Genomic DNA, 115343 nt, shown 5'->3' with positions numbered 1-115343 from the left:
CCTAGACCTCCCAAGTAAGCATCATCAAGGTATTTATCTACCGTCATAAGAGCTTCTTGTGAATCCATTCCTCTTAAATCAACAGATGACTTAACACTGCTTATCTTTAGTTTCATCTCTTTACTTCTTTTTTTATTTTTATATTCTGAAGCTGTATCACCTTGACCACATGCTCTGAGTTGATCAACCTTAACAGTAACCTTCATTATACCAGCCTGAACCATAACTTCCCCTTTTGAATTAGGTTTGTTAAGTACTGTTACTTTTTGATTTAAGGTTGTAAGAAGAACTATCTGCCCTTCTTGAACAGTCTTTAATTTCTTACCTTTATCATTTTCAGTTATTGAAATCGCCTTATCTTTTGAAGCAATCTTATCTCTTAACTTTAATCTTTCTTTTTCAAGCTGTTGTCTTGCCTCTGAAGAATATCCCATTGATTCCATCTTTCTGATGTTCTTTAATATCTCATCAGCTTCTTCCTTAGCTTGCTTCAGTATCATCTTAGCTTCTCTCTGAGCTTCAATGATTGCTTTATCTCTCACATTTTCAAGTTTCTCAGATTTTTCTTGATATCGCTCCTTAATCTTCTGAGCTTCCATCTTAATCCTTAAACTCTCTCTCTCATTCTTCTCTGCTTCTATTTTCTTATGCTGTAGGCTCTCTATTAAGCTCTCAAATTCTAGATTTATCTCTGATATATTACTCTTAGCAATCTCAATAATATAATCACTTAATCCTAGTCTCTTTGATATCTCAAAGGCGTTAGATTTACCTGGGACACCAATTATTAATCTATAAGTTGGTCTTAATGTATTTACATCAAATTCAACAGAACCATTCTCAACACCTTCTGTTTTAAGGGCATATCCCTTAAGTTCGCTATAATGGGTTGTAGCTGCAATTCTGCATCCCCTTTTTCTAAGGTCTTCAAGAATTGATATTGCAAGTGCAGCTCCTTCAGTTGGATCTGTTCCTGCCCCAAGCTCGTCGAAAAGTACCAATGATTTTTCATTAGCATTCTCCATTATATGAACTATATTTGTCATATGAGAAGAGAATGTTGATAAACTCTGTTCAATACTTTGTTCATCACCTATATCTGCATATACATCTTCAAAGAAGCTAACTGTTGACCCATCTCTTGCTGGTATCATTAAGCCACTCAATGCCATTATCTGAATCAATCCAAGAGTTTTTAAGGTAACTGTTTTACCTCCTGTATTAGGACCAGTTATAACAAGTGAGTTATAATGCTTCCCAACATAGATATCATTAGCTACAACCTCATCCTGACTTATAAGAGGATGTCTACCCTGAACTATATCAATAATTCCCTCATCATTAATTATAGGCATAGTACAATTTAACTCTAAAGCATATTTTGCCTTAGCAAATATAAAATCTAGCTCCCAAATTATATCACAGTTAATCTTTATCACAGAATAACTTTCATATATAAGTGCTGATAATTCAGCCAAAATCTTTTGAATCTCTGCCCTTTCTTTTATCATAAGCTCTTTAATTTCATTGTTTAAATTCACAAGTGAAATAGGCTCTATGAACAAGGTTGCCCCTGAAGCACTAACATCATGAACAAGACCTTTTACAGATCCCTTATGCTCTGCCTTTACAGGAATAACATATCTATCTCCTCTTACTGTATAGAGATTTTCCTGAAGAAAGCTTGAATATGTTCTCACAAGTGACCCAACCTTATCTTTAACATCACTATTTTTATTCTTTAGTGATCTTCTAATAGAAAATAACTTTTCACTTGCTTTATCACTAACCTCTTCCTCACTTATAATAGCTGTGAAAATTCTATCTTCTATAAATTTTAATGGTGTTATTCCAGCACATAAATCTTGTAACTTTTTATATGCTATAGTATCATCATCATTTTTCACATATGTCTTAAATCTTCTAGCACAACTCATAGCTTGAGCAATTTTTAGTAATTGTCCAGCTTGAAGCGCTGCACCTTTTCCAGCTCTGCTGACACCTTCACGTATATCATATAACCCTTCAAAAGGAGGATTGCTCTTTTTCATGATTATATTAAGAGCTTCATTAGTTTCTATTAATCTATCCTGAACATCTTTAACAGTATTATACGGTTTTAATGCATCTATAACCTCTCTCCCAACAGGAGATTTAGTATATTTCTTTATTTTTTCTTTAATTTTATCAAATTCTAATATTCTTAATGATCTTTCATGCATAAATATTCACCTACTTCTTTTTTATAGTGGAGTGCTTATAACACTCCTTTAGAAAATTGCCCCTTTGTGGACTTTATATCTATTTTTTCTCTCTCGCCGTGTAAATACTCCAATACTGTTCTGCACTCTCTAGCACTTTCATCAATAAAGTCAATCCTTAATCCCATGCCTTTCTTAGTAAAGGATTCCTTATTCCAAATTAGTTCTACAGGAACGCTATTATATATGTAACTTCTACAGAAAAGATCTGTGAAAATCTTAAAGTTTATATTCATTCTATCATTTAATACAAAACTTTCTTTTTCACATATCCTATTACAATTATTATTTGAACTTCTTCCTCCAAATGTTGCACCAATAGGACAGTATTGACTCACCATGAGCTCATATTTTCCATATATAATTACAGCGATTTTTCCTTTTCTTTCCCTAGCAATGCTGTTTATCTGCTTCCTATTTAATTCTGTTGAAAGATATATTCCCTTTAAGTCATTCTCAAAAAAGTCAACTCCATATTTGTTGAATATATTCAACTTATAATCACCAATTATATGAGTTTGATTTGAGAATTGATTGATAATTCCAAGGTTTGAAGTTATAATCCCTTTTATATATGGTAGATATTCTCTAATCTTACCTACCACAACATCATATTCTCTATCTTTTATTATATTAGATATTTTCACGTAACACCCTTCTAATTTATGTGGTTCTAAATTCCACATATCTCTGAATGTTATATCTACGCATATATCCTCTTTACCATTATTTCTTACAACTTTCATCTGTTCTCTATTTTTAACAGTTATAATACTCTCTGGAATTTCTAGTTCTTTTTCCTCTGATGTTTCATTTATATCTCTCAATAAATCCTTATTCTTATAAACTAGTTTTATATTTTCTTCTATCTGATCTATAAGTTTTCTTCTTAACTCATTAAGAGTCGATACTGGAACAAACCCTTCCTCATAAGAATTAAATATAATTTTGTCAATCTTAAAAGGCGTATCTCCTTTTTTCTTAAGACTATTCTCTATCTTTTCTTTTAAAACAGGTTTCTTTATAGGTACTTGAACAACCTCACCCTTAACTTTATATCTTTTATTTCCATAATCACAGCTCAGTTCAACAGGATATCCAATATTGAACTCAATATTACAATTCAAAGGAATCCGCTTCCCATACATGCTCTTATATGATTCGGAAAGTTCCTTGTTAAGATTAACATCTGATGTTTTGAAAAGAATATCCCCTTCTTTATATTTCTTTGGTTTTAACTCAACTTTATCCCCTTTAACTGCCCCTTTTACCTCCCTATTCTCTTTAATAATTTTAGATATTGTGAAACCACCATCACCTATTCTGATTCCATCATTTAATGCCACATTCCCTAACAATTCAACTTTTCCACTCTTGACTTTTCCAATTCTAACACCTGTATTCTTAGGAAATCTGAAAGACATCATATCTCTTCCTATATTACCAAATAAATACGCTTTTGAAAATCCTTCTCTATTAAATAATTGCATTAACCTATCTTTTTCTTTCTGGATTTTTACTTTATCGGCTTTCTTTTTCTCATATATGGAATCTATAGCTTTTCTGTAACTCGAAACTATACCTGCTACATACTCAGGTCGTTTCATTCTCCCTTCAACTTTAAGGGATTTGGTTCCACTATCTATTATCTTCTGTAGGTCTTCAATAGTACATATATCTTTGGGACTCATAAGATAGCCTTCTTTTTTATCACCTTTTTTATTCAATATCTTATAAGGTAATCTACATGGTTGAGCGCACCTTCCCCTGTTACCACTTCGCCCACCAAGCACACTGCTCATAAGACATTGACCTGAATAACATATACATAATGCTCCATGAACAAAAATCTCTGTCTCTATTTTGTATTCCTTGGATATTTTCTCTATCTCTCCTATATATAATTCTCTGCTAAGAACTATCCTCTTAAAACCTTTATCATTTAGAAATTTTGCACCTTCAGCATTATGCACCGTCATCTGTGTTGATGCATGTATTTCAAGTTCTGGCAATCTATTTCTAAGACAATAGGCAAGACCATAATCTTGAATAATCACCGCATCTACACCGATATTATGAAGAAACTGGGCATATTCTAAAGCTTCTTCCATTTCTTCATCTTTTATTAATGTATTAAGGGTTACATATACTTTTACCCCATAGAGGTGACAGTAGTCTATTGCCCATTCAATGGTTTCATTATCAAAATTACTTGCATATGCTCTAGCTGAAAACTTTGTACCACCTAAATATATTGCATCTGCTCCATTCTGAACAGCTGCAATTAAACTTTCTTTACTCCCTGCTGGAGCTAATAATTCTATTTTTTTCATAATACCACCTATTCATCTTTAGGCATCTTCAAAAAAATAACTAGTCTATATGCTAGTTTTTCTTATTTCAGCTACCTTATGTTATAAGATATTTTATCATATATACAAAAAAAATGCACACCCACCCACGAAAAGAGTTGTATAATGTATAATTGATAATGTATAATAATGGATGTTTCTACTTACGCAGAAGCCACATCTTATAGTTCTTTAGACCAACAGGTTTTTACTCATTTTATCTTTGATAAAATATTGTATTTATCATACAATGTTTCAATCTAAATGAAACGAGAAAAATCCTATTGTTTCTTAAACAATAGGATTAAAATTTCACAGAGTGAAATGTCAATCATTATCCATTATACATTATCAATTCTCCATTATGTTCTTTATAGTGATTCATATATATCCAGTATTTTCTCCCCATATTTTTCCCATTTGAACCTTTGTTGAACATATAATTTTAATATATTACTCTTTCTCCCATTGAGAGCCTCAATTAATTTATTCTCTATATCTTCTGTATTAAATGGATTACAATAGTATGCCTTATCCTTAAGATACTCTTTAGCACATCCTTCACTTGAAGTTAATACCTTACATCCACTTCCTGCTGCTTCTAGTGTAGAGAGTCCTGGCATCTCACAAAACCCTGGTACTGCATGAACTTCTGCAAACCTATATGCATTATAAATATTATAACTATCAAAAAATCCAAAGTACTTCACATGTTCTTTTTTCATACACTCACTAAAATAACTCTTATCATCAATATTTCCCACAAGTACTAGTGACATCCCTAACTTCTCTGTTATATCCACTAATGTTTTCTGATTTTTAATTGGATTTATTCTGGCAACGCATAACACATATTTGTCGAGATTATTTCTTTCCTTGAAGGAGTACAAAGGAATATCATCGTACTCTATCTCACTCCCATAATAAACAACCTCCCCATTTATTTGACCAAAATCTCTATTCAAGAATCCCATTTCAATCTCACTACTGCAGATTACACCCTTGCTTTTTTTAAGTATCTCCCCTCTATACAAGTTACATCGCTTCCACAGCTTTATAGATTCTATCTTCTTGTTAAATTTGAAGTATCTTTCATAATTCCAATACAAAGGAGATATTACAATATCACATTTATTTCTCACAGCTTCTTTATAATACTTATACATTTCCCCCGTAGAATTCAAATCAAATAGGTGAACAACATCATATTTTGAAAAATCACATTTTCCTCCATTGTTAATATCCACCTGTATATTTCTCTTTTTTAAAAATTTATAGATTTTCTGACACTGCTGAGTATCAGCAGAATAATATTTATAACAATTCTGTCTCAGACACAGAAGTACTCTCATAGTTCCCCCTAATTAATCATCTCTTTATGTTACTAAAGTATGCACTTATATTTTCAATTATTACATTATATAATTCACTTGTTTTGATATAAAAAAAAAAGATCTTTAATTAAAATAATTAAAAATCCTTTTAACCTATTCTCTTATTTTTCATTTTGCATCTGTAGAGTCTTAGCCAGAGCGATGTTGCTATCCATTAAATCCTGCTCCATTCTAATTATTTTTTTACTTAATTTTGAATTTTTATCCCTAATTGTTTTATGCTTAATTTCTGCATCTTCAATTTGTTTTAGAAGTTCGTTTCTAATATTTTTAAATTCACTATTTTCTTTTATGTACTTTTTGCTCTTATCTTCTATAATGTCCAACTGACTTCTGAGAGAAGCAATTTCTTTCTCATAATCAAGAATATGTTGTTCACTAGACAACTTCTCATTTTTCTCTAATAAAGTATTATTCTCCTCATGGAGTTCTTCAAAAGCTTGTCTAATTTCCTTTAACTCTTCATTCATTGAGGCATTCTTCTCATATATCTCTCTTGCTTGTTTTTGTATCATGTCTCTTTCTTCTATACTCTTTAAAAACTCATCAGTTATTCTAATAGAAGCAAGTGCTATTACGTCAGTTGCATTAAGCATGTTATTTTTAGATTTTATCTTCATAATAGTATCATTTACAATATCAGAAACTTTTAGAATGTACGAGTCACTCTCTTCACCCCTAAGATTGTATTCTATTCCGTTTATATTAACGGTTACAACATTCATTAAAACACCTTCTCACTTTCAGAGTTACAATTATTGTAACATATATTTCTAATACAGTAAATCAATTATTTAACTCTTCAATAAAGCACGCGATGCTTTAAAAGAAGTGGAAAGTTGAGAGTGTAGAGTTGAGAACGATGGATATTTCTGCTCTTTAAGCAGAAACTACATTTTATTATTCTAAAGAACAATAAGGTTTTACTCATTTAATCCTTAAGAATAAAATGTTGTATTTAAGATACAATGTTTCATTTAAAATGAAACGAGTAACATTATATTGTTTCTTTAGCAATATAAAACAAAGGTTCTGACCTAGGTCAGAACCCTCCTTCGTTCTCCACTCTCAACTCTACACTCTCAACTACGCTTTTATCTAAGTTGTGCTCCAAGCTTGTGCTCAAGTGAACGTTGAATTTTATCATGAACTTTATTAACTTCTTTATCAGTCAAAGTTCTATCTGGCAATCTATAAGTTAATGCATATGCAACACTTTTCTTACCTTCAGGAATTTGCTCCCCTTCATATACATCAAACAATTTGAAACTCTCTAAAAGATTTCCGCCTGCTTTTTTTATACTTTCTTCAATTTCACCAACAAGAATTTCTCGGTCTATAAGTACTGCAATATCTCTTGTAACAGCTGGATACTTAGGCAGTGCAGAATATTTTTTATCAATATTGCTTAGCTTACAAAGAATATCCATGTTAAGTTGAGCAACATAACAGTTTTTCTCTATTCCATAGTTTTCTATTATGTCTGGATGCATTTCACCAAATACACCTATAACATCTTTTCTAACTTTTAATGCTGCTGTTTTTCCTGGATGGAAACTTGGATTATCTGTTACTCTCTCATACTTAGATTTTGCAACACCTAGTCTCTCAACAAGAGTCTCAACAACACCCTTTAATGTGAAGAAATCACATTCTCCGTACATACCTATAGCAATTGTATTGCTCTCCTCTGGTATTTTGTTACTATCTTCACTCGGGATATACACTTTACCAGTCTCAAATAATCTAACAACATCATTTCCTCTTGCATAGTTTCTTCCTAATGATTCCATTATTGAAGGTATCATTGTTGTTCTCATAATACTATAATCTTCACCTAATGGATTTTTAATTTTCACAGCATTTCTTAATTCACTATCCTCAGATACAAGTATCTTATCAAAAACCTTAGGACTGATGAATGAGTAACTGATTGATTGACTTAAGCCACAGTTAATAAGTACATCTGTGATAAATCTTTCATTTAACATTCTTTTATTCATTGGCTCTCTTAAAGTAGTTGTTGTATCAATTGTTGCTTCTACTTTGTTATACCCATATATTCTTGCAATCTCCTCAGCAACATCTTCTTTTATATACATGTCACATCTGAATGTAGGAACATTTACCTTGAGAGTATCCCCCTCAAGAATTGTTTCCATATCTAAACTGTTTAAATATTTTACCATATCTTCTCCTGGAATCTCTGTTCCAAGGAATTTATTTACCCATGTGGCACTAACTTCAAGGGAATGAGATTCTTTTACTTGATTATAAACATCAATGATGCCTTCCATTACATCTCCTGCACCTAATTCTTGAATTAAGTAACAAGCTCTGTTCATAGCAGCTTCAACATTGTTAGGATCAAGCTCTTTCTCAAATTTAGTAGATGCATCAGTTCTTAATGCAAGCTTACTTGAAGTTTCTCTAATATTAACAGGTTCAAATGAAGCACATTCAAGATAAATTTCAGCTGTATCATCTTTTACTTCACTATTTAGTCCACCCATTATTCCTGCAACAGCTACTGTTCTGTCTCCATCCTTAATACAAAGAGTCCCCTCAGGTAAAGCTCTTTCTACCTCATCAAGTGTAGTGAACTTTTCTTCACAATTACCCTTCTCAACAACAATTTTGTTTGATGATATCTCTCTAGCATCAAATGCATGCATTGGCTGCCCCATCTCTACCATAACAAAGTTTGTTATATCCACTATATTATTGATTGGTCTAATACCTGCATCAAGTAGCCTATCCTGCATCCACTTAGGTGATTGTTCAATCTTAACATTCTTTATTCCTCTAGCCATGTATCTCTTACATAGCTCATCTTTAATTTCTACTTTTAATGCTTCTTCGATTTTATCACTACATTTTTCTTTATAACAAAATTCAGGCATTCTATATTTAGTTCCTAATGTAGCAGCTGTTTCTCTAGCCATTCCAATAATACTTAAGCAATCTGGTCTATTTGAAGTTATCTCAAAATCAAGCACAGCACTCTCTATTTCAACAACTTCTTTAATATCAACTCCAATAGGAGTATCTGCTGGAAGTATCATTAATCCATCTATATCCTTTTCATCAGCTAATCCTAATTCAACCTCTGAACAGAACATTCCTTCAGATTTTGCTCCTCTTAACTTACCCTTTTTAATCTTTAAACCACCTGCAAGAGTAGATCCATGTAAAGCAGTAGGAACTATATCATTCTCCTTCATATTATCTGCAGCAGTAACTATTTGAATATTTTCTTCTTTACCAATATTAACTGAACAAATCTTTAACCTTTCAGCTTCTTCATGTGGCTCAATCTTCTCTATTTTTCCAGTAACAACCTTTGTAATATCTCCACCTGAAATTATAACCTCTTCAACCTTTGATCCACTAACTGTAAGTTTATCTCCAAGTTCTTGAGGTCCAATATTTATATCAACATAATCTTTAAGCCAAGTATATGGTACTTTCATATCAACTACCTCCTGATTTTATTTTTAGAATTGATCTAAGAATCTCATATCACTTTCATATAGAAGTCTTATATCATCTATTCCATAATTAAGCATAACCATTCTATCTAATCCGAATCCGAATGCAAATCCGCTGTACTCTTCAGGATCAATTCCACAATTTCTTAGTACTTGTGGGTGAACCATTCCACAACCAACTAATTCTATCCATCCACTACCTTTACAGACATTACATCCTTCTCCACCACAAACAAAACATGTTACATCCATCTCAGCTGAAGGTTCAGTGAATGGGAAATGATGTGGTCTAAATGTAGTTCTCATATTCTCTCCAAACATTTTTTTAAAGAATACATCAAGAGTACCTTTAAGATCTGCAAAAGTAATATTTTTATCTATTACAAGCCCTTCTATCTGATAGAATATTGGTGAGTGTGTTGCATCAAGGTCATCTGAACGATAAACCTTACCCGGAGAAATCATCTTTATAGGTGGTTTCTGATTTTCCATTGTTCTTATCTGTACTGGTGATGTTTGTGTTCTTAAAACTATATTTTCATTAATATAGAAGGTATCTTGTTCACCTCTTGCAGGATGCCCTTTTGGTATATTTAATGCTTCAAAGTTATAATGATCATATTCTACTTCAGGCCCTTCTTCTATTGCAAATCCCATAGACATGAATATTTCTTTAACTTTATCAAGTGTCATCTCTAATGGATGCCTTCTACCTACTTTAGGAAGAATTCCTGGCATTGTAATATCAATTATCTCTTCTTTTAACTTTTTAGCCTTCTCAACATTCTTGATCCCTTGGATCTTTTCTTCTAAAAGTTCCTCAATATCACTTCTAACCTCATTTGCTACTTTACCAACTACAGGTCTCTCTTCTTTAGATAACTTACCCATTCCTCTTAAAATTGCAGTAAGTTCACCTTTCTTACCAAGATATTTTATTCTTATTTCTTCAAGCGTTTCTTTTGAATCAGTATTATTCAATTGCTCAATAGCATTGCGTTTTATTTCTAATAACATATCTTTCATGGTAATTCCTCCTTTACTTATTATAAAATTCTTCTACAAATTCAGCATTATTATACTTTTTTGCAATAAAAAAACTCCATCCCTAAAAAGGGACGAAGATATTCCGCGTTACCACCCTAGTTGATATATATATGTATACACCCACTCTATGTTTTATCGGCCATCGCCGCTTGTAACTAATATATTCATCACAAGAACTCCAAAGTGAACTTCAGTTTATTAGTTTCATAAGATAGCTTACAGCCTAAGGCTACCTCTCTCTGATTGTCTTCATAAACCTACTCTCTTTATCATCGTTTAATTATTAATCTTTTCTTATTATATCACGAAAAAGAAAATTTTCAATCACAATTTTTCTGTCTAACACATTCATATATCATAATAGATGCTGCTACACCTGCATTTAAGGACTCTGCTCCACCTGGCATGGGGATTTTCACTTTCACATCCTGAAGAGAATATATCTCCTCACTCAGTCCATTTCCTTCATTTCCTACTGCTATAACAGTATTTCCTTTTAAATAACAATCATAGAAATCTTCACTTTCTTCAAGGGAACTCACTACGAATTTAAAACCACTTTCCTTCAATTTTCTTGTGAATTCAAGATTGGAATCTTCTATTATTGGAATTTTAAAAATAGAACCCATTGTGGACCTTAACACTTTATCATTATATATATCAACACAGCCTTTTGTAAGAACTATCCCCTTGACGCCTGCTGCATGAGATGTTCTAATAATAGTTCCCACATTACCAGGATCCTGTAATCTATCTAATAATACATAAAGACCATCTTCAATATTATGTTCTATACTTTTATTTTTAACAACAGCGATAATCCCCTGTGAATTTTGAGTCTGTGCCACTTCCTTATAAATCACTTCAGATACATAAATCTCCTCTTCAACAGAGATATTATGCTTCATCTTAAAATCTTCATATTTGTCTTTATTATCAACATTTATTATAATAGTTTCTATATGAAATTCAGAGTTCCATGCTTCATGGACAAACCTGTATCCTTCAACAAGAAATTCGCCTGTTTTTTTTCTCCACTTTCTATCTTTAAGCTTCTTAAGTTCTTTTATCTTATTGTTATTCTTACTTTCAATAATATTCAAATTTATCATCCCTACTTCTTAATCTTAGTTTCTAGATTATTAAGATCTTCTATTCTACCTATTGCAATAATCACACTTCCAGATTCTAATTTCTTATATGCAGAAGGTGAAACGTCAATTTCTTCGTTGTGCCTTATACCAATTACGTTTATACCATAATTAGATCTTACATCAATTTCAACTAAACTCTTTCCTATCCATACTTTTGGACATAAGAATTCAGCTATACTATAATCTGCTGAAAGTTCGATGTACTCTAAAATATTAGATGAAACAAGGTCATGTGCTACTCTTAATCCCATGTCTTTCTCTGGAAATACAACTCTATCTGCTCCAATTTTCATTAATACCTTAGCATGCATTGCATTATTTGCTTTAGTTATAATATACTTTACCCCAAGCTCCTTTAATAACAATGTTGCCATGATACTTGATTGAATATTTTCACCAATAGATACAATTGCAACGTCAAAATTTCTAATACCAATAGCTCTTAAACTTTTTTCATCTGTCGCATCAGCTACTATTGCATGAGTAACTGTGTCTGCAATATCCTGAACACTCTCCTCATTAGAATCAAGTGCTAAAACATCATGCCCAAGATTAAATAAAGTTTGTGCTACAGAAATTCCAAATCTTCCAAGACCAATAACAATATATTGCTTTTTACTCATTTAACACACCTCTATCCTACTAGTATTTTATCTTCTGGATACCTAATGGCACCTTTTCTCTTCTTATTACCCAACGCTAATGCTACTGTCAACGGCCCAACTCTTCCACAATACATTGCAATTGCTACTATTAACTTTCCGCCTAAACTTAGTTTTGGCGTTAGTCCCATTGATAAACCAACTGTACCGAAAGCTGAAATAGCTTCAAAGAAAATCATTTCAAAGTCTGCATTTGATTCAGTAACTGATAATAAAAGAGTTGAAACTATAACAAGTAACAAACTTATAAGCATAATTACAACAGCTTTAAAAACAGTTTCTCTATTTATTCTTCTTCCAAAAGCCTCTACATCTTCTTTTCCTTTAACAAAAGATTTTAATGTAAGTATTAATACACCTGCTGTAACCGTCTTAATTCCTCCAGCTGTAGAACCAGGTGACCCACCAATAAACATAAGTATCATTGTTAGAAACTTACCAGCATTAGTCATAGCATCTGTACTTATAGAGTTCATTCCCGCAGTCCTTGGTGTTACAGATGCAAACACTGATGATAATATTTTCTCACCAGCCGGAACATTTTTTATTGTATCTGGATTATTATATTCGAATATAAACATAAGAATTGCGCCACCTACAACTAATATAGCCGTCATAGTAAGAACAATTTTTGAGTGAAGAGTTAATCTCCTATTTTTCTTATAATTATATATATCTGTCCACACAAAAAAACCGAGCCCTGAAACAATAACCAACACTGTTATAGTAATCATTACAAGTGGATTCCCTGAATATTTTGTAATACTTGTAAAGTTACCCATAAGATCAAATCCAGCATTACAAAAAGCTGATATGGAATGAAACAAACTATATCCAATACCCTTTAATGGTCCATACTCTGGTATGAACTGAATAGAAAGAATCGCCGCACCTGCAAGTTGTACAGAAAAAGTGAATATTAATATGTATCTAGCCATCTTTACAAGTCCTTGTAAAGAAAAATAATTCATAGCCTCTTGCATTACCATTCTTTCTTTTAAAGTTATTCTCTTTCCTAATAAAAGAAAAAATAATGTTGCCACAGACATGAATCCTAATCCACCAATTTCGATCAATGTTATTATAACTGTCTTCCCGAACATACTCCAATAAGTACCGGTATCCACCACTACTAAACCAGTTACGCATACTGCAGATGTTGATGTGAAAAAAGCATCAATAAAATTAGTGCTTACTCTATCTACTGTTGCAATAGGTAATGTTAAAAGAATTGCTCCTAATAATATTAATACAAAAAAACCACCGGCCAAAATTTGCACTGGAGTAAGTTTATTTTTTATTTGTTTAGAATTGAAGGTTGTTCTCATATTCTCTATAATGTCCTTTAGACATATTCCCCCTTCCCATTTTTATTACACCTATAACTTAAAACTGTTCTGTTTTATTATTGGTAAAAAATTGACCTTTTAAGCTATAATGTTTTAGTTAATAATACTCAATAATGAAAATTCATACCATAATCCCTCTAACTAATAAGAAAATTATATCATTAAATGAGCATTTGTCAAAATTTATAAAATAAAAAAACGTAGCATACGCTACGTTTATATTATTGGTTTAAAGCGTTCTTAGCAACTTCTACTAATTCAGCGAAAGCTTTTGAATCGTGGATAGCTATCTCAGAAAGCATTTTTCTGTTCATATCGATTCCAGCGATTTTAATTCCGTTTATGAATCTTGAATAAGATAACCCATTCATTCTGCATGCAGCATTTATTCTAGCAATCCATAATCTTCTATATTCTCTCTTTTTAAGTTTTCTACCGATGTATGCGTTTCTCATTGCTCTTAAAACCGTTTCATTAGCAGTTCTAAAAGTCTTACTTCTTCTTCCATAATAACCTTTTGCAAGTTTTAATACTTTTTTATGTTTCTTACGTGCGTTGACAGCTTTTTTTACTCTTGCCATTTCTTTCTACCTCCTTTTACCAACAACTTAGATGTATGGTAATACTTTCTTCATTACTTTTAATTGGCTTGAATCTACTAGAGTACCTTTTCTAAGATTTCTTTTTCTTTTAGCACTCTTCTTAGTTAAGATATGGCTTTTAAAAGCTTTTCTTCTCTTTAGTTTTCCAGTACCAGTCTTTTTGAATCTTTTTGCTGCACCTCTATGAGTTTTCATTTTAGGCATTTTAAGTTCCTCCTTCCAATGTTACGCTTTTCTTGGAGCTAATATCATTAGCATATTTCTTCCTTCTTTTTTCGCAGGTTTCTCTATTATACAGATGTCTTCAACCTTTGAATAGAAGTTATCCAATATCTTTCTACCAAGATGACTATGTTCAGCTTCTCTTCCTCTGAATCTAACAGTCACCTTCACTTTATCGCCGCTTTCCAAGAACTTATGAGCTCTTTTAGCTTTAATATTAATATCATGATCCTCTATGCTAAGACTCATTCTAACTTCTTTTAAAGTAACTGTCTTTTGCTTCTTCTTAGCTTCTTTTAGCTTTTTCTGTTGTTCATAAACATACTTGCCATGGTCCATGATTCTACATACTGGTGGTTTAGCATTTTCAGAAATCATTACTAAATCCATATTCTTTTCATCCGCAAGATTCATTGCTTCTTTACTTGACATAATTCCTAATGGAGCACCATCATGTCCTATTAATCTCACTTCATTTACCCTAATTTGTTCATTAATTAGAGTTTGCTTTTTATTTGTAGCTATACTCTCCACCTCCCAAGGTTTATAAGAAAAAGGACGGTCAAAAACCGTCCTTAATTATTGATATATAAATAAATAATATTCAATCATTAAAAGGAACCTTACTAAGCTTTGCCGTAAGGTGAGAAATTCGGTTTCTTCTTTACATTCACTATTAACTTATCACAGTTATTATAGTACAACATATTCTTATTCTTGTCAACACTTATTCTAAATTTAATTCTTCATATTTTCTAATTTCTTCTTCCTTAAACCTTTCCAAATCCTCAATACATAAACTACATCCATTACAGAAAGCAACTCTATCAAGAAATACATTTTTAATAGTGTCTATTAATTCTTGGTTTTTGCAATTATCGCAGCCATGTATAATTAATCGTTTTGGAACATTGGTTATCAATCCACTTATTATAACATCATCGATATTAATACTTCCAGGTATTTTATAATTATTTACATCTTCAAGAAATCTTGTTAAGATATCTCTTCCACTTTTATCTAGTATTCCATATTCTCCACAATCGCTAATAACAATATTTACTTCATCAATTTTACTTTCTTGTATTTCAACAAAATATCTTAGTAATTTTATAAACTCATCATATTCTTTCTTTACCATATACCTTTCAACTATTTTATCCACAATTAATTCAAAATCTCGTTTTAAGTCTTTTAATCTAAATGTTAAGAACCCTTTTACATTCATAACTTCATATTCATTCAAGCATTTTATTATTTTTTCATTAATATCGTTTTTAATATTCATGAAATAAACAAAATCTTCATCATTAATATTCTCTTGTTTTATTAAGATTCTTTGCATCTCTTGACTTACATGAGCAATATCATTCCCCTTTAAGAAGAAATACATTTCTTTTATCAACTTATTCAATTCTCTATCAATGTATTCTTCTGCTACCACCTTACTTAGATAGTTACTTAAATATATATTAAAGAGTTTTTTTCCCCTCTCCACATTTTCATCATTACAACAATAAATTTTAATAAAATGATTATTTTCTTCTACACATTCAGAATATCCTAAGTTTATTCCTTTCATTTCAAGGAGTTTTTTTATATCATTAAGTTCCTCTATAATATCATCATTTTTTTTGTTATAGACAACGCTGTAAATTAACATTCTCTCACTCCCTTCATATCTAGTATGCACCTAAGGGCCTTATATATATACTTTGTTCAGCACTTTATAAGAATGAAAATATAGTAGTAGCTTACTTATTTATCTTTAATAGGAATTTAAATATTCCAGTGTAAAAACTTGAAACTTTTTTAAAACTTTAAGATTTATATTCAATTAAACACCTACTCAATATATAATATATGTGAGGTGATATATTTGAACACTATTATTATTGATTATAGAACTACACTACAAGAAATTTCTTCTTTAAAAAAGATATGTTCCAATATTATTAAGACAAAAAAACATCCTATATTATATAATGCAATTGCTGGTCATCCTGACATTCAAGTTTTCTCTCCTTATACCTCAAAAGCTATCATCCATAAAGACGCTCAATATGATTTTATAAACAGCCTAACTTCTCAAAAAATTGATGTCATATCAACTGAATCTTCTTTAGGTGCTACATATCCAAAAAACATTTTGCTTAATGCCGTTTCACTTAAGGATTATTATATCGCAGCACTTGAATTCACAGATAGAAGTATTATACCCTTCATAGATGATAAAATATGTATAAATGTCAAACAAGGATATACAAAATGTTCAACTGCTATCGTTTCTAATAAGGCATTAATAACATCAGATAAATCCATAATAAAAGCTCTGGACCCTTATGATATTGATGTTTTAGAAATTCCTCCTGGTGACATTGAACTTCCTGGATTAAATTATGGTTTTATTGGTGGAACCTGTGGCTTAATTTCAGAAGGAGAGTTGGCATTTTTCGGTAGTCTAGACAAATTCAAATATGGAAAAGAAATAATAAAGTTTTTGATTAAACATGATGTTAAACCTATTTACCTTTCTGATTCACATTTAATAGATCGTGGAAGCATTATTAGGTTATGATATAGGAATAAAGATGAAAAACCCCTTCAATGAAACTGTAAAATCTCATTAAAGGGGTTTTTATTAAATTTCAGTTATTAATTTATTTATATCTTCTGGCTTAAATTCATATTTAGTACTGCAGAATTGACAAGCGATTTCTTCAACCTTATTATCATCTACAATCTTCTGTAATTCCTCTTTACCTATACTTATGAGAGCTTTTTCAACTTTTTCTCTGCTACAATCGCATTTATATTCTGGTTTTACATCATCTAAAATTTGAAGGTTCATATCTTCAAAAATTATATTTAGTATGTCTTCAATTGTTTTTCCCTCTGATAACATCTGAGTTATTGAAGGTATTTCTTCTAATCTATACATTAATATTTCTGCTACCATTTCGCTAGCTCCAGGCATCATCTGTATAATAAATCCTCCCGCTGCACTTACTGTATAGTCAGGCTCTACAAGGACACCTAACCCAACAGCTGATGGTGTTTGCTCAGAAGTAGTATAATAATATGCAATATCATCGCCTATCTCTCCAGTATATATAGGTATTTGACCTACATAGGGTTTTTTTAACCCCATATCCCTTATAACTACAAAGCTACCATCTTTTCCAATTATACCACTTACATCTAGCTTTCCTTTATCATTTGCTGGTAAATGAGCGTCTGGATTACCAATATATCCTTTCACGCTGCAATCACTTGAAGCAGTAACAATTACACCTTTTGCAATTCCACCGCCGTCCATCTTCAACGTAAGCTTATCTTTCTCTGATTTTAAGGTTGAACCCATTAAAGCACCAGCCGTTAACATTCTTCCTAATGCAGCAGCCGCAGTCGGTGCACATTTATGAATAGATATTCCTTCATTAACCAAATTAGTAGTTTGAGCTCCAATAATTCTAATATCTCCATTATGAGCAATTGCTCTTATTAATTTATCTTGCATCTTTCTTCCTCCTATTATCTTTTCTTAACTACAAATACAATTCTCTCTGTAGTTTCCGTAACTTTATTCTCTGAATAGTTATCCCTAATCTTAATTATATCAAATCCACATGATTTTAAAATACTTTCCATCATATTAACAGAATATATTCTCTCTAAATGTTCTTCATCAAATCTCTCGTATACTTGTCCATTCTTAATAAAAAAAGTTAAATACATATTAATACATTCATTCTCAATTTCATTTTCCCATACATAGAATACATCTTCTTCATCATATGTATATGTATTATTTCCTAATATCTCTTTCAGTTTATATTCCGAATTTATATCAAATACAAATATTCCTTTTTCATTTAGAACATTATAGACACATTTAAAATAGTTTATCAATTTTTTCTCTTCTATAATATAGTTGGTAGAATCAAGACAACTTGTTACTAAATCAACTTTATCATTTATATAGAAATCAGTTATATCCATACAAAATAATTTATGGTTCAATTTATTATCTCTCAATTTATCTTCAGCTTTACATAACATATCTTGTGATAAATCCAAACCATATACCGAATTAAAATTTTCCCCGATACTAGCTGTAAGATTCCCCGTACCGCAGGCGAGGTCTAAATACTTCTTTTTATTTATGTCCAATTGTTCCATTTGATTCATTATAAAATTTCCAATATTATTATAATCAATATCTTCATATATTAATTGATCATAAATTTCTGCTAACCTATTATAACATATCATAATTTCACCTCAAAACAGTATAAGCTTTTAGAATAACATCTAAAAGCTACACTTTATTAAAAAGCCTTGTTTAACATCTATTGTATATTTCTACACTTTTAGGGTTTGCTCAACAAACTCACTTTTCTCTAATTATGTATTATACCAAAAAACTCTCTTTTATTAAAGATATTAATTTTTTAATATGTCTTTATTTTTCGGAAGATTTAATGTTTTTTTTCTTTTAGTCATCATTCCACCAATTCTTCCGCTCTCTTCAGCAGTAAGCGCTCCCCAACCTTCCTTTTTAACTTTCTCATCTAACCCTAATTCTCCAGCAATTTCGTATTTAAGCTTCTCTCTTAATTTTTCCATTTCAGTAAGTTCTCTATTTGCCTTCAATTTAGCTTTTATTACTTTTTTCAAAGGTGTATTTCCCATAACAAAATCTCCTTTAAGTTATTATATTTTTATTTTTAACTTTAAAGAAGATTTTTATTCAATATAGACAAAGAGAAGAAAAGCAAAAGCCAGAGTACTGATACTCTGGCTTTTGAAAATTAATTATTTTCTATTACTTATTTTCTTCCTACTGTGTAAGCTTTAGTTACATCTATTGTTCCGAATAACGGAGTCATAACACCTTTAGCATATTTTCTTGTGAATGTTGAACTTGCTCTGAATATCCATGGAGACATATTACCATCTTCATAAATAAGAATTTCTTCAGCTCTCTTGAACATTTTTAATCTTGCTTCTTGATCAATTGTTTGAGCAGCATCAGCAATTAACTTGTCATACTCTTCATTCACCCATCCAGTTGGTGCTATACCAGCTGTTGAAGTAAACATTTCTAAGAAAGTATTAGGATCGTTATAATCTCCTCCCCATCCTAATGAAGCAAACTCATACTCAAGATTATCTAGTTTCTCACTAAATATAGCCCAATCATAGTATTCAACACTTACATTAATTCCTAAATTATTAACTAATAATTGTTGCTCGAACTCAGCAAACTCTCTTGATCTTGCATCTGTTCCACTTTGAAGCATAGTAATACTCATATCTGCTGGATTTTCACTCTCTCCAAGTTCTTTAAGTCCCTCAATCAATAATGCTTTTGGATCTGGATTTTCGTCCATAAGTTTTTTAACTGGTAACGAATCAGCTTTTTCTCTAAAATCTGCTCCTCCAATTTGTACTGAAGGTGGTACCCACGCGTATGCTGGTTGTCCAACACCTCTATATAGTACATCAACAACATCTTCTCTATTTAAAGATATAATAAACGCTTTTCTGATTTTATCATTCTTAAAGTATCTATTATTTTGGTTATATATCTCATATGATGCAGATGGCTTAGCTTTTGATGAATATACTAACTCATCCATTGCTTCAAATTTTTCTCTCCATTCCGCTTTAGAAACTGCACCTAAATCAACATCTCCAGTGAATATAGTATTCATTCTAGCACTTTCATCTTTAACAATATTCATTGTTAAATCTTCAAGTATAACTTCATCTGCATTCCAATAAGTAGGATTTTTCTTAAAAGTTAGCTTACTGTCATGTATCCAGCTTTCAAGTGTGAATGCACCATTTGAAACCATTTGCTCGGCTTCAGAACCATAACTTTCACCATATTTCTCAATTATATCTTGTCTCTGTGGTAGCATTACTCTAAAGTAAGTAAGATCTAAGAAGTATGCTATTGGAGATTCTAATGTAAATTCTATTGTCTTTTCATCAATCACCTTAATTCCTAGTTCATCTGCAGTACCCTCACCTGAGTTAAATGCAGCTGCGTTTTTAATAACTGGTGTTATTAACCACGCATATCTTGATCCAGTTTGAGGATCTAATGTTCTTTTAACACCATACTCGAAATCTTTCGCAGTTACTGCTACTCCATCACTCCACTTTGCATCTCTCAAATTGAATGTCCATACTAATCCATCATCACTTACATTCCAACTTTCAGCGATTCCCGGAACAATCTTGTCCCCATTTTCATCTTGCTCAATTCTAGTTAATCCATCAACCATATGTGTTAATATTTGATTAGAATACATATCAGTTGATCTTGAAGGGTCAATTGATTTTGGCTCTTGGTCTAAGAAAATTTTCATATACTGCTCTTCGTCAATCTTCTCCCCTTCATCCTTCGTCCCTTGCGAATCATTTGTTTTTTCATTCACCTTAGCACTCTCATCTTTTTTACCACATGAAGTTAACACCCCTCCAACAGCCATTGTTGCAGCCATAGTAAGTGCAAGTAATTTTTTACTTCTCATCACAAATCCCCCTTTGTTTATTTCACTTTAATTTGTATAATAAAGTGTTTAATCTTGATGTACTTAATATTTTTTTCATTTGTTTAAATGATTATCAACATATCTTCTTAAAATTAATTTTAAATAATTGTTTCTTTATTCTGAAACCTTTGTTTAAAGTAATATCCACCTTATGTATTTGTAATGTTTTAGCTAAAAAAAATTCTTTCTTTGTAAATTATTTAATATTCTTAAATTTTATTCACAATATAATGAAATTCTAAAATTTGATGTAATCTTAATAATTCTGAAATACACCCTCATATTCTGTGGTTTCAAGCAATCAGAAGTCTTCTTCAACTCTTCTGTTAATATTATTTTAACATATTCAACTTACTCTTACCTTACTTTTATCTTACATTACTTACAACCTTACATTACATTGTCGTAAGATGTCTTTTTTTGTCATGATTATTAATAAAGACCAAGCATCTCAATATCTATTTGGTTCCTTCTAATCATTAATTATCCAAAAATAAAAAGCCAGAGTATTAATACTCTGGCTTTGAAATCAATTATTTTCTTCCAACTGTGTAAGCTTTAGTTACATCAATTGTTCCGAATAAAGGAGTCATAACACCTTTAGCATATTCTCTTGAGAATGTTGAACTTGATCTGTATAACCATGGTGACATATTAGCATCTTCATAAATAAGAATCTCTTCAGCTCTCTTAAACATTTTTGTTCTTGCTTCTTGATCAATTGTTTGAGCAGCGTCTGCAATTAACTTGTCATACTCTTCATTTACCCATCCAGTTGGAGCTATACCAGCTGTTGAAGTAAACATTTCTAAGAAAGTATTCGGGTCATTGTAGTCTCCGCCCCATCCCATTGAAGCAAATTCATATTCAAGATTATCACATTTTTCACTAAATATAGCCCAATCATAATAATCAACTTTTACATTAATTCCTAATTTCTTTTCTAATAATTGTTGTTCGAATTCTGCAAACTCTTTAGATCTAGCATCTGTTCCACTTTGAAGCATAGTTACAGTCATATCTGCTGGATCTTCACTTAGTCCAAGTTCTTTAAGACCTTCAATCAACAATGCTTTTGGATCTGGATTTTCATCCATAAGTTTTTGTACTGGATTTGAATTAACTTCTCCTCTAAAATCTTTTCCACCAATTTGCACTGAAGGTGGTACCCAAGCATATGCAGGCTCACCAATACCTCTATATAAAACCTCAACAAGCCTTTCTCTATCTAATGAAATAATAAATGCTTTTCTAATCTTATCATTCTTAAAATACTTATTAGTTTGGTTATATATCTCATATGATGCAGATGGCTTAGCTTTTGAAGAATAAACCATTTCTTCCATAGCGTCAAATTTATCTCTCCACTCTTGTTTAGAAACTCCACCTAAATCAACATCACCAGTTAATAAAGTATTCATTCTAGCACTTTCATCTTTAACAATACTCATTGTTACATTTTCAAGTATAACTTCATCAGCATTCCAGTAAGTAGGATTTTTCTTGAAAGTTACTTCACTATCATGCACCCAAGTATCAAGTACAAATGCACCATTTGATATCATTTGGTCGGCTTCTGAACCATAACCTTCACCATATTTCTCAACAATATCTTGTCTCTGAGGTAACATTACTCTAAAGTAAGTAAGATCTAAGAAGTAAGCTATTGGTGATTCTAATGTAAATTCAATAGTCTTCTCATCAATTACTTTTATTCCTAGTTCATCTGCAGTAGCTGAACCAGAGTTAAATGCATCAGCATTTTTAATAACTGGTGTTATTAACCATGCATATTTTGATCCAGTGTTAGGATCCAACGTTCTAGTAACACCATATTTGAAGTCATTAGCAGTTACTGCTACTCCATCACTCCATTTTGCATCTCTCAAATTAAATGTCCATACTAATCCATCATCACTTACACTCCAACTTTCAGCGATTCCTGGAACAATCTTGTCCCCATTTTCATCTTGCTCAATTCTAGTCAATCCATCAACAATATGTGTCAATATTTGATTTGAATACAAATCAGTAGATCTAGAAGGGTCAATTGTTTTTGGTTCAGCATCTATGAATATTTTCATATACTGCTCTTTATCAAGCTTTGATTCTTCATTATCCCCTTGATTGCCCTTATCATTATCCCCTTGATTGGCATTTGCTTTTTCATTACCCTTAGCATCATCTTTCTTGTTACCACATGAAGTAAACATACCTCCAGCAACCATTGTTGCAGCCACGGTAAGCGCAATTAATTTTTTACTCTTCATTTTAAATCCCCCTTTTAAATTTAACTTTATTAGATACAATAAAGTGTTTATTTTTAAAGTAACTTTTTTTCCTTTGTATGAATGAATATCATCACACCTAATTAATTCATTTTGAATAAAGTTTTTTTATTCTGAAAGTTTAACTTAAAGTAATGCTTAACTTATGTAATTGTAATGTTTGAGCTAAAAAAAATTTCTTTAAATCAATTAATAACCTTAAGTTTTATTCATAATATAATGTGATACACTTCAAAACTTGATGTGATTTGAATAAATTTGAAATTATTACTGATATTCTGTGTTTATTTATCAGTTAAGCACTTTTCTTTAGCTTTATGTTAATAGTATTTTAACATATTTTTCTTACTTCTACCTTACATTTACCTTACATTACTTACAATCTTACATTACATTTTTGTAAGGTTCTGTTTTTTTGTCATAATTATAGATTAAACCCAAAAGCTTTCCATTACTATTTATACGCTCTTAGCTATCTAAATATCGTTTGATTTTTTTTCTACACTGAATAGATAATTGAAGTATTCCCATATACTGATAGCTGAATAATATAATTTTATGCCTAACAAATAGAGATCTAACGACCTTATACCAAAAACACCATTTTATACTCTTTTTATGCGGTAACTTTTTTATACAAAGTTACACCACATCTGTCACTTTATATTTTTGCATGCAACTTATTCAAAATGTAGCCAAGTCATAATGCGACTGCCTATTACCGCGCTACACAAAAATGACTGTCTCGCCATAGAAATATCTTTCTATTTTGAAACAGCCTCTTTTTAAAAAAATTATTTTCTTCCAACAGTGTAAGCTTTAGTTAAGTCCATTCCTCCAAATAAAGGTTTCATGTAACCTTTAACATAAGTTCTAGTAAATGTTGGTTCTATATCATAATTCGTTGGACAGATATTTGCATCTTCATAAATAAGAATTTCTTCAGCTCTCTTAAACATTTTTAGTCTTTCTTCTTGATCAATTGTTTTAGCAGCATCTGCAATCAATTTATCATACTCTTTATTCACCCATCCAGTTGGTGTCATTGCAGCTGCTGAAGTAAACATTTCTAAGAAAGTATTTGGATCATTGTAGTCTCCAGTCCACATCATTCCTGCAAGTTCATATTCCATGTTATCAGTTTTCTCTTGGAATATAGCCCAGTCCATGAAATCAATTTCCAAATTAACCCCTAAAGTATTTTGAAACATCTGTTGTTCCAATTCAGCAGCTTGCTTAGATCGAGCAGTAGTTGAACCTTTAAGAAACCTTATTGTCATATCTGATGGGTTTTCACTTTCTCCAAGCTCTTTTAGTCCTTCAATCAATAATGCTTTAGGATCTGGATTTTCATCAATAAGTCTTTGAACTGGCGCAGAATTAGCTTTGTCTCTAAAATCTACTCCACTGATTTGTACTGTTGGTGGTATCCAAGCATATGCTGGCATTGCCATACCGTTTAATTGAACATCAATATACTTTTCTCTATTATAAGCTATAATGAACGCTTTTCTAATTTTGTCATTTTTAAAATATCTACCGTTTTGGTTGAAAAATTGAAAACTAGTAGAAGGTTTTACTGATTCATTGTAAACCATATCATCCATAGCATTAAATTTTTCAATCCATTCTGGGGCAGCAACAGGACCTAGATCTATGTCTCCAGTTAATAATGTGTTATATCTAGAGCTTCGATCTGAAATAATACTCATATTAATTTTATCAAGTATAACTTCTTCTGCGTTCCAGTATTCAGGATTTTTCTTGAAAGTTACTTCACTATCATGTATCCAACTTTCAAGTGTGAATGCACCATTTGAAATCATATGTTCAGCTTCTGAACCATAACCCTCCCCATATTTCTCAACCATATCTTTTCTCTGTGGGAATAATACTCTAAAGTAAGTAAGATCTAAAAAGTATGGAGCTGGAATTTCTAATGTGTATTGTATTGTTTTTTCATCAATCACCTTAACCCCTACTTCTTCAGCAGTACATTCTCCTGTATTAAATGCTGCAGCATTTTTAATAACTGGTGTTATAATCCACGCATATTTAGATCCAGTGTCAGGATTTAATGTTCTCTTAAGACCATACTCAAACTGTTCAGCAGTTACCTTTTCTCCATCGGACCATTTTGCATCTCTCAAATGGAATGTCCATACTAATCCATCATCACTTACATCCCAACTCTCAGCTATTCCTGGAACAATCTTGTCCCCGTTTTCATCTTGTTCAATTCTAGTTAAGCCATCAACGATGTGTGTCAATATTTGATTAGAATACATATCTGATGATCTTGAAGGGTCAAGTGATTTTGGTTCATGATCTAAGAAAACGTTCATATACTGTTCTTTGTCAAGGTTCTCTCCTTCTGCCTTATCCCCTTGATTGTCCTTATCTTTAGCTGCTTGATTGTTTTTTGTTTCTCCATTACCCTTAGCATTGTCATTCTTGTTACCACATGAAGTAAACATTCCTCCAATAACCATTGTTGCAGCCACGGTAAGCGCAATTAATTTTTTACTTTTCATTTTAAATCCCCCTTTTAAATTTAACTTTGTAACGTAACTTCTTTTCCTTTGTTTAAATGAACATCATCACATCATTTAATTATTTTTTTGCAAAATTCCATATATTCTGAAAATTCACTTTAAAATAATACTTAACTTATTTATCTATATGTTTAAGCTAAAAATTTCTTTTAAAACAATTAATGACCTTAAGTTATATTCATAATATAATGGAGTTCAAAACTTGATGTGATTTGAATAACTTTGAAATTATTACTGATATTCTGTGTTTCTTTATGAGTTAAGCACTTTCTTTAGCTTATTTTAATAGTATTTTAACATATTTTCCTTGTTTTTACATGACATTACTTTAACCATCTAATTACATTGTTGTAAGATTACGTTATTTGTAGGAATCCCAAATATAATGCATATAATCCTTTTATCTACCAACATCAGATTCCATCGTTAGATACACAGTGGTTCATTACGACATTCTGATTCTGCGGGCACAAAAAAAAGTCAGAGTATTAATACTCTGACTTTTAAAAATTAATTATTATCTTCCTACTGTGTAAGCTTTAGTTACATCAATTGTTCCAAATAATGGACTCATAACACCCTTAGCATAATTTCTAGTGTAAGTAGATGTCTTACGGAAAATCCAAGGAGATATTACAGCATCTTCATATAATAAGATTTCTTCAGCTCTCTTGAACATTTCAAATCTCTTCTCTTGATCTATAGTCATTGTAGATTCTTTGATCAAGTTATCATACTCTTCATTTACCCATCCTGATGGTACAACATTAGCAGTTGAAGCGAACATTTCTAAGAATGTCATAGGATCGTTATAATCTCCATTCCATGCTTGTGAAGCAAAATCATATTCACCTTTATGTATTAAATCACTAAATACTGCCCACTCATAGTAGTCAATTTTAACATTAATTCCAAGAACCTCTTGTAATTTTTGTTGCTCAAATTCTGCAAACTCTCTTGATCTTGAATTTGTTCCACTCTGAAGCATAGTTATAGTCACATCAGCTGGATCTTCACTTAATCCAAGTTCTTTTAATCCTTCAATTAATAAAGCTTTAGGATCTTCTGTTTCATCAATTAATTTCTTAATTGGAAGATTGTCAGCTTTATCTCTAAACTCTTCTCCTCCAATTTGAACTGCATAAGGAATCCAAGCATATGCTGGCATGTATATTCCTCTGTATAAAGTTTCATTAATAGCTTCTCTATCAATTGCAGTAATAAATGCTTTTCTTATCTTATCATTTTGGAAGTATTTGTTCTTTTGGTTGAAAACTTCATAAACAGCGCTTGGTTTAGCTACTGAAGAATAATTAAATTCTCCCATTTCATTGAATTTATTCATCCATTCTGCTTTAGATACTCCAGCTAAGTCAACCTCTCCAGTGAATAAAGTGTTCATTCTAGCACTCTCATCTTTAATGATCTTTATTGTTACATTATCAAGTTTAACTGCATCAGCATTCCAATAATCAGGATTCTTTTTCATAGTTACTTCACTATCATGAATCCACTGATCTAATGTAAACGCACCATTTGAAAGCATATGCTCAGCTTCTGAACCAAAACCATCTCCATATTTTTCAACAATATCTTGTCTTTGAGGATACAAAACTCTAAAATATGAAAGGTCTAAGAAATATGCTACAGGACTTTCTAATGTATATTGTATTGTTTTTTCATCTAATGCTTTTACTCCAACCTCATCTGCTGTACCTTCACCACTATTAAAAGCAGCTGCGTTTTTAATAACTGGAGTTATTAACCAAGCATAATTTGAACCTGTTTCAGGATCTAATGTTCTTTTCGCACCATACTCAAAGTCTTGTGCTGTAACAGGAACTCCATCACTCCACTTAGCATCTCTTAATTTGAATGTCCATACTAGTCCGTCTTCGCTAACTTCCCAACTTTCAGCAATTCCCGGAACAATCTTATCGCCATTCTCATCTTGCTCAATTCTAGTTAAACCATCAATAATATGAGTTAAAACTTGATTAGCATATAAGTCTGATGATCTTGATGGGTCAATAGTTTTAGGCTCTGAATCCATAAGTATGTTCATGTATTGCTCTTTATCCATACCATTATTTTCTTCTTCAGTTGCCTTTGACGTGTTGTCATTTCCATTATTTGCTGCATTGTTTGTTGCTTTATCTCCACATGCTGTTAATACTGTACCCGTTCCAACAGTCAATGCCATTAAAGCTGCAATCATTTTTTTGCTCTTCACAAAAAAACCTCCCTCGTCTAGTCACTTAAACTAGTTTTATTGTTTAATACTTTCCCTAAATAATTTAATATAAATAAAATTTATTTTACTAGCGGTCACTTGGTATTATTTCACCAAGTGACAAGCTACAAAATGACCTTCTTTAACTTCAAGTAGTTCAGGTGTTTGCTCTTTACAGATGTCTTTAACATATCTACATCTAGTGGCAAATCTACAACCTGGTTTTGGATTGATTGGACTTGGAATTTCACCTTCTAGAGGTATTCTCTCTTTAGTCCTCTCAACTTCTGGATCTGGAACTGGAATAGCTGATAATAAAGCTTGTGTATATGGGTGAAGTGGTTCAGCAAACAACTTTTCACTAGTTGTAAGTTCAGCCATATTACCTAAGTACATTACTCCAATTCTATCACTTATATGTTTTACCATAGATAAATCATGTGCAATAAATAAGTAAGTAAGTCCAAATTCCTCTTGAAGTTTAATTAACAAGTTAACAACCTGTGCTTGTATGGACACGTCTAGAGCAGATATCGGTTCATCACACACTATGAACTCTGGTTCTATTGCTAGTGCTCTTGCAATACCAATTCTCTGTCTTTGTCCACCTGAGAATTCATGAGGGAATCTTGATGCGTGCTCTTTGTTAAGACCAACTAACTGAAGAAGCTCAAATATTCTCTCTGTTCTTTTTTTACCCGAATGTATATTGTGTATATCAATACCCTCACCGATTATATCTCCAACTGTCATTCTTGGATTAAGTGAAGCATATGGGTCTTGAAGAATTATCTGTGATTTTCTTGCGAAGTCTTTTTTTTCTTTTTTATTTAACTTATGAACATTGACATCTCCACCAAAGATAACTTCTCCATCAGTTGCCTTATATAGTCCCATTACAGTTCTACCACATGTAGTTTTACCACATCCAGATTCACCAACAAGACCTAATGTTTCCCCTTTATAGATATCAAATGATACATTATCTACAGCTTTAAGCACAGCTTTAGGCCCAACATTAAAATGTTTTTTCAAATTTTTTACTTGAACTAATACTTCTTTGTTAGCCATTATTCAGCTCCTCCTTTTCTTAATACTTCAGGTACTTCTACCTTTGGAGCTAATGGATCTTGTAACCAACAACTTACACCATGAGTATCACTTATTCTAGTGGCATCTGGCATAACTTCTTTACATATTTCCATACAGTATTCACATCTAGCTGCAAATGGACATCCTACTGGAGGTTTTATAAGATCTGGAGGTGTTCCTCCTAATGCATATAACACATCTTTGTTTTCAGTTTCAAGTCTAGGAACCGACTGCAGTAACGCCCATGTATATGGATGCTTTGGATTATAGAATACTTCATCAGTTGTCCCATGCTCAATTACGACTCCTGCATACATTACTTGAATTCTATCTGCTACATCAGCAACAACTCCAAGGTCATGTGTAACAAGAATAACAGCTGTACCTAGATCCTTTTGTAGGTCTTTAATTAAATCCATAATTTGCGCTTGAATTGTAACGTCTAATGCTGTTGTAGGTTCATCTGCTATAAGGATTTTTGGTTCACAAGCAAGTGCAATAGCAATCATTGCTCTTTGTCTCATTCCACCTGAATACTCATGAGGATATTGTTTAGCTCTCTTTTCTGCATTAGGAATGTTAACTAACTTTAACATCTTAACCGCTTCTTCAAAAGCTTCACCTTTACTTAATCCTTTGTGAATAATCAAACTTTCTGCAATTTGCTTTCCTACTGTCATAGTAGGGTTAAGAGATGTCATAGGGTCTTGGAATATCATAGATATATCTGCTCCCCTAAGATGTCTTATCTCACTTTCTTTCATATCTAAAATATTCTTACCATTGAATAATATTTTAGATGTTTTCTTTATTTCTGCTGGCATTGGCTCAGGTAGTAATCTCATAAGAGATTTAGAAGTAACTGTTTTACCACACCCTGATTCACCAACTATAGCTAACGTTTCACCTTTATTTAAGTAAAAGTTTACTCCTCTTACCGCTTGAACTTCTCCAGCGTAAGTATGGAATGACACTTTCAAATCTTGTACGTCTAGTATTTTTTCCATTCTTATACTCCTCCCTGTTACTGTCTCAACTTAGGATCTAGCGCATCTCTCAATCCATCACCTAACAGTTGGAATGATAACATTGTTAAACTGATAAATAAGGCTGGGAAAAACAATTGTTCTGGGTAGAACATTAATTGCTCTTTAGCTGCTGAAGCAAGAGCTCCCCAACTTGTATCCGGTGACTGCACTCCAAGTCCTATATAACTTAAGAAGGCTTCTCCGAAAATAAATCCTGGTATATCAAATGTAATTGCAACTATCATAATACCTAAAGTATTTGGAATTAAGTGTCTACCTATTATTCTTGCTGGGCTTGCACCTAAAGCTGTTGCTGCTAAAACATATTCTTGCTCTTTAATTTGAAGAAGTTGACCTCTAACCAATCTAGCCATGTAACACCATCCTGTAATTGTCATGGCTAAGATAAGAGCACCTATACCTTTTCCAACAATTAAAGAAATTAAGATTACAACTATTAAGTAAGGAATACTTACTAAAACTTCTACGATTCTCATCATTATGTCGTCTACAATGCCACCAAAGAAACCTGAAATACCACCATAGATGGCACCTACTACTGTATCAATAATAGCTCCAACAATACCAATAATCATTGAAATTCTTCCACCTTGCCATACTCTAGCAAATGTATCTCTTCCAATCTGATCAGTTCCAAACCAATGATCAGCAGTCGGACCTGAATTTATTACATCACTTATTGCTTCATATGGATATTTTGCTATCCAAGGTCCAATAATTGTCATAAGACATATTAATCCAAGCATTATAAGTGAAAAAGTAGCTACTTTATTTTGCTTTAATCTTCTCCATGCATCCTGCCAATAAGTCATACTTGGTCTTAGAATAACTTCTGCATCAGCAGCATCACAACCTATTATCTTAAACTTATCTTTATTTAATTCAACTGACATCTATTTTACCTCCTTATTTTTTTCCTCCGCCAAGTTTAATCCTTGGGTCTATAACTCCATATAAAATATCTACTACAACTAATGATGCAACAAATAAGAATGATATGAAAACTGTTTGTCCCATAATCATAGTATAGTCTCTGTTAGTTATAGATGCTACGAAGTAAGATCCTAATCCTGGGATTGAGAAAATACTCTCGATTACAAATGACCCAACAAATATCATTGCAATTTGAGGTCCTAATAACGTAATTGCAGGTAAAATCGCATTTCTTATAACGTGCTTAAATACTAATGATACTTTTGATACACCTTTTGCTTTAGCAGTTATAATGTAATCTTGTCCAATAACATCTAGACAGTTAGCTCTCATGTATCTTGCATATTTAGCAATAGATCCAAAACTTAAAGCTATAGATGGTAATATAGTGTATTTAAAACTACCCCATCCAATTACTGGTAGTACATGTAACTTAACACTGAATACATATTGTAGTAATGACGCTATAACAAAGTTTGGTACTGATACCCCTAATATAGCGATAAACATAACTAAATAATCAGGCCATTTATTTCTTTTAAATGCTGCTATAATCCCCATTAAAATTCCTAATGTGAATCCCATTCCAATTGCTTGAATTCCTAATCTTCCTGATACAGGAGCATATTTCATAATAGTTGTAGTTACTTTTCTTCCTGGATATGAAAGAGACTCTCCTAGATCTCCATGTAAAACTAAATTCTTTAAAAATACTCCATACTGAACTATTACCGGCTTGTCCAAACCATATTTAGCGTAGTAGTTAATTCTAGTTTGTTCCGGTAATTTTCTAGCCATACTAGCAAGTGGATCTCCAGGTATCGCACGTATTAGCATAAATGTTATTGTTGTTACAATGAATAAAGTTAAAAACATATACCCTATTCTTTTAGCAATAAACTTAAGCATTGTTCATCCTCCCATCATTTATCTTTATAATTGATAAATTTATATCATCTTTTAATATGACTTTTTTAAAAATATCACTGTCAAATTAAAAGAATGAAATCATAATAATGTTATGTATTAAGTTTTAATTTTTTGAAAACTTAATCATTTTCAAATGTTTTTATTTACTTGATTTTCAATAGATTTGTTATTATATATGCTTTTAATATTAGATTTGCTATTCAATGATTAACGGTTATATCTTTCTTCATTTAATTCTAGCTATTAACATTTTATATCATTGTTCCATGTTTCGCAAATACAATTTGTAAGATATTTAACTATTCAACTTACAAGTTATGCTTTTTTAAAACTTTTCGCTTTTTTCTGTCAATTCAGATTTCTATTTTATCAAATGAACCTTACACCTACATTTATTTTACATTACACTTTTGTAAGATTTAACGAAAATTCAACGAAACTTCACAAACTTAATCATATTTTTACGAAATTTATAATAAAAAATAGAAAAGAAACTCATCTTCCGACAAGTTTCTTCACTAATTCTATTTACCTCTTCCTTCAGTATGAGCTTTAGTTACATCTATATTTCCAAATAACGGAATCATTACATTTTTAACATATTTCCTTGTGTAAGTAGAACTTTTACGGAAAATCCAAGGAGAAATTACTGTATCCTCATAAACCAGGATATTTTCAGCTTTCTTAAACATTTCAAATCTAGCTTCTTGATCTACAGTCATAGTTGAATCTTTAATCAACTTATCATACTCTTCATTAACCCATCCAGAAGGAACTACATTCGCAGTACTTGTAAACATTTCAAGGAATGTCATAGGGTCATTATAATCTCCCATCCAACCTTGAGAAGCAAAATCATACTCTCCTTTATGGATTTTATCACTGAATACAGCCCACTCATAATAATCAATAGAAACACTTACGCCTAAAACTTCTTGTAGTCTCTGTTGTTCAAATTCCGCAAATTCTCTAGACCTAGAAGTGGTTCCACTCTGTAACATTACTATAGACATATCTGCTGGATTTTCACTTTCTCCTAATTCTTTTAATCCTTCAATTAATAATGCTTTAGGATCTTTATTTTCTTCCATAAGTTTTTTAACTGGTAAATTATCTGCTTTCTTTCTAAAATCTTCACCACCAATTTGAACTGCAGGTGGTATCCATGCATATGCTGGATCATTTGCTCCTCTATATAGAGTATCATTTATTGCAGCTCTATCTAATGCTACTACAAAAGCTTTTCTTATCTTGTTATTTTTGAAATATCTACTTTTTTGATTGAATACTTCATATACAACTGTAGGTTGTGCAACTGAAGAATAATCAAAATCACCTGTACCGTCAAATTTTTCTTTCCATTCTGGTTTTGTTACTTTACCTAAATCCGCTTCTCCAGTGAATAAAGTGTTCATTTGCGCACTCTCATCTTTTACAATCTTCATTCTCACTGTATCAAGCTTAATATTTTCTGCATTCCAGTAACTCGGATTTTTCTTAAATACTGCCTCACTATCATGTACCCATTGCTCTAATACAAAAGCTCCTGAACTTAGCATATGTTCAGCTTCTGAACCAAATGCATCGCCATACTTTTCAACCATATCCTGTCTTTGAGGATACATTACTTTGAAATATGTAAGATCTAAAAAGTATGCTATAGGCGATTCTAAGTTAATTTCTAATGTTTTATCATCAATAGCATTAACACCAACTTCTTCAGCAGAACCTTCTCCTTTATTATACTGAGCTGCATTCTTTATAACAGGTGTTATTAACCATGCATAATTTGACCCTGTCTCTGGATTAAGAGTTCTTTTTATTCCATATTCAAAATCTTTTGCAGTTATATTATTTCCATCACTCCATTTGGCATCTCTTAAAAAGAAAGTCCATTTAGTTCCGTCTTCACTAACTTCCCATTTTTCAGCTATACCAGGAACAATTTTATCACCTGATTCATCCTGTTCAATTCTTGTTAATCCATCAGTAATATGACTTAAAACCTGTGATGAATAAGTATCACTTGATCTTGAAGGGTCAATTGATTTTGGTTCCGCCCCCAAGAATATATTCAAGTATTGCTCCTTATCCATAGTAACCTTTTCATTACGATTTTCATTACGATTTTCATCAACTATGTTCTTTCCACGACATGATGCTAATGAAAATCCAGCAGAAAGTGATATTGCTAGTAATGATGCTATTAATCTTTTTCTTTTCACGTAAAGTCCCCCTTTTTTATTTTTTATGAACTTCATTTGGACTGTATTGCTTTATGTTTCTCATATACTTTAGTATTAGTTAATTTTAATTTTTTATGTGTTTTCCTTATTTACAAGATGACATGCAACAAAATGTCCTTTTTTTACCTCCAATAATTCAGGTGTTCTTTCCTTGCATTTTTCCATTACATAGCCGCATCTCGAAGCAAATCTACACCCCTCTACTGGATTTATAGGACTAGGTATTTCTCCTTTTAATTCAATTCTTTCTTTAGTTCTTTCTACTTTTGGATCAGGTATTGGAATTGCGGATAACAACGCTTGAGTATATGGGTGTAATGGATTTGAGTAAAGTTCATCACTACTAGCCAATTCTGCAAGTTTTCCAAGATACATTACTCCAACTCTATCACTTATGTGCTTAACCATTGATAAATCATGAGCAATAAATAAATATGTTAATCCAAATTTCCTTTGTAACTTTATAAGTAGATTTACTACCTGAGCTTGAATTGAAACATCTAATGCTGATATAGGTTCATCACACACAATAAATTCTGGTTCTATAGCAAGCGCTCTAGCTATTCCTATCCTTTGCCTCTGCCCACCTGAAAACTCATGAGGAAATCTTGAAGCATGCTCCTTATTCAATCCAACAAGATCCAATAATTCGAATATTCTTTTTGTTCTTTTCTCCCCTCTATGAATATTATGAATATCTATCCCTTCACCAATAATATCTCCAACAGTCATTCTAGGATTTAAAGAAGCATATGGATCCTGAAAAATTATCTGAGATTTCCTAGCAAAATCTTTTTTCTCTTTCTTGTTTAATTTATGAACATTTATGGTTTTATTAAATAATACATCACCTCCTGTTGCTTCATACAAACCCATAACAGTTCTCCCACAAGTTGTTTTTCCACATCCAGACTCGCCTACTAATCCTAATGTTTCTCCTTTATAAATATCAAATGACACATCATCTACAGCTTTCAGAACGGCTTTAGGACCTACATTAAAATGCTTTTTAAGGTTTTTTACTTCTATTAAAACATCATTCTTCATTCTTAGATCCTCCTTCATTAACTCCTTCAGGCACCCCTTCTTTTGGTGCTAGTGGGTGCTGCAACCAGCATTTAGCCTCATGAGTTTCACTTAACTTAGTTGCTTCTGGCATGATTTCTTTACAAATCTCCATACAATATTCACACCTAGCTGCAAAAGGACATCCGATAGGTGGTTTAATAAGATCTGGCGGTGTCCCTCCAAGAGCATACAGAACATCTTTATTTCCAGTCTCCAATCTAGGTACTGACTTTAATAGTGCCCATGTATAGGGATGCTTGGGATTATAGAATACTTCATCTGTTGTTCCTCTCTCAATTACCACCCCTGCATACATAACTTGAATTCTATCAGCAACATCAGCAACCACCCCTAAGTCATGAGTTACAAGAATAACAGCTGTTCCTAGATTTTTTTGGAGCTCTTTTATTAAATCCATAATTTGTGCTTGAATCGTAACATCAAGGGCAGTTGTTGGCTCATCAGCAATTAACACTTTGGGATTGCATGCTAATGCAATTGCTATCATAGCTCTTTGTCTCATACCCCCTGAAAATTCATGAGGATATTGATTTGCTCTTTTATCTGCATTGGGAATATTAACTAATTTAAGCATCTTAATTGCTTCATCAAGCGCTTCTTGTTTATTCATTCCTCTATGAATAATTAGACTTTCAGCTATTTGTTTTCCAATAGTCATTGTGGGATTAAGAGAAGTCATTGGGTCTTGAAATATCATAGATATATCCGCACCCCTAAGTTTTCTTAATTCTTTTTCATTCATTTTTAGAATGTCATTTTTATTAAATAATATTTTAGTTGTTTTTTTAATTTCAGCTGGCATAGGTTCTGGCAACAATCTCATAATTGATTTTGATGTAACTGTTTTCCCGCACCCTGATTCACCAACAATTGCTAAGGTCTCACCTTTATTCAAATAAAAGCTAACTCCTCTAACTGCTTGAACTTCTCCAGCGTATGTATGAAATGATACTTTTAAGTCTTGCACATCTAATATTTTCTCCATAAATTTTTCCCCCTCTATTATGTTCTTAATTTAGGATCCAGGGCATCTCTTAATCCATCTCCTAGTAGTTGGAACGATAACATTGTTAAACTTATGAATAATGCAGGGAAAAATAATTGGTAAGGATAAAACATTAATTGTTGTTGAGCAGATGATGCAAGTGCGCCCCAACTTGTATTTGGAGATTGAACTCCTAATCCAATATAACTTAAAAATGCCTCTCCAAATATAAACCCTGGAATATCAAAAGTAATTGCAACAATCATTATACTTAGAGTATTTGGTATAAGATGCCTACCAATAACTCTAGCTGGGCTTGCGCCTAAAGCAGTTGCCGCTAAAATATATTCCTGCTCCTTTATCTGCAACAGTTGCCCTCTCACTAATCGAGCCATATAACACCATCCAGTCAATGTCATTGCTAGTATTAGTGCTCCAATACCCTTTCCAACAATTAAAGAAACAAGGATTACTAACACTAAATACGGTATACTTACTAATATTTCAACAATTCTCATCATCACATCATCTACAACTCCACCAAAATATCCAGATATTCCTCCATAAATGGATCCTACAACAGTATCTATTAGCGCCCCTAATAATCCTATCAATATTGATACTCTTCCTCCTACCCATACTCTTGAAAAGATATCTCTCCCAATTTGATCTGTTCCAAACCAATGTTCAGCGCTAGGACCTTGATTAATATCATTACTTATAGACTGAAAAGGATACTTAGCTATCCATGGTCCAACAACTGTCATAATAATAATCAAAATAAGCACTATCATAGAACAAATTGCAACCTTATTTAATTTCAATCTTCGCCATGCATCTTGCCAATATGTTAGGCTAGGTCTTAAAATCACCTCTCCTTCACCTTTACTCGCACCTATCCTCTTGAATTTATTTTTATCTAAATTTAAGTTCTTGTAATTTTCAGCCATATTACTACCTCCTATTTCTTTCCTGTACCTACTCTTATTCTTGGATCAACTAATCCATATACTAAATCAACTACTAAAAGAGAACTAACGAATAAAAATGAAATAAAAACGGTTTGCCCCATTATCATAGTGTAATCTCTATTTGAAACTGAAGATACAAAATAGGATCCAAGGCCAGGTATAGAAAATATGCTTTCAATTACAAAAGATCCTGTGAAAACAAGGGCAATCTGAGGACCTAGTAATGTTATTACAGGCAAAATAGCATTTCTTATAACATGTTTAGTTACTAATGAAAATTTAGATACCCCTTTTGCTTTTGCAGTAAGTATATAGTCTTGCATAATTACATCTAAACAATTAGCCCTCATATACCTAGCATATTTAGCTATAGATCCAAAACTTAAAGCTATTGAAGGCAATATAGTATGCTTGAAAGCGCCCCATCCAATTGTAGGCAATAGGGTAAATTTAACAGTAAAAAAATACTGTAGTAACGAAGCTATAACGAAACTCGGAACTGAAATTCCCAATATTGCTACAAACATAACTACATAATCTGGTCCTTTATTTCTATTAAACCCTGCAATAATTCCTAGAATAATTCCCAATGTAAAACCAATTGTAATTGCTTGTATCCCTAATCTCCCTGAAACTGGTGCGTATTCAAATATTGTTTTTGTTACTTTTCTTCCAGGGTAAGTTAAAGATTCTCCTAAATCTCCATTAAGAATAAGATTTTTTAAAAATATTCCGTACTGCACTATTATGGGTTTATCTAGACCATACTTAGCATAATAATTAAGTTTTGTTTGCTCTGGTAGTTTCCTAGCCATTGATGCTAAAGGATCACCTGGAATGGCTCTTATTAAAAAAAATGTTATTGTTATTACTACTAAGAGCGTAAAAAACATATATAGTATCCTTCGAATAATAAATTTAATCATATTTCCCCTCTTTTCTACACATTATTTTATACATTTATAATTATTGTGCTTAATAAGAATATTTATTATTCTCCAAAAATTTAACAAAGCTATGTTATTTTAATAGAAAGAACTATATAATAAAGTAAAGGTATCTTTAAGATATTTTATATAAATGAAAGGAGTTGATATTATGACATTATTCAAAGGTTCTGGTGTTGCCATAGTTACTCCATTTACTGAAAATGGCGTTGATTTTAAAACATTGGAAAAACTTGTTGAATGGCATATTGAAAAAAAGACTGATGCTATCATAGTTTGTGGAACAACTGGAGAAGCTTCAACAATGTCCACTCAAGAGAAAAAAGAAACAATTAAATTTGTTGTAGATATAGTGGGTAAAAGAATCCCCGTAATCGCCGGTACAGGTTCTAACAATACTGCTGCAGCTATAAATATGAGTACTTGGGCTGAAAAAATTGGTGTAGATGGGTTATTGATTATTACACCATATTATAATAAAACTACTCAAAGAGGATTGTTTGAACACTTCAAAGCAATAAACAATTCCGTATCAATACCTATAATTGCATATAATGTTCCTAGTAGAACAGGAATTAATATAATTCCTGAAACTGTATATAAAATTAGTAAGCTTTCAAATATTAACGCAGTTAAAGAAGCTAGCGGAGATATTAGTCAAATAATAAAAATCCGTGAACTATGTGACGACGATTTTGATATATACTCTGGAAATGATGATCAAATAATCCCAGTTCTTTCAGTTGGAGGAATAGGTGTTATATCTGTATTAGCAAATATTATCCCTGAGGATACTTCTAAAATGGTTCACCTTTATCTAGAAGGAAAAACAAAAGAAGCTCTAGACTTACAGTTAAAATATTTATCATTATCAAATTCTTTATTCATAGAAACTAATCCAATACCAGTTAAGACTGCTCTTAATATGATGGGTATGAATACCGGATTATTGAGATTGCCATTATTAGATATGGATGAAGAGAATAAAAAGCTTCTTATGGATGAACTCAAAAAGCATAAACTTTGTTAGAGAGGATGATTTAATGGTTAATATATTATTAAGTGGCTGTAGTGGTACAATGGGTAAAGTTTTAATTACAGAATGTACTAAACTAGAAAACATTAAAATAGTAGCAGGATTTGATAAACAATATAGCTCAGATTTTTCTTTTCCCGTTTATTCAAACTTAGAAGATATAAAGGAAAAAATAGATGTTATTATTGATTTTAGTAACCCTGTAGTTCTTGATTCCTTATTAAAATTTTGTGTTAAGAGCAAGCTTCCTCTTGTATTATGTACAACCGGCTTCTCAGATAGTCAGATAAAAGAAATTAAATCTGCTAGCACAGAAACACCTATATTTTTCTCAGCAAATATGTCTTTAGGTATAAACCTTATTAAAAATTTATTAATTAAAGCAGCTACGGTGCTTTATGATGGATTTGATATTGAGATTATAGAGAAGCATCATAATAAAAAAGTAGATTCACCATCAGGTACTGCTTATCTTTTAGGTGATGCAATAATTAATTCTATTCCTGAGGAAAATGAATATGTTCATGGAAGAGAAGGATATCATAAACGTGAGAAAAAAGAAATTGGTATGCACTCTTTAAGAGGCGGTTCAATTGTAGGTGAGCATGAAGTGATTTTCGCTGGAAATGATGAAATAGTTTCAATTAAACATGAAGCTCTTTCAAAAAACATCTTTGCAATGGGTGCATTTAAAGCTGCTAAATATTTGGTTGATCAAGAAGCAGGGTTGTATGATATGGACGATATGCTTGATCTTTAGAACAGAATGCGATGCATTCTTTAATGGACAATGGAGAATAATGGATGCTTCTGCTTTAGGGCAGAAGCTACATTTTATTGTTCTTTAGGACAAAGAGATTTTACTCATTTTATCTTATGATAAAATATTGTATTTAGAATTCAATGTTTCATCTGTATCAAGGAGAAAAATATTTTGTTACTAAAAAAATGTAGTTTCTGATATTAGTCAGAAACTACATTTTTATTTTCTTAAACCAAGAAAGTTTCATTCCTTTTATTTAAGTCTATGTTTAGAAACTATATTAAAAAGTTATATGATTAATGCTTTTGAGTTTCATTACTTTACCAATAGCCATCAAAGTATTACAGCTAACTAATACATTCACATGTGTGCAAATCTCTTATTCTCAATAAATTTAACTAACTGATTGAATCTTGATTATACATTCTCAATTCTCCATTTCTTCTATAGTTTCTATTATAGGAGTTTATTATTCCTCAACCAAGTTTCTATCCTATTAAGTCCTTCCTCTAGTTCATTCATAGAGTAACAATATGATAACCTAACGAACCCCTCGCCTTTTTCTCCAAAAGCACTCCCTGGTACTAAGGCGACCTTTTGCTCATATAATAATCTATCACATAATTCTTCACTCTTAATCTTTGTAAAACTCATATCTATAAAAATATAAAACGCTCCTTTAGGAATATACACATCTATCCCTATTTGTTTTAACCTATTACAAATAAAATCTCTTCTTTTTTTAAATTCTAAATTTCTTTCTTTAACTTCATTCATACTGAAGTTAAGCCCTGCTAGCGCTCCCCACTGAGCAATTGATGGTGCACAGGTTACATTGTGTTGATGAACTACATTGATTTTATTTAGCATCTGCTCTTTTGCACAAAAATACCCCACTCTTAAACCAGTCATGGAAAATATCTTAGAAAATCCCCCGATTAATATGATTCTATCGGTTAACTCTTTACATTGAGCCAAAGAAAAATATTCTTCATCATATATAATCGAACTATACATTTCATCTGAAATAATAACTATATCTCTATTTTTAAGTACCTCAATAAATTTATTAAAGCTTTCTTTACTTAATACTGAACCAGTGGGATTACAAGGGTATGAAATTATAATACCTTTAATACTTTCTTCATTTTCTAGAATTTCTTCTATTTCACTAAAGTTAGGTTGAAATTCCTCTGTTAAAGAATACCTCTTTATATTTCCTCCTTGCATTTTAATACATCCTTCATATGCTGGATACGCTGGATCTGGTACTAAAATAGTTTCTCCTTCATTTAGAATTCCTTGTATGGAACTAAATATTGCTTCACTTCCACCTGTAGTAATACATATTTCATCAGGTGAATAATTTATATTCTGATTTATAAGATATTTACTTATTGCTTCTCTCAGTTCAAATAACCCTTCATTTTTTGTATAACCTGATTTATTCTTATTTATAGCTTCAATCATTTCTTCTTTTACTGCTTCAGGTACTGGAAAATCAGGTTGACCTATTGTCATAGATATAGCATCTTCTACTTCTATTACTTTATTAAAAAACTTCCTTATTCCAGTAATTTGAATTTTTTCAACGTTTTTATTTATAAAACCCATTTTCCCACTCCTTTTATGAAAAAAATTACTATTGGTACATGGAAAAAATAAATAAGGCAGATTGCGAAGTAATTTTAATTATTTTCTAGGCACTCAATTACGCGCATACTAACTGTATGTAAGTAATTGAGTAACGACGAAAAGAATCAAAAGGACGAGTAAGATGACTAATTTATTTTTTGAATGTGCCAAATATTCTTTACAAAATTATATCATATATTTAAAATTATAATATATGTTATGTTAATTTGTTATAATAATAATGTATTACTCGATATATTTTACAAATAATATTATCTTATGTTACACTAAGGAGAAACATTGCATAATATTTATTTACAAATTATTATTATTATTTTGTTTGAAATGGGTTAATTATTTTTCAAAAATATATTTTAGATGGAAAGGAGTTTATTATGGAATATAATTTGAATGATCCATATGAGCTTGCAAGGTACATAAAAGATGCTACAAAATCTACACCTGTGAAAGTTTATGTAAAAGGGTCAATTAATAACACCTCTGAAAACGTTAAAGTTTTCCAAAGTGGTGATATGGCAATTCTTATTGGAGAAAAAGATTCTATTGAAAATATCTTAGAATCAAATTCTTCTACAATAGAATACTATCACTTAGAAAATGACAGAAGAAATTCTGCGATTCCAATGTTAGATTTTAAAAAAGTAAATGCAAGAATAGAGCCCGGTGCAATTATCAGAGATAAAGCCATAATTGGCGATCATGCTGTAATAATGATGGGAGCTGTAATCAATATTGGAGCTGAAGTCGGTGAAGGCACTATGATTGATATGAATGCAGTTCTTGGCGCTAGAGCCTTTGTAGGTAAAAATTCTCACGTTGGTGCTGGTGCTGTTATAGCTGGTGTTCTTGAGCCACCTAGTAAATCACCTTGTATAATTGAAGATAACGTTCTAATAGGTGCTAACGCTGTAATTTTAGAAGGAGTAAAAATCGGTACTGGATCTGTTGTTGCAGCAGGAGCTATTGTAACTGAAGATGTACCAAGCGGAGTTGTTGTAGCAGGTTCACCTGCTAGAATTGTAAAAGCTGTAGATGAAAAGACATCAAGCAAAACAGAAATCTTAGAAGATTTAAGAAAATAATAAAAAGGCGTTGTTTTTAACGCCTTTTTATTATTGTTTATACTATATCTTCCTTGATATCTCCAGCAGTATCATCAAATATTGCTTCAGTAGTATTATCTTCTGCCACTCTTTCCATTTTTGAGATTGACACCTCATAAGCAATTTTTTTAACTACATCATCTTCACTAACTCTCTTTTGATATTCTCTACTTTGAAGTCTTCCCCAAATTCTAAGATTATCTCCTACTTCTAACCCTTTACAATACCTAGCATTTCTTCCCCAAGCTATTGTAGGTATGTAATCAGATTTATTATAAGGTCTATTTACTGCTAATAACATATCAGAAATTTCTCTTCCAAATGGAGTTTTTCTATATACAGGACTTTTGCATATAAAACCATTCAGATAAATCTGATTAGGATTCTTACTCTTTTCTAAACAAGGATAAATATCTCGTGCAAAAACTGTTAATATCAATCTATTTGCTCCATCTTGATACTTATTATAGGATCTTAACTGCCCCTCAACAACTATATCATTACCAATTTCAATTTTTTGTTCATCCAATAATCTCTCAGAAACTGTTATATTCAAACAGTCCTTTGCATCACTCAGTCTAGGAACTTCAATATAGAAATTATAAAATCCCTCACCATACATCTCATGACTGAATTCCAAACCACTCACAACTCTTCCTTCTAGATAAATACTGTTATTGTTCATTAAATTGTCCATCATAACCCCTCTTTCCCTTAGTTATTTGTTCTTTTCATAAATAAAGTATTCATTAACCATGATACATATTCCTATTTTTTTATTTTATTTAATTAATTTAGGTACATTTCCATTATAATACAAATACCATCAAATTTTCAACTTTTTTATTTTTTTTTAGTCTGTTTTCCCGCATGATCAATTATATAATCTTCTTTATAAATCAATTCAGACACTGTTACAAATGAGAATCCATCACTCTTTAGTTGTTTTAATATTTTAGGTAAGTTTTCTGGAGTATATTTAGCATTATTGTGAAATAGTACAATTGAGCCCCCCATTGTCTTACTTATGACTCTATCATATTCATTCTGAGCACTCTGTTCTTTCCAGTCAATACTATCAACATCCCACTGAATACAATAATGTCCACTTTCTTCAATTATTTGTACTGTCTGGTCATTATAGGCCCCTTCAGGAAACCTAAATACTTTTGTTCCTTCTCCTGTTATTGCTCTTATCTTACTATCTGTACTAATAATTTCTCTGATAATTGCATCTTTTGAGAGAGAAGTCATATTTGGATGTGAATTTGAATGATTTCCTATCTCATGACCTCTTTTATGTATTTCTTCTACTTCAGCCTTATATTCATCAACCCATCTACCAACCAAGAAGAATGTTGCTTTAACATCATACTCATCAAGCACGTCCAATATTTTTATGGTATTATCAGCTCCCCAACTCGCATCAAATGTTATGGCAATCACTTTCTCACCATTTGTATCCACATTATAAATAGGTAACTTCTTATTATTCAAGTTAAATACATCAATAAATGATTTATTGAGTATCAAAGCTCCCACAATTACTATAATAGCGGAAAAAATAATAATTTTAATGTTGATATTAAATTTTATTTTTTTTAGGTACATCTTACACCTCCTTATTTATAAGTTTTTCTCTATCAAGTCATATTCAAATAAATAACTAGTGAGTATGCTAGTCCATTTTGTGCCATACTTGCTCCTTAGAACCCACTGATAGAGTATCTATCAGAAGAACATAACTATTCCCCTTCTGCAAAATATCCGTCGCACCTTTGACTTGTTATTTATTTTCATATACCTAATTTATATTCATATATGCTTTAAACTATTCAAAAAAATATTTATAGTCTTCCAAGTAATAAATTTTATGTTATAATTATAAATAGCATTAATTTCTTGTTTAAGGAGGGTAATAATGCAGAATTCATCTACAGAATTAGCAGAAAGTAAATTATTGCTTCTTTATATAGCAAAAAAAATAAATATGCCAATATCTAACATATCATTAACTGAGCTTATTTTATCTAATAACTTGCTGAACTATTTTGCCCTTCAGCAGTATATTTTTGAATTAGTGTCATCTGATTTATTAAAAAATATTGAGCATAACGGAAAACATATGCTTGAGATTAGTGATCAAGGTGTTAATGTCCTTTCTATGTTTTCAAATAGGATTTCTCAAGAAAAAAAGGATCTTTTAGATGACTACCTAAGTAAAAATATTGATAACATCAAAAAACAAATAACCGTAAATGCAGATTACACAATTGATGAAAATAACTTTTTCATCGTTGAATTAAGTGCTTATGAAAACGGATCAGCTCTCATAGATCTTAAATTGAGTGTAGGATCAAAATCTCAAGCAAGTGATCTTTGCAAAAGATGGAAAAATAACTCTTCAGAGCTTTATGTTAAAATAATCAACACTCTTATAGAGTAATAATTTTAGCAATTCTCATTGGTTCTTTCCCAATGGGAATTGTTTTTTTAGTATAGTCTTTGACATCTACTATAATTAAACTATCATTATAGCTATCACAAATATACAGCGAATCCTTATCTCCAATTATTCCTCGTGGCATTCCTCCTACATTGATTTCATCAACCAACTCCCATTTTTGAACATCTATAACTGAAATAATTCCATCTGCAAAATTAGATACATAACATTTTTTTCCATCATAATACATATCCATAGGAGACTTACTTACAGTAACTCTATTTATTACCTTAAAGTTTTTCATAGATACTATACTTAGACTTCCATTGCACTCCATTCCAATATTAGATTCACATACTAAAACATAATCATTGTCCGTAGTTGTAACAACACTCATAGGATATACTCCAACATTTATCTTTTTAATGTCATTGTAATTATCTAAATTTATAACCGTAAGTGAATCATCAAATAAGTTTGATGTTAAGATAATCCTTTTTTCTTTTTCTATCCATATACTATGCGGAAGATTACCACATGGTATCAAGCTTTCGATTTCATAATTCTTGTTATTATATACAATGATATTGTTAGAATCTCCACATAGTATAAATAACCGCTCGCCAAACCCAGCTATATCCGTGCAACTTACTCCAATGTTAATATTTAATTTTTTTTCATTCTCCAAATCTATTATAGATATTCCTCTACTATATCTATTAGCAGTAAATATTCTTTTTTCAATACTACATATTCCGTGTGGTCCAATCCGCTTCTCATTTTCACTTAATTTATACGTATTCACTATCTTACAGCTATCTGTGTCTAAAATCGTTATATCATCTGAGGCCATATTGCAAGTACATAGACAATCCAAACTTATCACCTCCTCACATTATATTATGAAACATCTTTATAAATGGATAGATAAATCATTGATAAATTTTGAGAAATTTAGTATAATTTTAAGGTACCCATAGGGGGTTTAATTTCTTAGGCATGTGAAAATAAATAACAAGTCAAAGATGCGAAGTATATTTTGCAAGAATGGGTCGTGTTGGACTGATAGTTGTTCTCTCAGTGGGTTCCAAAGATGAAGTAGTTTGCAAAATAGACGAGTATACTGAGTTGTTATTTATTTGAACTTGCCTTAAATACTTCGGAGGTAAACATGTATAATTTTTCAACAAAAGGTGTATGCGCAAAGAACATAAATTTTGAAATAAGAGAAGGTAAATTAACAAATGTAGAGTTTGTTGGTGGATGCCCTGGTAATTTAATAGGAATATCTACTTTGGTTGAAGGTCTTGCTCCAGAAGACGTTGTTAATCGTCTAAAAGGAATATCTTGCGGTAGTAAGAGCACCTCATGTCCTGATCAATTAGCTTTAGCTATTGAACAATTAGTCTTAGTGAATGCGTAAACTAAGCATACCAATATGTGACTAGTTTAGATGAACCATTGTATTTGAAATACAATGGTTCATCTAAATAAAAGGAGTAAAATTCAACTGTTCAATGAACAATAGAATTTTACTCCTTTTATTTCATAGCTATCTCATCTTGACCCCTTTTATTTTGATATTATCTCTATACCATCTTCAGTTACAAGAATTGTATGTTCCCATTGTGCTGAAAGCGCCCCATCGGCTGTAAATGCTGTCCAGCCATTATCTTCATCTATAAATATTTCATGACTTCCACCATTTATCATAGGTTCAATAGTAAATACCATACCTGGTACTAAAATCATGCCTGTTCCTCTTTTTCCAAAATGGGACACAAAAGGTTCTTCATGAATATGAAGTCCAACTCCATGACCTCCAAACTCCCGAACTACAGAGTATCCATTACTTTCTGCATGCTCTTGAACTGCTGCTGCTATATCCCCTAAAGAACTCTTCCATGGCTTAATCGCCTCTATTCCCTTATATAAACATTCTTTAACTACATCAACAATTCTTCTAGCTTCTTCACTTACCTCACCAATCTGAAACATTCGTGATGCATCTGAGAAGTATTCATTAAGTATCGTGGTTGCATCAACATTTATGATATCTCCATTTTTCAGAATTATATCTTGGTTGGGTATCCCATGACATACCTCGTCGTTAATTGAAGTACAAATACTCTTTGGAAAACCATCATAATTAAGATCAGCTGGTATTCCTCCATTAGATACTGTATATTCATGAGCTAATGTATTTATTTCTTCTGTACTCATGCCTTCTCTAATATTCTCACTAATCAAATCTAAAAGACCATTGTTAATTTTAGCACTTTTTCTTATTCCCTCAATTTGTTCATTGTTCTTAATCATATCTCTTGTTGGAACTTCATATCCTTGTTGTTTTAATTCTTTTAGTTTTTCATCAAAATTCATATGACATTTTTTATATTTTTGACCACTGCCGCACCAACATTTATCATTTCTACTTAAAATCATATACACGCTCCTACTCATATAATTTTATTTAACTACATGTCATTCTCATAAGGCAAGTTGAAATAAATAACAAGTCAGTATACTTCTCTATTTTTACACTCCTAAGGATATATTATTTTATACACCCGCCATGAAAAATACATTCATATACCTTTGTATCATTAAAAAATATTTCTTCATACCCATGAAACCATTCAAATTTTCCATTAACAATGCAATGATATTTATATTGTCCATTTTGGTATACCATAGGTCCACGATATGGATGTTCTTTAGATACTAAAGCTAATGCCTCTTTTAAGAAACTTATTGAAAATCCTTCACAAATAATTCTCCCATTATAATTCATTACCCAAATTGGCATATCGTCCTTCCATAATGCCTCTTCTCCAGCAAATTGCTCTCCACCTAAATATGTATCAATATATTTTAAATTTCCTTCAGTATACTGTAAATCATGCGAATTAGGTCTAGAAGATTGAACTTCCGCACCTTTACCTGCATATGTAGCTTTTTTTGCTGTACATAAAAATTGTATTATATTTTCATTTATATAATCTTCTTTATTATCTTCTATACTCAAACGGCAATTTTCCTCGTAATCATTCACCAATTTATCAATACTTACTTTAAAGAAATCACTTAATGCAATTAATCTAGCAATATCAGGATATGACTTACCAACTTCCCATTTAGCAACTGCTTGTCTTGATATTCCAATAATTTCCGCTAATTTTTCTTGTGATAATCCTTTTTCTTTTCTCAATCTCTGCAACTGTTCTTGAAAACTCATTTTAATCACCCCTAACTCAAGTATACTAATAGAATTATTATATTTCTACCAATTAAACATAACAATTTTGTCAACCACTAGTTGCCTTTATTGAGTTTGTCATCATCACCAGAATGACCACCTCCAATTATAATTGGAAACTTATAGATATCTCCATCAGCTTCGATTATTTCTGAAACATGCGTATGCCCAGAAAATAGTGCATCAATCTCCATATTATTTAGAATATTAGTCCAAATTAAAGTCATTTTCATTTCTAGAATACTCGCACCACTCTTGTATCATTTTTTTGAATGGTGACTACTTTTTTAGGTTTGTCAACAAGGGGCTGTCTCAGAATAGAAAATGATTTCTATGACGAGACAGCCCCTTGTAGACAAACTTACGATATATTATTTTCACTCACTTAATCTAAAGAACTGTATCTAGAATCTCTTCCGTACTAAGTATTCTTCCAAATCCTTGGAGTATACTGTTATGATGTTTTACAGTTGTTTCACCATCAAGAACCTCATTATCAAATGTACTATGTCCATCCTTAACCAATATACTATCATATCCAAGACTAAATGATCTTCTGAATGCAGTATCCATGCAATACTCAGTTTGCATTCCAGCTATTATTAGTTCTTTTGCACCTATACTTTGAAGTATTTCATGTAGCCCCGTATCCTGAAAAGAATCACATTTGTATTTCTTTATGCATTTTTCACCTTCCACTGGGGCAATATCTTCATGAACCTGCCATCCTATAGTACCTTCTCTGAATAATTCGCCTTCTGTCATGGTATGTTGAACAAAAAATACTGGTATATTATTCGCTCTCCCCTTATCTAATATGCTCTTAATATTTCGTACCATCTCAGTTCCTTTGTATGGCTCCGCCCCATCAAACATAAACATCTCTTTTTGAACATCAATAATTAAAATAACTTTCTTTCCCATGGGTTTTCTCTCCTATCTCATATTTACTTGATTCATCTCTTTATAACTATTTATACACAAGGTAACTTTATCCTTCTAATTCTTCAAAAATCTCCCTCTGCACTTGTTTACCTTCAGGTATATCATAAAACATCCAAACATGGATCATCTTTTCATATTCAACAAAATTCACATTTACCCCTTGCTCCTGTAATAAATCTATGAAGATACAACAATCTGGATAGAGAATATCATGTGTTCCTATATAAACTGAAATATCAGGAAGTTCCTTAAAATCTCCATGTATAGGAGAAATATAAGGATTATCTAGATTAAATTCACCTGCATACTGCCTTCCACATTTCTTTATGAACTCTATACTCAAAATTGGATCATCAGGTTCTATATTTACCATTTTAGCATTTTCTCCAGAAACATCGAGGAATGGTGATAGTAGAATAATTCTACTAGGTTTCTTTAATTCCATTTCCTTTATCTTAAGGGCAACTGCAAGAGCCAATCCCCCTCCTGCTGAATCACCCATTAGTATAATTTTTGTATCTTCATACTCATCACATAAATATTTATAGACATTTATACTTTCATTTAAAGCAGCAGGATATGGATTATCTGGCGCAACACTATAATCGATAATCATAACTCTAATACCACTTTCTCTTGACATCTTAGTACAGAACTTCATATGATTTATTGTCTGATGAAAAACATATCCTCCACCATGTAAATAATATACAATGCTTTCTATTTTCATATCATCAGGTGTGATTAAATACCCTACCACATCATTGATTACCTTTTTCTCAATTTTACAACCTCTTTCAAAGAGCTTCTTATTTCCTCTCCATGCCCCCTTTGGAGCTGTTACCTCTAAGGAAACCATGGAACAAATTTTTTTAAGAATTTTACTCTGGATACTCTCTTTATATGCCATTAACCAACCCGCCCTTAATTATGTTGTCTGTATTATACCATCGTAGTTGTTTCACATCAATGACTTGTACTTAATTAATATTTGTTTATTTATATTTAGTTTCTTTAATTAAAATATCTAATATTTACTTATAGTGAAAATACCCTATGTTAAGATATCATAGGGTTTATTTTATCAACTCATATTTTCACAATATTCTGCACAATCCTTACATATTTCTGCACATTTTGGACAATGACTATCTTCATGCATACTGCAGTGTTTCTCGCACTCTCTACAAATCTCTGCGCAAGCCTTACACACTTTGGAAGCGTTTTTACTTCCTCTACTCATAACTTTTATTGCAATAGCACATATATCAGTACAATCTCTCAAACTTTCTATACATTCAATTCTATCTTTCACATCATCTTCTCTTAAGCAAAGAGATAAACACTCTTCACATGCTTGAAGGCAAAGTTTACAACTTTTTAAACATAGTAACATATCTTCATTATGTATATTCCCTACTATTGGCATATCATCACTCCTTAAGGTACATTTAAACACCTAATTTTTTACTTAATATAATAATCAATCACTATTTATTATGCCAATAATATATCTTATTATTATTTTCCCTAATATTCTCCCAAAACTTCTTTATTATATGGTTTAAATAACCTATAATGTCCTTAGACATAATAATATGGAGTGTGAAAATATATGACAATTGTTTTTCTGTGTATCGCAGGTTTTGTAGCAGCATTTGTTGATTCAATAGCAGGTGGTGGTGGTCTAATAAGTGTACCCGCATATTACATGGCTGGATTGCCAACTCACATGGTACTTGGTACAAATAAGTTCTCTGCTACATGTGCATCACTTACAAGCTCGATTAAGTATTTAAAAAGTGGCCATGGCCATAAAAAGTTACTAAAACATGCTTTACCATTTACATTTATCGGTGCCTCTATTGGTGTAACTACCGCTTTACAGATTAATGAAAAAGCATTAAGTAGTATAATTCTAGTAATGGTTATGATTATCGGTGTATCTTCTTTATTTTCAAAATCAGTTGGAATGAAGGAAAATCTTAAACCTATAGATAAAAAGAGAATTGTTCTATTAGTAATATTAGCACTATCCTTAGGTTTCTATGATGGTTTTTTCGGACCAGGAACAGGCTCTTTCTTGATATTTGGGCTAATTCACATTTTCGGATTTGAATTTAAGAAGGCAGGAGCGAATGCCAGGGTTATGAATTTTGTGAGTAATATTTCATCACTTTTTCTATATGCCATAAACTTGAAAATAAATCTTTATTATGGTATACCTGTTGCAATTTTTAGCATACTTGGTGCAAGATTTGGGACAGCCTTTGCTCTAAAAAAAGGAGCAAAAGTTATAAAACCTATATTTGTTACAATGTCACTTCTTCTATCACTTAAACTTTTATTGGTAGACGTACTTAAAATACTTTAAAAGAAGTTGAGAGTGGTACTTAATAAAATACCATTTTAATATATCTAATACTTGATCTATCATTAAACTTACGACAGTACTAAAGATAAAGGAGTGTTAATATCTACTGGTCCATTTCTTTGTGGGCTTATCTGCTACATGATATAAAATCTAAAGTTATGTAGTAGTTGCTCTTATCAAAATCTATTTAGAGAAATATTCAATCGTTAGAAATGATAGATTCCTTTGGGTAAAGGATTAGATTTATAACTTACTGTTAATAAAATCTACAAATTTTCGAGAAGAAGGAATAAGTGACTCTACTTTAAGGAGTATATTGGTAATTATTTATAAGGAATAGTGCAAAAATATTATGGTTTTTAATGCATTGGTTAACTCCAATAGCTTCATCAAATTCTTTATAAAGAATTAATCTAGAGTCAGAAGTTAAATGATCGCCATCAAAGTTAAAACTAATTATAGGATTGAATTTAAATATTTTTTGTATTAAACTATTCATATGAAGTCTACTTTTTATTGGTTTTTTGTCAGAAATCAACCATAATATAGAGGGGGCTTCTTTTATATTATTTTCACCTATTTGGTGCTTATAAATATTTATAATGTGCCATAATATTAAGATTCATGAATAATACATATAAAAGAAAGGACAAAATAAAAGCTATGAAAAACAGAATTTTAATTATAGACGATGATATAGAATTATGCCAATTACTAAAAAAATGTATCGAAAAAGAAGGAATGATAGCTGAATTATCACATACGGGTGCAAGTGGTTTAAATAGATTAGCTGAAAACAAATATTTTCTTCTCATACTTGATATTATGCTGCCGGACATGAGTGGATTTGCAGTACTGTCTGAATTACGAAAATCAAACGCTGTACCAGTTCTTATGTTAACAGCTAAAAATGAAGAAGTAGACAAAGTTAAAGGATTATGGATAGGAGCAGACGATTATCTAACAAAGCCATTTAGAATTAATGAGTTTATGGCACGTGTCAATTCATTAATTCGACGATATACTATGCTGAATTATTTTGATAAACAAACTGCTGTTAGGTTACAACTGAAAGACATGTCTATTGATAAAGAAACCAGAACCGTATTTATAAGTAGGAAGCAAATAAAATTAACTGGAAAAGAATTTGAACTTTTGAATTTCCTTGCCTCTAACAAGGGAAAAATTTATACAAAAAAACAGATTTATAAGCATGTATGGGAAGATGACTATTGTTTTGACGATAACAATATCATGTCCTTTATCAGTAAACTGCGTAAAAAAATTGAATCGGATCCCAATAATCCATTTTATATTCAAACAGTACGTGGAATTGGCTATCGTTTTAATCAGGAGGCATAATTATGGAAAGTATACAGATTTTATTTATACTGCTTATATTTTTAATCTGCATTGCTTTATATTTAATAATACAAATCTTGAAAGTACGCAGGCAACTTGAAACTATATCAGTTGTGTTAGATGATATTGAACAAGGGAATATTAACAGGCGTCTTATTACCAAAAATGGTGATATGACTGCGAAAATTTGCTATAAAATCAATAAAATTGTTATGAATAATAAAGAACAGTTTATAAAATTTCAAAATACAGAGCAAGCATATAAAAAGTTAATGACTAGTCTTTCGCATGATGTTAGAACTCCACTTACATCCTTAATTGGGTATTTGGACGCAATACATAATGAAATTGTTACTGGAAAAGAAAAAGATAACTATATTGAGGTTGCAAGGAATAAAGCATATACTTTGAAGGACTTTGTTGATATGCTGTTTGAATGGATGAAACTGGATTCTAAAGAACGTATTTTCCTCTTTGAAAAAACCGATGTAAATGAATTATCTCGAAGTATCATCTTAGATTGGATACCTATGTTGGAACAATGTGGATTTACTTATAATTTTATAATTCCTGAAACAGAACTCTTCTTAAATCTTGATACCAACGCTTTTACCCGAATTCTCAATAACTTGATTCAAAATGTAATTGTTCACAGTAATGGTAATAGTATAGATGTTGAAGTAGTTTCTCAATACAATTCAACAGTTATTAAAGTTTCAGATAATGGAAAAGGAATATCTGAGTGTGATCTACCTCATGTTTTTGATCGATTGTATAAATGTGATAAATCACGCAGTATAAAAGGAAGTGGTTTAGGTTTGTCTATTGTTCGTGAATTGGTGAAAGCTCATAGTGGGAAAATTGAAGTATTTAGTATTCCCAATCAAATTACTATATTTAAAGTCATTTTACCTTTAGCTTTGTGATTATTCACAGAGTTTTTTATTTGTCTTTCTTAAAAAACAAGGTTTTGGTAAGGTTATGGCAAGGTTAGTCAGTTATAATGAATTTATACCAAAAATGAAAGGAGAGAAATGATGAGAAGTTTTGTGCTTGAAACTAAAAATCTGTTAAAAAAATATAAAGAACAGACAGTTATCAACCAAGTAAATATTCATCTTAGACCAGGAAGAATTTATGGACTGCTTGGGAGAAATGGTGCTGGCAAAACAACAATCATGAAAATGATATTGGGATTGACCAGTATTACGTCTGGTGAAATTTCTGTGTTTGGTCAAAATTTACTAGGGAACGAGAAAAACATTTATCCGCGTATTGGCTCGCTGATTGAAAGGCCTGGTTTTTACCCAAATTTAACTGGAGAGGAAAATTTAAAAGTTTTTTCAAAATTGCGTGGTACAATAAGTAAAGACGCCGTGAAAAAAGCTCTTGATGCAGTAGGTTTGCCTTATAACGATAAAAAACCGTTTTCGCAATATTCTCTTGGTATGAAGCAGCGGCTTGGTATTGCCAATGCCATTATGAATGACCCTGAATTGCTAATTTTGGATGAGCCGAGTAATGGACTTGATCCAATAGGTATTGCGAGTATACGTGATTTTGTTAGAACTTTATCAAGACAAGGGAAAACCATCTTAATTTCAAGTCACAATCTTTCAGAAATCGCACTGATGGCTGATGATATAGGTATTATCCATAAGGGTATTCTTCTGGAAGAAAGTAGCTATATGGAATTGGAAAAGAAAAACAGAAAATATATCTTTTTATGTGTTTCTTCATCTTCCGAAGCAATTCGCATCTTAGAACAGCAATTTGGTATTTCAGACTATTTAATAGATTCCGATAGAACCATTCGCATTTATGAAACAGATAGAAATCCAGCTGAGCTTAATTATGCCCTTACAACAAATAATATCGATGTGTCTGCTTTGCAAGTTTGCAATGACAGTTTGGAAGATTATTTTAAAAAAATCACAGGAGGTGAGGGGATTGCTTAATATCATTACTGCGGAATTCATGAAAATTAAGAATAATAAAATGATTTATATTTGTAGTTTTATTGCTGTAATAATACCTGTGCTTATTGTTATAAAAGACTTATTTTATCTTACCGGTGTCCAAAGAGTAGGGATTGATGCATGGATTAATTCAATAGTAAGTATTGTGCTTTTGTCAGTCTATCCTGTTTTAAGCGGTTTTATTATTACCTATCTGATTCAAAAAGAATATGGAGATCAAACTATCATTAATACATTGACAGCTCCAACTTCTAGGACTTCTTTTTTGTTGAGCAAAGTAATTGTCTGGGCTTTATGGCATATTTCAGCGACAATTATTTGTTTGCTCATTACTTATGTTGGCTGTTGCATTTTATTTCCCGCGCATTTTAGTGTGGATATAGTAATTAAAATTGCTGTATTGTTTTTTAAATGTAGCATATTAAATTTTGTTTCATTATTGCCAGTATTATGGGTTACTATCAAGCAGAAAAAAGTATTCTATCCTTCTTTACTTATTTGCCTTTTATTTGTAATTATAGGAGTTGGCAGCATGAACATGCCTATTGCCTTAGCCAGTATTCTACCTTGGTCTGCTGTTATGGTTTTGTGTTCTTATGAAACAATTAATATCTATTATCTAATTGGAGTATTTTCACTTTCTATATGTGGATTTGCAAGCTTTATACTATCAATTGGCTCATTTAAGTACCAGAATTTATAGAGGAATATGATACTTATGAACTCAAATTTCCCACTACAAAAGAGCCAGTTTTTCCTTCAAAAAATCAGGTAAGCAGGGCACTAAAGTAGTCTACAAATTCTTTTAGGAAAAATAGCGAAAATCACTTTGAAAAAGACCAAAAAAAGAGTTGAAAATTAATACAGTAAATACTAAAAAATGACTGAAAACTTTGAGATGAAGAGTTCAGTCATTTTTAGTGTTTATTACATTTGGATTCCAATTAAAATATTCAAATTGGTTTTATATTCATGCTTTAAATTTTTACCCTTATTTTTTTCTTTAACAATTTTATCACTTTCTTATCTAGTTAATTCAATTATATTCGATTGATAAATTGATGCATAAAAATCTTGTTCTATTGCTATTTTTGTTCTTCCTGTAAAATTTTCAATCTCTAATCTGTTTTTTAATTCATCATATTTTACTTCAACCCTTAGGGTCAGAAACATCCTACGTTCTCTACTCTCAACTATGTTTTTTCTTTACCTATCCATTGCTCCTTCTCTATACTCTTTAGCAAGATTATAAAATCTATATTTCATTAAAACTAAAAGAGTATTCTCAAATATATCATTTGATGTTATCTCTTCTCTCATTAAAGACTCAAGCCTTCTTTCTATCCCTCTGCTAAGTATTTCAACGTCTCCATCTGTTATGGGTTTATGAGTATCTTCAGCTGCATTACGTATAGATGTTTTAACCTTATCTATAGAAAAATCTTGAACACTACCATTTCTTTTTAATACCTTCACAAAACCACCCCTTTGAACAATATTTTATTCTAATTATAACATAAACATAGATATATTTTCTTATTTATTAATCTTTACCATTCACTTTTTTTCCTATATTGTTCAGCAATATGATAAAATCTTTCTTTCATTAGATAAAGTAAAATTGTATCAAATATTTCTTCTGAATCTATAATTTCTTTTCCTATTTCTTTTAATTTATGATTAATGTCCTTTGTAAGAATATCAATGTCTCCCATATTTAATGGTTCATGAGTTTCGTCAGATGCATTAGCAATTGAGTTAGCAACCTTATTTATTTCAAAATTTTCAATTTTCCCATTTCTTTTCTTAACCTTCATAATACCACCCTACTCTCTTCCTTTTCCAGAATCTGTAACCTCTATCAAACCACTCGGATATGGCTCAAAGAAGCTCTGATTCATCAAATTTTTAATATTGAATCTTACTACATAGCTCTTTATAACGTTCATTGGAACACTTAATGGAATTCTCTTATCTTTGAAGTTATCTATTAATTCAAGAATGAATTTTCTCTCTTCCATTGATATATCGCTTGAAAAATATCCCAAACATTTATTGAGTACATTTATATTTGATTTATATCTTGAATTTTTACTAAGAGCTATTACTAACCCTTCTTCATAATCTTTATATGATTCTTCTAGATTTTCCTTACAACCCTTACCTAAAATCTTACCTAATTCTGAGAGTTTTCCTGCATGATAAGACATTAACAAAAGTTTATTATTTTTATGAAACTCTTTTAATTTATCAAGTGATTTCTCTTTTTTTAAGTTTTGGAAATCCTTTAAGGTGTAAACCTTAGTTAAAAAGTCCTCCCTAATTTTAAAATTTTTCAACCTTCCGTCATCCTCTATAGGAGTCCTGTTATAACTTTGACTAATCTTTCCTCCAACAATCCCTCTTCCTTTTTTACTAGTAGCTCCTTTTTCAATTCCACTATAAATCTTAACATCCTTTATTCCACAAGAAGGTGATCTAGTTTTAAGTATGAATCCATCAACTTCCCCAAGTTTTTGGCAAAGAGAATCGGCATACTCATACATGAGTTCACTATAATCATTACCTGTTTGCGGTTGCAAAAGTTTAATAATATTATTATGGTCACTCACTAATCTTATAGGTTTTCTAGGCGTTGGGAGCCCAATTTCCACTTCTGGACAAATAGGTTTAAAGATAACATAATTCTTTAAATTCTCAACAAATTTATTCTTTTCTCCATCGCCATTGTATCTACACCTATCAAAGTTTAGACATTTACTTACCACAATAACAGGTTTATTATTTTCGTCAAATTTTCTCATATATTGATTCCTTATATTTTTATTTTTCCTCCATATTTTTTAATATTTTCCCCTTATTTTTGGTGAAAATTCATACTAATACTAAATCTGATACAGTTTTTTGATTTTAATTCTTATACTTAACACTTGTTTGTGAATAAACTGTTAATTAACCATCCTTTTCATTTAAATTGCCATTTTTATGGGATATAATAATTTTGTAGTGTTTTCCAAGGAGGATTAATATGGATTTAAAACAAAATTTTACTAGCATTTATAAAAAATATGGACACTTCAAACTTTTCTTATTATTTATACCTACGACTTATATATTTTATTTCCTTCAAGTCTATATTGAACCAAAATATATTATGCACGTTAAGTTAGACGATTACATTCCATTTATAAAGTATTTTGTAGTACCGTACGTATTCTGGTATGTATATCTTTTTTGGGGTTATGTTTATTTTGCTTTTTATTCTAAAGAAGAATTTACAAAATTTATCAAATTCATTATTTATGGTGCATTAGCAGCATATGTGGTTTATTTCTTTTTCCCAAATGGACAAGATTTAAGAAATGATATTAGTAATATTTATAATAATGATATCTTCTTGCAGTTAATATACAGCATAAGATCTACGGATCCGCCTGCCAACGTATTTCCAAGCTTGCATGTTTATAATTCTATAGGGATAAATATTGCTATATGCACTAGTTCCGCATTCAAGGATAAAAGATGGGTGAGAATTTTCGCCTATATATCTACAGTTTTAATATCTATGTCTACTGTATGTATCAAGCAGCATTCAATAGTTGATGTATTCGGTGCCATTATTCTATCAGCAATAATGTATATTCTGATTTACAAGCTATCTTTCACAAGAAAAGTAGATCAAGATATTATAACTGAACAATAAAAAACTTAAACATAAAAACAAAACACCAAAATGCTAAGTTCTGCATTTTGGTGTTTTTTATTTTTTCTTTTCTGAGGATTCTCTTTCAACCAACTTCGTATCAATAATATAGCTGTTTATACCATCGTCTTTCTTTTCAAGATGCTTTATCAAAAGTCGAGCTGCAAAAGAACCTAATTTTTCTGCATTTATATCCACAGATGAAAGAGTTGGATGTTGATAAGCGGCAAGTGGTGTATTGTTAAATCCAATAACAGATATATCATCTATTTCCTCTTCTCTTAGTGCTTTCAAAGCACCGAAAGCGATAAGATCATCTGTAGTAACAATTGCACTTGGGTGATCATAAGCAAGAATATGTTTCATAGCTTCATAACCACCTTCTTCAGTGAATTCCTTACGCATGATAAGTTTTTCATCCACTTGTATACCACTATTCTCTATGGCTCTTAAATATCCATCCAATCTATTCATAGTAACATTTAAAACGTGTGGTCCCCCTATGAATCCAATCTTCCTATGCCCCTTTTGAATGAGTTGATTTACAACTGTATACATAGCATGGAAGTTATCATTATCCACCCACAAAATACCATCAGTACTCTCTGGTTTACCAACTACAACAAATGGGTATTGATTTTCCTTGAGATATTGGATACACTTATCATCTTTTCTTATAGTAGTAAGAATGATTCCATCTACCCATCTACTGAACATTAACTTCTTTAAATGTTCAAGTTCTTCGTCTTCTGAAGTAGCGTATGTATATAGTATATAATATCCATTTTTTTGTGCATAATGGCTAACACCTGTCATCACCTGTATGAAGAAAGGATTTTTAAAAATATCCTCTTCTGTACTTGGTAATATTAATCCTAATATCTTTGTTGATTTATTTGCCAAACTTCTGGCAATGGCATTTGGATGATAGTTCAGTTCATCCATTGCTTTATAAACATTCTTTTTTGTTGCATCGCTAATCTTTGGATTATCTGCAATAACCCTAGAAACAGTTGATGGTGATACTCCTGCAAGCTTTGCAACATCTTTTATTGTTACATGCATTTTTTTCACTTCCTATATGCTTTTCTAATTTCCAATAATTATTTATATATCACTTTGTTCTTACTACAATTCCAAGTAACTTCTGTTAATATAAGTCAAAATGCATAAATAACTGCAAGATAATTATACCATCAAATGCGCTTTATTCAACATAAACCTTCCATAATGCATAACATTTCACAAAATTAAGAATTATCTGTTAGGCATATTACAGAGAATCCCCTTCATGCTCACACAAGAAGGAGATTTGATTTCAATTATTTTATAACTTTTTCTGTTTCCCCATGGAATAAATAAATTTTATCCGTTGGCATTTCTAATCTAACCTTATCTCCTGATGTTACTTTGTGGTGAGCATCAATTCTAGCAACTATTCTATTTCCTTGAGTGTCAAGGTGTAAGAAAGTCTCACTTCCCATCATCTCAGCAACTATAATTTCTTCTTCGAATACAGTACCACTAGCATTATCTTCTTTAGATAACATATTTATCCCAGCAGGTCTTATACCTACATATACATCTTTACCAATTTGATTTTCTCTCTTAAGAGCTTTTTGATGCTTCTCGCTTAATTTTATATTTAGCGCTCCAAGCTTTGCAACTACTTCTCCTGCTTCTTCACAAACAACTGCTTTTAAAATGTTCATCTGTGGACTTCCAATGAACTGAGCAACGAAAAGATTTTTTGGATTATCATATGCATTTTGAGGTGTATCAGCCTGCATGATTTCTCCTTTGTTCATAATAACTATTCTACTTCCCATTGTCATGGCTTCAGTTTGATCGTGTGTTACATATACAAAAGTCGTCTGTAGCTCCTTGTGTAATTTAGATATCTCTGCTCTCATCTGAACTCTTAGCTTAGCATCAAGATTTGAAAGAGGTTCATCCATTAAGAAAACTTTTGGTTGTCTTACTATAGCTCTTCCAAGTGCAACTCTCTGTCTCTGACCACCTGACATTTGCTTAGGCTTCTTTTTAAGAAGATCTTCGATTTCAAGAACTTTAGCAGCTTTTCTTACCTTTTCATCTATTTCAGCCTTTGGTACTTTCTTTAACTTTAGTCCAAATGCCATATTTTCATATACTGTCATATGAGGATAAAGTGCATAGTTCTGGAATACCATAGCAATATCTCTATCTTTAGGAGCTTTATCGTTCACACGAGTCCCATCAATACATAATTCACCTTCACTTATCTCTTCAAGACCAGCGATCATTCTTAATGTTGTAGATTTACCACAACCTGATGGACCAACAAGTACAATAAATTCTTTATCAGCTATTTCCATATTGAAATCTTTTACTGAATAATAATCATTTCCTGGATATATCTTTTTAATACCTTTTAAAGTTAAACCTGCCATATGACTCTCCTCCATTATTTTCATTTGTTTCAACTCTATATAATCAATTGTTATGCAAACGTTTTCTATACTATTAATATAACATATCTCTTAATGCAATTAAACAGCATACCGCTAAAATAATAATTTTTGTAGAATGTGACAAAAATATATTAGTTAATCATTGCCGCTCCGATAATTCCCGCATCATTTTTCAATTCTGCTATGCATACTTTACAATTTCCAGATGCTTTGAATAGGGTTCTCTTATTAATCTCTTTAACTAAATCATCAAAGAACAACTCATGACCATTGCATACCCCTCCGCCAATAGCAACCAATTCCAGATCTAATACATTTATAAAATTAGCTATACCAATAGAAAGATATTTAACAAATCTCTGGATAGCGCTTAAACATACTTTATCTCCTTCTTTAGCACAATCAAAAACATCCTTAGTCTCAATTATCCCTTTTGCTATTCTTTGCTCTAACAAACTACTTTCACCATCTTTGATAAGTTTTTTAGCATATTTAACAATAGCTGTCGCTGAAGCAAATGTCTCTAAGCACCCTCTTTGGCCACATCCACACTCATAAAATCCTTCCCCTACAGTAATATGCCCAATTTCAGCTACTCTTCCACTTTTACCTGAGAATAATTCACCATTTAAGATGAATCCACCGCCTACTCCAGTTCCGATAGTCACTAACATTGAATTTCTTGTACCTTTCATTGTTCCATAAAGGTGTTCACATACAGTTGCAGCATTTGCATCATTCTCTACAAGAACCGTCACATCACCAAGTTCTTTTCTTAATTCGCTTCTTAAAGGAACATCTTTCATGCCTAAATTAACACATTCAATTACAGTTCCCTCTATGTAGTTAACAGCTCCTGGTACCCCTATACCTATTGACTCAACTTGCTCAGGAGTTATGCTATTTTTTTTGCATAACTCTTTTATATTCTCTATAATTTTCTCTACAATCGAATTATCTCTTCTTGCTTCTTGAGCTTTAAAAGAAACTCTATCAAGAATTTTCCCATCCTTTACTAACCCTGTTACTATATTTGTTCCTCCAATATCAACGCCTATTCTCATAATTTTCTCCTTTAATAAATAATTTTCTAGTTTCCGAATATAATACTCTTATAACCTATATTATAGTGTATACCAACCTTTCTACGCAATTGAACAAATGCACTAAATTCAATGTATTTTTCTTGTAAACTTTGTTCAATACCAAAAAACTTATGAAATACTCTAAATATACTTTTACAACAAAAACCGTTTATGTTATACTTAGTTTTGTAAGTTGTGCAATCGTTTGAATAAAATTATACAATAAGATAAAAAACATATAGAGGGGGAAGTAACTTGAAGTGTAATGTTAAATTAGATCCATGGAAAATCATTCTTGATCACTACGATGAACATGAAGTTGAAATAGCTGAAAGTTTATTTAGTATTGGAAACGGATGCCTTGGACAAAGAGCTAATTTTGAAGAGAACTACTCTGGTAGAACATTACGTGGTAGCTATATTGCTGGAGTATATTATCCGGATAAAACTAGAGTTGGTTGGTGGAAAAATGGCTATCCTGAGTATTTTGCAAAAGTTCTAAACTCAACTAATTGGATAGGAATAAACGTTACTATAGATGATGAAATACTAGATTTAGCAAAATGTACTATTCTTAATTATTATCATGAGTTAGATATGAAAAATGGAGTTTTAACTAGAAACGTTAAATGTAGACTTCAAAATGATAAAGAAATTGAGTTGAATGCCATTAGATTCATATCAATGGCACAAAAAGAAGTTGGTGCTGTTAGATATTCTATTAAGCCTTTAAACTTTGATGGTAATATTACTTTTGAATCATATCTTGATGGAAATGTTGTTAACAGTGACTCAAATTATGATGAGATTTTCTGGAATAGAATAGATGAGAAATCTTATGAAAATGAAGGATATGTAATGATGGAAACTAAGAAGCTTCCATTCATGGTATGTTCTTACTTAACTTCTGTTTTAACTGTGAACAGCGAAAAAGTTGATTCTAAACCCAACGTAATAGAAAAAGATAAATTCGTATCTGACATATATTCTATCGATGTAAAAAAAGGTGAAGTTGCTCAGGTTGAAAAATTCGTTGCAACTACTTCAAACAGATACTCTGAAAACACTGAACTGCTTAAAAAGACTAAAACAATCTCTAATAAAGCTTGTGAAGCTGGATTTGATGCTTTGCTAGAAGCACACATCAATGTATGGTCTAAAACATGGAATACATGTGATATCACGATTGATGGAGATGTTGCCGCTCAACAAGGAATCAGATTTAACATATTCCAGTTAATGCAAACTTATACTGGTGATGATAGTAGACTTAATATTGGTCCTAAAGGATTTACTGGAGAAAAATATGGTGGTAGTACTTACTGGGATACTGAAGCATATTGTATACCATTCTATTTAAGTACTTGTAATAATGAAGTTGCTAGAAATTTACTTGTTTACAGACATAATCAATTAGATAAAGCTATTGAAAATGCTGAAAAACTTGGATTTACTGATGGTGCTGCGTTATACCCAATGGTAACTATGAATGGTGAAGAGTGTCACAATGAATGGGAAATCACATTTGAAGAGATTCACAGAAATGGTGCAATTGCATACGCTGTTGATTTCTATGAAAGATATACTGGTGACTTCCAGTATGTTGTTGAAAAAGGTATTGATGTAATTGTTGGTATCTCAAGATTTTGGGCACAGAGAGTTAACTTTTCTAAAGCTAAAAACCAATACGTAATGTTAGGTGTTACTGGTCCAAACGAGTATGAGAATAACGTTAACAACAACTGGTATACTAATAAGATTGCTACTTGGACACTTAAGTATACACTTAGATGTTTAAAGAAGATTAAAGAAGAATACGCTGATTACTATAACACTGTTATAGAAAGACTTAATTTTAAAAATGAAGAATTCGAGAAATGGAATCATATCGTTGAAAACATGTATTTCCCATATGATGAGGAACTAGGTGTATTCCTTCAACAAGATAATTTCTTAGACAAAGAAATTCTTCCTGTTAAAGATTTAAATAAATCAAATTTACCACTTAACCAGAAATGGTCATGGGATAGGATTCTACGTTCTTGTTATATTAAACAAGCAGACGTACTTCAAGGAATATATTTCTTTGAAGATGAATATGATATGGAAACAATAAAGAAGAACTTTAACTTCTATGAGCCTATCACTGTTCATGAATCTTCACTATCACCATGTGTTCACAACATCTTAGCCTCAAAAATTGATAATGCTGATAAGGCATACGAGATGTACTTAAGAACATCAAGACTTGACCTAGACAATTATAACAATGATTCTGAGGATGGATGTCATATTACATCTATGGCAGGAACTTGGTTATCTATCGTTCAAGGATTTGCTGGAATGAGAGTTAGACATAATCACATAGAGTTTAACCCAACTCTTCCTGATAACTGGAATGGTTACAACTTCAAGATTTTATACAGAGGTAATAACCTTCAAGTATCTGTAACTAAAGAAGGTACTGATATATCTATTCTTGAAGGAAATGATACAATAGATGTTGTTATCAAAGGTGAGTCATATAAATTAGTTAATAGTAACCCTATTAAAATACAATAAACTACTTAATAATAAAAGAAGGATTGCTCTTTCCCGGGAGCAGTTCTTCTTTTATTTGGTTGGTGATCTGGTATACTCCCATTTTCTAGGTATGTACCAGCCCTCCATGTTTCTATGTTATAATATAGCTATTATAACTAACTTTAGGAGGATTGTGTAATGTTCAATAAACTCACTGATAAGAATTTTAATATTTTATTATTGATAATTAATCTGGTTATTTTAGTAGCCTTTATTATATCAGGTATTTCATTAAGTATAGCCTTCAGTGTTTTAGTATTATTGACTTCTTTTATTCTATGCACTACTCATAAGTGTGATTTTGGGTCACTATTCGTTTTAATTAGTAAGTGCCTAAAAGAAAGCCTTTGGATATGTATTATTATCTTCTTTATTGGAGCTTCAATTTCCGCTTGGATGATATCAGGTGTAGTTCCATCTATAATGTATTATGGATTCATGGTTTTAGATAAGGCACCTGTGAATTTTATATTCTTATGTTTTATTATAACAGGCATCATTTCTTATTTTATGGGAACTGCCATAGGTACAATCAGTTCCATGGGTATTGCTTTACTAGGAATAGCTAAAGGAATAAATGCACCAATAGCACTAACGTTAGGCGCTATAGTTTCTGGTGCTTTCATTGCTGATAAACTCTCCCCTATTTCAGGTCTATTAAATCTCACCTTAAATTCTGTGGGTACAAGCTATAAAAAGTTCTTTAAATCATCTTTATACACATTAATTCCTACAGTTATTTTAACTTCAATACTTTATTTTATCTTCGGCAGTATCCTTTGTCCTAATATAGATACATCAAAGATAACACTATATATGATTGCTTTAAGAGATAACTTTATCATTTCACCCTATCTATTATTAATCCCTTTTGTTGTAGTATTATTGACTTTCTTAGGAGTTAAGACATTATATACTCTTCCTATAGGCACGCTATTAGGTTCCCTCTGTTCCATCATAATACAGAAGGAATCCCTTTATAATACTTTAAATTCTATATTAAATGGCTACTCATTAAAAAATACAACTTCCATTATCTCTCCTTTAATAAGAGGAGGTGGCGCATTCAATATGCTAGAAGTTATTTTAATTGTTGCAGGTTCCATAGTTCTAGTATCTATTCTTGATGAGTATGGAATTTTATATCCTCTCACAGAATTATTCCTTAAAAATATAGTTTCACCACTTAAACTTATCATCAATACTTCCTTATTAAGCTCAGTGATGACCATAGTAACTTGTGATCAAACAATGGGTATAGTTCTCCCTGGGAAGTTGATGAACCAACATTATATAGACTATGAGCTTCAAGAAGATACTCTAGCCAGAACAATCTCTGATACAGGAACAATCATTGCACCTTTAATGCCATGGAATGTTAACTCACTGATTATTTTAGCAATAACTGGAGTGAGTTCACTAGTCTATGCGCCATTTACATTCCTATGCATTTTAAATCCACTGATTTCTGTTGCCGTTTCACACTTACAAATTAAATATACTCACAAGCATGAAAAAGCACGCGCTTAAAAGGTCAACTATGTTTTTCAAGCTTTTCCCCGTCACTTTTTTATTATTAAGAATAAAAAACAACACCCCTGTAAGGGTGTTATTTAGGGGGCATTACTTCAGCTATTCCTATAAGAACAGTTTGACCATTCTGATTTTTACACTCAGTTTTAAGTTTTACCCTGTTTCTTTCATTTATTATTTCTATAACTTCCACTTCTGCTTTTATTGTATCACCGAACTTAACTGGCGCTGTAAATTTAATGTCCTGTTTAAGATAAATAGTTCCTGGCCCTGGAAGTTTCATTCCTAAAACTGCTGAGATAAGTCCAGCGGTCAACATCCCGTGTGCAATTCGCCCTTTGAATATTGAATTTTCTGCCTCAACTTGATTTATATGCGCTGGATTTAAATCCCCTGTGATTCCTGAATATAAATATACATCGGTTTCTGTAATTGTTTTTTGAAAATAAGCCTTTTGCCCAAGCTCTATTTCGTTAATCTTCAATCCAATCATCTTAATCATTCCTCCATAGACTAAGTATTTTTCTTCCCTATCCCCTCCTTTGAAATTTAATAAGTGAATTGCGAAAATTATTTATATTACCATATTTTCAGTTCTTCAGCTCTCTTTGAGAGCCATTCCCTGAAATTAGGATGTGATACTTTAATTAACTCCTCTACTCTTTCTTTTATTGTCCTACCTCTCAGTTCTGCAACGCCATATTCAGTTACAACATAATCAACATCATTTCTTTGTAGTGATACTGCCGCTCCCTCAGAGAGCATAGGTACAATTGTTGATATAGTGTTCTTCTTAGCCGTTGAATATAAAGCTATTACTGAGAATCCCCCTTCACTGTTCTGAGCTCCTATAGCTGTATCTGCCTGCCCACCTGTTCCACTGTACTGCTTTATTCCAATGGATTCTGAACAACATTGACCAGTGAGATCTATTTGTAGAGAAGTATTTATTGAAACCATTTTATAATTTTTACCTATTATATAAGGATCGTTAGTATATGACCCTCTTCTTAGTTCGATCATAGGATTATCGTCAATAAAGTCATACAGTTTCTTTGTGCCCAATGCGAATGTTCCTACAATTTTATTTCTATGAATTGTTTTCTTTCTATTGTTGACAGCGCCACACTCCACAAGATCAACCATTCCATCTGTTATCATTTCTGTATGAATTCCTAAGTCTTTTTTATCTTTCAGAAATTCTGCAACTGCATTTGGAATCCCTCCAATTCCCAATTGAATAGTAGCACCGTCAGGTATTAAATCAGCGATATATTTACCAATGACTTTATCTTTAGCGGAAGGAGCTCTAGTAGGTAATTCTGGTACAGACCTTTTACTCTCATAAATAAAATCAACCTGACTTATGTGAACAGCAGTATCACCATGTACTCTCGGGTAATTTTCATTTACTTCTAGAACAATTCTATCAGCTGCTTCAATGTAATCCATCTCATAACAGTTTGATAATGAGAGTGAAAAATACCCATGCTTATCCATTTTACTAACTGTTCCAATATACATATCTGGTTTCTTGTAACTTAACCTTTTCTTAGATGAAAGATGTAAATGATTAGGTATAAAACTTGCTGTGTGATTGTCATGTGATTTTCTGGTGAGCGCACTATAAAACCAAGTTGAATTAACAAAACTACCCTCCATAGATTTATCACTGGTAAACTTATAATCTCCCATATTCAAACAGGTTAATATACTAACATTTTCAACATTATCTCCTATTATGTGAAGCTTATTTAAAAAATCCGTTGGTTCTGCACCTGCAAGACCAACACATATCTCATAATTTGATTCAACTTTTTCTAATGCCTCTTCAAGTGATATAAGTTTTTTCTTATACTCTTCATTAAATTCTGTCATTTTCTCCCTCCTCAATTACACCCCATCTTATTGCACCAGCTGACCAAGCATATCCAATCCCTGCTGCAATCATCATAATAATTGTATTTTCAGTTATCTTATTTTCTTTTAAACCAAGATGGATTGATAAAATTTGATCTATCTGACCAATATGACCGTAGTCTTCCAGATATATTGTTTTCTCCTCATCAAGCCCAAGTTCCTTCAACATGAACTTATGCATTGATCTCTTAAAATGCAATACTGCAAGATATCCAATATCTTTTCTCTGTAAATTTCCTTTTTGAAGGACCTTATCTATACAATCAAACCAATTTTTCAGTGAAACCTCATTCAGCTTATTCTTCATATGATCACTATCTAGAAGCCTTAAAGATTTTCTGCTCTCTTCTAAGTTTTCATGATTTATAGGGTTCACTATTCCTCCTATTTCAACTGCAGCATCTCTTGCCATACTTCCATCAGACATTATGCACGAATCCAAAACCTCGTTTCTTCCATAGTTTTTTTTGAGAATAATTGCACCTCCACCAGCTGCTAGGTTATACATCATAGACATACTCTTGTCCTTATAATCAACGAAATCACCGTTTCTGTATCCACCCACTATCATTACTGTATTGATTTCACTATCACTCATCATCATATCCTTTGCTATTTTCATTGCAGATACTGTAGTACAACATCTTTGTGCTAAATCTATAGCCCAAGCTTTTCTTGCACCTATTTTCTCTTGAATATATATTCCTGACGTTGTTAAAGGATATTCTTTATATTCCTCTCCAACACAAAGAATTAAATCTATATCTAAAGGATTGATTCCTGTGTTTTTTAAACAATCTATAGCAGCATATACTCCCATTTCTTGAGTTCCATCATTAAAGTTATTTGATGGAATACATTTTTTATTAATCCCAAGCTTACCTTTGACAGCATCTTCACTCCATATTCCACCAGTCGCTTTTGAAATTTCTTTTGCCGTCATAATATTTTTAGGCAAATATATTCCCGTTCCAACAACACCAACGTGGTCTTTCATGATTATTCCTCCTTATATTTATCCTATAGACTTACCTATAAATATAATAAGCAATATCCATGCCAATTCTTTGTTAATTAAAAACTTAACTTAAACTATAAAAACTCAGCGCCCCCAAGGGTTAGCTGAGTTTTATAATATATATTTTGAAACACTTACTTAAATTCATGTGTTTATATGTTACAGTTGTATAATTTCGTTACACATCACTATTTCTCAATAAATTCTGAAAAGACTTCTAGAAATTCTTCTTGTTTTTCAATATGAGGTGAATGTCCACATTTTTCAAAAACAATCTCTTTGTAAATCCCGCCATTAGCTTTGTATTGATTAAAAATCTCCCTAGTTTGAGATACCATTGGTTGGGATGGGTACACCTCATCTCCTGGCCAGTTTGGTATAAACCCTAACTTACCTAAAGTTCCTAGATCAAAGAAGGAATTGTCAGATACTATCTGATCATCCTTTCCTCTCACCCATAATATTGGTGGTTTTTTATCAATTTCAGTTATTGATGTTAGGTTAAAGTACTTAGGTGCTAGTGTGTTATTAATACCCTTATCTCCTGGAGCTGTATATGGCCATACTACACAATCCTCATAATTTCCTGGGTAATAATCGTCTTCAATTTTCATTTTTAACATTCCCTGAACAAATTTATCTTCACGTGCTTTATCTACTTTAAAAGGAGGTTTGAAATAAAAGTTATTCATAACACTTTTAGGACTATTGTTATCATCTTCACTCTTATCATTATCACGAAGTCTCTGAACAAAGATTGGATTAGCTGTTCCTCCTCCCGTGCCACTGAAACTCTCATTACATTTTTCTCCCTGGATTCCTTTTGTTCCTCCAAACCCATAAGGAGAAACAGGACTAATCAATGTTAAAGTTGATATGTCTTCTGGATAATCTATAACATATTGCATAGCTACTCCTCCACCAAGTGACCATCCAACAATATGAAATTTACTTTTAATTCCAAGGGCATCAACAAAGTTTTTTATATCCTCTGACCAATCCCTTACACCTTTTGTTGCGTCTATTGGTAGAGCTTCAGTATCACCATACCCTCTTAAGTCTGGTGCTAATATCCAATTTTTTTTACCTAGCTCATCAATTATTTCATCCCAAAATATGCAACTAGACACATTTCCATGTATTAATATAATGATGTTATCGTAGTCTTCACCTTTTGATAAATATGCCAAGTTAATTCTATTTGCTTGAATATTTTTTTTAGTTAACACTGTATCCTCTCCAATTTCAAATTATTTTTCCTCTATATCATATTCCTCCATCTTTCTATAAAGAGATGCTCGTTGAATCTTTAACTTCTTTGCTGTTTCACTCTTATTAAAATCACATTCCTTAAGCGTTTTAAATATGATTTCCTTTTCAATATTCCCAATTATGTCTTTCAATGAATCTTCTTTAGAATTTTCTTTTACATAATTTCTTTTACCCCTTATTAAATCAATGGGAAAATCATCTACATTCACAATTACATCATCTGCATTAACACACACTCTCTCAACCATATTTTTTAATTCTCTAACATTTCCCGGCCAATTATACTCTCGAAATATCTTCTTCCCATTCTGATCAATAACTCTATAAACTCCTGTTTCCTTATAAAATCCCTCCACAAATTTATCCATAAGTAAATCAATGTCATTCTTTCGTGCGCGGAGTGATGGAATATTTAAAGAAAGCACATTTAATCTATAATATAGATCTTCTCTAAATTCACCTTCTTTCACCATTCTCTCAATATCCTGATGAGTTGCACAAATAACTCTCACATTAACTTTAATAGGACTTTCCGCTCCAATAGGTGCTATTTCTCCCTCTTGCAATACTCTCAATAATTTCGCCTGCATATAATGTGGCATCTCACCAATCTCATCCAAAAACACCGTTCCTCCATCTGCAAGCTGAAATTTACCAATATGTCCACCTTTCTTTCCACCTGTGAAAGCTCCATCATTATAACCAAAGAGTTCTGATTCAAAAAGATTCTCGGGTATTGCAGAACAATTGATGGTTACAAATGGATTGTTCCACCTTGAACTCTCATTATGAATAGAGTGAGCAAATAGTTCTTTTCCAACCCCACTCTCCCCTTTTATTAGAACATTCATATTTACCTTAGATATCTTTATAACTTTCTTTTTACAATTCGCCATTTCATCAGAAACACCTATTATGTCATCAAGAGTATACTTTGTTGAATTCATTCTATTAATAGTACTCTTATATAGTTTTAATTCTTTCTTAAGCAAATTGCATCGATTCATGAGTTCTTTTAACTTGTCCATATTGTCAAATAGAACCATTCCAAATCCACCGATTACATTGTCATCATGATCTAGTATGGGAATTCTATGTACTATAGCTGTCTTCCCATTAGTAAAAGTATGCTCATAAGCAATCTCAGCCTTCTTATTCTCAATCACACTATGTAATCTAGATGTACTTTCAATAGCCTTAGTTTCTTTTCCAAGTAGCTCTTCCCTATTCTTATCAAGGAACTTTAAAAATGCATTATTTATATATATAATCCTACATTTATCATCCACAAGATTTATAGGAATTGGTAATTTTTCGAATATTTCCTTTAATATATTGAAAGTATTTCTTTCTTGTAATAAGCTCACATAATCACCTCTTTTTGACGCTCTTTATATTATAATTATACCAAAATAAAGTAAATAATTACATATTTTATAATTTACATAGCATAGTTATAATATTTTTTCTGAATAGCATGATAATGAACAATGATGAACAATTGATAGCTCTACTATCAATTGTTCATCATTAATATCACCCCTATGCATTAAATTTTTATATCTATCCCTATATTCTCAATAAAACCTTTAATAATACTTACCCATTCATTAGGCTTCTCATACATTGCAGCATGACCTGCTCCAATTATAGAAACACATCTCGAATTATAAATTTCTCTGTTTAAAATCTTACTATCTTCCTTTGAAATAAGCTTATCTTCATCAGATGAAATTATCATTGTAGGTGCCTTTATATTTTTAAGTTTTTCCACTGGAATCTCTAAATCTTCTGCACTTATGATTAATCTTTTAATCCCCTCATACCAATCGCTAGGTAGATTCTTTACAAAGAACTCTTCCCTTGTATTCAACCAATCTTTTCGTTCTTCATAAAACTCTTTACTATATATATATGAAAGTGTACATTTGAAGAATAATCTCTTGTTCTCTACTTCGCATGCATCAATCCACCCTCTTCCTATCTCTTGTAGAAGATAATTGGTACAGAATGTTGTATTTGATAGTGTTAGACTCTTAATTTTATGACTATTTTCAATAGCATATCTTATAGCTACCTCACCGCCATATGAGGTTCCAATAATATGGGGTTCCCTTATGTCTAGCTCATGAATGAATGATTCCAATATTCTTTTCTGTAAATCTTGTGAGTATTCTTTTCCATCAAATTTCTGTGATTTCCCTTGATCTATAAAATCAAGTAAATATATTTTATAGTTATCCAACCCTCCTAGTAGAGGATACCAACTCATTGTGCTCATCATCAATCCGTTTAACATAATAACTGACTCTATGCTATCTTTATTTCCCTTTATCTCATAAAAAATATCATACCCATTCAAATTAATGACCACTTTCTCACCCCTAAAACATTATATGATTATTTTTTAATTTCAACCCACTCACCATCACCTAATAATGTAGCTTTATTATCTATAAACTGAATGAAATACATCTTTGTAACCCCATCTCTATTTTCTGGAGTATAAGTTACACCTTTAGCTAGGCCGTTGAAATTTTCAATTTTCTCCATACCTTTTATAAAATTATCCCATGTAAGTTCACCTTCAGTATTTTTGAGTCCCTCTATGAAAACCTGTGCTGCAACCCAACCTGCTGCATGGAATGCATTAGGTGTTTCAATTCCTTCCACTTTCATTCTTGCATAATATTCTTTTACACTTTCATCATTAAGGTCAACTATGTTAACCCATGCTGGTACGATAAGGCCCTCTGCGCCGCCTTCTGCCAATTCTGCAATCTTAGGATCTGCATTTACATATGAAGTGATAAATTGTGATTCAAACCCTTGTTCCTTACTTGCTTTTAATATTTTAGCTGTTGGTCCTTGCATACCATATACAATAGTCACATCAGGATTCTCTTTTTTTGCAGATAACACATGAGAAGTAAAATCGGTCTCGCCTATTGCAAATGGGATTTTAACAACTGCAGCATTTTCTTCTCCAATTTCTTTTAAATAAGATTCAATTCCTTTTAAACCATCTTCTCCCATATCATCATCTTGATATAAAACAGCTATCTTCTTACCTTCTAGTTCATTGAGTGAATATGAAGCAATTAATCTTCCCTCAAACTGATAGTTAGGTTGAACTGGAAAATAGTTACCTTTAACAGAAGCAAATGTGCTATTTCCTGTTCCTTGATAAACACAAGGAATTCCTGCTTCCTTAAATACATCTAGTGTGGCTAAACAAGTTGGTGTTCCTAGCTGACCCACTATAGCAAATACCTCTTCATCAAGAAGCTCCTCTGCCTTTTGTATAGCTAACTCTGGTTTGAATTCGTCATCTTTTTTTACAAGTTTAATCTTTCTTCCATCAATTCCACCCTGTTCATTGATCATATTAAAATATGCTTCCATACCTTCAACTAAAGGTTTTCCTACAATAGCAAAGGGTCCTGAAACAGCTGCGATAGTACCTATTTTCACTTCTTTTTCACTAACACCTTGAGCAGCTTCTTTCTTTTTGCCACAACCAACCATAGTAGTCATTACCATTGCAATTACTAATAACATACTTAGAATTTTTTTCATTTTTATTCCCCCTTAACCGCCTAAATAAGCGTTTTTAACCTGTTCATTTTGTAACAACTCGCTAGCAGTTCCTTGAACTGCTACTTTCCCAACCTCAAGAGCATAAACATAATCTGAAATATTCATTGCACACATAGCATTTTGCTCCACTAAAAGAATTGTAACCCCTTCATCCCTTATGGTCTTTATAGTTTCAAATATCTCTTCAACGATTTTAGGTGCCAACCCCAACGATGGTTCATCCAAAATAAATAATTTGGGTGTTGCCATAAGCCCTCTTCCAATGGCCAGCATCTGTTGTTCTCCTCCACTAAGAGTTCCTGCAATTTGTTTTTTTCTTTCAAATAATCTTGGAAAAAGTTCATACACTGTTTGAAGTTCTTTTTTAATATTTTGTCCTTTTCTACTATAAGCTCCAATTCTTAAATTCTCTTCTACAGTAAACTTAGGAAAAACTCGTCTTCCTTCAGGACATTGAATTATCCCTAACCTTACAATCTCCTCAACAGAAGAATCCGTTATATCCTGTCCATCAAATATAATTTTCCCAGAAGTCTTTTTGACTAATCCTGAAATGGCATGTAATGTTGATGTTTTTCCTGCCCCATTTGCTCCTAATATACTTACAATGTTATTCTTTTTAATTTGAATATCTATTCCTTTAACTGCCTCTACAGCTCCATAATTGACTCTTAATCCTTTTACCTGTAACACCTACTCACCTCCCAAATAAGCTTCTATAACGTTCTTATTATTTTTAATTTCATCAGGACTACCTTCAGCTATCTTTTTTCCAAAATTCAAAACAGTTATTCTATCACATATATTCATGACTAGTTTCATATCATGTTCAATCATAAATACTGTAATGTCTAATTCTTCTCTTAACCTGTTTATCTGTTTCCCTAACTGCTCTGTCTCTAAGTTATTCATCCCTGCAGCTGGTTCATCTAAAATCACCATCTTTGGATTAAGTACAAGTGCTCTCGCTAGTTCTGCGCTCTTTTGTATACCATAAGGCAATTGAGATGGATAGAATTGAGCATATTGTTCAATATTTAAAAATTCAAGTATCTCCATGGCTCTATCTAATATTGCCTTTTCAGTTTCTCTATACTTCTTACTTCTAATAATTCCGTGAAGCATTGAATATTTTGTTTCTGTATGCTGCCCTACTAATATATTTTCGAGTAAGGTCATTCCTTTAAAAAGTTCAACATTTTGAAAAGTTCTTACTAATCCTTTTTTGATTATGTTATAATTCTTCTCTTTAGATAAATTTTCACCATCAAATATTATTTCACCACTATCACACTCATAAAATTTAGTAATCATGTTAAACAAAGTGGTCTTTCCTGCACCGTTTGGGCCTATTAAACCGTACACTTCACCTTTATTTACCTTCAAAGATACTGAATCAACGGCTTTAAGTCCACCAAATGAAATACTTAGATTTTTACATTCAAGTATAGGCTCCTTCATCATGATGCCACCTCTTCTTTCTTCACTTTTGATATCAACTTCTTAAAATAGTTTTCTGCTGATATAACCAGTTTATTTAACCCCATGGGATAAAAAAGTACTACTATAATAAGAAGCGCTCCATTGATTATGAATGGTATACCGTCGAAAGGAACTAGTCTCTTTAAAATTTCTGGAATCATAACAATGTATACTGCACCTAATATTGAACCTTGTACTGAAGCTATGCCTCCAACAACGATTATTGTAAGAAGATTCATTGAAAAGTTCATATTGAATGATGTATAAAATACACTATTAAAATACATTGCCATCAAACTACCAGCCGCCGCTGCATATACAGCACTAATAACAAATGCTACTGTTTTATACTTTGCAATATTAATTCCCATAGATTGAGCTGCAATTTCACTATCTCTCATAGCTCTTAAATTTCTACCATATTTTGAATTGATTATATTTTTCATAGCAATAACTGCAATAATTAATATCATTAATATGATGTAATATTTTATTAATTTACTTTTGATAACAAATCCAAAAATATTTATATTTGGTATGCCTCTCAACCCGGAATGTCCACCTGTAAATCCTTTCCAAGCTGCAAAAATCTTCTCACATACAACTCCAAATCCCAGTGTAGCTATTGCAAGATAGTGTCCTTCTAATCTCAGTGCCGGTATACCTAGCAATACTCCAAACAAACCCGCAATAACTAGAGAAATAATAAGTGATATACTAAATGGGAAGTTCATATATTTCATCAAATTTGCAGTTACATATGCACCAATTCCTACAAATGCAGCATGCCCTAATGATATTTGTCCAGCATATCCAAGAAGAAGATTGTACCCTAGTGCTGCAATTGCATATATCCCTACCATAGAAAGCAAAGTGATAGTACTATTTTTTCCTCCTAGAATAAAGGGAAGTACTACAATGATTATTGAAATAATACTGTACTTTATATTTTTTCCACCTATCTTTTTTATTATTTCCATGCTACACCTTCTTCCTATACTTAGTACCCATGATTCCATTAGGCTTTATAATCAGCATTATTATTATTAATCCAAAACTAAATACTGATTTCCATTTTATAAATGACACACTTATGCTTCCAAATAGATTTTCACTAACTCCAAGTATAACTCCACCTACAACTGGCCCTAGGAAACTATTGAATCCTCCTAAAACAGCTGAGCAAAACGCCTTTAAATGGATCTCTTGCATCATTGTTATTGTCAATGTTGTTTGAGATGCTACTAACATACCTGTTACACAAGCTAACACTGCAGCTAATGCCCAAGTGATTGATGTGACTCTTTTTACTGATACCCCCATAAGTCTACTTGTGAAATGATCTTGTGATACTGCCCTTACCCCTAATCCAGTCTTTGTAAATTTAAAAAAGCAGAACAATATCAACATAAAAACCACAGTAATTCCAATAATCATAGCCTGATTTCCAATAGTTGTCCCGTCAGTTATGCTCGGAAACCTATGCTCTTCTGTCCCAAATAAAAATCCAGCCATACCATTGAATATCATAATTAACCCTAAGGTTGCAATCATTGCACTTAGATGAGCACCTCCAATTGGTCTCATAATTGCTCTCTCAATAATTAGCCCTATCAATACAGATATAATTATTGTGAGTATAATAGCTATCCCATAATGGAATTTCATATTAAGAAATGTGAATATTATGAACGCGAAGAACATTGCCATTTCTCCTTGTGCGAAGTTCACAACCTGACACACTTTAAAGATTAGTACCAATCCCATTGCTGAAAGTGCATAAAGACATCCATATATAATGCCGTTAATTATTAATCCTTCCATGCTCCCCCTCCTTTATCATATTAACTGTATAATTCTGATACATTGAAATGTATACATTTTATACACTTTACTTTATAGGTATTAAAAAGACGTGTTTCACGAGGTACCTTAGAGAACCCAATGTTCCTTTGTAGACACCCACCATTACCGAGTACCATCCTTAAACTGACAGTGGAATACTTCTAACGTATTAATTTTCTTACATATTATTAAAAGCAATTCCCATGCCAATTTTATCTTCTAGTAAAAAAAAGCACGGCCATGCGTACAATCTTTGTTCACACCAATAGCCAAGCTTAGGTACTAAGCCTATATATATCTTGGATTTTGGGGTGATAAAAGAACTAATTAAATTAGTAGCATCTCTCTCTTTTTTAAGATACTGTTGAAAAATATGCAACTTTTTCTTCCTTCGACAATTAACTCAATTTCCTTCAATTACAGATTTTTACTCATAAAATATTAATCTAAAGAGTGCCATAGTTCTCTTTTTTAAGATACTGTTGAAAAATATTCACAGATTGTTACACTTATTAGACAATCCCTTCTCCAATATTAATAGAGCTAAATCTTTTCCCTGATGATTAATACAAATATTTTCTATTTTGATTAATTAAACTATTTTTACACTGACAATTACGTCCTCTGTCGCCCTTACGCAGCCACATAAATAGGCTTACGCTCCTTAAATTTCATTATAATCATACCAGTATACTTAGTATGGCTCTCTAAAAACATACTCTTAGCTGCACTATGATCATCATTACACGTGCCTACATTACCGTCGTAATTACTAACATCATTGCATCCTCCTGCCTTTCCATTATAGAGTTTTTTTCCCTTCATCCACCTGTACCAATATAGATAGTTTGTTAAATATTTGCTAGATACCCCATTAAAGCTGCTAAGCCAATTAATTATCTCTCTTTTCATACCCATAAGATTACCAATATGATATTCCTCATTATCGTCACCAGTGCACCCACGACCTAATGTTAACTCCATTTCCTGTGCAAATTGATGATAATGTCTGTTTCCTTCAGTACATAAAATTGTTCCGCAAAGAATTTTCCCATAAAATATATTTCCTAACAATCTTTTGTCAACTCTTCTATTACATGCCTCAACTACCATATTTCCTTTTCTATCTACAGCACATACAACGTAGTTTGCCTTAGGTTTTTCCTCATCAAGAATTAATGTATATTTATCCTTGATACCACACCTTCTCCCTCTATTAAATACCCCATACTTCCCTTTCTTGTTACTATTACCTTTTATACTCTCAACTACTACCATATGTCCGCACTCAACTATTCCACCAACGAAGCCTGACCCCATATTTTCTCTTAAGCCATCCATAATTTTATGCCTCCAGTAAAAGGCAGTAGCTATATTTATTCCTACAATGTAACTGCATTCACTTAAAGATAACCCCCTAACCATACATTTCATATATTCACTCCATTTTTCTATCCCTTTTTTGCTATAATACATAGGTGATAAAGTTCTATCACTAAATGTCTTTCCGCACCCATCACTCTTGCATCTATATCTCTGTTTTCCGTCATATTTGCCATACTTCCAGATTTTCTTATATCCGCAATGTGGGCATACCCTACTCTCCTTAAATCTTTGCTCTCTAATACCCTCTATTATCTCTTGATTATTATTACTATTTTTTTTACTATCTATCTCCTTGATTACTTTTTCAAGAATTATTAATTTATTTAATCTCTTCTCCTCTCTACAAATTCTCTCCTGTTCTTTCATTCTATTTTCTTCATATTTCTTTGTCTCTGACCCTCTAGCCCTATTCACCAGTTTCAAAAGATTTGCTTCTATTTCAGGTAGAAAATTTGACTCTAACACATTCTTCTCAAACTCATCTAAAAACTCATCTTTATAATCCCCTTGATTATTTTCTTTAGGATTATCTTTAGATTTCTCTTCACTTACATGCTTATCATAATCTCTCTTTTGATCATTTAAATTTCCGTTTATGTTACTAGTAAAAAAATCAGTCATAATTACCCCCAAATCTAATATCTATACAAAGTATCTCCATATAAAGAATATTCTTTTGTACAAACATTAATTCGTATTTTTTTATAATTATGACCCTTTTTTGTTTTTATAATCATTCCACAACAAAAAAGTATTTCGATTTTTCATAGCTTAATCATGTTATAACTTGTACTCTAACGAGTAAATCCATTTCAACATTTTCTTAAAAAAGAGATATAGGTTACTACTTTTTTTAAGTATATAATCTACTGCCTGTTCGCCTTCCCCCTGGCAATCCCTTCAATTTTCTAAAGAATGTCAAAAGAGCCTAGTGTAATAATTACACTAGGCTCTTTAAACGGAATAGAATGTGCTATTTTCCAATATCATTTCTAAAGAACATTCCTTCAAACTCAACATTCTTTATACTCTCATAAGCTTTATTATAAGCTTCATTACTGTCATTTCCTAAAGCTGTTACACAAGCAACTCTTCCACCGCTTGTTATTAGCTTATTATCCTTTAATTCTGCTCCAGCAAAAAATACTTTACTTCCTTCTTGAAGATTATCATTATAATCCATTTCAATGCCTTTTTCATATTGTAATGGATATCCACCTGATGCAAGAACAACTGCACAACAATGTTTATCTTTCCAAGTTATATCCTCTATCTTTAAAGAGTTATCCATACAACTCATAAGTACATCTGCAAAATCACTTTCCATCAAAGACATTATTGCTTGTGTTTCTGGATCTCCCATTCTCACATTATACTCTAGAAGGTAAGAAACTCCCTCTTTTATCATTATTCCAAAGAATATAAATCCTTTAAAAACAAGTTTATCTTCCTTAAGACCTCTTAGAGTAGGTTCCATTATATTATTAATGAAATCATCCATAATCTGCTCGTTAACATGAGAATTAGGTGCCACTACTCCCATGCCTCCTGTGTTTGGTCCACAATCACCATCATGAGCTCTTTTATGATCTTTACATGAGATAAAAGGTATTATTTTTTCTCCATCAAAAAGTGTTACTATTGAAGCTTCCAAACCTTCGATAAATTCTTCAATTACTACACTTTTACCAGCCTCATTAAATCTTTCATTTAACATGAATTCTTTAAGATTGTCTATTGCTTCTTCTCTATCTGTTACAATGACTACACCTTTTCCTGCTGCTAATCCATCAGCTTTAATAACTATAGGATATTCCATTGTATCAATAAACTCTACAGCTTTATCATAATCATCAAAACTCTCATATTTTGCTGTTTTTATAGAATGCTTCTTCATGAAGTCCTTTGAAAAAATCTTACTTCCCTCAAGCATAGCTGCTTCTTTGTGTGGTCCAATAATAGATAATCCTTCATTTAAGAATACATCAACTATTCCATCAACCAGTGGGGCTTCTGGACCAACCACTGTTAGCTCAATTTTTTCTCTTTTGCATAATTCTATTAGTTGATCAAATGAATTATATTTAAAGTTCTCACATTTCTTCTCAATAGCAGTTCCTCCATTTCCAGGAGCTACAAAAACTTTCTCACATGTATCACTCTGTGCAAGTTTCCAAGCAATAGCATGCTCCCTTCCACCAGAACCAATAATCAAATACTTCATATTCTCACCATCCCACGTATTTTATTCCATCGTATTAAAATTTATTTCATTTAAAAAATTCAAAAGCACCAAAAATTTACAAAGAACAAAGAACAGGTTTGTTCTTTGTTCTTTGAATTATTTAGTGTTTAAAATGTCTTAAACCTGTAAACACCATTGAAATTCCCAATTCCTCACATTTTTCGATTGAAAGTTTGTCCTTAATTGACCCACCTGGTTGTATTATGCCTTTAATTCCATATTCTCCGGCTTTCTCAACTACATCACTGAAAGGGAAGAATGCGTCTGATGCTAGTATTGCGCCATCTCCAGCTCTATCTAAAGCTTCGCAAGCTGCCCAGATTCTATTAACCTGACCTGCTCCTACCCCTTTAGCCATCTTATCTTTAACTACAACAATAGCATTTGATTTAACATATTTACAAATCTTCATACCGAAGATCATATCTTCAAGTTCTTTCTCAGAAGGTTGATTTTCTGTTACATATTTTAACTCTTCTAATAATTTTTCATCTCTAGTCTGTCTAAGCATTGCACCATCAACTGAAACATATTCGTACTTGTCATCTGGTTTGTATTGACACTTCAACACTCTTAGATTTTTCTTTTTGCTAAACTCTGCTAATGCATCTTCCTCAAAATCTGGTGCAATAACAATCTCTACAAATATTTTGTTTATCTCTTCCGCTGTAGCCTTATCAACCTTTCTATTGAAAGCAATGATTCCTCCAAAGATTGAAATAGGGTCACAGTTATACGCTTTCATATATGCATCATATGAGTTTTCACCAATAGCGGCTCCACAAGGAGTGTTGTGCTTTAATGAACAGCATGCTGGCTCATCAAATTCCCAAACTACCTTCCATGCAATATCAAGATCCTTAATATTATTGTATGATAACTTCTTACCACCTAAAATCTCAATATTATTCATTACACCTTTACCATCATTTCTTAAGTAAAGAGCTGCATCTTGATGAGAATTCTCACCATATCTTAAGTTTTCTTCTTTTTTATATGAAACTGATAAGTATTCCTCTTCTCCATCTTCATTCATATATTCACTAATTGCTGCATCATACGAACTAGTTACATTAAATACTTTTCTTGCCATTTCTTTTTTGAATTCATAAGAAATTTCATTCTTTTCTTCAAACTCATTAATAATATTGTCATAATCTTGAGGATCTACAACAACAAGCACATCCTTAAAATTCTTTGCAGCAGATCTTAACATAGTTGGTCCACCAATATCAATAAGTTCTACCATCTCTTCAAATGTTTTATCTTCTTTTAATCCAGCAAAGAAAGGATAAAGATTAACTATAACTATATCTATTGGAGCTATCTCTCTTTCTTCAAGAGTACTCATGTCTTCCGCTTTAGCTCTATTAGCAAGAATTCCTCCATGTATAACTGGGTGAAGTGATTTTACTCTACCACCCAACATCTCGCCACTTCCAGTCACCTCACTAACCTCAGTAACATTTACTCCACACTCTTTAAGCTTTCTATATGTTCCACCAGTAGATAATATCTCATATCCTCTACCTTCAAGATACTCCGCTATTTTCTCAACATTACTTTTATCAAAAACACTAATTAAAGCTCTTCTTTTCATAATGAACGCCTCCATAAAATATATGCTATTCCTGAGTTTTCCCAATTAACTGTTTTATAACATTGACAATTAATTTATGTTCCTCACAATTCACTTTTGCCCTAAGAGTTTCTACAGTGTCATCTGTGTCCACCTTGACCTCAGCCTGTTGGATGATTTCCCCTGTGTCAGTTCCCTCATCTACAAAATGCACTGTACAACCACTTTTCTCTACTCCACTTTCAAGAACAGCTTTATGAACCCTGTCACCATACATTCCCTTTCCACAAAAATTAGGAATCAAGGAAGGATGTAAATTTATTATTCTATTGTTAAATTCTCTTATTATATCACCTTTTAAAATACTAAGAAAACCTGCTAGAACAACTAAATCAACTTTTCCGTGAAGTGTATTAGTTATGTTATTACTGATTTCTTCTCGGGAATATTCTTTTTTATCAAAGATAAGAGTTTTTATACCTTCTCTCTCAGCTCTTAGAATTCCACCAGCATTTTTATTATCGCTTATAACATATTCAATTGAACATTCAAGCTCATTGCTTTTAATACCATCTATTATAGCTTGCAGATTAGTTCCTCCGCCTGAAATGAGAACAGCTATTTTAAACATAACCCTTCACCTCTCTGAATATATCCAATCTCATATGCCTTTTCACCTAATTCAATTAGCTCTTTAATTACAGCATCCTTATCATCCTTGTTAACACATATTACAAATCCTATACCCATATTGAATGTATGATACATCTCATCCTCTTCAACACCTAACTCCATAAGATGTTTAAATATGTTTGGAAGTGGATAACTGTCTTTATTAACTACCGCCATAAGGTCACCTTTAAACATTCTTGGAATATTCTCATAGAAGCCACCGCCAGTAACGTGTGCCATTCCTTTAATTTTAAACTGCTCCATCAACTTTATAATAGAATCTACATATATTCTTGTAGGCGTTAATAATTCCTCTCCTATACTCTTACCATTAAAATCTTCATTATAATCATTAATCAATTTTCTAACTAATGAAAATCCATTACTGTGAACTCCTGATGATGATAACCCTATAAGAACATCATCCTCACATATATCTGATCCATCAATCACATTCTCTTTATCTACTACTCCAACCACAAATCCTGCCATATCATATTTCCCATCATCATAGAACCCTGGCATCTCTGCAGTTTCTCCACCAATAAGTGCACATGTAGAACTTTTACATCCATCAGCTACACCTTTAACAATTTGTTCTGCTATTGATGAATTAAGTCTTCCACAAGCAACATAATCTAAGAAGAAAAGTGGTTTTGCTCCATGACATAGAACATCATTAACACACATAGCTACACAATCAATACCCACTGTATCATATTTTCCTAATTTGAATGCTATATCCAATTTTGTTCCTACACCATCTGTTCCTGAAACCAATATAGGTTCTTTAAGTCCTCCTGGTAATTTAAACATTGCACCAAAGCTTCCAATGTTACTCATTACTCCAGGGATAAAAGTATCTTTCACTATTCCCTTTATTTTATCAACAGCTTTATATCCTTCTTCAATGTTTACCCCAGAATCTTTATATGAAATCTTATTATTATCCATAATCATTCTCCATTCTATATAGTTTCAAATTAATTAAACTTTGTAAAATCCCAAATCTTAAGACTAAATCTTAGAAGGGTTGACAGGATAGATACCATTAAAACATCCTAGGCAAAATTCCTTCTTACCATTCAATGACCATATTAGACCCTCAATACTAAGATATCCTGTTGAATCTGCCCCAATAAAGTCACTTATCTCTTCTTCATCACTACTAGAAGCAATTAAATCCTTCCTGTATGGAGTATCTATCCCAAAATAACACGAATGCGTTACCATTGGTGATGAAATTCTAAGATGAACCTCTTTTGCGCCTGCATTTTTCAGAATCTCTATAAGCTTCTTTGATGTTGTCCCTCTTACAATTGAATCATCTATAAGAACAACTCTCTTACCTTCTACATTACTCTTAAGAACATTTAACTTCACAGATACAGCTCTCTCTCGAGTTTCTTGATCAGGTGTTATAAAAGTTCTACCTACATATCTATTCTTAACAAGTCCTAGTGCATATGGAATACCTGATGCTTCTGCAAACCCTAAAGCTGCTGGTATACCTGAATCTGGAACCCCTACCACAACATCAGCCTCTATTGGTTTTTCTTCAAACAACTTTTTCCCAGCTCTAACTCTAGACTCATATATATTTATGTCATCCATTATCGAATCGGGTCTAGCAAAGTAGATATACTCAAAAGCACATATTGCTTTACTTACCTTCTCTTGAATCTTAATTGATTTAATTTCTTTTTTATCTATAATAACAATTTCCCCTGGTTCAATATCCCTTATAAATTCTCCTCCAACAGCATCTATACCACAACTCTCTGAGCTAATTATATAACTATCCTTGTACTTACCTAAACATAATGGTCTTATACCATTTGGATCTCTTACTCCTATAAGAAACTCATCAGTTAAGAATACCATTCCATAGGAACCTTTTATTGCTTGCATTGTGTCAACAACACTCTGCAATATACCCTTCTTAACTCTTCTTGCAATAAGTTTAAGTATAACTTCTGAATCCGTTGATGTTTGAAACATATGTCCTGAATCTTCTAAAAGTTCTCTTAATATATCTGCATTAACAAGATTACCATTATGTGCTGTAGCAATATCTCCCAATTTGAATTGACCGATTAAAGGTTGCGCATTTTCCACATTACTTCCACCAGCAGTAGAATATCTTACATGTCCAATTGATGCATGCCCCTGAAGTTCTTCTAAGATTTTCTCGGTAAATACATCTGCAACCAATCCCATACCTTTATGAGATTTCATCTTTTCTCCATCTACTGTTGCTATTCCTGCGCTCTCCTGCCCTCTATGCTGTAAGGCATACAGACCATAATATGTCATCTTAGCAGTATTTATTTTCTCATTCCCCATATTAAATATTCCGAAAACACCACATTCATCTTGAAATTTATCTTCGTTCATAATTTCCTCCAACTAAATTTGTGTTATATTTTCATATAACACAAATTGTTATTTGACCATGACTATTTTAATATTACAATCTATTTAAAAGTTTCTCGTATCCTTCAATAACATTTCCAAGATCTCTTCTGAATCTATCCTTATCCATCTTCTCTCCAGTGTTCTTATCCCAGAATCTGCATGTATCTGGTGAAATCTCATCAGCTAAGAAAATCTCTCCATTCTTTTTTCCAAATTCTAATTTGAAATCAACTAATGTAATATCTCTCTCAAGGAAGAACTCTTTCAAAATATCATTAACCTTCAAAGCTGTCTCTCTAATTTCATTTAGTTCTTCGAATGTTGTTAACCCCAATGCTACTGCATGGTAATCATTCATTAGAGGATCTCCAAGATCATCATTCTTATAACTTAACTCAAAAACAGTTGTACTAAGTTCTCTTCCCTCTTCAACCCCATATTTTTTTGCCATGCTTCCTGCAGCGATATTTCTTATGATAACCTCTAACGGTATTATTTCTACTTGGTGACAAAGCTGCTCTCTCTCACTTAGCTTTTTTATAAAGTGAGTTTTTATTCCCTTTTCATTCAACATAGTAAATATTGTTGTAGTTATTGAATTATTTAATATTCCTTTTGACCCTATTTCAGCCTTTTTTTCTCCGTTAAATGCTGTAGCATCATCCTTATAATAAACAATTACCTTTTCTTCATCATAACTATATATCTTCTTTGCTTTACCTTCATATAACATTTCTCTATTTTCCATGATTACGCCTCCTCTAATCCACTATCTTTTATAAAGTTTTCTTTCATGTCTTTTCTATATAATTCTAATTTTTCTTTTAATTCTGGATATTTCAATGATAATATTTGAATTGATAACATTGCTGCATTGAAACTGTTGTTTATTCCAACTGTTGCAACTGGAATTGACTTTGGCATTTGCACTATAGAAAGCAATGAATCCATTCCACCTAAAGCTGCATTAATTGGAACCCCTATTACTGGTAATGTTGTATGGGATGCTATTACCCCTGGAAGATGTGCCGCTAATCCTGCACCAGCTATTATACATTCATGACCTTCTTCTTTTTCAAGCTTTTCAAGAACCTCAGTTAATTTCTCTGGAACTCTATGAGCTGATAAAATATATTCCTTATATTCAATCCCAAACTCTCCTAATAGCACTCCTGCTTTACTCATTATATCCTTATCCGATTTGCTTCCATAAATTATCGAAACTCTCATAACGACACCTCCATTGTTCTTTAATGAAATAATAACACTTATAAATAATAATTTCAATACATTTTATTATTTTTTTTAATTATTATTCGTATTAATACGAATGTTAACTAATTTTACACCCTTATAGTTCTGCGACACATTAAAGTAGTATACTCAAAAATCATATCTTTGCACTGAGGAAAGATGCGTAGTTTATTTAAAAATGTGCCTTAAAGGCTAAATAATGATATAATCATTAATAGAAATAGTATATTGAAAGGTCGTGATGAACATGGATAAATTAGCTACGGCTTTTGTCTTTATTACAATTGGTATTATCTTTATTTATGTATCAAAACGTAATATACGGAACAGAAAAGAGGAAATGAACAAAAATTTTGATGATGCAATAATAGAATTAAGGAAAACACTTTCCACCATTATGCCTAACGAAGATACGAAACTCAATGAGATTCTTTCAATTAGGGAGAAGGAATTTATTGAGTCACTCACTAATAGCAGGGATAATGAGAAAGCATTTGGAATGTGGTCTGCTCAACAAGGAGTTATAACTGTTCAAGACATCTTAATAAAAATAAAAAAAGTTAAAAGCAGAAAAGCATAAGAACAACTTATGCTTTTCTGCTTTTATAAAGATGGAGGTTTCTGCCCTAAAGTAGAAACCTCCATCGTTCTCATCTTTCAACTATTTAAAGTATTCTACTCCTGATTTAAATATCTTCTGATTCATGTTACCATGAATATTCTTGTATAATCCTTTTCCTATTCTCTCTGAATGACCCATTTTACCAAACACTCTTCCATCAAGGCTTGTTACACCTTCAATTCCTAAAGAAGATCCATTAGGATTGCTATCCTGATAAGCTGTGGCAATCTGATCATTTTCAATAAGAGATTTTAATACAGCTTCATTTGCTACGAATCTTCCCTCACCGTGAGATACAGGTATTGTATGGATATCACCAACATTTACCCCATTGAGCCAAGGAGATTTGTTGCTTATTATTTTTGTTTTAACCATCTTAGCAATATGCTTACCTGAATTATTGTACGTTAAAGTTGGAGAATTTTCATCCACCTCTTTTATTTCACCAAATGGAACCAAACCTAGCTTCACTAATGCTTGGAATCCATTACATACTCCCAGCATAAGTCCATCTCTTTTATAGAGAAGCTCCATAACACTCTCTTTAATCAAAGGGTTTCTAAATATTGCGGAAATGAACTTACCTGATCCATCTGGTTCATCACCAGCACTGAATCCTCCTGGCAGCATTATTATATTACTTTTATTTATTTCATCTCTAAGCTTATCTATAGACTCTCTTATATGATGCTCAGTTAAGTTTTTAAATACAAGTAATTGAGCATCCCCACCTACTTTATCAAAAGCAAATTTAGAGTCATACTCGCAGTTTGTTCCTGGGAATACTGGTATTAAAATCTTTGGTTTGCTGATTTCTTTGTTACCGATAAAGATCTCTTTCTTAAAATTACTTTCAGAGATGCTTATTTCATCCTCTTCTTGCTTCGTCTCAGATACAAAAATAGGCTTTAATGTTTCTTCCCATCCTTTTTGCAGCTCTTCACCTTTTATACATGCCTTTTCAAGCTCCACTGAGTAATCCCTTGAAGTTTCCCCTAACTGAATTACATGAGCTTCTTTTAACAGCATTTCAACTTCTTTAGAATACTCCTGTGAGATTTCACAGATTATTGTTCCATTCATCTTATCATTTCTTACATTTAAATACTCTTCTTTATTAAGTTTTATACCTATTCTGTTACCAAAAGTCATTTTACATAAAGCAGTTTCTAATGTCTCTCCACTTACAGCATATGAACTAAGTATTTTACCCTCTTTTATTAGAGAAGTTATTTTATTGTAAAGTTCCTTAACTATTGGGAAATCAGGCATATAATCATCATTAACTGGCATTTTAAATGCTATAACATTAGAACCTGCTGCTTTAAATTCTGGTGAAATTATATTTTCTACATTAGCTGCACCAATTCCGAAAGCAATAAGCGTTGGCGGAACATTAATATCTTTGAAAGTTCCTGACATACTGTCTTTCCCTCCAATAGCTGGAGTTTCAAACTCTAGTTGTGATTTTAATGCACCTAACAATGCAGCAAATGGTTTACCCCATTTTTTCTTATCATCTCCAAGACGCTCAAAATACTCTTGGAATGAGAATCTAACATCTTTATAATCTACTCCAGTAGCTACAAGTTTTGATAAACATTCAAGAACTGCAAACACTCCACCATGGAATGGACTCCACTCAGATAGATTTACATTAAATCCAAAACTCATTGCAGAAACTGTTGATGTTTCCCCACCTAGCACTGGTATTTTATGAACCATTGTTTGTATAGGAGTTTTCTCAAACTCTCCTCCAAATGGCATTAACACTGTTCCAGTACCTATAGAGTTATCAAACATTTCAATAAGCCCTTCTTGGCTACATAAATTGATATCCTTTAACTGCTCGTTAAATCCACCTAATATTTCAGCATCACTATTATCATCTGTATTCTGGTTCTTATGAGCTAAGTCTTCTTTAGGCATTTCTACAAATATATCCGTTTCATTTGTAGCTCCATTTGTATCAAGGAAGTCTCTGTGAATATCAACAATGTTCTTTCCTCTCCACTTTATAATAAGTTTTCTCTCTTCTGTTACCTCTGCTATTTCATATGCCTCTAAGTTCTCCCCGTCAGCAAGTTCAATAAATCTCTCCACATCTTTAGCTTCTACAGCTACAGCCATTCTCTCTTGTGATTCTGATATAGCAAGTTCTGTTCCATCTAAACCATCATATTTCTTTCTTACTTTATCAAGATCAATAACCAATCCATCAGCTATCTCTCCAACTGCCACTGACACTCCACCAGCACCGAAGTCGTTACATCTCTTGATTAATTTTAATACTTCTCCATCTCTGAATAATCTTTGAATCTTTCTCTCCGTTGGAGGATTCCCTTTTTGAACCTCAGCTCCACATTCATCAATAGATTTCTCATCGTGAACCTTAGAAGATCCTGAAGCTCCTCCAATACCATCTCTTCCTGTTCTTCCCCCAATAAGGATAATTCTATCCCCTTCAGTAGGAGTTTCTCTTCTAACATACTTTTTAGGTACTGCTCCAACAACAGCTCCAACTTCCATTCTCTTAGCCTTATAACCCTCATGATATATTTCATGAACTAATCCAGTTGTAAGCCCAATCTGATTTCCATATGAGCTATATCCTCTAGCCGCTTCTCTTGTTATCTTTATTTGAGGTAGCTTTCCACTCAACGTGTCTTCTACTGCTTCCCTTGGATCCGCACTTCCTGTAACTCTCATTGCAGCATAAACATAACTTCTTCCTGATAATGGATCTCTTATAGCCCCCCCAAGACAAGTTGATGCTCCACCAAATGGTTCTATTTCTGTTGGGTGGTTATGTGTTTCATTTTTAAACATTAGAAGCCATTCTTCATCCTCTCCATTATTATCCACCACAATATTAATTGAACATGCATTTATCTCTTCAGATATATCGAGGTCATCAAGTTTTCCTCTTCTCTTCATTTCTTTCATTCCAATTACAGCAAGATCCATAAGGGTAATTCCTCTTTCTTTATCTCCGTATACCCCTTCTCTTACTTTTACATATTCTCCAAGTGCATCATTAATTATTTCGCTATACTTCCCTTCTTCAACCTCAATATTATTGATTAAAGTTTCAAATGTAGTATGCCTACAATGATCTGACCAATAGGTGTCCAAAACTCTTATTTCTGTTATTGTAGGATTCCTTTCTATACTCTTAAAGTACTCTACTATATGTTTAACATCCCTGTTAGTCATGGATAATCCCATTTCATTAATAAAATCCTGGATATTCTCATCACCCATATTTATGAATCCTTCAATCACTTTAACGTCATCAACATGGACTTTATCATCTTCCTGTGAGATTAATTCTCCAAGTGGAATCTCATGACTGTCCACTTTATTTATAAGAAACCCTTTTATTTTCTCAAATTCACTCTCTTCAATTTCACCTTTTAACAAATATATTTTAGAGCATTGAACCTTAGATTCTCTATCTGGATATAATAATCTTATACACTGTTCTGCAGAATCAGCTCTCTGATCAAACTGACCTTTAAGGTATTCTACATGTATTACTCTGTATCCTTCAACTTCACTCAGTTCTTCTCGTATGTGTTCAATGTTTTTTTCACCAATAAGTGTTTTGGTCACTATATCAAATTCCTCATTATTAATTCCTTTTATATAATATCTATGCATAATTCTTACATCAGAAAGTTCAATATTAAATAATTCCTTAAGTTGCTCCTTCAAAATAACACTCTCATTATCAAAGCCATTCTTTTTCTCAATGAAAACTTCTTTACCCTTATTAAGCACAACTATCCCTCCACACGAATATTTCATTTAGTTTTTAAAATATTATTCGTTTATATTATATACTATTAACAAACATTTTCAAAGTACTTTCGTATTTAATTTAAAAATACTTATACAATTAAGAAAATTCTCCCCCCTTAAACCAGTAATTATTACCATTTTAAAAAATAATTTATTAATTTTAATTTAAAAACATTGAAGATAATTTATCCAGTGATATAATTTAAAATAGAAAAAGGTTTATTTATGAACCAAAATATTTCAATAGGCCTTATAAGAAAGGAATGTTATCATGCTAAAAAAGACTATAGCAGTAATATGTATAGCTGCACTATTATTTACAGGTTGTGGTAAAAAAACTTCAACAAATAATAATTCAAATACCAATTCAACAAAAAATGAACAGAAAAAAAATGAAAAAGATGACCAAATCGCAGAAGTTCCTGTATTGGAATCTCTTCCTCAATTCTCTGAAATGAAAGATGGAGAAGAATATGCTGTTATGAAGACAACTATGGGTGATATTAAGATTCGTTTCTTCCCTGAATATGCGCCTAAAGCTGTTGAGAACTTCATAACTCATGCAAAAGAAAACTATTATGATGGGCTTATATTCCATAGAGTTATGAATGACTTCATGATTCAAGGCGGAGATCCTAAAGGTATCGGTACTGGTGGAGAAAGTATTTGGGATGAACCATTTGAAGATGAATTTGCAAGAGAACTTCATAACTTTAGAGGAGCCCTTTCTATGGCTAACGCCGGACCTGACACAAATGGAAGTCAATTCTTTATAGTTCAAGCACCTATAGAATCTGAAGAAATTGCAGCTTATATCGATAAGCAGGTTCTACTAATGGAGGAGCAAGGAGAAGGTCAATCCCCTCAAATTGCTATTGATAAATATAAAGAGATTGGCGGAACACCACATCTAGATGGTCATCATACAGTATTTGGTCATATATTTGAAGGAATGGATGTAGTTGATTCAATTGCAGCTGTTGAAACAGGTAAGAATGATAAACCTATTGAACCTATTGTAATAGAAGATATTGTTTTTGAAACACATAAAGCTCAATAATCCTTAAATAAAAGCTATTAAATCCCAATTGATTTAATAGCTTTTTAATATCCTTCTAATTTCATTAAGTTTCTCTATAATTTGATACCCATATTGATACCATACATGATATTATAAAAATCATTCCAACTAAACATCCTAAAAATATCTCTACTTTTCCAAATAAACCAGTCAATTTATCTATAATTTTCATTATTTTTCTAACGTCAATTGAAGTAAAGAACTTTGATAATAAACTTGGAAACAAAACTATAATCAAATATAAAGCAAGATTAATATATCTCATCTTTAAATATCCGAATTTAAAATATAGTGGTAAATAAATTGATGCTAATAATCCATATCCTAAAGCAGCAATCAATATATAATCAAGTTGAAAAACTTCAACAGTTAATTCTCCTTTTGCAGCAAAATAAATTATTGGACCAACTCTACTTACAATTACCCATAGTATGAAAACAATTATTGTGTAAATGTATTTAGATATGGCTATATCCCCATTACTTACAGGAAGACTTCTCAAGATAATATTACTTTTATTTTGTTCTTCATATCCTAAAGGCATCAATACACAAAATAAAAACACTATAAAGATTCCCGCTAAATTAAACCCTAACTGAAATACAATAGTTTTCGAAATATCAGCACTTCCGTTGTAAACACCTGCTAATCCATATGAAATTGTAACGATTGCTGCTATGATTGTAAATAACCATTTATATTTCAACATACTCAAATCTTTCATTACGAGAGATCTCATACTAGAATTCCCTCCCTTTGTATACTTTAAGAGAAACACTATATGATACAAGTATACCTGCAATAAATAGTACTATCATAATAACCATTGAGTAATTACTCTCAATTATTCTTAATTTTAGTTCATCAAAAGTGCTGAAAAATGTATTTATCCCAAACAATACAAACATAGCAATAAAAGTCAATAACTTTCCTTTTATAAGTCCATATTTTAAATATGCAGGCATCAATAAGGCAACAAAGAAAGCAGCTCCGCCTAGTGATAAAAATAGTTTTCTTAGATTAAAAAACTCTCCAAATAATATATCAAATTTCAATGATGCTGCAAAAATTATACCAATTGCTAGTACTCCACTTAATACCATAGAGATTATCAAATTAATGTATTTGCCTAAAACTATTTCATCTTTAGTAATTGGTAGAGATACTATCACACCTTCTACTTTATAATAGCCATCGTATGTTATACCTGTAATAACATATGAATAAATTAACAATGGCAAACCTATCAAGTATAAAAAATTTTCAATATTAGATTGTTCTCCAACTATAAATAGAATCCCTAACCCTATAATTAAGCTTTTAATCCCAATTTTCTGTAATTTAAAATCCTTATATAAAAGACTAAGCACTCTTCTCCCCTCCTATTGTATAGAGCATTATATCCTCTAAGGAAGCCTTCTCGATAATAACCTTATCCTTAAAGTTGCTTTGAATTTCTCTACTATTAGTCGTTAACCCTTCAAAACCAAAAGAATTCTCTTTTATGCTTATGAAATCATTTTTAAGTGTACTATTTAATATTTCTTTTCCTCCCCTTACTAAAGAGTATGTCTCCATTATCTCATCTTTTTCCTTTGAAAATACCAATTTACCATTATTTATAAATGTTATATAATCTGCAATTTTTTCAAGATCACTTGTTATATGAGTTGAAAAGAATACTGATTTTTTATCATCTTGAATCTCTTCATATAGAAGGTCAAGTATCTCACTTCTGAATACAGGATCCAATCCTGATGTCGGCTCATCCATTATTAAAAACTCTGCATTGTGTGATAAAGCCATTGCCAATGAAAATTTCATCTTCATTCCTTTTGATAACTGTTTTACTTTCTTCTTTTCTATTAAATTAAATCTATCTATAAGCTCTTTATATTTTTTGTTATCCCAATTTTTATAGAATCTCGATATGATCTTAGCGTTATCTTTAAGTGATAACTCTTGATAATAAAAACACTCATCATATACGAATCCAATCTTCTCTTTTATTTCCTTTTCTGATTCTATATTATCCTTACCAAAAACCTTTATTTCCCCGCTATTACGGCGTATTAGGTTCATAATCATCTTTATTGTTGTACTTTTCCCAGCACCATTGGGTCCAATAAACCCCATAACATATCCTCTATCAAGAGAGAAACTTACATTATCCAATTTAAATTTTCCATAATCCTTTGTTATATTGTTTACTTCTAAAATTTTACTCATGTTACATCCTCCTATTCCTCTTCATAAATTACACTTAACAATTCACTCAATTCATTCAGTGATAGCCCAAGAGATCTAGACTCATCTACTACATCACTTAGCATATCTTCAATTCTCTTTAGTTTCTTTTCTCTTAGAAGTTCCTGATTCTGCGATTTAACAAAACTTCCCTTTCCCCTGACAGTTTCAATGTAACCATCTCTCTCAAGTTCCTCGTAAGCCCTCTTAGTTGTTATAACGCTAATATGTAGTTCTTTCGCCAACATCCTAATAGATGGTAATGGCTCTCCTGGTTCTATATCACCCTTCAGTATCAAAGTTTTTATCTGATCACCTATTTGTTCATATATAGGCATAGAACTAGAATTTGATATTAATATTTTCATTTTTAAAATCACCTAACTCATTAGTTTAATTTTTTTAACATAGAAACAACACTAAAATCGTTCATACTGTTTATACTGTTTATATGTTATATATACAGTATAAACAGCATATTAATATATGTCAATATCCTTTTATGGAAAATTTTCATAAAGCATCATGTTGGTCTTTATAACAACGGGTTTTTAGTCATTTTATCTGCGATTAAATATTGTATTTGTTATATAACTATCTTCTCTATTATTTCGTATTAAAGCAAACTTTTAAAATCAAAAAAAGGTCGGCAACATATTAAGATTGTCACCCACTTTTTAAAATGTAATATTTTATTGCTATTAAGAAACATCAGCAAACATTATTGATGTTTTTAAAAAATTTAATTTTTCATTCACCATTCTCAATTATGTTTTTATTTTTTATAAGCTCATCATTATCAGAATTTATATCAACTTTAATTAATTTTGCACCACATTTGTCACATATTAAATCATCACGTTCAATAGATGTATACCAGATAGAATGACATTTCTCACAAAAAAGTTTAATCATTATTCATCCTCCTTAGGCATATTCAAATAAATAACTAGTCAGTATGCTAGTCTATTTTGTGGTATACTTCATCCTTGGAACCCACTGATAGATTAACTATCAGCGGAACCCAACTCTTCGCATCCCGCAAAATATCCGTCGCATCTTTGACTTGTTATTTATTTTCACATGCCCTACTAGAAGGATATCCTAAAAATCAATTTATATTCAAAAAAATTTAATTCCAGATCTCAACACCTATACCCTGAAGGTTTTCTAGGATATATTCATTTATCCAGTTTATAACTTTAGGCGAATTAATATCTTCACCCACAATCTCCTTAATCTCAGTACTCCTAAATACAAACTCATTCTCATTAAATTTATGAATATATTCAATATCCACATTGTCAAATAACAATAAAGAACTAATTGTTTCGTTTATTCTTCCTAAAGGAGGTCTATCAATATTATTCCTTTCCATAATCCCTGTCAATTTAGTTCCTGAACCAACCTCTGACCAAATTTCAAGTTCTCCTCCACATCTATCACATGCTGATTCAAAAAGAGGGATTCCAAGCCCAACATCTCTTGTATCTCTTGTTGTTGTGAAAGGACTTTTAACTTTCTGTAAAAATTCTTTTTCCATACCCTTACCATCATCTTCAATAATTATTTTAAAAAGGTTTTCACTTGAGTTTTCTTCTATATGTACCTTAATTAAATTACTCTCAGCAGTTATCGAGTTCTGAACTAAATCTAATATATGTAATGATAATTCTCTCATAATTACCCCTCCACCTCTTGTATAAAGACCAATCTTTTATATACATTATTATAACATGATTTCACATAAGGAAAAATCATCATATGTGTTTTAAACTCTCATCTTAATAAAATTTTTGCTCCTCTTTTTTTACTTTTATAGCTTATTTATATAATTTTATGAATTTTTCCAATTTTGTGTTAATATAGATATAAGAATATAATTTACTTGTTATTTTATGAAGTTAAAGGAGTGAACTGGTATGGACAAGGTAAAAAAATTATTAGAAAATCTTTCACCTTCAAAAGTATTGGACATCGGTACTGGTGTTGGTGAATTCATCACACTACTGAAAGAAAATCTTCCTTCTTATGAAATGATTACAGGAATTGATATTGAAGAAAGAGTAATCGAAATGGCAAGAAAGAATTTTGATGATCCATCAATAAACTTGGAGGTTATGAATGGAGAATCTATGGACTATGAAGACGGGTCATTTGATCTTGTATGCCTCTCAAATTCAATCCATCATCTTCCTGGCATAAAAAAATCATTTAATGAGATGAAACGCGTAACATCAAATGATGGATACATTCTAATAAATGAGATGTTCAAAGATAATCAATCAGAGGAACAGCAAACACATGTAGTTCTTCATCATTGGTCTGCAAAAATATCTAGGATGCTTGGTAAAGTTCATAATGATACTTATAATAAAGCGGAGATAAAAGAAATCTTACTTGAAAACGACCTAAAAGTTATTGATGAAATTGAGTTTAAATATGTTGAACCTAATACTCAAGAATCAAGAGAACAATTATCCGTTCAGGTTGGCACTATACTTGATAATGTTCGAGATAAGATTAAGGATCATGAAGCATATGATGAAATCTGCTCTACAGCTGAAGAACTAAAAAAACGAGTTATCGAAGTAGGGTTCCAAGGAGCAACTCAGTATATGTTGTTATGTAAAAAACATTAAAATAAGTTAAGAGTGGACAACGCATGAAGGTTCTGACCTAAGGTCAGAACCTTCATTACTATAAATTTAAGTCCATTAGTATTTTTATCTAAATTATCTCATTCCTCTTGACTTTCAAGTAAATCAAACCATTCGCAATATATAATTATCATTTTGCAAAAATATCTACCTTTATCAAGAATATTGTTCTTGCCCCGCATATAGCACTTATAAGTTTTCCTTTTATATTTAAGTTATTGATTAATTCTTTTGTTCAGGTTTTGACTCTCCATACCAACAATCAGTGATTATATAATAATACCAGAGTAACCTTCGATTATTTTATCTTCACATGCAATAGTAATCACTTTAAAGTGATTTTTCTACTATATAATCAATATATCCTAATGTCACGAAACCACCACCAAGTTTTGGACCAATGCGCTTTCGTACTTCTTTATAAATTCTTTTTAACCCTAATTGTCTAAATAACTCGTCCCCTTCATTCTCATCAAAATAACTGTGAAGAACTTTTTCACCATGTTCCATTTCATAATATTCACCAGGTCTTACTTCTTCTCCAATACCACATCTTTCATCACTTGTAGAAACGAAATTCACGAACATCAACCCACCTGGAACTAATACTCTTTTCATTTCCTCCAAGCTTTTTTTAACATCTTCCTTACTCATGTGAAATATCGTATTATATGAGTAACAGAAATTAAATGAATTATCTTCAAATGATAGCTCCTTCATATCTCCTTTTGTAATATTCAATTTTATACTATGTTCACTTTGGAACTTATTGGCATGTTCAATCGCTTTATCACTAATATCTATCCCCGTAGTTTCATATCCATGTTCTTTAAACAATGCTAAGGGTGGTAACATTCCTCCTGCTCCACAGTCTAATATGTTCTTCTCTAACCCTTGTCCATTGCAATAGAGCATAAACGTAAAAAGTTGATTTTGTCTAAAAATTGGTTTCATATAATCTCCCCTTTTCTTATAATATAATTTCATCAAGAGCACTATTTACTAATGTCCTAAAAGCATCCTTATTTAAAGTATATAAAGTCTTCTTACTATCTCCTCCTACAATCAATTCAATTAAACCCAATGTTATTAACTTGTTTAATTGGTATGTCATCGTAGCTGATGTAAGTCCTATCTCTTTTACTAAATCTTTTCGTGCCCACTTTTTCTGACTTAACAACGATATAATTCTTAGTCTCGTTTCATCAGATAAAGTCTTGAAAATCTCTTGAGGGTTTATATTGCTACTTTTCTGCTTCAATTTCTGCTCTTCTCCAAACCCATACACAAATATATATGTATCTTTATCAAATAAGTATCTCGGTATAAATTCTTCTAAGTAGCAAATATTTATCTTAACATCTTTACCTCTATTTACTAATATTTCATAATTGCCATTGCCAATACTATCTAAAAAGCCTTTTTTATTTTCATTAAATGAAATGATGTGATTCTTTAAGATTGGCTCAATTTCTCTTGTAATCCACTCTTCTTCTTTCATGAAAACTTTATTATAAAAAGATTCAATTATATTGAGCAGTTTTGTGTGAAGGAGTTTTGTATCATTTTTAAATTCAATAAAAAAGTGTGCATCTTCAGTAGAATACCTCTCAGTAACAGCTTCATAAACAGTCTCATCATCGTCATCTATAGAAATATCGTGAGAAGATATTCTAAAACACTCTTCTAAATATTCATCACTTGATAGTCCTTTTAGCTTATCTAATAATTCGTTAACTGTTGTCACATCTGTTTTTGTAATAAATAATATTAAATAATAAAAATTTAGTTTGAATTTTTTAAAAAGAATATCTAAGTCATTCTTCTCAAATGAATTTAATTGATTGCTCAAAGTATGTAGTTTTTCTTTAATCTTAGTGCACCCTATAAATTTATGTTCTTCAATATAAATTTCAAAATAATCTAATTCTGCAATTCGCATCATTGTGGTAATGCACTCAATTGCCATATTATGTTCAATTGTTACTTGTTTCATTATTTCCTCCTAATAGATATAGTGAAATGATGTACTTTGATTATAAACAAAAAATCCATTAATGTCAACAACCATCTACATATATAAAAATTGATAGATAGTCATCTACTTCTTTTTAACACAAATAAGTTTCTTTTTTAATTAATCTCAATTTTTTTATCTCAATTGTAATTATCAACACCTTCTAGACGTTGTTACCATATTATTTAACACATAATGTACTCATGAGCAAATATTTTTTCAAGTAAATTATAACCACAAAAAATCCCCAGAGTTCCCTCTGAGGATTTTCTTGTATATTTAATTAAAATTTATTTCTCTTAACATAGTGAGTGTGTAGTAATTCATGTGCTAAATGACCATTTGGCTCACCTAAGAAATCTTTGTAAAGTTTTTGGATAGATGGATTCTTGTGTGATTTTCTTATTGGAAGAGCTTTATCTTCAGAATATAATCCTTTTGCTCTAACAACTTTAGCATCAACATCATCTCTTAAGTGTGCTTTAATGATTGGTTGACCACCACCATTTACACATCCACCAGGACAAGCCATAATCTCAATGAAGTCATAAGACTTCTCTCCACTCTTGATTGAATCAAGAACTTTTCTAGCATTTCCTAATCCGTGAGCGATTACAGCGTTTAATGTTTGACCATTAGGAAGTTCAAGAGAAGCTTCTTTAACTCCTTCAAGTCCTCTAACTGCTTCATACTCAATTTGCTCTAAATCTTTCTCAGCAAGAACTTCATATACTGTTCTTAAAGCAGCCTCAGCAACTCCACCAGTAGCACCGAAGATAACACCAGCACCAGTAGATTCTCCAAGTGGGTGATCAAACTCTTCTTCTTCTAACTTAGCAAAGTTAATACCCATCTCTTTAATCATCTGTGCTAATTCTCTTGTTGTAAGAACTGCATCGATATCTTGTAATCCTTCATTAGATAATTCTTCTCTCTCACCTTCGAACTTCTTAGCTACACAAGGCATGATAGAAACAACGTAAATATTCTTAGGATCAATTCCCATAACATTTGCATAGTGTGACTTGATAACAGCACCTAGCATCTGATGAGGAGACTTACAAGTTGATAAATGATCTAACATTTCTGGATAGTTATGCTCAATGAACTTAACCCATCCTGGACAACATGAAGTCATTAATGGTAATTTTTCACCCTTTGATACTCTTGTTAATAACTCTGTTCCCTCTTCCATGATTGTAAGGTCAGCAGCGAAATCAGTATCAAATACGTTATCAAAACCAAGTCTTCTAAGAGCAGAAACCATTTTACCAGTTACTCTCTCCCCAACCCCTAGATCGAACTCTTCACCAAGTCCAACTCTAACTGCAGGAGCAGTTTGAACTATAACAACTTTATTCTCATCATCTATTGCATTCCAAACGTCTTGGATATTTTCTTTTTCGTGTAAAGCTCCAACTGGGCAAACCATGATACATTGTCCACAGTTAACACAGTTACTTTCACCAAGTGGTCTTTCGTATGGAGTTGATACTCTTGTTTCAAATCCTCTTCCAGACCAACCAATAGCACTTACAGTTTGGATGTTTGAACATACAGAAATACATCTTCCACAAGCAATACACTTCTCGTTATCTCTTACTATAGAAGCAGATAAATCATCGATAGCACTTGCAGCAATTTCTCCCTCATATTCTACATCTCTTATATTATACTCTTCAGCTAATGTCTGAAGCTCACAGTTAATATTTCTTCCGCAAGATAAACACTCTCTTTTGTGGTTAGATAGAGTTAACTGGATAACAGTTTTTCTAGCTTCTCTAACCTTTCTAGTGTTAGTCTTAACATCCATTCCCTCAGTAGCTTCTAAAGAACATGATGCTAGAAGTCTTGGACCAACCTCTACAACACATACTCTACAGCTTGAAGGTTTATTTATATCTTTTAAGTAACAAAGACTAGGTATCTTAATTCCGATCTTTTTAGCGGCTTCTAATACCGTAGTACCTTTTTCAACTTCAACTTTAATTCCATCAATAGTCAATGATACCATTTCCATTACCTTCTCACTCCCTTTTCCATCTATTTTCTTTCAATAGCGTTAAATGGACACTTCTCTAAACAAGCTCCACACTTAATACACTTATCTTGAATGATTGTAAAGTTTTCTCTAACCTTACCTTCGATTGCTCCAACTGGACACGCTCTTTGACATAGACCACACTTCTTACATGGATCTTCAATGATTGTGTATTTTAATAATTCTTTACAGATTCCAGCAGGACAACTCTTATCTATAATGTGAGCTTCATACTCATGTCTGAAGTTCTTTAATGTAGATAAGATTGGATTAGGAGCAGTCTGACCAAGACCACATAATGAAGTAGCTTTAATTTGCTTACCTAATTTCTCTAACTTATCTAAATCTTCCATTGTACCTTTACCTTCTGTGATTTTCTCTAAGATCTCAAGTAATCTCTTAGTACCTACTCTACAAGGAGTACACTTACCACAAGATTCTTCTACAGTAAATTCTAAGAAGAACTTAGCAACGTCAACCATACAGGTATCTTCATCCATTACAATCATTCCACCTGATCCCATCATTGAACCAAGTTTAATTAAGTTATCATAGTCAATTGGAGTATCTAAGTTGGCTTCTGTTAAAGCTCCACCTGATGGTCCACCAGTTTGAACAGCTTTGAACTTTTTACCATTGGGAATTCCTCCACCGATTTCAAAGATAACTTCTCTTAAAGTTGTTCCCATTGGAATTTCAACAAGACCAGTGTTAACGATGTTTCCACCAAGAGCAAACACCTTTGTACCTGCATTATTCTCACTTCCAATGTTCTTGAACCATTCAGCACCATTGTTAAAGATAACTGGAATGTTTGCGTATGTTTCAACGTTATTAATAATAGATGGTTTTTCCCATAAACCGCTTACTGCTGGGAATGGTGGCTTAGGATTAGGCATCCCCCTTTTACCTTCAATTGAGTTAATTAATGCAGTTTCCTCACCACAAACGAACGCACCCGCACCAAGTCTAACTTCTACGTCAAAATCAAATCCTGATTCAAATATATTCTTACCTATAAGTCCGTATTCTCTAGCCTGCTTAATAGCAACTTCTAATCTATCAACAGCTATAGGATACTCAGCTCTTACATATATGTATCCCTGATTAGCTCCAACAGCATATCCACCAATAGCCATAGCTTCTAATAATGAATGAGGGTCACCTTCTAGGATAGATCTATCCATGAATGCACCTGGATCTCCTTCATCTGCATTACAAATCATGTACTTAACAGGATTAGTTTGTTTAGCGGCAAATTCCCACTTAAGACCAGTTGGGAAACCTCCGCCTCCTCTTCCTCTTAATCCAGATTCTTTCATAGTATTTATTACTTCTTCTCTGCTCATGTGTAATAATACTTTTTCTAATGCCTTGTATCCATCTAATGCTAAGTACTCATCTATGTTTCCTGGGTCAATAACTCCACAGTTTCTTAAAGCAACTCTCATCTGTTTCTTGTAGAATCCTGTATCGTTTAATGACTTAATTCCATCTTCTGATACAGTTTCAGAATAAAGTAGTCTCTCAACTATTCTACCTTTAACTAAATGCTCTTCAACTATTTCAGCAACATCATCAACCTTCACTTGGCTATAGAATGAACCTTCTGGATATACAATAACGATTGGACCTAATTCACAAAGACCAAAACAACCTGTTTTAACTAATTCTATCTCATTTTCTATGTCGTGCTTTTTAACCTCTGCTTGCAGAGCTTCCAAAATTCCATTTGAACCTGAAGAAGTACAACCAGTACCCCCACAAACTAGCACCTGAGAACGATAAAACGCCATACTAAACCCTCCTATATGCTATTATAAATCTTGCACTTTATATTCGTTTACAATGTTTCCATCCTTAACATGCTCTTTTACAATACGTCTAGCTTTTTCCTCAGTCATTTCTACATAAGTAATTTTTTCTTTACCATGCATCAATACCTCAACAATCGGCTCTAACTTACAAGCACCTATACATCCAGTTTGAGCAACAGTAACGTGCTCAAGACCTAGTTTTTCAACCTCGTCCATAATTGCTAATAAAACCGGTCTAGCTCCTGCTGCAATACCACAAGTAGCCATACCTACAACTATTCTAGTAGTTTCTCTATCTCTTCTTTGATTTACATTACCAAAGGTTTTCTTTCTGATTTCTTCTAATTCCTTAAGTGATTTCATAAGGCACCTCCAAAACTACTCTATTTTTATACTATTTGAATTATTTATATTCTTTTAAAATATCGTCTATATCTTCTGGTACAAGACGACCATATACTTTATCATTTATTGTTATTACTGGAGCAAGACCACATGCACCGATGCATCTACAACCTTCAAGAGTAAACTTACCATCTTCTGAAGTCTTACCAACTTCAACGTTTAAATCTTCTGAAAGTTTGTCCAATATTTTTTGAGAACCCTTTACATAACAAGCAGTACCAATACATACTCTAATTACATATTCACCTTTTGGCTCTAATGAGAAGAATGAATAAAAAGTTGCTACTCCATAGATTTCACTTAATGAAACATTTAACTCTTCAGATACTATTTTTAATACTTCTTCTGGTAAGTATCCAAATTCATCTTGAATTCCGTGTAATACTGGAATTAATGGACCAACCATGTTCTTCTTAGAATCAATGATTTCTCTTGCTTTTTTAATCAATTCTGTATTAATAGCGTTATTATCACTGCATCCACAGTTACAATTACATCCTGACACCCTCATCTCTCCTTTTTTTATTAATTTATGCTAAGATAATCTATGACAAAAGCCCTTTTGTTAAATTTTCAGCATATTAAATTGATAAATTTTAGACAATAGCCTACTGTTAAAAGTTTAGCATATTTTTTATAATGAATAAAGCGTTTTTATCAAAAAATAATTATATCCCATAAAATTTTGTAGTTTTTTTACAAATTAGCTAAAAAATCTTTCCATTTGACAATATTCTTTGTACAATCTGACTAATTTCGATAAATGTCGTCATTCCCCCACTTTTACATTGTTTGTTATACCTCTTAAACTGTCAATTATACCATTTAAACTCATTTCACAAACCTTAATTTTGAATTTTCTTTCAAAAATGTTCTCCAATTTATGTGCATCAGATGATTGAATAACATTGTATTCTTTATCCATAAATAATCTAATTGTATTGTTAAATTTTTTCAAATCTGTAACTTCAACAGCTTTTATATCAAGGCTTTCCGGTATAAATCCCAAAGAATTGATAATGCTATAACAATCTCTGTCCACATGGGCAGGTATTAAAACTCCCCCTAACTTTTCAACCTCCATGAATGCCTCTTCAATGGAAACATTCACTGAATTCAGTAACATTAGTGGATACTCTCCAACAATATTATCATTAGAATCATATATATGTTGGCTTCCAAACACCTCTATATTATTCTTTTTGTTAGGTAATCTAGCTAAAACAAACTTTTGAAACTTATTAAAAGATTCTAGATCTCTGAAAAGACAAATTGAATGAAACTCTTCTTTAGTTTGGAGTTCCATACCTGGAATTAATATAATCCCTCTTTCTTTTGATAGATTCCACGCAGCCTCAATGTTCATTCCAATATTATGATCTGTTATAGCAATTGCATCTAATCCCTTTAAAAATGCCATATTTACTATATTAGAAGGGGTCATAAGTTCATCACCACAGGGTGATAGATCTGAATGTATATGAAGGTCAACGAAAATCTCCATCTAGATTCCTACTTTCATCAGAAACTTACATATATTATATGCATCTAAATCAGTTGATAAAATATCAATCCCCTTTTCATTAGCTTTCTCAATAGTAACTTCTTCTACTTCTATTCCCTCTGGAATAACTATAACTGATATCCCTATCAGTTCTGCTACGGCTACTATATTCGGATGAATCTGCACAGTTATCCATAAATCATTTTCCTTGCTATGTGACATAACATAGCTTAGAAGATCATTTATATATACGCCTTTAACTGATCGTTCTCCCCCTCTACCATCTGTCAGCAATCTAAATTCTTCATATTCTAATAAATCTTTTACTAACACTGAACCATCTCCTCTACTTGATCATTCTACACTCTTCTATATTTGCAAGTCCTCTAACCACATCTTCAGCAAATGCTTTACAGGTAGGAGAACCACACAACCCACAGTCTGTACCTGGTAAATTATTTATAATCTCATTCATTTCTTTCATCTTTTTCACAGCACCTAAAAAATCTTCTGCTAACTTTTCATTGCTCTTAATATACCTTAGACTTTTCACAAATTCATTTCCGTACTCATCACTTATATCTTCAACTCCATATGTAGAGTTAATTTCATCATAATATTTCTTTGTAATTCTTTTAGCATTATAAGCATTTTCAATGAGAAAGTTTCCGCCTAGACATCCTCCATAACACGCATGCCCTTCAATGAATTCAACTCCATTTAGTTTACCTTTCATCAAATCCTCAAAAACATCCTTAACATTTTCAATCCCATCAACAGTAATATAATCACTAAGATTCATGGACTTACTTAACCCTCCTGGATAAGACCATGAAAGACCAGTATAAGATAGTTCACACTTTTCCCCTTCTTCATTATTATTCTTTATATTATTAATAAGCTGAAGATATATATCACTCAATGGGATAATTCCATCAATTCTTGTTTTACTTTCATTTTTATGCATATCAATCATTGCTTTCCATGCAACACATGTAGCTATATGGAAAACACCAATCTCCTCTATAGCATAGCCTCTCTTAATATACTCATCCCTAATTAATGAAGCACTAATTTCAATAGGAGTTAGAACTCTAACAATATTCTCTTCAAGTGCAGGGAAAGAAGTTTTAATTAATTTTTCTACACTTGGACAAGAAATACTTATTGCAGGTTTATTTACTTTTTTTATCTCCTTCTTAATTATCTCTGATGCTATGTCACATGCATAAGTTGTATCGAATACATCATCAAATCCAAGAGACTTAATGGCATTTTTTATTACTGTAGGATTGACATAATCACCAAACTGTGAAAATACGCTCACAGTGGGAACTGCAATTTTTACCTTAAATTTCTTTATATCATCAATTGTGTCTCTTTTTCCTTCATAAGCATTATATATACAAGCTTCTATACATCTTCCACAATCGACACATTTATCTTCATATATAACCGCTTTTCCATTTTTAAGCCTGATTGCAGCCATAGGACACTTGTTCATGCATTGAGTGCAACCTCTACATTTCACCTCATTTAGTTTAATTCCCCTGAAAACTTTATTCATAACCAACCACCTTAGAATAGTTTTTTTAGTATATTAGGTACATGAAAAAAATAAATAAGTCAGGTTGCGAAGTAAATTTGATTATTTTCTAGGCACTCAATCACGTGCATACTCACTGTATGTAAGTGATTGAGTAACGACGAAAAGAATCAAAAGGACTAGTAAGATGGCTAGTTTATTTTTTGAATGTGCCTTGCATAAAGATTCTTATAGGTTTATTACTAACTTTATCTCTGTCCCTTTTCCTTTATAAGACTCTATTTCAAATTCATCACTGTTCTTCTTTATGTTTGGTAGTCCCATTCCAGCACCGAATCCCATATTCCTTGCATCATCTGATGCTGTAGAGTACCCCACTTTCATAGCTAACTCAATATCTTCAATTCCAGGACCTTCATCATGAAACTTCATTTCTATTGAATCTTTAAAAATAGTTGCTTTTATCTTTCCTCCAAAAGAATGAATAACCATATTCATCTCTGCCTCATAACAAGCCACACAGATTTTTTTAACTATCTTACTGTCTACCCCTAACTGCTGCATTACATTTTTTATCTGACTTGCACTCTCTCCACCTCTTATGAAGTCTCCAGCAGTAACATCAAACTCATAAGACAAGAGTTCTATTTTACTCATATAAATCTATCCCTTTCATTCCGGCATTATATAAGGTACCGCAGGATTCAAAAAGTGTTAATGTAGTTTTAAGAAGAATAATACCTTTTTCTTGAGCTAAATTAACAACATCACTAGACGGTTCTTTTCCTCTAACAAAGATTACACATTTAATATCTTTCATTTCCGCTGTTCGTATAGTTTGAATATTAATCAATCCTGTCAATAAGATTACATCTTCATCAACAAGCGCTAATACATCACTCATGAGATCACATGCAAATGTCTTTTTAAATTCTACTTCACCACAATCACTACTAGTGATAAAACTTCCATTTAATAACTCTTTAATTTGAGTTAACCTCATTCTTTAGCCCCCCATAAATCTTCTCTTTTAATCTTTATAACATCATTTGTCTCTTTTTTCAATATATTCTGATAAATTAATCAAATAAAAATAAAAAAGGCACCTTATCCGTGCACAAACTGAAAACCTTTTAAAGAAGTTGAGAGTTAGAAGGGGAGAGCGGATAGTCGAAAACGGCAAAGCGTGTTGTAGGAATAGATGAAACATTATATATGAGTGAAAGTGAGATTCTCCATGTACCCTTTCATTGGCTTGAACCAAATTGTGAGGAAATACATTTGATATATATAATTAATTGCAGAACCTATAAATACTGAACTATTTTTTTTTATAATTTTGTTTAAACGTTGAATGACTTCCACAGAATATAAATTATAAGAAATGTGTTATTTAAGGGAGATGGCTAAAATGAAAATCAAATTTATCACAAGTCTTTTTATAACTATTGGATTTTTATTCAATCATGTTACAAATGTCTCAGCATTTTCTGTGCACACAATTAATCATTCTATGAGTTACACCATGTTAATAGATACTTTAAGACAGAAAGAAAAGAGTAAGATTATAAAATTTCCAGATCAGAATCTAGAAAAGTTAATTAGAGAAATTATCAATAAACCTAAGGGCGATATTCACCAATGTGATATTAATAATATAAACAGATTAAATGCAGCAGATAGAAAGATTTCTAATTTAGAAGGATTACAACATTTAACTGGATTAATAGATTTGAATTTATCTCGAAACTACGAAATAGATGATATATCTGTGTTAGCTAGTTTAACTAACTTAAAAACCTTAAGCTTACGTAATATCGAAATGAGTGATATAACACCATTAAGTAATTTATCTAATTTAGAAAGTTTGGATTTATGGTTCAGTAAAGTAGTTGATATCACACCATTAGCCAATTTAACTAAACTAGAAAAACTTGAATTAAGTTACAACGAAATATTTGATATAAGTCCACTGAGCAACTTAAATCTTTTAATCGAATTGAAGTTAGCTAGTAATCATGTTGTAGATATTAGTCCTTTGGGTAGTTTATTTAAACTTGAAAAACTAAAATTAAGATATAACAGTATATGTGATATTAGTCCACTTTTTAATTTAATTCATTTAACTGAATTAGATTTAGATAACAATAATATTATGGATATTAGTTCATTGAGTCGTTTAACTAATTTAAAAGTACTAAGTTTGTACAGTAATGATGTTAGAGATATTGAACCATTAAGTAATTTAATTAATTTAAATATGCTAGGCTTATATATAAACAAAGTTAGTAATATTAAACCTCTATGCAATTTAACAAATCTAACTAACTTAAGTTTAGGATACAATCGTATTACTAATCTTACACCTTTAAAATCTTTAACTAATTTAACCTCATTAGGCCTTAGGAATAATGAAATTAGCAATATTAAACCTTTGAATAATTTGATTAACCTTGAAATATTAGATTTATCAGAAAACCAAATCACCAATATTCCCCCATTGAAATCTTTAAAAAAATTAAGAGATTTATCTTTAAAAGAAAATAAACTGGAAAATGTTAAAGGTATCAAATACATAGCTAATCTAAAAGAATTGGATGTAAGACATAATCAAATAAACGACATAAAAGGATTAGGATCTTTACAGAGATTAGAAACTCTATTATTAGATTATAATCAAATAAGTGATGTTAGCGAGTTATCTACCTTATCAAATTTAGTTTTTTTAGGTTTAGAGAATAATAATGTTACTAATATTTATGGATTAAGAACACTAGTTAATTTAAATGGATTGGATCTTGAGAATAATAAAATAACCAATGTTGAAAGTTTAAACTCATTAACAAATCTAAGAAGTTTAAATGTATCAAACAATGAAATCAGGGATATTGGGCCAATTATGGATTTACCCAATTTAACTTCTTTATCTTTTTATGGTAATCCTCTTCCAAAATATTTTTATAACTACGCAACATATGAAAGGTATATATTACGTCAATTCTTTCCTTATATAAATAAAGCTATTGAAGAATATTATGGAGAACCCAGACAGTTCATGGATGCAGGAATTTTAGATATAAAAGTCTCCTACAAAGTACTAAAATTTAAAGTGAGAGTATCAACATTTGTTGGACCTCACGGTCCTCCTTATGGTTTAGAAACTATGATCATTGTTAAAGATGACTCTGGAATACATGTTGAGGACCTCCAACATGAAGAAATTGAATCACTATAAATTAAAAGCACGGAAACCGTGCTTTTTAATAGTTGAGAACTGTGAGTTGAGAACTGAGAACGATGGATGTTTCTGCTTTACAGCAGAAACTACAATTTATTATTTTTCAGAACAAAAAATTTCGATCATTTTATCTCCAGATAAGATATTGCATTTAAAAGTAGAATGTTTCATTCATAATGAAACGAGTAAATCCTTATTCTCCCTTGAACAACAAGATTAGAATTTCACGGAGTGAAATATCCAACGTTCTCAACTCTACACTCTCAACTCTCAACTATGTTTATAAAAGTTTTCATACCTCAATTTTTTCTATGGCTTATTTACTTTTCATTGCTTTCATAACTCTCTGAAGCATTCCTTTCATATGTGCAATAGCAACTCCATAATTAGTGATTGGAATTCCACACTCTCTAGCCTTTTCAATCCTTGTTATCATCTGCTTTCTATTAAACATGCAAGCTCCACAATGAATTATAAGCTTAAACTGTGATAGATCCTCTACAAAATCACACCCAGCATTTATTTGAACATCTAGTTCTGCTCCAGTTCTCTCTTTTAACCAGTTAGGAAGTTTTTCTCTTCCGATATCTCCTTTTAAAGCGTGATGAGTACAAGCTTCTGCAATCAAAACCTTATCTCCATCCTTTAAATTATCGATCTGCTGAGCACCTTCTACTAATTGTTCAAGATCTCCTTTAAACCTAGCCATAAGAATTGAGAATGAAGTCAACGGTACATCTTCATCTAAAATTTCATTTACCTTCTCGAATACTTGAGAATCTGTTATAACTAAATCAGGCTTCCCACTCAGAACTTTTAATGAGTCCTCTAATTCTGTAAGCTTCACAGTTAATACCATAGCATCACCATCTAACAAGTCCCTTATTGTTTGAACTTGTGGCAAAATCAACCTTCCCTTAGGCGCTTGAATATCCTGTGGTGCTACTAACAATACTAGAGCTTTACTTCCAACTAAATCTCTAGCAATATATTGCATCTCATAGTCAGAAGGAGAGTTTCTTATAATTACTTTTTTTAATTCGTCAATATTTCTATCCTCTTTTGCACTAACAGATACGAAAGGAATATTAAACTTTTCTTCATATTCCTTTAAATCTTTCTCTAAAAGATCCAACTTATTAAGAACACCTATTACTGGAATCTTTCTTTTTTTAAATTGACATAACCACTCTTCTTCATACGAAAACTCATCATCTTCCGGCGAAAAAACTACAAGAGCAATATCCGTCTTATCCAACACTTCTCGTGATTTTTTAACTCTAAGCTCACCTACAACACCTTCATCGTCAAACCCAGCAGTATCAATCATAGTTACCGGACCAATAGGCAATAATTCCATAGCTTTATACACTGGATCTGTTGTGGTGCCCGCCAAATCAGAAACAAGAGCCATTTCTTGTCCAGTAATAGCATTAATTAAGCTTGATTTACCACTGTTTCTTTTTCCAAAAATCCCGATGTGTAGTCTATTGGCTTTTGGTGTCTTAATCATAAAATCCCCCCTAAAACTTAAAATAAGGCACGCGCTGCGTGCACATAAAAAATTAAAAACCCTTGAAAGAAGTTGAGAGTGGTGAGTTGAGAGTTGAGAACGATGGATGTTTCTGCTTTAAGGCAGAAACTACATTATGTTGTTCTTAAGAACAAGAAGTTTTTACTCACTTTATCCTAAGATAAAATATTGTATTTTAGATACAATGTTTCATAAGTAATGAAACGAGTATATCTCTATTGTTCAAGGAACAATAAATTTATAATTTCACGAAGTGAAATGTCCAACGTTCTCAACTCTCCACTCTCAGCTCTCAACTATGTTTTAATGTTTATTTCCTTCTCAATTTACTTTTCTATTCTACCTTTAGCATTATTATTGTTTATACAAATTTATACTCTAAGGTCTCTTTCACCATCTTCTAATCTCTTAATATACCTTTTAGTTAGTTCTCTAGCAGACTCCTTAGGAATCGCTTCTATAGCTTCTTTTATTTTCTTTTCCCCAATATCTCTTAACTCTTCATCTCCATAATCTAAGATATATTCTTTAAGCGTGAATATAGCATTAGGTTGACATACATTGTGTATTTGACCACTTTTAGCCAAAGGCATGAATCTATCTCCAGTTCGTCCTTCTCTGTAACAAGCTGTACAGTAACTAGGTAGATACCCCTCCTTTAGTAAACCTTTAAGCACTTCCATAGGCGTTCTGTGATCCGCAACTTCAAACTGTGGTTTATTTTTAAGTAATCCATTATTATACTCTTCCATATATCCGCCAACGTCAGTGCATGAACCCGCACTCACTTGTGATATTCCAATCTTTAAGAATTCTTTTCTTGCCTCAGCAGACTCTCTAGTTGAAAGTATTATGCCTGTATATGGTACTGCTAATCTAATTATTGCAACAACCTGCTTAAATGTTGCATCATCAATGACATGAGGGAATTTTTCAAGATCTACGCCCTCAGCTTTTTTCATTCTTGGAACAGATATTGTGTGAGGTCCTACTCCAAACTCTTGCTCTAAGTGCTCACCATGCATAAACAATGCAATAGTTTCATACTTATATTCATATAATCCGTAAAGCACTCCCATTCCTACATCATCTATACCAGCTTGCATAGCTCTGTGCATTGCAGTTGTATGCCAGTTATAATTATGTTTTGGTCCTTGTGGATGTAACTCTTCATATCTTTCCTTATTATATGACTCCTGGAATAGTATATAAGTACCAATGTCTGCATCTTTTAATCTCTTGTATTCTTCAACTGTTGTAGCAGCAACATTAACATTGACTCTTCTTATACTTCCATTATCAAGTTTAACTGAATAGATTTTCTTTAGACATTCAATAACATAATCTAAATCACAATTTACCGGATCTTCTCCAGCTTCTAAAGCTAATCTTTTATGACCTAAGGATTCTAATACCTTAACTTCTTTCTCTAGTTGTTCCATAGTTAATTTTTTTCTTCTTAAATTCTTGTTATCATGTTTATATCCACAGTAAACACAATTATTCACACAATAATTACTTACATATAACGGAGCAAACATTACAATTCTTTCACCATAAATTCTATCTTTAATATATCCTGCTATTTTGTAAATTTCATCAAGCAACTCTTGATCTTGAACACTTAATAATACCGCTGCCTCTCTATGATTCAATCCTTTTAATTCTCTAGCCTTTTCCAGTAAACTCTTTACATATTCTTTATCTGAAGCTTTATCTTCACCATATTTAATACATTCCAAAATTTCATCATGTTTTATAAAATCATTATACTTATATTCTTTCATCAAATCCCCTCCAAATTACTTTTTAGTTATTGCTGATTTAACCTTTAACCCCTTGATTTTTCCAAGTTGACCTGTTAAAGAACTAATATTATCCATTGTACCATCAACTATCAATGATATTACTGATATTCCCTTATCTTTGTACGGAACTCCCATACGCCCAACTATAATTTCAGCATGCTCATGTAGCCTATCATTTACTTTATCTACTATATCAAAATCTTCAATAACAATACCAACAACACCCACTCTTTTTTCCATAAACTCACCAGTACTTTCTAAACTTTTTATTTTAAAAACAAAAAAGACTCCGTAAGGAGTCTATGATTACAGAATTTTATCATACTCCTCCTTTCCAATTGTTTAGACTTATCTTTACAAACGGGATAGAGAAACCTTTATCCATCCATTCAGAACCTCCAAATGAACCGATATCTCACTATGTATTTATTAATAATTATTATTTCTTATTTTAATTATACTTCATTGGTTGTAATTGTTCAATATAATCACAGAATATTTATTTATATGAATTAAAAGTAATTTTTCTGAATTTTACTTGCATTAACCTTACATTGATGTTATAATAAAGTTAAGTTTAAAGGGACTCAACCTTACATATCGGTAAGGTGTCTTACATATTTTAAACTTGCAATCAATACCCTTTTTAAATATATTGTTTCATACTTTTCCTCTGACCCAATGAGAGTTGGGTTAGTTTTTTTTTATTTCAACCATCTCTGGCATATTTCCTTCCCCTTGTTGTTTTACCACATCAATATTCTCCAACAAGACCAAAAGTCTCTCCTTTGTTAATGTAAAAATTAATACCATCAACAGCTTTGCTGGTGGTATTCTATATACAAAAAACATCTGTTATAAATAACAGATGTTATAACCAATTTATGCGACCAAGCCTATAAGCCGAGTTCTGTATTAGACAATCATCTATCTAGGTTTATCGTTACCAATAAACTCAAGCGATACACCTGAAGACAGGACGGGCCGTCCCATATGTCTCCCTTCGATCTTGCACCAGGTGGGGTTTACATAGCCACATAGTCGCCTATGTGCTGGTGAGCTCTTACCTCACCGTTCCATCCTTACCACTTAAAGTGGCGGTTTATTTCTGTTGCACTTTCCTTAGAGTTGCCTCCACTGGGTATTACCCAGCACCCTGCCCTATGGAGCCCGGACTTTCCTCTCCTATAATATTTTATAGCAGCGATTGTCTGGCTTACTCGCATTCATATAATAACACATTATTAATAATAAATCAAAATAAAAAGACACCCATTTTTGGATGTTATAACCTTTTTGTGCGACCAAGTCTATAAGCCGAGTTCTGTATTAGACAATCATCTATCTAGGTTTATCGTTACCAATAAACTCAAGCGATACACCTGAAGACAGGACGGGCCGTCCCATATGTCTCCCTTCGATCTTGCACCAGGTGGGGTTTACATAGCCACATAGTCGCCTATGTGCTGGTGAGCTCTTACCTCACCGTTCCATCCTTACCACTTAAAGTGGCGGTTTATTTCTGTTGCACTTTCCTTAGAGTTGCCTCCACTGGGTATTACCCAGCACCCTGCCCTATGGAGCCCGGACTTTCCTCTCCTATAATATTTTATAGCAGCGATTGTCTG

The 115343-nt window shown here is 31.9% G+C and carries 106 protein-coding genes, 2 other RNA genes and 1 other annotated feature (1 of these 109 running past the window's edge); of the genes, 18 read left to right on the top strand and 90 right to left on the bottom strand.

Annotated elements, in window-relative coordinates; genetic code table 11:
• The 13 genes from KDK92_RS22360 to ytxC form a co-directional block, all read right to left on the bottom strand.
• Nucleotides 1-2222 carry the 5' portion of an endonuclease MutS2 gene (locus KDK92_RS22360; RefSeq protein ID WP_250861635.1) on the bottom strand. Its footprint begins 148 nt before the window's first position, so the window shows 2222 of its 2370 coding nt (coding positions 1-2222); it begins with the start codon at nucleotides 2220-2222; its stop codon lies off the left edge, out of view.
• 35 nt (nucleotides 2223-2257) lie between these two features.
• Entirely contained in the window at nucleotides 2258-4594 is a 2337-nt protein-coding gene (locus KDK92_RS22355) for a U32 family peptidase (protein WP_250861634.1), read from the bottom strand.
• 389 nt (nucleotides 4595-4983) lie between these two features.
• Nucleotides 4984-5964 carry a glycosyltransferase family 4 protein gene (locus KDK92_RS22350; RefSeq protein WP_250861633.1) on the bottom strand — a complete coding sequence of 327 codons (981 nt, stop codon included), beginning with the start codon at nucleotides 5962-5964 and terminating at the stop codon, nucleotides 4984-4986.
• A gap of 143 nt (nucleotides 5965-6107) precedes the next feature.
• Nucleotides 6108-6731: a cell division protein ZapA gene (locus KDK92_RS22345; RefSeq protein ID WP_250861632.1), complete on the bottom strand. Its 624-nt coding sequence runs from the start codon at nucleotides 6729-6731 to the stop codon at nucleotides 6108-6110.
• A 369-nt stretch (nucleotides 6732-7100) separates the two neighbouring features.
• Nucleotides 7101-9479: a phenylalanine--tRNA ligase subunit beta gene (pheT, locus tag KDK92_RS22340; protein WP_250861631.1), complete on the bottom strand. Its 2379-nt coding sequence runs from the start codon at nucleotides 9477-9479 to the stop codon at nucleotides 7101-7103.
• Between the two features lie 24 nt (nucleotides 9480-9503).
• Nucleotides 9504-10523, bottom strand: a complete 1020-nt coding sequence (gene pheS, locus KDK92_RS22335; RefSeq protein WP_250861630.1) for a phenylalanine--tRNA ligase subunit alpha — start codon at nucleotides 10521-10523, stop codon at nucleotides 9504-9506.
• An 85-nt stretch (nucleotides 10524-10608) separates the two neighbouring features.
• Nucleotides 10609-10826 (bottom strand) — a binding site (T-box leader).
• A 38-nt stretch (nucleotides 10827-10864) separates the two neighbouring features.
• Nucleotides 10865-11647, bottom strand: coding sequence for a TrmH family RNA methyltransferase (locus KDK92_RS22330; protein ID WP_250861629.1), 783 nt, complete (start codon nucleotides 11645-11647; stop codon nucleotides 10865-10867).
• An 11-nt stretch (nucleotides 11648-11658) separates the two neighbouring features.
• Nucleotides 11659-12321, bottom strand: coding sequence for a potassium channel family protein (locus tag KDK92_RS22325; RefSeq protein WP_250861628.1), 663 nt, complete (start codon nucleotides 12319-12321; stop codon nucleotides 11659-11661).
• Nucleotides 12322-12332: 11 nt separating this feature from the next.
• A complete protein-coding gene (locus KDK92_RS22320) occupies nucleotides 12333-13688 on the bottom strand; it encodes a TrkH family potassium uptake protein (protein ID WP_250861627.1) in 1356 nt (451 codons plus the stop codon).
• Nucleotides 13689-13930: 242 nt separating this feature from the next.
• Entirely contained in the window at nucleotides 13931-14290 is a 360-nt protein-coding gene (gene rplT, locus KDK92_RS22315) for a 50S ribosomal protein L20 (protein WP_250861626.1), read from the bottom strand.
• A gap of 27 nt (nucleotides 14291-14317) precedes the next feature.
• Entirely contained in the window at nucleotides 14318-14515 is a 198-nt protein-coding gene (gene rpmI, locus KDK92_RS22310) for a 50S ribosomal protein L35 (protein WP_250861625.1), read from the bottom strand.
• Between the two features lie 21 nt (nucleotides 14516-14536).
• Complete coding sequence (gene infC / locus KDK92_RS22305) at nucleotides 14537-15067, bottom strand: translation initiation factor IF-3 (protein ID WP_420852356.1); 531 nt, start codon at nucleotides 15065-15067, stop codon at nucleotides 14537-14539.
• Nucleotides 15068-15260: 193 nt separating this feature from the next.
• Nucleotides 15261-16196: a putative sporulation protein YtxC gene (gene ytxC, locus KDK92_RS22300; RefSeq protein WP_250861624.1), complete on the bottom strand. Its 936-nt coding sequence runs from the start codon at nucleotides 16194-16196 to the stop codon at nucleotides 15261-15263.
• 216 nt (nucleotides 16197-16412) lie between these two features.
• Here ytxC and KDK92_RS22295 point away from each other — a divergent pair, with 216 nt between their 5' ends.
• Nucleotides 16413-17111 (top strand): DUF6873 family GME fold protein, encoded by a 699-nt coding sequence (locus KDK92_RS22295; protein WP_250861623.1) that lies wholly within the window; start codon nucleotides 16413-16415, stop codon nucleotides 17109-17111.
• Nucleotides 17112-17174: 63 nt separating this feature from the next.
• Here the strand turns inward: KDK92_RS22295 and hslO are convergent, their stop codons facing one another.
• The 16 genes from hslO to KDK92_RS22215 all read right to left on the bottom strand — a co-directional run bounded on the left by hslO (nucleotide 17175) and on the right by KDK92_RS22215 (nucleotide 38399).
• The gene (gene hslO, locus KDK92_RS22290; protein WP_250861622.1) at nucleotides 17175-18053 is read right to left on the bottom strand and encodes an Hsp33 family molecular chaperone HslO; all 879 of its coding nucleotides are present in this window, start codon (nucleotides 18051-18053) and stop codon (nucleotides 17175-17177) included.
• A 14-nt stretch (nucleotides 18054-18067) separates the two neighbouring features.
• The gene (locus KDK92_RS22285; RefSeq protein ID WP_250861621.1) at nucleotides 18068-18808 is read right to left on the bottom strand and encodes a class I SAM-dependent DNA methyltransferase; all 741 of its coding nucleotides are present in this window, start codon (nucleotides 18806-18808) and stop codon (nucleotides 18068-18070) included.
• A gap of 171 nt (nucleotides 18809-18979) precedes the next feature.
• On the bottom strand, nucleotides 18980-19228 hold the full coding sequence (locus KDK92_RS22280; RefSeq protein ID WP_250861620.1) for an alpha/beta-type small acid-soluble spore protein: 249 nt from the start codon (nucleotides 19226-19228) through the stop codon (nucleotides 18980-18982).
• Nucleotides 19229-19365: 137 nt separating this feature from the next.
• Nucleotides 19366-21081 carry a peptide ABC transporter substrate-binding protein gene (locus KDK92_RS22275; RefSeq protein ID WP_250861619.1) on the bottom strand — a complete coding sequence of 572 codons (1716 nt, stop codon included), beginning with the start codon at nucleotides 21079-21081 and terminating at the stop codon, nucleotides 19366-19368.
• Nucleotides 21082-21635: 554 nt separating this feature from the next.
• Nucleotides 21636-23372, bottom strand: a complete 1737-nt coding sequence (locus KDK92_RS22270) for a peptide ABC transporter substrate-binding protein (RefSeq protein WP_250861618.1) — start codon at nucleotides 23370-23372, stop codon at nucleotides 21636-21638.
• Nucleotides 23373-24184: 812 nt separating this feature from the next.
• The gene (locus tag KDK92_RS22265; RefSeq protein WP_250861617.1) at nucleotides 24185-25924 is read right to left on the bottom strand and encodes a peptide ABC transporter substrate-binding protein; all 1740 of its coding nucleotides are present in this window, start codon (nucleotides 25922-25924) and stop codon (nucleotides 24185-24187) included.
• A gap of 538 nt (nucleotides 25925-26462) precedes the next feature.
• Entirely contained in the window at nucleotides 26463-28178 is a 1716-nt protein-coding gene (locus KDK92_RS22260; RefSeq protein WP_250861616.1) for a peptide ABC transporter substrate-binding protein, read from the bottom strand.
• A 105-nt stretch (nucleotides 28179-28283) separates the two neighbouring features.
• Nucleotides 28284-29249, bottom strand: coding sequence for an ABC transporter ATP-binding protein (locus KDK92_RS22255; RefSeq protein ID WP_250861615.1), 966 nt, complete (start codon nucleotides 29247-29249; stop codon nucleotides 28284-28286).
• Nucleotides 29249-30277: an ABC transporter ATP-binding protein gene (locus KDK92_RS22250; protein ID WP_250861614.1), complete on the bottom strand. Its 1029-nt coding sequence runs from the start codon at nucleotides 30275-30277 to the stop codon at nucleotides 29249-29251. The genes KDK92_RS22255 and KDK92_RS22250 overlap by 1 nt, the downstream gene beginning before the upstream one ends.
• Before the next feature lie 17 nt (nucleotides 30278-30294).
• Nucleotides 30295-31212, bottom strand: a complete 918-nt coding sequence (locus KDK92_RS22245) for an ABC transporter permease (protein WP_250861613.1) — start codon at nucleotides 31210-31212, stop codon at nucleotides 30295-30297.
• A gap of 13 nt (nucleotides 31213-31225) precedes the next feature.
• On the bottom strand, nucleotides 31226-32161 hold the full coding sequence (locus KDK92_RS22240) for an ABC transporter permease (RefSeq protein WP_250861612.1): 936 nt from the start codon (nucleotides 32159-32161) through the stop codon (nucleotides 31226-31228).
• A gap of 545 nt (nucleotides 32162-32706) precedes the next feature.
• Entirely contained in the window at nucleotides 32707-34407 is a 1701-nt protein-coding gene (locus KDK92_RS22235) for a peptide ABC transporter substrate-binding protein (protein ID WP_250861611.1), read from the bottom strand.
• A 93-nt stretch (nucleotides 34408-34500) separates the two neighbouring features.
• Complete coding sequence (locus tag KDK92_RS22230; protein WP_250861610.1) at nucleotides 34501-35475, bottom strand: ABC transporter ATP-binding protein; 975 nt, start codon at nucleotides 35473-35475, stop codon at nucleotides 34501-34503.
• Entirely contained in the window at nucleotides 35465-36502 is a 1038-nt protein-coding gene (locus tag KDK92_RS22225; protein WP_250861609.1) for an ABC transporter ATP-binding protein, read from the bottom strand. Before KDK92_RS22225 ends, KDK92_RS22230 begins: the two co-directional genes overlap by 11 nt.
• Nucleotides 36503-36519: 17 nt before the next feature.
• Complete coding sequence (locus tag KDK92_RS22220; RefSeq protein WP_250861608.1) at nucleotides 36520-37452, bottom strand: ABC transporter permease; 933 nt, start codon at nucleotides 37450-37452, stop codon at nucleotides 36520-36522.
• A gap of 11 nt (nucleotides 37453-37463) precedes the next feature.
• Entirely contained in the window at nucleotides 37464-38399 is a 936-nt protein-coding gene (locus tag KDK92_RS22215; RefSeq protein ID WP_250861607.1) for an ABC transporter permease, read from the bottom strand.
• 172 nt (nucleotides 38400-38571) lie between these two features.
• Between KDK92_RS22215 and dapA the strand changes: the two genes are divergently transcribed.
• Complete coding sequence (dapA, locus tag KDK92_RS22210) at nucleotides 38572-39450, top strand: 4-hydroxy-tetrahydrodipicolinate synthase (protein WP_250861606.1); 879 nt, start codon at nucleotides 38572-38574, stop codon at nucleotides 39448-39450.
• A 13-nt stretch (nucleotides 39451-39463) separates the two neighbouring features.
• Nucleotides 39464-40216 (top strand): 4-hydroxy-tetrahydrodipicolinate reductase, encoded by a 753-nt coding sequence (gene dapB, locus KDK92_RS22205; RefSeq protein ID WP_250861605.1) that lies wholly within the window; start codon nucleotides 39464-39466, stop codon nucleotides 40214-40216.
• A 459-nt stretch (nucleotides 40217-40675) separates the two neighbouring features.
• On the opposite strand, the gene KDK92_RS22200 is transcribed toward dapB, so the two are convergent.
• Nucleotides 40676-41833, bottom strand: a complete 1158-nt coding sequence (locus tag KDK92_RS22200; RefSeq protein WP_250861604.1) for a pyridoxal phosphate-dependent aminotransferase — start codon at nucleotides 41831-41833, stop codon at nucleotides 40676-40678.
• A gap of 416 nt (nucleotides 41834-42249) precedes the next feature.
• Here KDK92_RS22200 and dapD point away from each other — a divergent pair, with 416 nt between their 5' ends.
• Entirely contained in the window at nucleotides 42250-42957 is a 708-nt protein-coding gene (dapD, locus tag KDK92_RS22195) for a 2,3,4,5-tetrahydropyridine-2,6-dicarboxylate N-acetyltransferase (RefSeq protein ID WP_250861603.1), read from the top strand.
• A 37-nt stretch (nucleotides 42958-42994) separates the two neighbouring features.
• Here the strand turns inward: dapD and KDK92_RS22190 are convergent, their stop codons facing one another.
• Together KDK92_RS22190 and pdaB are read right to left on the bottom strand one after the other, a co-directional pair.
• Complete coding sequence (locus KDK92_RS22190; protein ID WP_250861602.1) at nucleotides 42995-43678, bottom strand: single-stranded DNA-binding protein; 684 nt, start codon at nucleotides 43676-43678, stop codon at nucleotides 42995-42997.
• A gap of 143 nt (nucleotides 43679-43821) precedes the next feature.
• A complete protein-coding gene (gene pdaB, locus KDK92_RS22185; RefSeq protein WP_250861601.1) occupies nucleotides 43822-44589 on the bottom strand; it encodes a polysaccharide deacetylase family sporulation protein PdaB in 768 nt (255 codons plus the stop codon).
• Between the two features lie 310 nt (nucleotides 44590-44899).
• On the opposite strand from pdaB, the gene KDK92_RS22180 reads away from it, so the two are divergent.
• Nucleotides 44900-45424 (top strand): DUF4364 family protein, encoded by a 525-nt coding sequence (locus tag KDK92_RS22180; protein WP_250861600.1) that lies wholly within the window; start codon nucleotides 44900-44902, stop codon nucleotides 45422-45424.
• On the opposite strand, the gene KDK92_RS22175 is transcribed toward KDK92_RS22180, so the two are convergent.
• Nucleotides 45414-46301, bottom strand: a complete 888-nt coding sequence (locus tag KDK92_RS22175; protein WP_250861599.1) for a YncE family protein — start codon at nucleotides 46299-46301, stop codon at nucleotides 45414-45416. The genes KDK92_RS22180 and KDK92_RS22175 overlap by 11 nt on opposite strands.
• Nucleotides 46302-46595: 294 nt before the next feature.
• Here KDK92_RS22175 and KDK92_RS22170 point away from each other — a divergent pair, with 294 nt between their 5' ends.
• Nucleotides 46596-46847 carry a TIGR03905 family TSCPD domain-containing protein gene (locus tag KDK92_RS22170; protein WP_250861598.1) on the top strand — a complete coding sequence of 84 codons (252 nt, stop codon included), beginning with the start codon at nucleotides 46596-46598 and terminating at the stop codon, nucleotides 46845-46847.
• A gap of 149 nt (nucleotides 46848-46996) precedes the next feature.
• Here the strand turns inward: KDK92_RS22170 and KDK92_RS22165 are convergent, their stop codons facing one another.
• The 6 genes from KDK92_RS22165 to KDK92_RS22140 form a co-directional block, all read right to left on the bottom strand.
• Complete coding sequence (locus tag KDK92_RS22165) at nucleotides 46997-47869, bottom strand: methionyl aminopeptidase (protein ID WP_250861597.1); 873 nt, start codon at nucleotides 47867-47869, stop codon at nucleotides 46997-46999.
• Between the two features lie 112 nt (nucleotides 47870-47981).
• On the bottom strand, nucleotides 47982-48662 hold the full coding sequence (locus tag KDK92_RS22160) for a DUF5680 domain-containing protein (protein WP_250861596.1): 681 nt from the start codon (nucleotides 48660-48662) through the stop codon (nucleotides 47982-47984).
• A gap of 77 nt (nucleotides 48663-48739) precedes the next feature.
• Nucleotides 48740-48910: a metallophosphoesterase family protein gene (locus KDK92_RS22155; protein WP_250861595.1), complete on the bottom strand. Its 171-nt coding sequence runs from the start codon at nucleotides 48908-48910 to the stop codon at nucleotides 48740-48742.
• Between the two features lie 163 nt (nucleotides 48911-49073).
• Nucleotides 49074-49607, bottom strand: coding sequence for a cysteine hydrolase family protein (locus KDK92_RS22150; RefSeq protein ID WP_250861594.1), 534 nt, complete (start codon nucleotides 49605-49607; stop codon nucleotides 49074-49076).
• Nucleotides 49608-49674: 67 nt separating this feature from the next.
• Nucleotides 49675-50538: an alpha/beta hydrolase gene (locus KDK92_RS22145; protein WP_250861593.1), complete on the bottom strand. Its 864-nt coding sequence runs from the start codon at nucleotides 50536-50538 to the stop codon at nucleotides 49675-49677.
• A gap of 174 nt (nucleotides 50539-50712) precedes the next feature.
• Entirely contained in the window at nucleotides 50713-51057 is a 345-nt protein-coding gene (locus KDK92_RS22140) for a four-helix bundle copper-binding protein (RefSeq protein WP_250861592.1), read from the bottom strand.
• Between the two features lie 186 nt (nucleotides 51058-51243).
• Here KDK92_RS22140 and KDK92_RS22135 point away from each other — a divergent pair, with 186 nt between their 5' ends.
• Nucleotides 51244-52002, top strand: coding sequence for a sulfite exporter TauE/SafE family protein (locus KDK92_RS22135; RefSeq protein WP_250861591.1), 759 nt, complete (start codon nucleotides 51244-51246; stop codon nucleotides 52000-52002).
• Nucleotides 52003-52306: 304 nt separating this feature from the next.
• Here the strand turns inward: KDK92_RS22135 and KDK92_RS22130 are convergent, their stop codons facing one another.
• Nucleotides 52307-52501, bottom strand: a complete 195-nt coding sequence (locus tag KDK92_RS22130; RefSeq protein WP_250861590.1) for a transposase — start codon at nucleotides 52499-52501, stop codon at nucleotides 52307-52309.
• A gap of 164 nt (nucleotides 52502-52665) precedes the next feature.
• On the opposite strand from KDK92_RS22130, the gene KDK92_RS22125 reads away from it, so the two are divergent.
• The 4 genes from KDK92_RS22125 to KDK92_RS22110 all read left to right on the top strand — a co-directional run bounded on the left by KDK92_RS22125 (nucleotide 52666) and on the right by KDK92_RS22110 (nucleotide 56046).
• Entirely contained in the window at nucleotides 52666-53364 is a 699-nt protein-coding gene (locus tag KDK92_RS22125; RefSeq protein WP_250861589.1) for a response regulator transcription factor, read from the top strand.
• A 2-nt stretch (nucleotides 53365-53366) separates the two neighbouring features.
• On the top strand, nucleotides 53367-54290 hold the full coding sequence (locus KDK92_RS22120) for a sensor histidine kinase (protein ID WP_250861588.1): 924 nt from the start codon (nucleotides 53367-53369) through the stop codon (nucleotides 54288-54290).
• A 111-nt stretch (nucleotides 54291-54401) separates the two neighbouring features.
• Nucleotides 54402-55322, top strand: a complete 921-nt coding sequence (locus KDK92_RS22115; protein WP_250861587.1) for an ABC transporter ATP-binding protein — start codon at nucleotides 54402-54404, stop codon at nucleotides 55320-55322.
• Nucleotides 55219-56046, top strand: a complete 828-nt coding sequence (locus tag KDK92_RS22110; protein ID WP_338115286.1) for an ABC transporter permease — start codon at nucleotides 55219-55221, stop codon at nucleotides 56044-56046. Before KDK92_RS22115 ends, KDK92_RS22110 begins: the two co-directional genes overlap by 104 nt.
• A 320-nt stretch (nucleotides 56047-56366) precedes the next feature.
• Here KDK92_RS22110 and KDK92_RS22105 read toward each other — a convergent pair whose 3' ends face one another.
• The 4 genes from KDK92_RS22105 to KDK92_RS22090 form a co-directional block, all read right to left on the bottom strand.
• Nucleotides 56367-56516 (bottom strand): hypothetical protein, encoded by a 150-nt coding sequence (locus KDK92_RS22105; RefSeq protein WP_250861585.1) that lies wholly within the window; start codon nucleotides 56514-56516, stop codon nucleotides 56367-56369.
• Between the two features lie 33 nt (nucleotides 56517-56549).
• Nucleotides 56550-56819 carry an ATP cone domain-containing protein gene (locus KDK92_RS22100; RefSeq protein WP_250861584.1) on the bottom strand — a complete coding sequence of 90 codons (270 nt, stop codon included), beginning with the start codon at nucleotides 56817-56819 and terminating at the stop codon, nucleotides 56550-56552.
• A 74-nt stretch (nucleotides 56820-56893) separates the two neighbouring features.
• On the bottom strand, nucleotides 56894-57160 hold the full coding sequence (locus KDK92_RS22095; protein WP_250861583.1) for an ATP cone domain-containing protein: 267 nt from the start codon (nucleotides 57158-57160) through the stop codon (nucleotides 56894-56896).
• Between the two features lie 9 nt (nucleotides 57161-57169).
• Nucleotides 57170-58147 (bottom strand): YbgA family protein, encoded by a 978-nt coding sequence (locus KDK92_RS22090; RefSeq protein ID WP_250861582.1) that lies wholly within the window; start codon nucleotides 58145-58147, stop codon nucleotides 57170-57172.
• A gap of 224 nt (nucleotides 58148-58371) precedes the next feature.
• Between KDK92_RS22090 and KDK92_RS22085 the strand changes: the two genes are divergently transcribed.
• Nucleotides 58372-59046 carry a phosphatase PAP2 family protein gene (locus KDK92_RS22085; protein WP_250861581.1) on the top strand — a complete coding sequence of 225 codons (675 nt, stop codon included), beginning with the start codon at nucleotides 58372-58374 and terminating at the stop codon, nucleotides 59044-59046.
• Between the two features lie 57 nt (nucleotides 59047-59103).
• On the opposite strand, the gene KDK92_RS22080 is transcribed toward KDK92_RS22085, so the two are convergent.
• The 3 genes from KDK92_RS22080 to KDK92_RS22070 form a co-directional block, all read right to left on the bottom strand.
• Nucleotides 59104-60111 (bottom strand): LacI family DNA-binding transcriptional regulator, encoded by a 1008-nt coding sequence (locus tag KDK92_RS22080; RefSeq protein ID WP_250861580.1) that lies wholly within the window; start codon nucleotides 60109-60111, stop codon nucleotides 59104-59106.
• Between the two features lie 257 nt (nucleotides 60112-60368).
• Entirely contained in the window at nucleotides 60369-61478 is a 1110-nt protein-coding gene (locus tag KDK92_RS22075) for an ABC transporter ATP-binding protein (protein WP_250861579.1), read from the bottom strand.
• A 152-nt stretch (nucleotides 61479-61630) separates the two neighbouring features.
• Complete coding sequence (locus KDK92_RS22070; RefSeq protein WP_250861578.1) at nucleotides 61631-62563, bottom strand: ROK family protein; 933 nt, start codon at nucleotides 62561-62563, stop codon at nucleotides 61631-61633.
• A 276-nt stretch (nucleotides 62564-62839) separates the two neighbouring features.
• Here KDK92_RS22070 and KDK92_RS22065 point away from each other — a divergent pair, with 276 nt between their 5' ends.
• Complete coding sequence (locus KDK92_RS22065) at nucleotides 62840-65146, top strand: family 65 glycosyl hydrolase domain-containing protein (protein WP_250861577.1); 2307 nt, start codon at nucleotides 62840-62842, stop codon at nucleotides 65144-65146.
• Nucleotides 65147-65305: 159 nt separating this feature from the next.
• Entirely contained in the window at nucleotides 65306-66697 is a 1392-nt protein-coding gene (locus KDK92_RS22060) for a Na+/H+ antiporter NhaC family protein (protein ID WP_250861576.1), read from the top strand.
• A 79-nt stretch (nucleotides 66698-66776) separates the two neighbouring features.
• Here the strand turns inward: KDK92_RS22060 and KDK92_RS22055 are convergent, their stop codons facing one another.
• From KDK92_RS22055 to purE, 19 genes are all read right to left on the bottom strand, one after another.
• Nucleotides 66777-67193, bottom strand: a complete 417-nt coding sequence (locus KDK92_RS22055) for a MaoC family dehydratase (protein WP_250861789.1) — start codon at nucleotides 67191-67193, stop codon at nucleotides 66777-66779.
• 86 nt (nucleotides 67194-67279) lie between these two features.
• Complete coding sequence (locus KDK92_RS22050; RefSeq protein ID WP_250861575.1) at nucleotides 67280-68578, bottom strand: acetyl-CoA hydrolase/transferase family protein; 1299 nt, start codon at nucleotides 68576-68578, stop codon at nucleotides 67280-67282.
• On the bottom strand, nucleotides 68565-69617 hold the full coding sequence (locus tag KDK92_RS22045) for a 3-oxoacyl-ACP synthase (protein WP_250861574.1): 1053 nt from the start codon (nucleotides 69615-69617) through the stop codon (nucleotides 68565-68567). The genes KDK92_RS22050 and KDK92_RS22045 overlap by 14 nt, the downstream gene beginning before the upstream one ends.
• A gap of 209 nt (nucleotides 69618-69826) precedes the next feature.
• Entirely contained in the window at nucleotides 69827-70867 is a 1041-nt protein-coding gene (locus tag KDK92_RS22040; protein ID WP_250861573.1) for an alpha/beta hydrolase, read from the bottom strand.
• 21 nt (nucleotides 70868-70888) lie between these two features.
• Nucleotides 70889-72277, bottom strand: coding sequence for a sigma-54 interaction domain-containing protein (locus KDK92_RS22035; RefSeq protein ID WP_250861572.1), 1389 nt, complete (start codon nucleotides 72275-72277; stop codon nucleotides 70889-70891).
• A 182-nt stretch (nucleotides 72278-72459) separates the two neighbouring features.
• On the bottom strand, nucleotides 72460-73284 hold the full coding sequence (locus tag KDK92_RS22030) for an alpha/beta fold hydrolase (protein ID WP_250861571.1): 825 nt from the start codon (nucleotides 73282-73284) through the stop codon (nucleotides 72460-72462).
• A 26-nt stretch (nucleotides 73285-73310) separates the two neighbouring features.
• A complete protein-coding gene (locus KDK92_RS22025) occupies nucleotides 73311-74489 on the bottom strand; it encodes an ABC transporter substrate-binding protein (protein WP_250861570.1) in 1179 nt (392 codons plus the stop codon).
• Between the two features lie 12 nt (nucleotides 74490-74501).
• A complete protein-coding gene (locus KDK92_RS22020; RefSeq protein WP_250861569.1) occupies nucleotides 74502-75203 on the bottom strand; it encodes an ABC transporter ATP-binding protein in 702 nt (233 codons plus the stop codon).
• A complete protein-coding gene (locus tag KDK92_RS22015) occupies nucleotides 75204-75974 on the bottom strand; it encodes an ABC transporter ATP-binding protein (protein WP_250861568.1) in 771 nt (256 codons plus the stop codon).
• Nucleotides 75971-76972, bottom strand: a complete 1002-nt coding sequence (locus KDK92_RS22010) for a branched-chain amino acid ABC transporter permease (protein ID WP_250861567.1) — start codon at nucleotides 76970-76972, stop codon at nucleotides 75971-75973. Before KDK92_RS22010 ends, KDK92_RS22015 begins: the two co-directional genes overlap by 4 nt.
• A gap of 1 nt (nucleotide 76973) precedes the next feature.
• Nucleotides 76974-77816: a branched-chain amino acid ABC transporter permease gene (locus KDK92_RS22005; RefSeq protein WP_250861566.1), complete on the bottom strand. Its 843-nt coding sequence runs from the start codon at nucleotides 77814-77816 to the stop codon at nucleotides 76974-76976.
• A gap of 654 nt (nucleotides 77817-78470) precedes the next feature.
• A complete protein-coding gene (locus KDK92_RS22000; protein WP_250861565.1) occupies nucleotides 78471-79844 on the bottom strand; it encodes an IS1595 family transposase in 1374 nt (457 codons plus the stop codon).
• A gap of 352 nt (nucleotides 79845-80196) precedes the next feature.
• On the bottom strand, nucleotides 80197-81447 hold the full coding sequence (purD, locus tag KDK92_RS21995; RefSeq protein WP_250861564.1) for a phosphoribosylamine--glycine ligase: 1251 nt from the start codon (nucleotides 81445-81447) through the stop codon (nucleotides 80197-80199).
• Between the two features lie 121 nt (nucleotides 81448-81568).
• Entirely contained in the window at nucleotides 81569-83068 is a 1500-nt protein-coding gene (purH, locus tag KDK92_RS21990) for a bifunctional phosphoribosylaminoimidazolecarboxamide formyltransferase/IMP cyclohydrolase (protein ID WP_250861563.1), read from the bottom strand.
• A 25-nt stretch (nucleotides 83069-83093) separates the two neighbouring features.
• Entirely contained in the window at nucleotides 83094-83678 is a 585-nt protein-coding gene (purN, locus tag KDK92_RS21985) for a phosphoribosylglycinamide formyltransferase (RefSeq protein WP_250861562.1), read from the bottom strand.
• Nucleotides 83666-84673 (bottom strand): phosphoribosylformylglycinamidine cyclo-ligase, encoded by a 1008-nt coding sequence (gene purM / locus KDK92_RS21980; protein WP_250861561.1) that lies wholly within the window; start codon nucleotides 84671-84673, stop codon nucleotides 83666-83668. Before purM ends, purN begins: the two co-directional genes overlap by 13 nt.
• 63 nt (nucleotides 84674-84736) lie before the next feature.
• Nucleotides 84737-86116, bottom strand: a complete 1380-nt coding sequence (gene purF / locus KDK92_RS21975) for an amidophosphoribosyltransferase (protein WP_250861560.1) — start codon at nucleotides 86114-86116, stop codon at nucleotides 84737-84739.
• A 73-nt stretch (nucleotides 86117-86189) separates the two neighbouring features.
• Nucleotides 86190-86885, bottom strand: coding sequence for a phosphoribosylaminoimidazolesuccinocarboxamide synthase (gene purC / locus KDK92_RS21970; protein ID WP_250861559.1), 696 nt, complete (start codon nucleotides 86883-86885; stop codon nucleotides 86190-86192).
• 2 nt (nucleotides 86886-86887) lie between these two features.
• Nucleotides 86888-87367 carry a 5-(carboxyamino)imidazole ribonucleotide mutase gene (purE, locus tag KDK92_RS21965; RefSeq protein WP_250861558.1) on the bottom strand — a complete coding sequence of 160 codons (480 nt, stop codon included), beginning with the start codon at nucleotides 87365-87367 and terminating at the stop codon, nucleotides 86888-86890.
• Nucleotides 87368-87638: 271 nt separating this feature from the next.
• Between purE and KDK92_RS21960 the strand changes: the two genes are divergently transcribed.
• Nucleotides 87639-87971 (top strand): hypothetical protein, encoded by a 333-nt coding sequence (locus tag KDK92_RS21960; RefSeq protein WP_250861557.1) that lies wholly within the window; start codon nucleotides 87639-87641, stop codon nucleotides 87969-87971.
• An 81-nt stretch (nucleotides 87972-88052) separates the two neighbouring features.
• On the opposite strand, the gene KDK92_RS21955 is transcribed toward KDK92_RS21960, so the two are convergent.
• Complete coding sequence (locus KDK92_RS21955; RefSeq protein ID WP_250861556.1) at nucleotides 88053-91796, bottom strand: phosphoribosylformylglycinamidine synthase; 3744 nt, start codon at nucleotides 91794-91796, stop codon at nucleotides 88053-88055.
• Between the two features lie 292 nt (nucleotides 91797-92088).
• On the opposite strand from KDK92_RS21955, the gene KDK92_RS24675 reads away from it, so the two are divergent.
• On the top strand, nucleotides 92089-92877 hold the full coding sequence (locus tag KDK92_RS24675) for a peptidylprolyl isomerase (protein WP_276576093.1): 789 nt from the start codon (nucleotides 92089-92091) through the stop codon (nucleotides 92875-92877).
• Between the two features lie 64 nt (nucleotides 92878-92941).
• Here the strand turns inward: KDK92_RS24675 and KDK92_RS21945 are convergent, their stop codons facing one another.
• The 6 genes from KDK92_RS21945 to KDK92_RS21920 all read right to left on the bottom strand — a co-directional run bounded on the left by KDK92_RS21945 (nucleotide 92942) and on the right by KDK92_RS21920 (nucleotide 96826).
• Nucleotides 92942-93637: an ABC-2 transporter permease gene (locus tag KDK92_RS21945; protein WP_250861555.1), complete on the bottom strand. Its 696-nt coding sequence runs from the start codon at nucleotides 93635-93637 to the stop codon at nucleotides 92942-92944.
• Between the two features lies 1 nt (nucleotide 93638).
• Nucleotides 93639-94268 (bottom strand): ABC-2 transporter permease, encoded by a 630-nt coding sequence (locus KDK92_RS21940; RefSeq protein WP_250861554.1) that lies wholly within the window; start codon nucleotides 94266-94268, stop codon nucleotides 93639-93641.
• Nucleotides 94261-95127, bottom strand: coding sequence for an ABC transporter ATP-binding protein (locus tag KDK92_RS21935; RefSeq protein ID WP_250861553.1), 867 nt, complete (start codon nucleotides 95125-95127; stop codon nucleotides 94261-94263). Before KDK92_RS21935 ends, KDK92_RS21940 begins: the two co-directional genes overlap by 8 nt.
• A gap of 11 nt (nucleotides 95128-95138) precedes the next feature.
• Nucleotides 95139-95513, bottom strand: coding sequence for a GntR family transcriptional regulator (locus KDK92_RS21930; protein WP_250861552.1), 375 nt, complete (start codon nucleotides 95511-95513; stop codon nucleotides 95139-95141).
• A gap of 382 nt (nucleotides 95514-95895) precedes the next feature.
• The gene (locus tag KDK92_RS21925) at nucleotides 95896-96060 is read right to left on the bottom strand and encodes a hypothetical protein (protein ID WP_250861551.1); all 165 of its coding nucleotides are present in this window, start codon (nucleotides 96058-96060) and stop codon (nucleotides 95896-95898) included.
• Nucleotides 96061-96277: 217 nt separating this feature from the next.
• Nucleotides 96278-96826: an ATP-binding protein gene (locus tag KDK92_RS21920; protein ID WP_250861550.1), complete on the bottom strand. Its 549-nt coding sequence runs from the start codon at nucleotides 96824-96826 to the stop codon at nucleotides 96278-96280.
• Between the two features lie 241 nt (nucleotides 96827-97067).
• Between KDK92_RS21920 and KDK92_RS21915 the strand changes: the two genes are divergently transcribed.
• Nucleotides 97068-97787 carry a class I SAM-dependent methyltransferase gene (locus tag KDK92_RS21915; protein ID WP_250861549.1) on the top strand — a complete coding sequence of 240 codons (720 nt, stop codon included), beginning with the start codon at nucleotides 97068-97070 and terminating at the stop codon, nucleotides 97785-97787.
• A gap of 348 nt (nucleotides 97788-98135) precedes the next feature.
• Here the strand turns inward: KDK92_RS21915 and KDK92_RS21910 are convergent, their stop codons facing one another.
• The 11 genes from KDK92_RS21910 to KDK92_RS21860 form a co-directional block, all read right to left on the bottom strand.
• Entirely contained in the window at nucleotides 98136-98759 is a 624-nt protein-coding gene (locus KDK92_RS21910; protein WP_250861548.1) for a class I SAM-dependent methyltransferase, read from the bottom strand.
• A 16-nt stretch (nucleotides 98760-98775) separates the two neighbouring features.
• Nucleotides 98776-99801 (bottom strand): ArsR/SmtB family transcription factor, encoded by a 1026-nt coding sequence (locus tag KDK92_RS21905; RefSeq protein WP_250861547.1) that lies wholly within the window; start codon nucleotides 99799-99801, stop codon nucleotides 98776-98778.
• Nucleotides 99802-100105: 304 nt separating this feature from the next.
• Complete coding sequence (locus KDK92_RS21900; protein ID WP_250861546.1) at nucleotides 100106-101842, bottom strand: NADH-dependent [FeFe] hydrogenase, group A6; 1737 nt, start codon at nucleotides 101840-101842, stop codon at nucleotides 100106-100108.
• A 23-nt stretch (nucleotides 101843-101865) separates the two neighbouring features.
• Nucleotides 101866-103659, bottom strand: coding sequence for an NADH-quinone oxidoreductase subunit NuoF (gene nuoF / locus KDK92_RS21895; RefSeq protein ID WP_250861545.1), 1794 nt, complete (start codon nucleotides 103657-103659; stop codon nucleotides 101866-101868).
• Nucleotides 103660-103680: 21 nt separating this feature from the next.
• Complete coding sequence (locus tag KDK92_RS21890) at nucleotides 103681-104043, bottom strand: (2Fe-2S) ferredoxin domain-containing protein (RefSeq protein ID WP_250861544.1); 363 nt, start codon at nucleotides 104041-104043, stop codon at nucleotides 103681-103683.
• A gap of 40 nt (nucleotides 104044-104083) precedes the next feature.
• Nucleotides 104084-104590 carry an NADH-quinone oxidoreductase subunit NuoE gene (gene nuoE, locus KDK92_RS21885; RefSeq protein WP_476739437.1) on the bottom strand — a complete coding sequence of 169 codons (507 nt, stop codon included), beginning with the start codon at nucleotides 104588-104590 and terminating at the stop codon, nucleotides 104084-104086.
• A gap of 264 nt (nucleotides 104591-104854) precedes the next feature.
• Entirely contained in the window at nucleotides 104855-105589 is a 735-nt protein-coding gene (locus tag KDK92_RS21880; RefSeq protein ID WP_250861542.1) for a PHP domain-containing protein, read from the bottom strand.
• Entirely contained in the window at nucleotides 105590-105922 is a 333-nt protein-coding gene (locus tag KDK92_RS21875; RefSeq protein WP_250861541.1) for a DRTGG domain-containing protein, read from the bottom strand.
• Between the two features lie 13 nt (nucleotides 105923-105935).
• Nucleotides 105936-107156 carry a [Fe-Fe] hydrogenase large subunit C-terminal domain-containing protein gene (locus tag KDK92_RS21870; RefSeq protein ID WP_250861540.1) on the bottom strand — a complete coding sequence of 407 codons (1221 nt, stop codon included), beginning with the start codon at nucleotides 107154-107156 and terminating at the stop codon, nucleotides 105936-105938.
• 207 nt (nucleotides 107157-107363) lie between these two features.
• Entirely contained in the window at nucleotides 107364-107792 is a 429-nt protein-coding gene (locus KDK92_RS21865) for an ATP-binding protein (protein ID WP_250861539.1), read from the bottom strand.
• Nucleotides 107785-108138: a hypothetical protein gene (locus KDK92_RS21860; RefSeq protein WP_250861538.1), complete on the bottom strand. Its 354-nt coding sequence runs from the start codon at nucleotides 108136-108138 to the stop codon at nucleotides 107785-107787. Before KDK92_RS21860 ends, KDK92_RS21865 begins: the two co-directional genes overlap by 8 nt.
• A 408-nt stretch (nucleotides 108139-108546) precedes the next feature.
• Here KDK92_RS21860 and KDK92_RS21855 point away from each other — a divergent pair, with 408 nt between their 5' ends.
• Nucleotides 108547-110370, top strand: a complete 1824-nt coding sequence (locus KDK92_RS21855; RefSeq protein ID WP_250861537.1) for a leucine-rich repeat domain-containing protein — start codon at nucleotides 108547-108549, stop codon at nucleotides 110368-110370.
• Between the two features lie 319 nt (nucleotides 110371-110689).
• On the opposite strand, the gene hydF is transcribed toward KDK92_RS21855, so the two are convergent.
• The 6 genes from hydF to rnpB (KDK92_RS21825) all read right to left on the bottom strand — a co-directional run.
• Nucleotides 110690-111886 carry a [FeFe] hydrogenase H-cluster maturation GTPase HydF gene (gene hydF, locus KDK92_RS21850; protein WP_250861536.1) on the bottom strand — a complete coding sequence of 399 codons (1197 nt, stop codon included), beginning with the start codon at nucleotides 111884-111886 and terminating at the stop codon, nucleotides 110690-110692.
• 392 nt (nucleotides 111887-112278) lie between these two features.
• Nucleotides 112279-113694 (bottom strand): [FeFe] hydrogenase H-cluster radical SAM maturase HydG, encoded by a 1416-nt coding sequence (gene hydG / locus KDK92_RS21845; protein ID WP_420852355.1) that lies wholly within the window; start codon nucleotides 113692-113694, stop codon nucleotides 112279-112281.
• A gap of 15 nt (nucleotides 113695-113709) precedes the next feature.
• Complete coding sequence (locus KDK92_RS21840; RefSeq protein ID WP_250861534.1) at nucleotides 113710-113955, bottom strand: TM1266 family iron-only hydrogenase system putative regulator; 246 nt, start codon at nucleotides 113953-113955, stop codon at nucleotides 113710-113712.
• Nucleotides 113956-114408: 453 nt separating this feature from the next.
• A complete protein-coding gene (locus KDK92_RS21835; protein WP_250861533.1) occupies nucleotides 114409-114567 on the bottom strand; it encodes a hypothetical protein in 159 nt (52 codons plus the stop codon).
• 31 nt (nucleotides 114568-114598) lie between these two features.
• An RNA gene (rnpB, locus tag KDK92_RS21830) (RNase P RNA component class A) lies at nucleotides 114599-114938 on the bottom strand.
• Nucleotides 114939-115012: 74 nt separating this feature from the next.
• An RNA gene (gene rnpB / locus KDK92_RS21825) (RNase P RNA component class A) lies at nucleotides 115013-115343 on the bottom strand; the annotation flags it as partial.

This window comes from Oceanirhabdus seepicola, assembly GCF_023684385.1.
In the GTDB taxonomy this organism is placed as follows: domain Bacteria; phylum Bacillota; class Clostridia; order Clostridiales; family Clostridiaceae; genus Oceanirhabdus; species Oceanirhabdus seepicola.
The sequence above is the reverse complement of the archived record's forward strand: the minus strand, read 5'-3'. Positions and strand labels throughout refer to the sequence as shown.

Coding starts and splice junctions, on each gene's coding strand:
- KDK92_RS22275 (WP_250861619.1), bottom strand. CDS start 21,081: ATGAGAAGTAAAAAATTACTTGCACTTACTATGGCTGCAACAATGGCT.
- KDK92_RS22155 (WP_250861595.1), bottom strand. CDS start 48,910: ATGACTTTAATTTGGACTAATATTCTAAATAATATGGAGATTGATGCA.
- KDK92_RS21880 (WP_250861542.1), bottom strand. CDS start 105,589: ATGGAGATTTTCGTTGACCTTCATATACATTCAGATCTATCACCCTGT.
- KDK92_RS22250 (WP_250861614.1), bottom strand. CDS start 30,277: ATGGAAAAAATACTAGACGTACAAGATTTGAAAGTGTCATTCCATACT.
- KDK92_RS22070 (WP_250861578.1), bottom strand. CDS start 62,563: ATGAGAATAGGCGTTGATATTGGAGGAACAAATATAGTAACAGGGTTA.
- KDK92_RS22110 (WP_338115286.1), top strand. CDS start 55,219: ATGCCCTTACAACAAATAATATCGATGTGTCTGCTTTGCAAGTTTGCA.
- KDK92_RS22230 (WP_250861610.1), bottom strand. CDS start 35,475: ATGAAGAATGATGTTTTAATAGAAGTAAAAAACCTTAAAAAGCATTTT.
- KDK92_RS21925 (WP_250861551.1), bottom strand. CDS start 96,060: ATGATTAAACTTTTTTGTGAGAAATGTCATTCTATCTGGTATACATCT.
- KDK92_RS22215 (WP_250861607.1), bottom strand. CDS start 38,399: ATGATTAAATTTATTATTCGAAGGATACTATATATGTTTTTTACGCTC.
- KDK92_RS22325 (WP_250861628.1), bottom strand. CDS start 12,321: ATGAGTAAAAAGCAATATATTGTTATTGGTCTTGGAAGATTTGGAATT.
- KDK92_RS22135 (WP_250861591.1), top strand. CDS start 51,244: ATGACAATTGTTTTTCTGTGTATCGCAGGTTTTGTAGCAGCATTTGTT.
- KDK92_RS22355 (WP_250861634.1), bottom strand. CDS start 4,594: ATGAAAAAAATAGAATTATTAGCTCCAGCAGGGAGTAAAGAAAGTTTA.
- KDK92_RS22045 (WP_250861574.1), bottom strand. CDS start 69,617: ATGAAAGACCACGTTGGTGTTGTTGGAACGGGAATATATTTGCCTAAA.
- KDK92_RS22320 (WP_250861627.1), bottom strand. CDS start 13,688: ATGAGAACAACCTTCAATTCTAAACAAATAAAAAATAAACTTACTCCA.
- dapB (WP_250861605.1), top strand. CDS start 39,464: ATGGTTAATATATTATTAAGTGGCTGTAGTGGTACAATGGGTAAAGTT.
- KDK92_RS22170 (WP_250861598.1), top strand. CDS start 46,596: ATGTATAATTTTTCAACAAAAGGTGTATGCGCAAAGAACATAAATTTT.
- hydF (WP_250861536.1), bottom strand. CDS start 111,886: ATGATTAAGACACCAAAAGCCAATAGACTACACATCGGGATTTTTGGA.
- KDK92_RS22265 (WP_250861617.1), bottom strand. CDS start 25,924: ATGAAAAGTAAAAAATTAATTGCGCTTACCGTGGCTGCAACAATGGTT.
- hslO (WP_250861622.1), bottom strand. CDS start 18,053: ATGCAAGATAAATTAATAAGAGCAATTGCTCATAATGGAGATATTAGA.
- KDK92_RS22090 (WP_250861582.1), bottom strand. CDS start 58,147: ATGAGAAAATTTGACGAAAATAATAAACCTGTTATTGTGGTAAGTAAA.
- KDK92_RS22240 (WP_250861612.1), bottom strand. CDS start 32,161: ATGCTTAAGTTTATTGCTAAAAGAATAGGGTATATGTTTTTAACTTTA.
- KDK92_RS22270 (WP_250861618.1), bottom strand. CDS start 23,372: ATGAAGAGTAAAAAATTAATTGCGCTTACCGTGGCTGCAACAATGGTT.
- KDK92_RS22225 (WP_250861609.1), bottom strand. CDS start 36,502: ATGGAGAAAATATTAGATGTGCAAGACTTAAAAGTATCATTTCATACA.
- purD (WP_250861564.1), bottom strand. CDS start 81,447: ATGAAGTATTTGATTATTGGTTCTGGTGGAAGGGAGCATGCTATTGCT.
- KDK92_RS22150 (WP_250861594.1), bottom strand. CDS start 49,607: ATGGGAAAGAAAGTTATTTTAATTATTGATGTTCAAAAAGAGATGTTT.
- KDK92_RS22220 (WP_250861608.1), bottom strand. CDS start 37,452: ATGGCTGAAAATTACAAGAACTTAAATTTAGATAAAAATAAATTCAAG.
- KDK92_RS21835 (WP_250861533.1), bottom strand. CDS start 114,567: ATGTTTTTTGTATATAGAATACCACCAGCAAAGCTGTTGATGGTATTA.
- KDK92_RS22125 (WP_250861589.1), top strand. CDS start 52,666: ATGAAAAACAGAATTTTAATTATAGACGATGATATAGAATTATGCCAA.
- pdaB (WP_250861601.1), bottom strand. CDS start 44,589: ATGTACCTAAAAAAAATAAAATTTAATATCAACATTAAAATTATTATT.
- purN (WP_250861562.1), bottom strand. CDS start 83,678: ATGTTTAAAATAGCTGTTCTCATTTCAGGCGGAGGAACTAATCTGCAA.
- KDK92_RS21930 (WP_250861552.1), bottom strand. CDS start 95,513: ATGAAAATATTAATATCAAATTCTAGTTCTATGCCTATATATGAACAA.
- purC (WP_250861559.1), bottom strand. CDS start 86,885: ATGGAAAATAGAGAAATGTTATATGAAGGTAAAGCAAAGAAGATATAT.
- KDK92_RS22285 (WP_250861621.1), bottom strand. CDS start 18,808: ATGATATGTTATAATAGGTTAGCAGAAATTTATGATCAATTAATATAT.
- dapD (WP_250861603.1), top strand. CDS start 42,250: ATGGAATATAATTTGAATGATCCATATGAGCTTGCAAGGTACATAAAA.
- KDK92_RS21840 (WP_250861534.1), bottom strand. CDS start 113,955: ATGGAAAAAAGAGTGGGTGTTGTTGGTATTGTTATTGAAGATTTTGAT.
- KDK92_RS21870 (WP_250861540.1), bottom strand. CDS start 107,156: ATGAATAAAGTTTTCAGGGGAATTAAACTAAATGAGGTGAAATGTAGA.
- KDK92_RS22080 (WP_250861580.1), bottom strand. CDS start 60,111: ATGCATGTAACAATAAAAGATGTTGCAAAGCTTGCAGGAGTATCACCA.
- KDK92_RS24675 (WP_276576093.1), top strand. CDS start 92,089: ATGCTAAAAAAGACTATAGCAGTAATATGTATAGCTGCACTATTATTT.
- KDK92_RS21855 (WP_250861537.1), top strand. CDS start 108,547: ATGAAAATCAAATTTATCACAAGTCTTTTTATAACTATTGGATTTTTA.
- purF (WP_250861560.1), bottom strand. CDS start 86,116: ATGAACGAAGATAAATTTCAAGATGAATGTGGTGTTTTCGGAATATTT.
- KDK92_RS22350 (WP_250861633.1), bottom strand. CDS start 5,964: ATGAGAGTACTTCTGTGTCTGAGACAGAATTGTTATAAATATTATTCT.
- KDK92_RS22000 (WP_250861565.1), bottom strand. CDS start 79,844: ATGACTGATTTTTTTACTAGTAACATAAACGGAAATTTAAATGATCAA.
- KDK92_RS22165 (WP_250861597.1), bottom strand. CDS start 47,869: ATGATTTTAAGTAGAAATGATAAATGTTGGTGCGGCAGTGGTCAAAAA.
- pheS (WP_250861630.1), bottom strand. CDS start 10,523: ATGAAAGATATGTTATTAGAAATAAAACGCAATGCTATTGAGCAATTG.
- KDK92_RS21935 (WP_250861553.1), bottom strand. CDS start 95,127: ATGAGTAAAATTTTAGAAGTAAACAATATAACAAAGGATTATGGAAAA.
- KDK92_RS21945 (WP_250861555.1), bottom strand. CDS start 93,637: ATGAGATCTCTCGTAATGAAAGATTTGAGTATGTTGAAATATAAATGG.
- KDK92_RS21910 (WP_250861548.1), bottom strand. CDS start 98,759: ATGAAACCAATTTTTAGACAAAATCAACTTTTTACGTTTATGCTCTAT.
- KDK92_RS22180 (WP_250861600.1), top strand. CDS start 44,900: ATGCAGAATTCATCTACAGAATTAGCAGAAAGTAAATTATTGCTTCTT.
- KDK92_RS21865 (WP_250861539.1), bottom strand. CDS start 107,792: ATGAGTAAAATAGAACTCTTGTCTTATGAGTTTGATGTTACTGCTGGA.
- KDK92_RS22255 (WP_250861615.1), bottom strand. CDS start 29,249: ATGGCTAACAAAGAAGTATTAGTTCAAGTAAAAAATTTGAAAAAACAT.
- KDK92_RS22120 (WP_250861588.1), top strand. CDS start 53,367: ATGGAAAGTATACAGATTTTATTTATACTGCTTATATTTTTAATCTGC.
- KDK92_RS22200 (WP_250861604.1), bottom strand. CDS start 41,833: ATGGGTTTTATAAATAAAAACGTTGAAAAAATTCAAATTACTGGAATA.
- KDK92_RS22130 (WP_250861590.1), bottom strand. CDS start 52,501: ATGAATAGTTTAATACAAAAAATATTTAAATTCAATCCTATAATTAGT.
- purM (WP_250861561.1), bottom strand. CDS start 84,673: ATGGATAATAATAAGATTTCATATAAAGATTCTGGGGTAAACATTGAA.
- KDK92_RS21920 (WP_250861550.1), bottom strand. CDS start 96,826: ATGAGAGAATTATCATTACATATATTAGATTTAGTTCAGAACTCGATA.
- KDK92_RS21860 (WP_250861538.1), bottom strand. CDS start 108,138: ATGAGGTTAACTCAAATTAAAGAGTTATTAAATGGAAGTTTTATCACT.
- KDK92_RS22075 (WP_250861579.1), bottom strand. CDS start 61,478: ATGGCAGGTTTAACTTTAAAAGGTATTAAAAAGATATATCCAGGAAAT.
- KDK92_RS22015 (WP_250861568.1), bottom strand. CDS start 75,974: ATGATGAAGGAGCCTATACTTGAATGTAAAAATCTAAGTATTTCATTT.
- KDK92_RS22010 (WP_250861567.1), bottom strand. CDS start 76,972: ATGGAAATAATAAAAAAGATAGGTGGAAAAAATATAAAGTACAGTATT.
- KDK92_RS22345 (WP_250861632.1), bottom strand. CDS start 6,731: ATGAATGTTGTAACCGTTAATATAAACGGAATAGAATACAATCTTAGG.
- hydG (WP_420852355.1), bottom strand. CDS start 113,694: ATGAAAGAATATAAGTATAATGATTTTATAAAACATGATGAAATTTTG.
- KDK92_RS22060 (WP_250861576.1), top strand. CDS start 65,306: ATGTTCAATAAACTCACTGATAAGAATTTTAATATTTTATTATTGATA.
- dapA (WP_250861606.1), top strand. CDS start 38,572: ATGACATTATTCAAAGGTTCTGGTGTTGCCATAGTTACTCCATTTACT.
- KDK92_RS22005 (WP_250861566.1), bottom strand. CDS start 77,816: ATGGAAGGATTAATAATTAACGGCATTATATATGGATGTCTTTATGCA.
- KDK92_RS22145 (WP_250861593.1), bottom strand. CDS start 50,538: ATGGCATATAAAGAGAGTATCCAGAGTAAAATTCTTAAAAAAATTTGT.
- KDK92_RS22245 (WP_250861613.1), bottom strand. CDS start 31,212: ATGTCAGTTGAATTAAATAAAGATAAGTTTAAGATAATAGGTTGTGAT.
- pheT (WP_250861631.1), bottom strand. CDS start 9,479: ATGAAAGTACCATATACTTGGCTTAAAGATTATGTTGATATAAATATT.
- KDK92_RS22190 (WP_250861602.1), bottom strand. CDS start 43,678: ATGATGGACAATTTAATGAACAATAACAGTATTTATCTAGAAGGAAGA.
- KDK92_RS22280 (WP_250861620.1), bottom strand. CDS start 19,228: ATGGGAAATACACCTTTGAAAAAAGTAATAAAAGCTAAATTGAAGGCA.
- purH (WP_250861563.1), bottom strand. CDS start 83,068: ATGAAAAGAAGAGCTTTAATTAGTGTTTTTGATAAAAGTAATGTTGAG.
- KDK92_RS21915 (WP_250861549.1), top strand. CDS start 97,068: ATGGACAAGGTAAAAAAATTATTAGAAAATCTTTCACCTTCAAAAGTA.
- KDK92_RS22050 (WP_250861575.1), bottom strand. CDS start 68,578: ATGACAGAATTTAATGAAGAGTATAAGAAAAAACTTATATCACTTGAA.
- KDK92_RS22055 (WP_250861789.1), bottom strand. CDS start 67,193: ATGATTGGATTGAAGATTAACGAAATAGAGCTTGGGCAAAAGGCTTAT.
- KDK92_RS22025 (WP_250861570.1), bottom strand. CDS start 74,489: ATGAAAAAAATTCTAAGTATGTTATTAGTAATTGCAATGGTAATGACT.
- KDK92_RS22085 (WP_250861581.1), top strand. CDS start 58,372: ATGGATTTAAAACAAAATTTTACTAGCATTTATAAAAAATATGGACAC.
- KDK92_RS21905 (WP_250861547.1), bottom strand. CDS start 99,801: ATGAAACAAGTAACAATTGAACATAATATGGCAATTGAGTGCATTACC.
- KDK92_RS21890 (WP_250861544.1), bottom strand. CDS start 104,043: ATGAAATCACTTAAGGAATTAGAAGAAATCAGAAAGAAAACCTTTGGT.
- KDK92_RS22115 (WP_250861587.1), top strand. CDS start 54,402: ATGAGAAGTTTTGTGCTTGAAACTAAAAATCTGTTAAAAAAATATAAA.
- purE (WP_250861558.1), bottom strand. CDS start 87,367: ATGAGAGTTTCGATAATTTATGGAAGCAAATCGGATAAGGATATAATG.
- KDK92_RS22095 (WP_250861583.1), bottom strand. CDS start 57,160: ATGAAGGTTAAGAAAAGAAATGGGAAAATTGAAAATTTTGAAATAAAT.
- rplT (WP_250861626.1), bottom strand. CDS start 14,290: ATGGCAAGAGTAAAAAAAGCTGTCAACGCACGTAAGAAACATAAAAAA.
- KDK92_RS22140 (WP_250861592.1), bottom strand. CDS start 51,057: ATGCCAATAGTAGGGAATATACATAATGAAGATATGTTACTATGTTTA.
- nuoF (WP_250861545.1), bottom strand. CDS start 103,659: ATGGCGTTTTATCGTTCTCAGGTGCTAGTTTGTGGGGGTACTGGTTGT.
- KDK92_RS22160 (WP_250861596.1), bottom strand. CDS start 48,662: ATGAGTTTTCAAGAACAGTTGCAGAGATTGAGAAAAGAAAAAGGATTA.
- ytxC (WP_250861624.1), bottom strand. CDS start 16,196: ATGTTAATTTACAGCGTTGTCTATAACAAAAAAAATGATGATATTATA.
- KDK92_RS21960 (WP_250861557.1), top strand. CDS start 87,639: ATGGATAAATTAGCTACGGCTTTTGTCTTTATTACAATTGGTATTATC.
- KDK92_RS21900 (WP_250861546.1), bottom strand. CDS start 101,842: ATGGAAATGGTATCATTGACTATTGATGGAATTAAAGTTGAAGTTGAA.
- KDK92_RS22105 (WP_250861585.1), bottom strand. CDS start 56,516: ATGTTTCTGACCCTAAGGGTTGAAGTAAAATATGATGAATTAAAAAAC.
- rpmI (WP_250861625.1), bottom strand. CDS start 14,515: ATGCCTAAAATGAAAACTCATAGAGGTGCAGCAAAAAGATTCAAAAAG.